108 protein-coding genes and 1 tRNA gene (1 of these 109 cut by a window edge) are annotated in these 113,774 nt (G+C 65.2%); 66 read left to right on the top strand and 43 right to left on the bottom strand.

Annotated elements, in window-relative coordinates:
* Positions 1-8: 8 nt before the first annotated feature.
* From QA635_RS11675 to QA635_RS11690, 4 genes are all read right to left on the bottom strand, one after another.
* Positions 9-1,004, bottom strand: coding sequence for a LysR family transcriptional regulator (locus QA635_RS11675; RefSeq protein ID WP_057019300.1), 996 nt, complete (start codon positions 1,002-1,004; stop codon positions 9-11).
* Between the two features lie 87 nt (positions 1,005-1,091).
* Complete coding sequence (locus QA635_RS11680) at positions 1,092-2,123, bottom strand: MerR family transcriptional regulator (protein ID WP_283069059.1); 1,032 nt, start codon at positions 2,121-2,123, stop codon at positions 1,092-1,094.
* A 583-nt stretch (positions 2,124-2,706) separates the two neighbouring features.
* A complete protein-coding gene (locus QA635_RS11685) occupies positions 2,707-3,507 on the bottom strand; it encodes a DUF2927 domain-containing protein (RefSeq protein WP_283069060.1) in 801 nt (266 codons plus the stop codon).
* Between the two features lie 107 nt (positions 3,508-3,614).
* Positions 3,615-4,190 (bottom strand): L,D-transpeptidase, encoded by a 576-nt coding sequence (locus tag QA635_RS11690; protein WP_035633276.1) that lies wholly within the window; start codon positions 4,188-4,190, stop codon positions 3,615-3,617.
* Between the two features lie 388 nt (positions 4,191-4,578).
* Here QA635_RS11690 and QA635_RS11695 point away from each other — a divergent pair, with 388 nt between their 5' ends.
* Genes QA635_RS11695 through QA635_RS11705 form a run of 3 tightly spaced genes read left to right on the top strand, consistent with a single transcriptional unit; the run spans position 4,579 to position 7,121 of the window.
* On the top strand, positions 4,579-6,126 hold the full coding sequence (locus tag QA635_RS11695) for an acetolactate synthase large subunit (RefSeq protein ID WP_283069063.1): 1,548 nt from the start codon (positions 4,579-4,581) through the stop codon (positions 6,124-6,126).
* Positions 6,127-6,176: 50 nt separating this feature from the next.
* Positions 6,177-6,713 carry a hypothetical protein gene (locus QA635_RS11700; RefSeq protein ID WP_283069065.1) on the top strand — a complete coding sequence of 179 codons (537 nt, stop codon included), beginning with the start codon at positions 6,177-6,179 and terminating at the stop codon, positions 6,711-6,713.
* Positions 6,714-6,767: 54 nt separating this feature from the next.
* The gene (locus QA635_RS11705) at positions 6,768-7,121 is read left to right on the top strand and encodes a hypothetical protein (protein WP_283069066.1); all 354 of its coding nucleotides are present in this window, start codon (positions 6,768-6,770) and stop codon (positions 7,119-7,121) included.
* A 16-nt stretch (positions 7,122-7,137) separates the two neighbouring features.
* Here QA635_RS11705 and QA635_RS11710 read toward each other — a convergent pair whose 3' ends face one another.
* Entirely contained in the window at positions 7,138-7,362 is a 225-nt protein-coding gene (locus QA635_RS11710; protein WP_283069067.1) for a hypothetical protein, read from the bottom strand.
* Between the two features lie 171 nt (positions 7,363-7,533).
* Here QA635_RS11710 and QA635_RS11715 point away from each other — a divergent pair, with 171 nt between their 5' ends.
* Entirely contained in the window at positions 7,534-7,674 is a 141-nt protein-coding gene (locus QA635_RS11715; protein ID WP_283069068.1) for a hypothetical protein, read from the top strand.
* 70 nt (positions 7,675-7,744) lie between these two features.
* On the opposite strand, the gene QA635_RS11720 is transcribed toward QA635_RS11715, so the two are convergent.
* On the bottom strand, positions 7,745-8,116 hold the full coding sequence (locus QA635_RS11720; RefSeq protein WP_283069070.1) for a DUF4118 domain-containing protein: 372 nt from the start codon (positions 8,114-8,116) through the stop codon (positions 7,745-7,747).
* A 431-nt stretch (positions 8,117-8,547) separates the two neighbouring features.
* A complete protein-coding gene (locus tag QA635_RS11725; protein WP_283069072.1) occupies positions 8,548-9,999 on the bottom strand; it encodes an amidase in 1,452 nt (483 codons plus the stop codon).
* A 239-nt stretch (positions 10,000-10,238) separates the two neighbouring features.
* On the opposite strand from QA635_RS11725, the gene QA635_RS41760 reads away from it, so the two are divergent.
* Positions 10,239-10,661, top strand: coding sequence for a GFA family protein (locus QA635_RS41760; protein WP_425249146.1), 423 nt, complete (start codon positions 10,239-10,241; stop codon positions 10,659-10,661).
* Between the two features lie 155 nt (positions 10,662-10,816).
* Here the strand turns inward: QA635_RS41760 and QA635_RS11730 are convergent.
* The 3 genes from QA635_RS11730 to QA635_RS11740 all read right to left on the bottom strand — a co-directional run bounded on the left by QA635_RS11730 (position 10,817) and on the right by QA635_RS11740 (position 13,131).
* Positions 10,817-10,891, bottom strand: a tRNA-Val gene (locus QA635_RS11730).
* A gap of 113 nt (positions 10,892-11,004) precedes the next feature.
* A complete protein-coding gene (locus tag QA635_RS11735) occupies positions 11,005-12,288 on the bottom strand; it encodes a coiled-coil domain-containing protein (RefSeq protein ID WP_283069074.1) in 1,284 nt (427 codons plus the stop codon).
* 237 nt (positions 12,289-12,525) lie between these two features.
* A complete protein-coding gene (locus QA635_RS11740) occupies positions 12,526-13,131 on the bottom strand; it encodes a DUF1134 domain-containing protein (protein ID WP_016843676.1) in 606 nt (201 codons plus the stop codon).
* Positions 13,132-13,284: 153 nt separating this feature from the next.
* Between QA635_RS11740 and QA635_RS11745 the strand changes: the two genes are divergently transcribed.
* The gene (locus QA635_RS11745) at positions 13,285-13,749 is read left to right on the top strand and encodes a YHS domain-containing (seleno)protein (protein ID WP_076830784.1); all 465 of its coding nucleotides are present in this window, start codon (positions 13,285-13,287) and stop codon (positions 13,747-13,749) included.
* On the opposite strand, the gene cysQ is transcribed toward QA635_RS11745, so the two are convergent.
* The gene (cysQ, locus tag QA635_RS11750) at positions 13,750-14,577 is read right to left on the bottom strand and encodes a 3'(2'),5'-bisphosphate nucleotidase CysQ (RefSeq protein ID WP_283069078.1); all 828 of its coding nucleotides are present in this window, start codon (positions 14,575-14,577) and stop codon (positions 13,750-13,752) included.
* A gap of 256 nt (positions 14,578-14,833) precedes the next feature.
* Between cysQ and chpT the strand changes: the two genes are divergently transcribed.
* The 6 genes from chpT (at position 14,834) to QA635_RS11780 (ending at position 21,440) form a co-directional block, all read left to right on the top strand.
* On the top strand, positions 14,834-15,481 hold the full coding sequence (gene chpT, locus QA635_RS11755) for a histidine phosphotransferase ChpT (protein ID WP_253591253.1): 648 nt from the start codon (positions 14,834-14,836) through the stop codon (positions 15,479-15,481).
* A gap of 202 nt (positions 15,482-15,683) precedes the next feature.
* Positions 15,684-18,407, top strand: coding sequence for a hybrid sensor histidine kinase/response regulator (locus tag QA635_RS11760; RefSeq protein ID WP_283069082.1), 2,724 nt, complete (start codon positions 15,684-15,686; stop codon positions 18,405-18,407).
* A 22-nt stretch (positions 18,408-18,429) separates the two neighbouring features.
* Positions 18,430-18,900: a chemotaxis protein CheW gene (locus QA635_RS11765; RefSeq protein ID WP_283069084.1), complete on the top strand. Its 471-nt coding sequence runs from the start codon at positions 18,430-18,432 to the stop codon at positions 18,898-18,900.
* A 63-nt stretch (positions 18,901-18,963) separates the two neighbouring features.
* On the top strand, positions 18,964-19,329 hold the full coding sequence (locus QA635_RS11770) for a response regulator (RefSeq protein ID WP_018273268.1): 366 nt from the start codon (positions 18,964-18,966) through the stop codon (positions 19,327-19,329).
* Positions 19,330-19,404: 75 nt separating this feature from the next.
* Complete coding sequence (locus QA635_RS11775) at positions 19,405-20,571, top strand: protein-glutamate methylesterase/protein-glutamine glutaminase (protein WP_283069088.1); 1,167 nt, start codon at positions 19,405-19,407, stop codon at positions 20,569-20,571.
* Entirely contained in the window at positions 20,568-21,440 is an 873-nt protein-coding gene (locus tag QA635_RS11780) for a CheR family methyltransferase (protein WP_283069090.1), read from the top strand. The genes QA635_RS11775 and QA635_RS11780 overlap by 4 nt, the downstream gene beginning before the upstream one ends.
* A 198-nt stretch (positions 21,441-21,638) precedes the next feature.
* On the opposite strand, the gene QA635_RS11785 is transcribed toward QA635_RS11780, so the two are convergent.
* From QA635_RS11785 to ctrA, 5 genes are all read right to left on the bottom strand, one after another.
* Positions 21,639-22,796 (bottom strand): glutathionylspermidine synthase family protein, encoded by a 1,158-nt coding sequence (locus QA635_RS11785; RefSeq protein ID WP_283069092.1) that lies wholly within the window; start codon positions 22,794-22,796, stop codon positions 21,639-21,641.
* A gap of 33 nt (positions 22,797-22,829) precedes the next feature.
* The gene (locus QA635_RS11790; RefSeq protein ID WP_225645220.1) at positions 22,830-23,048 is read right to left on the bottom strand and encodes a hypothetical protein; all 219 of its coding nucleotides are present in this window, start codon (positions 23,046-23,048) and stop codon (positions 22,830-22,832) included.
* 108 nt (positions 23,049-23,156) lie between these two features.
* The gene (locus QA635_RS11795; RefSeq protein ID WP_283069095.1) at positions 23,157-23,591 is read right to left on the bottom strand and encodes a hypothetical protein; all 435 of its coding nucleotides are present in this window, start codon (positions 23,589-23,591) and stop codon (positions 23,157-23,159) included.
* Positions 23,592-23,607: 16 nt separating this feature from the next.
* Complete coding sequence (locus QA635_RS11800) at positions 23,608-24,012, bottom strand: DUF350 domain-containing protein (protein WP_057015189.1); 405 nt, start codon at positions 24,010-24,012, stop codon at positions 23,608-23,610.
* Between the two features lie 167 nt (positions 24,013-24,179).
* Positions 24,180-24,881 carry a response regulator transcription factor CtrA gene (gene ctrA / locus QA635_RS11805; RefSeq protein WP_016848562.1) on the bottom strand — a complete coding sequence of 234 codons (702 nt, stop codon included), beginning with the start codon at positions 24,879-24,881 and terminating at the stop codon, positions 24,180-24,182.
* Between the two features lie 367 nt (positions 24,882-25,248).
* Here ctrA and fliI point away from each other — a divergent pair, with 367 nt between their 5' ends.
* The 4 genes from fliI (at position 25,249) to QA635_RS11825 (ending at position 28,842) form a co-directional block, all read left to right on the top strand.
* Positions 25,249-26,574: a flagellar protein export ATPase FliI gene (gene fliI, locus QA635_RS11810; protein ID WP_028335735.1), complete on the top strand. Its 1,326-nt coding sequence runs from the start codon at positions 25,249-25,251 to the stop codon at positions 26,572-26,574.
* 108 nt (positions 26,575-26,682) lie between these two features.
* On the top strand, positions 26,683-27,102 hold the full coding sequence (gene fliJ, locus QA635_RS11815; protein ID WP_016848565.1) for a flagellar export protein FliJ: 420 nt from the start codon (positions 26,683-26,685) through the stop codon (positions 27,100-27,102).
* 222 nt (positions 27,103-27,324) lie between these two features.
* On the top strand, positions 27,325-27,870 hold the full coding sequence (locus QA635_RS11820; protein ID WP_028335734.1) for a sigma-70 family RNA polymerase sigma factor: 546 nt from the start codon (positions 27,325-27,327) through the stop codon (positions 27,868-27,870).
* Positions 27,871-27,873: 3 nt separating this feature from the next.
* Positions 27,874-28,842, top strand: a complete 969-nt coding sequence (locus QA635_RS11825) for an anti-sigma factor (protein ID WP_283069101.1) — start codon at positions 27,874-27,876, stop codon at positions 28,840-28,842.
* Positions 28,843-29,143: 301 nt separating this feature from the next.
* On the opposite strand, the gene QA635_RS11830 is transcribed toward QA635_RS11825, so the two are convergent.
* The 5 genes from QA635_RS11830 to QA635_RS11850 all read right to left on the bottom strand — a co-directional run bounded on the left by QA635_RS11830 (position 29,144) and on the right by QA635_RS11850 (position 34,671).
* Complete coding sequence (locus tag QA635_RS11830; RefSeq protein WP_092090232.1) at positions 29,144-29,344, bottom strand: hypothetical protein; 201 nt, start codon at positions 29,342-29,344, stop codon at positions 29,144-29,146.
* Between the two features lie 385 nt (positions 29,345-29,729).
* Positions 29,730-31,862: a flagellar biosynthesis protein FlhA gene (gene flhA / locus QA635_RS11835; protein ID WP_283069106.1), complete on the bottom strand. Its 2,133-nt coding sequence runs from the start codon at positions 31,860-31,862 to the stop codon at positions 29,730-29,732.
* Between the two features lie 406 nt (positions 31,863-32,268).
* Positions 32,269-32,565, bottom strand: coding sequence for a hypothetical protein (locus QA635_RS11840; protein WP_028341258.1), 297 nt, complete (start codon positions 32,563-32,565; stop codon positions 32,269-32,271).
* 658 nt (positions 32,566-33,223) lie between these two features.
* Positions 33,224-33,997 carry a DUF2182 domain-containing protein gene (locus tag QA635_RS11845; RefSeq protein WP_283069112.1) on the bottom strand — a complete coding sequence of 258 codons (774 nt, stop codon included), beginning with the start codon at positions 33,995-33,997 and terminating at the stop codon, positions 33,224-33,226.
* Between the two features lie 44 nt (positions 33,998-34,041).
* Positions 34,042-34,671 carry a DUF1326 domain-containing protein gene (locus tag QA635_RS11850; protein WP_057015186.1) on the bottom strand — a complete coding sequence of 210 codons (630 nt, stop codon included), beginning with the start codon at positions 34,669-34,671 and terminating at the stop codon, positions 34,042-34,044.
* A 265-nt stretch (positions 34,672-34,936) separates the two neighbouring features.
* On the opposite strand from QA635_RS11850, the gene QA635_RS11855 reads away from it, so the two are divergent.
* Both QA635_RS11855 and QA635_RS11860 read left to right on the top strand, forming a co-directional pair.
* Positions 34,937-35,404: a hypothetical protein gene (locus QA635_RS11855; protein WP_283069114.1), complete on the top strand. Its 468-nt coding sequence runs from the start codon at positions 34,937-34,939 to the stop codon at positions 35,402-35,404.
* Positions 35,405-35,616: 212 nt separating this feature from the next.
* A complete protein-coding gene (locus QA635_RS11860; protein ID WP_425249147.1) occupies positions 35,617-36,774 on the top strand; it encodes an MFS transporter in 1,158 nt (385 codons plus the stop codon).
* Between the two features lie 7 nt (positions 36,775-36,781).
* On the opposite strand, the gene QA635_RS11865 is transcribed toward QA635_RS11860, so the two are convergent.
* Both QA635_RS11865 and QA635_RS11870 read right to left on the bottom strand, forming a co-directional pair.
* Positions 36,782-37,186, bottom strand: a complete 405-nt coding sequence (locus tag QA635_RS11865) for a DUF4864 domain-containing protein (RefSeq protein WP_225160594.1) — start codon at positions 37,184-37,186, stop codon at positions 36,782-36,784.
* Between the two features lie 118 nt (positions 37,187-37,304).
* The gene (locus tag QA635_RS11870) at positions 37,305-37,736 is read right to left on the bottom strand and encodes a hypothetical protein (RefSeq protein ID WP_283069123.1); all 432 of its coding nucleotides are present in this window, start codon (positions 37,734-37,736) and stop codon (positions 37,305-37,307) included.
* A 140-nt stretch (positions 37,737-37,876) separates the two neighbouring features.
* Here QA635_RS11870 and QA635_RS11875 point away from each other — a divergent pair, with 140 nt between their 5' ends.
* On the top strand, positions 37,877-38,629 hold the full coding sequence (locus QA635_RS11875; protein WP_425249183.1) for a Crp/Fnr family transcriptional regulator: 753 nt from the start codon (positions 37,877-37,879) through the stop codon (positions 38,627-38,629).
* A gap of 302 nt (positions 38,630-38,931) precedes the next feature.
* On the opposite strand, the gene QA635_RS11880 is transcribed toward QA635_RS11875, so the two are convergent.
* Positions 38,932-40,464, bottom strand: coding sequence for a lysozyme inhibitor LprI family protein (locus tag QA635_RS11880; protein ID WP_283069127.1), 1,533 nt, complete (start codon positions 40,462-40,464; stop codon positions 38,932-38,934).
* A 67-nt stretch (positions 40,465-40,531) separates the two neighbouring features.
* Positions 40,532-41,080, bottom strand: coding sequence for a cupin domain-containing protein (locus QA635_RS11885; protein WP_018273259.1), 549 nt, complete (start codon positions 41,078-41,080; stop codon positions 40,532-40,534).
* 160 nt (positions 41,081-41,240) lie between these two features.
* Between QA635_RS11885 and aptA the strand changes: the two genes are divergently transcribed.
* The 3 genes from aptA (at position 41,241) to QA635_RS11900 (ending at position 44,543) form a co-directional block, all read left to right on the top strand.
* Complete coding sequence (gene aptA, locus QA635_RS11890; protein WP_035631725.1) at positions 41,241-42,569, top strand: omega-aminotransferase AptA; 1,329 nt, start codon at positions 41,241-41,243, stop codon at positions 42,567-42,569.
* Between the two features lie 106 nt (positions 42,570-42,675).
* Positions 42,676-43,941 carry a D-amino acid dehydrogenase gene (locus QA635_RS11895; RefSeq protein WP_283069132.1) on the top strand — a complete coding sequence of 422 codons (1,266 nt, stop codon included), beginning with the start codon at positions 42,676-42,678 and terminating at the stop codon, positions 43,939-43,941.
* 155 nt (positions 43,942-44,096) lie between these two features.
* Positions 44,097-44,543, top strand: coding sequence for a GNAT family N-acetyltransferase (locus QA635_RS11900; protein WP_283069133.1), 447 nt, complete (start codon positions 44,097-44,099; stop codon positions 44,541-44,543).
* A gap of 48 nt (positions 44,544-44,591) precedes the next feature.
* Here the strand turns inward: QA635_RS11900 and QA635_RS11905 are convergent, their stop codons facing one another.
* On the bottom strand, positions 44,592-47,753 hold the full coding sequence (locus tag QA635_RS11905) for a multidrug efflux RND transporter permease subunit (protein ID WP_283069135.1): 3,162 nt from the start codon (positions 47,751-47,753) through the stop codon (positions 44,592-44,594).
* 354 nt (positions 47,754-48,107) lie between these two features.
* Entirely contained in the window at positions 48,108-48,311 is a 204-nt protein-coding gene (locus QA635_RS11910; protein ID WP_016844551.1) for a hypothetical protein, read from the bottom strand.
* A gap of 146 nt (positions 48,312-48,457) precedes the next feature.
* Between QA635_RS11910 and QA635_RS11915 the strand changes: the two genes are divergently transcribed.
* The 4 genes from QA635_RS11915 (at position 48,458) to QA635_RS11930 (ending at position 50,493) form a co-directional block, all read left to right on the top strand.
* Complete coding sequence (locus QA635_RS11915; protein ID WP_283069138.1) at positions 48,458-48,799, top strand: hypothetical protein; 342 nt, start codon at positions 48,458-48,460, stop codon at positions 48,797-48,799.
* 314 nt (positions 48,800-49,113) lie between these two features.
* Positions 49,114-49,617, top strand: coding sequence for a hypothetical protein (locus QA635_RS11920; protein ID WP_283069140.1), 504 nt, complete (start codon positions 49,114-49,116; stop codon positions 49,615-49,617).
* Between the two features lie 35 nt (positions 49,618-49,652).
* A complete protein-coding gene (locus tag QA635_RS11925; RefSeq protein ID WP_225158816.1) occupies positions 49,653-49,841 on the top strand; it encodes a hypothetical protein in 189 nt (62 codons plus the stop codon).
* Between the two features lie 52 nt (positions 49,842-49,893).
* The gene (locus QA635_RS11930; RefSeq protein ID WP_283069142.1) at positions 49,894-50,493 is read left to right on the top strand and encodes a hypothetical protein; all 600 of its coding nucleotides are present in this window, start codon (positions 49,894-49,896) and stop codon (positions 50,491-50,493) included.
* Between the two features lie 119 nt (positions 50,494-50,612).
* On the opposite strand, the gene QA635_RS11935 is transcribed toward QA635_RS11930, so the two are convergent.
* On the bottom strand, positions 50,613-51,245 hold the full coding sequence (locus tag QA635_RS11935) for a TetR/AcrR family transcriptional regulator (protein WP_253607318.1): 633 nt from the start codon (positions 51,243-51,245) through the stop codon (positions 50,613-50,615).
* 152 nt (positions 51,246-51,397) lie between these two features.
* Between QA635_RS11935 and QA635_RS11940 the strand changes: the two genes are divergently transcribed.
* Genes QA635_RS11940 through QA635_RS11950 form a run of 3 tightly spaced genes read left to right on the top strand, consistent with a single transcriptional unit; the run spans position 51,398 to position 55,209 of the window.
* The gene (locus QA635_RS11940) at positions 51,398-51,895 is read left to right on the top strand and encodes a (2Fe-2S)-binding protein (protein ID WP_283069145.1); all 498 of its coding nucleotides are present in this window, start codon (positions 51,398-51,400) and stop codon (positions 51,893-51,895) included.
* On the top strand, positions 51,892-52,938 hold the full coding sequence (locus QA635_RS11945; protein WP_283069147.1) for an FAD binding domain-containing protein: 1,047 nt from the start codon (positions 51,892-51,894) through the stop codon (positions 52,936-52,938). The genes QA635_RS11940 and QA635_RS11945 overlap by 4 nt, the downstream gene beginning before the upstream one ends.
* Positions 52,939-52,941: 3 nt before the next feature.
* Positions 52,942-55,209 (top strand): xanthine dehydrogenase family protein molybdopterin-binding subunit, encoded by a 2,268-nt coding sequence (locus QA635_RS11950; protein ID WP_283069150.1) that lies wholly within the window; start codon positions 52,942-52,944, stop codon positions 55,207-55,209.
* Positions 55,210-55,383: 174 nt separating this feature from the next.
* Here QA635_RS11950 and QA635_RS11955 read toward each other — a convergent pair whose 3' ends face one another.
* Positions 55,384-56,055, bottom strand: coding sequence for a cupin domain-containing protein (locus tag QA635_RS11955; RefSeq protein ID WP_425249148.1), 672 nt, complete (start codon positions 56,053-56,055; stop codon positions 55,384-55,386).
* A 182-nt stretch (positions 56,056-56,237) separates the two neighbouring features.
* Here QA635_RS11955 and QA635_RS11960 point away from each other — a divergent pair, with 182 nt between their 5' ends.
* The 7 genes from QA635_RS11960 to QA635_RS11990 all read left to right on the top strand — a co-directional run bounded on the left by QA635_RS11960 (position 56,238) and on the right by QA635_RS11990 (position 64,430).
* Positions 56,238-57,005: an ABC transporter substrate-binding protein gene (locus tag QA635_RS11960; RefSeq protein WP_283069154.1), complete on the top strand. Its 768-nt coding sequence runs from the start codon at positions 56,238-56,240 to the stop codon at positions 57,003-57,005.
* Between the two features lie 183 nt (positions 57,006-57,188).
* Positions 57,189-57,842: an amino acid ABC transporter permease gene (locus QA635_RS11965; RefSeq protein WP_092086188.1), complete on the top strand. Its 654-nt coding sequence runs from the start codon at positions 57,189-57,191 to the stop codon at positions 57,840-57,842.
* Complete coding sequence (locus QA635_RS11970) at positions 57,839-58,570, top strand: amino acid ABC transporter ATP-binding protein (protein ID WP_283069156.1); 732 nt, start codon at positions 57,839-57,841, stop codon at positions 58,568-58,570. The genes QA635_RS11965 and QA635_RS11970 overlap by 4 nt, the downstream gene beginning before the upstream one ends.
* 14 nt (positions 58,571-58,584) lie before the next feature.
* Entirely contained in the window at positions 58,585-59,877 is a 1,293-nt protein-coding gene (locus QA635_RS11975; protein ID WP_283069159.1) for an NAD(P)/FAD-dependent oxidoreductase, read from the top strand.
* An 80-nt stretch (positions 59,878-59,957) separates the two neighbouring features.
* A complete protein-coding gene (locus QA635_RS11980) occupies positions 59,958-63,185 on the top strand; it encodes an adenylate/guanylate cyclase domain-containing protein (protein ID WP_283069166.1) in 3,228 nt (1,075 codons plus the stop codon).
* Positions 63,186-63,232: 47 nt separating this feature from the next.
* Complete coding sequence (locus QA635_RS11985; RefSeq protein ID WP_057015167.1) at positions 63,233-63,727, top strand: hypothetical protein; 495 nt, start codon at positions 63,233-63,235, stop codon at positions 63,725-63,727.
* A gap of 7 nt (positions 63,728-63,734) precedes the next feature.
* Positions 63,735-64,430, top strand: a complete 696-nt coding sequence (locus QA635_RS11990) for a class I SAM-dependent methyltransferase (RefSeq protein WP_283069169.1) — start codon at positions 63,735-63,737, stop codon at positions 64,428-64,430.
* A 12-nt stretch (positions 64,431-64,442) separates the two neighbouring features.
* Here QA635_RS11990 and QA635_RS11995 read toward each other — a convergent pair whose 3' ends face one another.
* The gene (locus QA635_RS11995; RefSeq protein WP_283069174.1) at positions 64,443-64,814 is read right to left on the bottom strand and encodes a PaaI family thioesterase; all 372 of its coding nucleotides are present in this window, start codon (positions 64,812-64,814) and stop codon (positions 64,443-64,445) included.
* Between the two features lie 421 nt (positions 64,815-65,235).
* Positions 65,236-66,825 carry a gamma-glutamyltransferase gene (locus QA635_RS12000; protein WP_283069176.1) on the bottom strand — a complete coding sequence of 530 codons (1,590 nt, stop codon included), beginning with the start codon at positions 66,823-66,825 and terminating at the stop codon, positions 65,236-65,238.
* Between the two features lie 104 nt (positions 66,826-66,929).
* Here QA635_RS12000 and QA635_RS12005 point away from each other — a divergent pair, with 104 nt between their 5' ends.
* Entirely contained in the window at positions 66,930-67,703 is a 774-nt protein-coding gene (locus QA635_RS12005) for an enoyl-CoA hydratase-related protein (protein WP_283069178.1), read from the top strand.
* 250 nt (positions 67,704-67,953) lie between these two features.
* Here QA635_RS12005 and QA635_RS12010 read toward each other — a convergent pair whose 3' ends face one another.
* A complete protein-coding gene (locus QA635_RS12010) occupies positions 67,954-68,967 on the bottom strand; it encodes a zinc-dependent alcohol dehydrogenase family protein (RefSeq protein WP_283069180.1) in 1,014 nt (337 codons plus the stop codon).
* A gap of 205 nt (positions 68,968-69,172) precedes the next feature.
* On the opposite strand from QA635_RS12010, the gene QA635_RS12015 reads away from it, so the two are divergent.
* The gene (locus QA635_RS12015) at positions 69,173-70,042 is read left to right on the top strand and encodes a DUF2066 domain-containing protein (protein ID WP_283069182.1); all 870 of its coding nucleotides are present in this window, start codon (positions 69,173-69,175) and stop codon (positions 70,040-70,042) included.
* A 29-nt stretch (positions 70,043-70,071) separates the two neighbouring features.
* On the opposite strand, the gene QA635_RS12020 is transcribed toward QA635_RS12015, so the two are convergent.
* Positions 70,072-71,025 carry an AraC family transcriptional regulator gene (locus QA635_RS12020; protein ID WP_283069184.1) on the bottom strand — a complete coding sequence of 318 codons (954 nt, stop codon included), beginning with the start codon at positions 71,023-71,025 and terminating at the stop codon, positions 70,072-70,074.
* Positions 71,026-71,776: 751 nt separating this feature from the next.
* On the opposite strand from QA635_RS12020, the gene QA635_RS12025 reads away from it, so the two are divergent.
* From QA635_RS12025 to QA635_RS12110, 18 genes are all read left to right on the top strand, one after another.
* Positions 71,777-72,016 carry a hypothetical protein gene (locus QA635_RS12025; RefSeq protein ID WP_283069186.1) on the top strand — a complete coding sequence of 80 codons (240 nt, stop codon included), beginning with the start codon at positions 71,777-71,779 and terminating at the stop codon, positions 72,014-72,016.
* 24 nt (positions 72,017-72,040) lie between these two features.
* A complete protein-coding gene (locus tag QA635_RS12030) occupies positions 72,041-73,036 on the top strand; it encodes a formylglycine-generating enzyme family protein (RefSeq protein ID WP_283069187.1) in 996 nt (331 codons plus the stop codon).
* A 266-nt stretch (positions 73,037-73,302) separates the two neighbouring features.
* Positions 73,303-74,853: an arylsulfatase gene (locus tag QA635_RS12035; RefSeq protein ID WP_283071608.1), complete on the top strand. Its 1,551-nt coding sequence runs from the start codon at positions 73,303-73,305 to the stop codon at positions 74,851-74,853.
* A gap of 68 nt (positions 74,854-74,921) precedes the next feature.
* Positions 74,922-77,456, top strand: coding sequence for a fused MFS/spermidine synthase (locus tag QA635_RS12040; protein WP_283069189.1), 2,535 nt, complete (start codon positions 74,922-74,924; stop codon positions 77,454-77,456).
* 4 nt (positions 77,457-77,460) lie between these two features.
* Positions 77,461-78,495 (top strand): AAA family ATPase, encoded by a 1,035-nt coding sequence (locus QA635_RS12045; RefSeq protein WP_283069191.1) that lies wholly within the window; start codon positions 77,461-77,463, stop codon positions 78,493-78,495.
* 8 nt (positions 78,496-78,503) lie between these two features.
* The gene (locus QA635_RS12050; RefSeq protein ID WP_283069192.1) at positions 78,504-79,490 is read left to right on the top strand and encodes a DUF58 domain-containing protein; all 987 of its coding nucleotides are present in this window, start codon (positions 78,504-78,506) and stop codon (positions 79,488-79,490) included.
* Positions 79,483-79,974: a DUF4381 domain-containing protein gene (locus QA635_RS12055; protein WP_283069193.1), complete on the top strand. Its 492-nt coding sequence runs from the start codon at positions 79,483-79,485 to the stop codon at positions 79,972-79,974. The genes QA635_RS12050 and QA635_RS12055 overlap by 8 nt, the downstream gene beginning before the upstream one ends.
* Positions 79,967-80,965, top strand: coding sequence for a vWA domain-containing protein (locus QA635_RS12060; protein WP_283069195.1), 999 nt, complete (start codon positions 79,967-79,969; stop codon positions 80,963-80,965). The genes QA635_RS12055 and QA635_RS12060 overlap by 8 nt, the downstream gene beginning before the upstream one ends.
* Positions 80,958-82,478: a VWA domain-containing protein gene (locus QA635_RS12065; protein WP_283069196.1), complete on the top strand. Its 1,521-nt coding sequence runs from the start codon at positions 80,958-80,960 to the stop codon at positions 82,476-82,478. The genes QA635_RS12060 and QA635_RS12065 overlap by 8 nt, the downstream gene beginning before the upstream one ends.
* Complete coding sequence (locus tag QA635_RS12070; RefSeq protein WP_283069198.1) at positions 82,475-83,869, top strand: BatD family protein; 1,395 nt, start codon at positions 82,475-82,477, stop codon at positions 83,867-83,869. Before QA635_RS12065 ends, QA635_RS12070 begins: the two co-directional genes overlap by 4 nt.
* An 84-nt stretch (positions 83,870-83,953) precedes the next feature.
* A complete protein-coding gene (locus tag QA635_RS12075) occupies positions 83,954-85,621 on the top strand; it encodes an arylsulfatase (protein ID WP_283069202.1) in 1,668 nt (555 codons plus the stop codon).
* A gap of 128 nt (positions 85,622-85,749) precedes the next feature.
* Positions 85,750-86,088: an HdeA/HdeB family chaperone gene (locus tag QA635_RS12080; RefSeq protein ID WP_283069216.1), complete on the top strand. Its 339-nt coding sequence runs from the start codon at positions 85,750-85,752 to the stop codon at positions 86,086-86,088.
* Between the two features lie 39 nt (positions 86,089-86,127).
* A complete protein-coding gene (locus tag QA635_RS12085; RefSeq protein ID WP_283069218.1) occupies positions 86,128-86,370 on the top strand; it encodes a DUF3302 domain-containing protein in 243 nt (80 codons plus the stop codon).
* The gene (locus QA635_RS12090; protein WP_283069220.1) at positions 86,370-87,311 is read left to right on the top strand and encodes an HlyD family secretion protein; all 942 of its coding nucleotides are present in this window, start codon (positions 86,370-86,372) and stop codon (positions 87,309-87,311) included. The genes QA635_RS12085 and QA635_RS12090 overlap by 1 nt, the downstream gene beginning before the upstream one ends.
* A gap of 15 nt (positions 87,312-87,326) precedes the next feature.
* Positions 87,327-88,748 carry a DUF1254 domain-containing protein gene (locus tag QA635_RS12095; protein WP_283069222.1) on the top strand — a complete coding sequence of 474 codons (1,422 nt, stop codon included), beginning with the start codon at positions 87,327-87,329 and terminating at the stop codon, positions 88,746-88,748.
* A 35-nt stretch (positions 88,749-88,783) separates the two neighbouring features.
* On the top strand, positions 88,784-89,803 hold the full coding sequence (locus tag QA635_RS12100; protein WP_283069224.1) for a DUF1254 domain-containing protein: 1,020 nt from the start codon (positions 88,784-88,786) through the stop codon (positions 89,801-89,803).
* Positions 89,804-89,852: 49 nt separating this feature from the next.
* Positions 89,853-90,863 carry a SphA family protein gene (locus QA635_RS12105; RefSeq protein ID WP_283069225.1) on the top strand — a complete coding sequence of 337 codons (1,011 nt, stop codon included), beginning with the start codon at positions 89,853-89,855 and terminating at the stop codon, positions 90,861-90,863.
* A gap of 21 nt (positions 90,864-90,884) precedes the next feature.
* Complete coding sequence (locus tag QA635_RS12110; RefSeq protein WP_283069226.1) at positions 90,885-93,092, top strand: adenylate/guanylate cyclase domain-containing protein; 2,208 nt, start codon at positions 90,885-90,887, stop codon at positions 93,090-93,092.
* A gap of 22 nt (positions 93,093-93,114) precedes the next feature.
* On the opposite strand, the gene QA635_RS12115 is transcribed toward QA635_RS12110, so the two are convergent.
* The 7 genes from QA635_RS12115 to QA635_RS12145 form a co-directional block, all read right to left on the bottom strand.
* Entirely contained in the window at positions 93,115-93,396 is a 282-nt protein-coding gene (locus QA635_RS12115; RefSeq protein ID WP_057021052.1) for a hypothetical protein, read from the bottom strand.
* A 95-nt stretch (positions 93,397-93,491) separates the two neighbouring features.
* Positions 93,492-94,085 (bottom strand): MarR family winged helix-turn-helix transcriptional regulator, encoded by a 594-nt coding sequence (locus QA635_RS12120; RefSeq protein ID WP_283069228.1) that lies wholly within the window; start codon positions 94,083-94,085, stop codon positions 93,492-93,494.
* On the bottom strand, positions 94,082-95,395 hold the full coding sequence (locus tag QA635_RS12125) for an MFS transporter (protein WP_283069230.1): 1,314 nt from the start codon (positions 95,393-95,395) through the stop codon (positions 94,082-94,084). Before QA635_RS12125 ends, QA635_RS12120 begins: the two co-directional genes overlap by 4 nt.
* A gap of 37 nt (positions 95,396-95,432) precedes the next feature.
* The gene (locus QA635_RS12130; protein ID WP_016846920.1) at positions 95,433-95,759 is read right to left on the bottom strand and encodes a non-heme iron oxygenase ferredoxin subunit; all 327 of its coding nucleotides are present in this window, start codon (positions 95,757-95,759) and stop codon (positions 95,433-95,435) included.
* An 8-nt stretch (positions 95,760-95,767) separates the two neighbouring features.
* Positions 95,768-96,283: an aromatic-ring-hydroxylating dioxygenase subunit beta gene (locus QA635_RS12135; protein ID WP_283069232.1), complete on the bottom strand. Its 516-nt coding sequence runs from the start codon at positions 96,281-96,283 to the stop codon at positions 95,768-95,770.
* A complete protein-coding gene (locus QA635_RS12140) occupies positions 96,283-97,656 on the bottom strand; it encodes an aromatic ring-hydroxylating oxygenase subunit alpha (protein WP_283069234.1) in 1,374 nt (457 codons plus the stop codon). The genes QA635_RS12135 and QA635_RS12140 overlap by 1 nt, the downstream gene beginning before the upstream one ends.
* Positions 97,657-97,931: 275 nt before the next feature.
* On the bottom strand, positions 97,932-98,828 hold the full coding sequence (locus QA635_RS12145; RefSeq protein WP_283069236.1) for a LysR family transcriptional regulator: 897 nt from the start codon (positions 98,826-98,828) through the stop codon (positions 97,932-97,934).
* Between the two features lie 109 nt (positions 98,829-98,937).
* Here QA635_RS12145 and QA635_RS12150 point away from each other — a divergent pair, with 109 nt between their 5' ends.
* From QA635_RS12150 to ilvA, 5 genes are all read left to right on the top strand, one after another.
* Positions 98,938-100,557 (top strand): FAD-dependent monooxygenase, encoded by a 1,620-nt coding sequence (locus tag QA635_RS12150; protein WP_283069238.1) that lies wholly within the window; start codon positions 98,938-98,940, stop codon positions 100,555-100,557.
* A gap of 10 nt (positions 100,558-100,567) precedes the next feature.
* On the top strand, positions 100,568-101,359 hold the full coding sequence (locus QA635_RS12155) for an alpha/beta fold hydrolase (RefSeq protein ID WP_283069240.1): 792 nt from the start codon (positions 100,568-100,570) through the stop codon (positions 101,357-101,359).
* Positions 101,360-101,377: 18 nt separating this feature from the next.
* Positions 101,378-102,796: an MFS transporter gene (locus QA635_RS12160; RefSeq protein WP_283069242.1), complete on the top strand. Its 1,419-nt coding sequence runs from the start codon at positions 101,378-101,380 to the stop codon at positions 102,794-102,796.
* An 18-nt stretch (positions 102,797-102,814) separates the two neighbouring features.
* Positions 102,815-104,005 (top strand): M24 family metallopeptidase, encoded by a 1,191-nt coding sequence (locus QA635_RS12165; protein WP_283069244.1) that lies wholly within the window; start codon positions 102,815-102,817, stop codon positions 104,003-104,005.
* Positions 104,006-104,335: 330 nt separating this feature from the next.
* Positions 104,336-105,883 (top strand): threonine ammonia-lyase, biosynthetic, encoded by a 1,548-nt coding sequence (gene ilvA, locus QA635_RS12170; RefSeq protein WP_283069246.1) that lies wholly within the window; start codon positions 104,336-104,338, stop codon positions 105,881-105,883.
* Positions 105,884-105,911: 28 nt separating this feature from the next.
* On the opposite strand, the gene QA635_RS12175 is transcribed toward ilvA, so the two are convergent.
* From QA635_RS12175 to QA635_RS12185, 3 genes are read right to left on the bottom strand one after another with little or no spacing between them, the layout of a single operon-like run.
* Entirely contained in the window at positions 105,912-106,940 is a 1,029-nt protein-coding gene (locus tag QA635_RS12175; RefSeq protein ID WP_283069248.1) for a class II aldolase/adducin family protein, read from the bottom strand.
* An 11-nt stretch (positions 106,941-106,951) separates the two neighbouring features.
* Positions 106,952-107,821 (bottom strand): TIGR01459 family HAD-type hydrolase, encoded by an 870-nt coding sequence (locus QA635_RS12180; RefSeq protein WP_283069250.1) that lies wholly within the window; start codon positions 107,819-107,821, stop codon positions 106,952-106,954.
* Positions 107,818-109,098 (bottom strand): FGGY-family carbohydrate kinase, encoded by a 1,281-nt coding sequence (locus tag QA635_RS12185; RefSeq protein ID WP_283069252.1) that lies wholly within the window; start codon positions 109,096-109,098, stop codon positions 107,818-107,820. Before QA635_RS12185 ends, QA635_RS12180 begins: the two co-directional genes overlap by 4 nt.
* 134 nt (positions 109,099-109,232) lie before the next feature.
* On the opposite strand from QA635_RS12185, the gene QA635_RS12190 reads away from it, so the two are divergent.
* From QA635_RS12190 to QA635_RS12210, 5 genes are all read left to right on the top strand, one after another.
* On the top strand, positions 109,233-110,249 hold the full coding sequence (locus QA635_RS12190) for a sugar-binding transcriptional regulator (RefSeq protein ID WP_076823802.1): 1,017 nt from the start codon (positions 109,233-109,235) through the stop codon (positions 110,247-110,249).
* Between the two features lie 29 nt (positions 110,250-110,278).
* Positions 110,279-111,718, top strand: coding sequence for an extracellular solute-binding protein (locus tag QA635_RS12195; RefSeq protein ID WP_016846935.1), 1,440 nt, complete (start codon positions 110,279-110,281; stop codon positions 111,716-111,718).
* Between the two features lie 117 nt (positions 111,719-111,835).
* On the top strand, positions 111,836-112,765 hold the full coding sequence (locus tag QA635_RS12200) for a carbohydrate ABC transporter permease (protein WP_283069256.1): 930 nt from the start codon (positions 111,836-111,838) through the stop codon (positions 112,763-112,765).
* 14 nt (positions 112,766-112,779) lie between these two features.
* A complete protein-coding gene (locus QA635_RS12205) occupies positions 112,780-113,637 on the top strand; it encodes a carbohydrate ABC transporter permease (protein ID WP_018273209.1) in 858 nt (285 codons plus the stop codon).
* 4 nt (positions 113,638-113,641) lie between these two features.
* Positions 113,642-113,774: the 5' end (the start) of an ABC transporter ATP-binding protein gene (locus tag QA635_RS12210; protein WP_283069259.1), read on the top strand. The gene runs 971 nt beyond the window's last position; the window shows 133 of its 1,104 coding nt (coding positions 1-133); the start codon lies at positions 113,642-113,644; its stop codon lies off the right edge, out of view.

A 113,774-nucleotide genomic window follows, 5' to 3' on the forward strand; every position in this document is an offset into this window, starting at 1 on the left:
AAGCCCGCTTACACGTTCTTCGCGACCTTCCGCGTCCGCGTTGGTCCGGCGCCGGCGATCGTCGGCTTGATATTCCATACCGCGCGCACGCTTGCGAAGGCATGGGCGATCACCGGCTCCTGGCGGCGGGCGGCAAGGCTGGCGAAGGAGAGATCGCAGGTCAGCTTCACCTTGTCGGCGACCACGAACTGATGCGGCCGCGCCATCCGCGGCGCCAGCACGTTGTCGCGTGCGAGGCTGAGGCAGAGGCCGGATTCGACGAAGTCGATCATTGCCTCTTCCTGGTCGGTGTAGCCGATCCGCTTCGGCAATGCGCCGAGCGGGCGGAAGATGTCGTCGAGCAGCCGCCGGTGGCCGGAGTGCGGCGGTGTCGCGAGCCAGGGCAGCTCGGCGAGCTCGGCCCAGCCCTTGCCCATCACCCGGTCGCGCCAGGCGATCGGTGCGATCACCCGGTAGTCGTAGCAAAGCAGCGGGGCGAGCTGGTAGCGGCCGTCCACGATGGTCCGTTCGGTGAAGCTGTGATGGACGAGCTGGTCCTGAGGCGTGGCGTCGACATAGTAGCCGACGTCGAGTTCGCCGCGCCCGATCTGCGCCAGCACGTCGTCGCTCACGCCATGGCGCAGGAAGACTTCGGTGCGCTGAGAGGACATCGCAAGGCTGCGCACGAACGGTCCGAGCCGGGTGAATTCGGGGTCGAGGATGGTGCCGACGCGCAGCGTGCCGCGCTGTGCCTCGTTCAGCGAGTCCGCCATCGCCTTGAAATCGGAGGCGGCCGCGACCGCCCGGTGCGCCAGCGGCAGCAGCGCGGCGCCGGCCTCGGTCAGGGTGAATCCGGCAGGTGTGCGGTTGAACAGCTGCAGCCCGGTGCTTTCCTCGAGTGCCTTCAGCTGCAGGCTGACCGCGGGCTGGGTCAGTTTCAGCATCGCCGCTGCGCGCGATACCGTGCCCTCACGGGCAACCGTGATGAAGCAACGCAAGGCCTGGGTACGGGGAAGCTCGATCATCGCACGTGCTTATAGCACACTTTTTTTGCGCGCATCCGACCTGCGTCGTGCATTGTCATACGATTATAATACAACCAATGCGAGAAGTCAGGACGGCCGCCACGCGATCGTGCCTTCGGTGCGCGCGCGGACCTCGGGCGAAGCAAGGCAGGTCGCGACCGCTTCATAGCCCGCCGCGCCCGGGACGGGCGTAACGCAGATCGGCCGGCTGTGATTGGCGGGGCACAGGATGATCGCTTCATCGTCTCCGACCGCGTCGAGATCCAGGATCGCGTTGGAGCGAGTGAGGAAGAATAGCGGCCGGGCCTCGGGTCCGCGGCGGCGCAGATGCGCGATGACGGCTTCCTGGCTCGCCGCATCGAGCCCTTGCTCGAGCATGTCGATCACGAGGATCGCGTCGTCGCCGGCCTCGAGCGCCGCGAGCAGGGCAGTCAGAGCCGGCGAGTCCACGGCGCCGTCGGCCAGCAGGGTGGCAAGGCTCGCCGCGACCCTGGCGTCGTGCGCCGGATCGGCATCGAGGCGCGCCCGCACGGCCGCGCCGCCGTCGGCCGCGCGGTCCAGCCCGACGAAGCTGGCGCCGGGCAGGGCTTCGGCGAGCCGTTGCGCAAGGCGCGTCTTGCCGCTGCCGAGCGGGCCGACGATATAGTTCAGCCGTTTGATGTCGCGCAGCTCGAAGCGCTCGCCGCCCCACGGCCACGGCAGATCGAACGCGACGCCGATCGCCGGCCGCGTCCGGACCGCACCGATGATGTCACCGGTCGCGGGCATCCTGCCGCCGCCGAGGTCGGCGCGCAGCCGGCGCAGTTTGGCGATGCTGTCGCCGCATTGGCGGATGCGCGCTTCGAGCGTGGCCTCGTGCGCGGCCAGCACGCGGCCGAGGATGACGGCGTCGCCGTTCAGGATCCGCGCCACTTCACCGACGCTGAGGCCGAGCGCGCGCAGCTCGACGATCTCGGCGCCGCGCGCCATCTCGGCCGGACCATAGGCGCGCCATCCCGCCGGCGTGCGGCCGGGTGCGATCAGGCCGCGCTCCTCGTACAGGCGCAACGCTTTCGCGGAGATGCCGAGCTGCCTCGCAGCTTCGGACGGGCTGAGGAAACGGGCGGCAGCAGCATTCATCGAATCACCTCGCGTCGTCTGACCGCGCCTCTATGGAGGCGGCCGCAGGGGCAAGGTCAAGCGGGGAGGACGGTGATTCCGTGTCCTGGGTGTGAGCAGCGAGGTGAGCACGCCGGTCAGGCTCACCCGCATGCGCGGGTGATGACGCCGAACCAGCTGCTTGACGGTGGAATCGAGGACCATCCTCATCGTCGTCCTGGCCTAGTGCGCACTTGCGCACGGGGACCAGGACCCATTACCCCAAATCTCAATCGCTGCGCGACGCTGGAGCCACGATCCCGTTCACAATCGAATGCGGTGGTTATGGGTCCTGGCTTTCGCCAGGACGACGATTGGGGAGATCGCACGCTCATGTCGCGAGAACGCGAATGCATGATTCACAAGTCGCGCAACAAATTCAGTGTCGTCCCTGCCTAGTGCGCAATTGCGCACGGGAGCAGGGACCCATAACCACAAATGTTGATTGTTATGCACCGCTGGAACGACAAGTCCCGTCAACAACATCTGCCGCGGAGTATGGGTCCCGGCCTGCGCCGGGACGACGGCGGTATGTGTCGCGAGCGCCTGCGCTCATCGCCCACCCTCACTCCAGATGGTTCACCTTCGCCACCCAGGCGCGGACGTCGGCGAGGACGGCGGGCAGCACGGTCTTGACCTCCTGCACGGTCATGCCGGGCTTGATGCGGGGGTCGTAGAGCAGGTTGAGCAGATATTGGTCGTAGACGTCGAAATAGCCCATCGAGACGTTGTCGTTGAACATGGTCCAGGGCACGGTGGCGGTGTCGTTGATCGGGCCGAGCGACTGCAACAGCTCCTCATAGGCGCAGTCGAGGAAGACGAAATCGCCGTTGTCGACGGTGAGGATCACGTCGGAATGCTCGATCTCGTAGTTCTCGTTCTTGCGGAAGCCGGACAGGCATTGCGGGTCGAGCGAGGAGCGGATCTCCCTGGCGCGCTCCTGGCCGTAGAAGGTCGCGATCGTGCGGTACAGCTCGCGGTCGCGCACCAGCTTGACCACGACATTGGCCGCTTCGTTGTTCTCGGTCATCGCGATGTCGAGATGCTGCACCTTGCTGCGGATGTCGGCGACGACCCTGGCGAGCTGGGCCTTGCGGTCGGCGCGGCTGCCGTCGGCGAACACGCGCACCGGACTGTCGTACTTGCGGATGCGGTCGACCCGTCCGGCGAGATGATATTCGGCGCCGAACGCGGTTTTCAGAAAGCCCTCGACGATCTCGGCGTCGGTGAAGACCTTCTTCTCGTTGCGCTGGCGCGCGGCGATCGCCGGTACCTCGGTGGCGGCCGCGGGCAGCGCGGCATCAGCGAGGCAAGCGGCGAGCGTTGCGGCGAGAAGGACGAGGATCGAAGGACAGTGCTCGGGCATTGTGACAACGCTGCCGCAAGGTTTGCGGCAGCGCAAGGAGGGATCAAGGCGGCGGGATCAGCGATCTTGCCGAATGGCGGCGCCTGGTTCCGTTGAAATCGACGCGATCAGTTGTTCTTCACCACCACGGTGGTGCCGACCGAGACCCGACCATAGAGGTCGGTGACGTCGTCGTTGGTCATGCGGAAGCAGCCCGACGAGACGGCCTGGCCGATCGTCTCCGGTTCGTTCGAGCCGTGGATGCGGTAGAGCGTCGAGCCGAGATACATCGCGCGCGCGCCGAGCGGGTTCTCGATACCGCCGTTCATGTGGCGCGGCAGATCGGGGCGGCGGCGCAGCATCTGCGACGGCGGCGTCCAGGACGGCCATTCCTTCTTTGCGGAGATGCGGTGGACACCGCTCCAGCGGAAGCCGTCGCGGCCGACGCCGATGCCGTAGCGCAGCGCCTGGCCGTTCGCCAGCACCAGATAGAGCCGGCGCTCGGCGGTGTTCACCACGACGGTGCCGGGGGCGTAGTTGGTCGGGTAGTTGACGGTGGTGCGTGGGATCGGGCTTGCGCCTCCGCCGCCGAAGAAACTCGGGGCTTCGGACTGATAGCCGCGAGAGTCGAAGAACTGGGCGTGGGCCTGGCCGGCACCTGCCAGGATCGTGAGCGCGGCAAACATCAAGGCAATCGGGCGCATGGTCGTCGTCCTCGCGAACAATCAAATATGTAGTCAGAGAGGCCACAATTGCCGGCGTTTCGCAAGCGACGAAGCCGTGACCTCAGGCATTTTCGAACAACACGGTTTAAAAAGGCAACAGATCGGAAGCGATACCTGCATTGTCCGGCCAAGCCTTTGACGAAGCGGCTGAAGAATGGTTGATCTGGAGCGTTTTCAAGCGAAGTGGGTACCGGTTCGCGTCAAGAAAACGCGACCAAACAAAAGCTGGAGCGTTTTCGAGCGAAGTGGCTACCGGTTCGCGTCAAGAAAATGCGACCAAACAAAAGGATACGAGCATGATCCGATTCAATCGGATCGGATCATGCTCTGAGCGACCTCAAGAACATCTCGAAACGGGAGCGAGAGCATGAATGGTGCGGAAAGTCTGGTGCGGACATTGGTCGCAGGCGGCGTGGATGTCTGTTTTACCAATCCCGGCACCTCGGAGATGCATTTCGTCGCGGCGCTGGACAAGGTCCCGGGCATGCGCTGCGTGCTCGGTCTGTTCGAAGGCGTGGTGACCGGTGCGGCCGACGGTTATTTCCGCATGAAGGGAACGCCGGCCTCGACGCTGCTGCATCTCGGGCCTGGCCTCGCCAACGGCCTTGCCAATCTGCACAACGCCAAGAAGGCGCATTCCGGCATCGTCAACATCGTCGGTCAGCATGCCACCTACCACATCGGCTACAATGCGCCGCTGACGTCAGACATCGAGGGCCTGGCGCGGCCGATGTCGTCCTGGGTGCGCACCTCGCCGGATGCCAAGTCGGTTGCGGCCGACGGCGCGGCCGCGATCGCCGCCGCCAGGAGCGCGCCGCCGCAGATCGCAACCCTGATCCTGCCGGCCGACACCGCCTGGAACGAAGCCGACGGCCTCGCCGAGGTGCCCGTGGACACGCAGCGCCCGAGCTATTCGCCGCAGGCGGTCGATACCGCGGCGAAGATCCTGCACGGTGATGCCGCGCATACGCTGCTGCTCGTCACCGGCAGCGCGCTGACCGAGCACGGGCTGGCGCTGGCCGAGCGCATCGCCGGCAAGACCGGCTGCACGGTGATGGGCCAGACCTATCACCCGCGCATGGCGCGCGGCCGCGGCCGCTTCTCGATCAACCGCATTCCCTATGTGATCGAGCAGGCGTTGCCGATCCTGAAGAATTTCCGTCACATCGTGCTGGTCGAGGCCAACGATCCCGTGGCGTTCTTCGCCTATCCGAACAAGCCGAGCATGCTGAAGGCCGAAGGCTGCGAGGTGCATCGCATGACCGCCTGGGGCGAGAATTCGGTCGCGGCGCTCGAGGCGCTCGCGGGTGCGCTGCATGCGACCGCGCAGGACGTCAAGCCGCAGCAATCGCAGGAACTGGTCAAGCCGACCGGCGCGCTCGACCACGCCACGATCGCGCAGGCGATTGCGTGCGCGATCCCCGAGAACGCCATCATGGTCGACGAATCCGTCACCACGGGCCGCGGCTTCTTCCCGCCGACGGCAGCGGCCGCGCCGCATGACTGGCTGCAGAACATGGGCGGCTCGATCGGCTTCTCGACGCCGGTGGCAACCGGCGCCGCGGTCGCCTGTCCGGACCGCAAGGTGATCTGCATGGTCGGCGACGGCAGCGCGATGTACACGATCCAGTCGCTGTGGACCCAGGCGCGCGAAGGGCTCAACGTCGTGACCATCGTGTTCGCCAACCGCATCTATCAGATCCTGCGCGGCGAGTTTGACGGCGTCGGCGCCGGCGAGCCGGGCAAGCGGGCTCAGGACATGCTGAAGATCGATCGGCCGACGCTCGACTTCGTCGCGCTCGCCAGGGGCATGGGGGTGCCGGGCAGGGCGGTGACGACCGCCGACGAGTTCAACAAGGCGCTCGCGGAAGCCGTCGCCGAACCGGGACCGCGGCTGATCGAAGTGCAGATGTAGGGGCGTAGCTGAAAGGCCGCGGCGGCGGCCCAGTCCAGTCGGAGGCGTCGATGCAGACCGAGCTGAACAAGGTGATTGCCGCCGTGGAGGAATTCTATGCGCAGGAGATGTTCCTGCTGGAGCGCGATCTCGGCGAGCGAACGCTCACTCACCGGCTGGCGGTCTATGTCGAGCGGCAATTTTCCGGCTGGCAGGTCGATTGCAACTACGACCGGCTCGGCGAGCGCACGCTGCGGCTGCCGCGCGGCTCGGGGAGTTCGACCGACGACCATCTCGGCAAGTCGATCTATCCCGATATCGTCGTGCATCAGCGCGACATCCCGAACAATCTCCTGGCCATCGAACTGCGCAAGGACAGCAATCACCAGCCGATCGAGCACGATCAGCGCAAGCTGCAGGCGTTGACCGATCCGAATGTCTGGTTTGCCTATGCGATGGGCGTGCTGGTGATCGTCGGACGAAGCGGGGTGAGCTTTTCCGAGGTCTATGCCGGCGGAGCCATCGATAGCGCGACATCGCTCTGGTTTGCCGAGCGGCTACGCGAGAGCGGGCTCGCGAACAGGCGCGACAATGGCGCTCCGCATTAAGTCTATCGATGAATCTTTCCTCGCGTTTGCAGTGATAGCCCGTTTGGATCATGCGTGGCCCCTGCACGCGCGGCACAACAGAAGGCGCGGGAGGTGGAGCAATTCCTGGAGCTGGTGGTCAATTTTCAGAACGATCCGATGGCGGTGCGGATTATCAGCTTCGCAACTCTTTCGCTCCCCCTCCCGCACTTGAATTCGCTGGCTCGACTTTCGCTGGTCCAGCTTGCACTGATCCAACTTCCACTGCCCCAACTTCCAACGCCCCAACTTCCACTGCCCGAGGTGGTCGGCGCACTTGATTGCGACGCGACGGGCCGAAGCAACATCCGCACCGAGACAGTAAAAAGGCCGCCTTCGGGCGGCCTTTTCCGTGATCGCCAAGTCCGTGATCGCCAGTTGGATCACTGAGCGCGATTGTTTCTGTTTATTGCTTGGTGGCATCGCTGCCGGTCGTGGCGGCACCGGTCTTGGCACTCGATTTCTTGGCGGTCTTCTTCGCTTTCTTCTTCGGCGCCTTGGCCGCCTCGCCCTTGGTCGCGGTGTCGCCGCTTTGCGCGGCGGGGGCCGGGCTGCCGCCCGCCTTGTCCTGCGCGAGCGCGGTGGACGAGACGAAGGCAAGGGCGGTGGCGGCGAGGATCAGAGTTCGCATCGGATGTTCTCCCAAGTTGGTTTCCGGCGAGCCTCAACGGGACAGAATGTCGCAGGGTTCCGCGACGCCGATCAGCAGTCCGTGAGCTGTGCGTGAACGGGATCGCCGCCGCGGAACCGGGAACCGGGCGCCGCGTTGTCTGGCCGGGCAGGAGTTCCGAGGAGAGACGCCATGCGGTGGCGGTCAATGACGGAAACCACCAATACGATGCTCGACACCGCCCCCGAGGATACCTTCTACGCGGCGGGCTGGACCATCAGCGGCGTGGCGACGCTGGCCACCATCGTCGCGATCTGGATGTTCGGGATCTGAGAGCGAACGATCCACGACAAGGCGACCGGTGCGCTATCGCCGGCGGCCGGGCCGCGGTCTGGGTCGTCCGCTACTTCCGCAGAATTGCCAGCGCTTCCCGATAGAGCTGCGAGAAACAGACCAGGAGCGCGCTCGACAGCAGGAACATCGCCAGGCTGTCATAGTCGCCGGCCGTCGGCCAGCCGAACTCGAAATAGGGCGGCATGAACGCCCACCAGACGATCGGTACCGTGATGATGGTCGCAAAGGCGCCGGCGGGCGCGCCGCCCATCAGGCCGGCGATCAGGATCGCCGGCACGAAGCCCGCGAAATAGAATTGCATGCCGAAGCTCGCGAACATCTCCTGGGTCGCGGTGGCCAGCACCACCGCAAGCACGGCGACGACGAATGTCGACAACGACCAAGGCCGCAGCTTCAAAATGTAGTCGTTGCCCTTGCGCATCCAGACTCCCGGCCCCCGCGAGTTCCGGGAAGGTAGCCGAGCAGGCCTGCAAACAAAACCCCGTACGATTCCGAGGGGCAGGGTTGTGCTCGATACAGTGAAAAGGAACCGGCCCGGTCAAGCCGCCGCCGCATTGTCGCGCATATTGCATTGCGGCACGGTGATTGGGGGCAACACGATGCTCGAGCTTCTGATTGTCGCTATCGTCGCCGGGATCGGTTTCATCTCGGGGTACGGCGCACGCGAGCTGATCTCGCGCCGGCGGCGGCGATCCGCCCCGCGCGCTCACGTTCGTGCGCCGCAGGTTCGCGCCGCGAATGACGACAGCTCCGCCTCCGGCTGGTATCGGCGGACCGGCACGCAGCACGCCGATCACGCCATCCCGCCACCCGACGAACTCGACGGCGCCGTTCGCGACCTGCTCGGCGAACTCAGCCGGCGCGCCGCTCCGCCGGGTAGCTCGCGGGCGCCCAGTGATCTGCCCAAGGGCGGGCCGCTTCGAGCTGATAGGCCAGGCTGAACAAAGTGGCCTCCGCGCCCGCGCGCGCGGCGAAGTGGGAGCCAATGGGCAGGTTGTTGGCGCTCCAGTACAGGGGAATGCTCATCGCTGGTATTCCCGCCGCGTTGATCAGCGGCGTAAAATCCGAATTATCGACGACGCGCTCGAACAGAATGTCGAACGGCAGGTCTGTGGCGTGCTCGCCCAGAAGTTTCGGCGGATGACGCGCCACTGGCGACAGCAGCACATCGTAGGTTTCGAAAAATGCGTCCAAGGCCCGGCTGGCTTGCGTCAACTGAGCGACCGCACCAGCAATCCGATCCGGCAAAAGCGCCGCCCCTCGGCCTGCGAGCCCCAGCGTCCAGGGCTCAAAATTTTCCCTGTCGGCGTCGCATCCGATCCATGCGCATATTCCTTGGACTGCGCTCGCGGCCAGCACCATCCATGCGTCGAGGAAGGCCTCGATCGCTGCCTGGCCGGGAAATGGCCACTTCGTGGGCTCCACATGGTGGCCCAAGCTTTCGCAAAGTCGCGAGGTGGAGACCAGTGCGTCGTCCACATCGGTGGCGGCGCCGTTGCCACTGAAGCCCTCCCGTATCAGACCTATGCGAAGTGGTTTGCTGACTGGATCGCGCACGAACCCCAGCGGACCAAGTTTGGTGTCCGGGTCTTCCGTGAGGCTAAGCATGAGCGCACTATCGCGCACCGATCGGGTAAGGACATGATTGACGGCGACGTCGGGCAGGTCGAACGGCATGGGAGGGGCGCCATCGCTTCGATTGCGGCCACGGCTGGGCTTAAGGCCAAAGACGCCGTTGTGGCACGCCGGATGACGGATTGATCCGCCCCCATCGCTGGCATGCGCTATCGGAGTCATCCCGGCTGCGACCGCCGCTCCAGCCCCTCCTGAAGACCCGCCGGGTGAGCGCGCGAGGTCCCACGGATTGTGGGTCGGACCGAACAGTTTGGGCTCGGTCGCGTCGATCAGCGCGAACTCGGGCGTATTTGTGCGTCCGACCGTGACCAGGCCGACAGCCTGCAGCGCTAGCGCGTAGGGGGAACTGGTCGGCGGGACAAAGTCGGCTAGTGCTCGGCATCCAAACGTGTTCGGCGTGCCCGCCACGGACAGTACATCCTTGATCAGAAACGGAACACCGGCGAAAGGACCGGACAAGGCGGGGCTTGCAGCGCGCTCGCGCGCTTGAGCGTAGAGCTTGTGAGTGACCGCGTTGAGCGCTGGGTTGGTCGTCTCGATCCTTGCGATGGCGGCTTCAACAAGCTCGCTTGCGCTGATCTCGCCGGATCGAACCAGATCGGCTTGGGCGATAGCGTCGAGCCTGGCGAGCGCGTCATTTCCGCCCGAGTGAACTTGGGTCTGCGACATGCGTGCCCACTCAATGTTCCTGACTGAGGCAGTTCACACTATCGGCGGGCGCGGGGCGTGGGCAAGCCCGAGTTGGCGGAATGGTCAAATGGCCGCTTGCCCGTTAAGCAACCCGGCGCGCAGCCCGCTCTTCATCGGCAACCAAGCCCGCCTCGCGCTCGGCTGTCTTCAATGCCTTCCGCCATGTTGGGAGGAATGACCTGTCGTCATATCCTCAGTAGCTCCAGGAGGCTCACAACATGACGCGAATTGCGAGCTGCCAATGTGGACAGCTGAGTTTAACGGTAGAGGGTGACCCTGCTTTGGTTTCAGTGTGCAATTGCACGCGATGCCAAAAGCGCTCCGGGAGCGCGTTCGCGCTTTCGTCAAGATGGAACGCCGACCAAGTGACGAATCGTTCCGGCGACGGCCTCACCTATAGTCGGACGGGTACTTCGGGCAAGGCCGTCAAATTCTTGTTCTGTCCCGTATGTGGATCGACAGTGAGCACCAGTCTTGAGCTCTTACCAGATGTCATCGGTATTCCGGTTGGATGCTTCGCCGACCCAGACTTTCCCGCGCCGAAGGTGGCGGCTTGGTGCGAGACAAAGCTTGAGTGGGTTCGGTTTCCTGATGGACTTCTACTTTTGCGCGACCAGAGCCAGCCAATGGAGCCCGAATAGACCTGGCCTGAATAACTTGGCTCGCGTGGCGTAACCCATTGATCCGGCGTGCGTCGGCTACTTTGCATGGGGTTGTTTTCGACATTTTTGATGAGGCGGTGCCGAAGGGCACCAGAATGTCGACAATCGTCCGCCCCGGCGGTTCCGAAGGGGGATGGTGGACGCACAAGGGATCGAACCTTGGACCTCTCCCGTGTGAAGGGAACGCTCTCCCGCTGAGCTATGCGTCCGGGATGTGACGTGCCAAAGGCCGCTGGTCGGCGGCCGGTCGAGTGCGGCGCTTCGTCAGAGCGTGCGATTTACGAAGTGCCGGGTAGGGGTGTCAAGCCAAACCCTGCGGGAATCATGCCCCTTGCTGGCGGGCGCGGGAGGCGTGTGACTGCAGCGCCCGGATGCGCTCGGCGAGCGTGCCGCCGCCCTCGGGCATCCCGCTGCCCGGCGAGACGCCGTTGGCGGGCTTGGCCGCCGCCTTGCCCGGCACCGTCGGCTCCGCCGCCAGCATGGCCTCGATCGCCGAATTCGGGCCCTCGAGCTGGATCGCGAGCTTGGCCACCTCGGCGGCAATGTCGTTGATGCGCTCGCGCAGCAGCGCATTCTCCATCCGCTCGGTCGCCCAGGAGCTCTCGGCCTGCTGCTGGATCGCATTGATGTCGCGCTGCAGCTTGCCGCGCTCGTCACTGACCGTGCGCAGCTGCTCCTCGACTTGAGTTTTCTCCTGGCGCAGCTTGTCGAGCGCGGAGGATTTGCCGCCGCCCACTGCTGCGATCTCCTCGCGCAGCTCCTGCACCGTCCGCTCGGCGGCGGCGTTGGCCTGCTTCAACTGGCCGTTCTCGAATTCGCGCTCGGCAAGCAGCTTGCCCTGGGTCGCAAGCCGCGTCTCAAGGTCGTTGACCCGGTTGCCGAGCAGCTCGGCTTCCTTGACCTGGGCGACGAGCTGGCGGTCGAGATCGGTGACGCGCTGGCTCAGATTCTCGACCCGGCCGCGCGCGTCGGTGAGATCGCGCGTTGCAGTTTCCGACTGGTTGCGCTCCTGGGCGAGGCGGGCTTCGGTTGCCGCGAATTCTCTGGCGGCATCGCCGACCCGGTTCTTCAGCTCCTCGACCTGGGTCCGCACCGCGACCAGTTCGATCTGGCGGCTGTCGGCGGTCATCGCGCGGTCGTTGAGCTCGGCGTTGATCTTGCCGAGCTCGCCCTGCTTGTCGGTCAGCGCCTGCTCGGCGTTGCGCAACAGCTCGGTCTTGGCCGAGAACTCTTCCTCGGTGGCGCGAAGCTGATCCTTCATCGCCTTCTCGCGCGCCTCCAGCGCGAAGATCGCGGCGTTCTTCTCGCCGAGCTCGATCTTCATGCGGTTGATCGCATCGGTCTTCTTGCCGAGCTCGGCGAGCTGGCTCGTGGTCTTGCTCTTGAGCTGGTCGACGCTCATCTCGAGCCGGCGGGCCGACATGGCGAATTCGGCGCGGAGCTGGTCCTTGTCGGCCTGGATCTCGGCCATCGACAGCGGGGTGGCCGCCTCCATGCGGCGCGTGGTCAGCCGCACCGCCCGGTTATGCACCAGCGGAACGATCATCAGGCCGCACAGCATCGAGATCAGGAAACCGATCGCCGCGTACATGATCGGCTCGATCATGAAGGGTCACTCCAAGAAAAGAAGGAATTTGTTAATCACAATGCCACGGCGGGCCGGCCAAAGGCCAGCCCGATTGCCGCGTTAACCTGAATTGCTAACCGTGCCGGAGCGCCGGTCTCATCGCCCGATCAGGGCTGCGACCTCGCGCTTCGTTCCGACTGAATCGGAACGAAGCTCTGGATTCTGTCCTGACGCGTTTTCTTGATGCGAGCCGGCGTCCGCTCGGCTGGAAACGCTCTAGAACGGGTTCCAGGTCGCGCGCGGGGTGAATTTGAGATAGCCGACGCTGGCGCCGAGCCGCAAGCCGATGCCCGAGCGAATCGGGACCAGCACGATGTTGTTGGCGGTCAGCGCCGTCATGCCGAAGCCGCCGACGATATAGGCCGAGCCGTCAATGCCGACGAAGCGCTGATAGATCGCCTGGGTCGAAGGCAGGTTGTAGACCAGCGTCATGGTCCTCGCGCCGTCGCCGCCCCAGTCGAAGCCGACCGAGGGACCCTGCCAGTAGACCCTGAGGTCGCCGGCGTTCTTGGTGTAGAGCGTGCCTTCGCCATAGCGCAGCCCGGCCACGAAGGCGCCGGAGCCTTCCTCGCCGAGCACATAACCATTGGGCAGGCCCCACTGGCTGACCGCGCGCTCAATGACCGAGGCGAGTCCGCGCGAGACATTGCCGAAGAACTTGTGTCCGGCATTGACCAGTTCATCGGGCCCGTAAGTATACGGGGTCGGTTCACGCTGTGGCGGCGGATATTGCGGTGGCGGGCCCTGCTGCGCGGACGCCCCTGCGCTCCAGCACATCAGCGCGGCAAACGCGACCGCGGCAAGGCGTGATGCGAAAGTCATTAAGAACCCCTGCTATCGAAATCCGGGCGCTGCCCTTTAACCTGATGCCAACAGGCACGGCTCTAGGTTGCGCCCGGTGTCCCCTCGACTCGGATGTTATCGGTATCAACTATGACGGCACAACGGCAGGAAAGATATGGATCGTGCCGCGGGATGGCGTTTTTCGGCCTGTTGGCGGGCATTTTGGCGGCCATCTGGCCGTCCTTGCCTGTTCAGGCCACCACAACCGAGCGCGTGGTGACGAACCGCTACTCCGGATTGGCGATCGAGGGATTCGATCCCGTCGCTTATTTCACGGACGCCGCCGCCACCCAGGGGCGGCCGGAATTCGAGGCCGCAGAGAACGGCGTGGTCTGGCGTTTCCGCAACGAGGGCAACCGCGCCTCGTTCGTGGCGCATCCCGAAATCTATGGCCCGCAATTCGGCGGTTACGATCCGACCGATCTGGTGCGGGGAGTCACCTGTGCGGGCAATCCGCGATTCTGGGCCGTCGTCGGGAACAGGCTTTACCTGTTCAACCGGGAACGCAGCCGTGACGCGTTCGCCGCCGATCCCGCGCGCTTTTTGAAGGAAGCCGCGGCGCGTTGGCCGGAGCTGGAAGACAATCTCGCGCAGTGATCACGGCGCCGCGGCCGGGTCGCCCCAGGCAATGAATTCCGACACCAGAAAGTCTTCGCGGCCGAGCCCGAAATGCAACGGGCTGCCGTTCGAATCGGTGACCTTGCCGCCGGCCGCAACGACGACCGCGTGACCGGCCGCCACGTCCCATTCGGATGTCGGCGACAGGCGGGGATAGATATCGACTTCGCCCTCGGCGACACGGCCGAATTTGACCGCCGAGCCCAGCACGGCGCGGACCGCGCCGCCGCGCGCGTCGATGAAGGCTTCGGTGCGCGCATCGCCATGCGAGCGGCTCACGGCCACCGTCCATGGCGCGCCGCGCGGCGGGCAGGGACGGGTCTTGATCGGCACCGCCTGCGAAACCGCGCCGCCCTGCAGCGTCAACCGCTCCGCGCCCTTGCCGACGATGCCGCGCCAGATCAGGCCGAGCGCCGGTGCGCCGACGATGCCGAGCAGCGGCACGCCTTGCGTGACCAGCGCCACATTGACGGTGAATTCATTGCGGCCGGCAACGAACTCCTTGGTGCCGTCGAGCGGATCGATCAGGAAGAAACTGTCCTTGTAAGGCGGCGTCGCCAGATGGACGCGCTCCTCCGACAGCAGCGACACCTGCGGCGCGAGCCGCGTCAGGCCTTCGACGATGATGTGGTCGGCGGCGAGATCGGCCTCGGTGACCGGCGACCCGTCGCTCTTGCCGGTCACATTCATCGCGGAACGATTGACGGCAAGAATTGCCTCGCCGGCGCGGATCACCAGTTCGGTCAGTGATTCGAGCAGCGTGGCGGCGGTCTCGCAGCCGATCAGGGACGGCTGTGCCTTATTCATGTGCGGGTCTCATGTCAGCGGATCGCATATCCTGTTTGTGTTCCCTGAGATCATGATGCGATGACGGAGCATCGCATCATGATCTCATCTCCTTGTTTGAGCATGATCTTTTCGGAAAACCGGTTTCCACTTTTCCGGATCATGCTTTATCAGTCCTGCCGCAAGCTGGCAGCATCCGTCTGCGCGGTGTATCAAGCCCACAGGCATGCGTGATTCGCACTCCTCGGTCGGCGTGCGGCTTTCCAGGAAACAATTGATGTCTGGCACTTCGTCTCCCGGTCCCGCTCCCGACGCGCTCGAACTCGCGGCGCTCTTGTGCTCACGGGTCTGTCACGATCTCATCAGTCCGGTCGGCGCGATCGTCAATGGGCTTGAGGTCCTTGACGACAATCCCAAGCCCGAAGATCGCGACTTCGCGCTCGATCTGATTCGCAAGAGCGCCAAGACCGCTTCGGCGCGGTTGCAGTTCTGCCGGCTGGCGTTCGGAGCGGCCGGTTCCTCCGGCGCGCAGATCGACCTCGGCGATGCCCAGAACATGGCGAAGGGGCATATCGAGGACGGCAAGGTGACGCTGACCTGGAATTTGCCGCGGCTGCTGTTGCCCAAGAACCGGGTCAAGCTGCTCTTGAACATGCTGGTCATCGCGCAGCAGACGATCCCGCGTGGCGGCACGCTGACGATCGATCCGGTCGGCGAAGGCGAGGCGATGAGCTTCCGCATCACGGCCGCGGGCCTCAATGCACGCGTGCCGCAGAACATCGTCGATCTCCTGAATGCGACCTCGCCGAACACGGTCGATGCGCATGCGGTGCAACCGCACTACACCCGCCTGCTGGCGGAAGCCTGCGGGCTGAAGGTGACGCTCGCGCTCGACGGCGACAAGGTCATCATTGCCGCGTCCTGACCGCGGCCGCGCCGATATCATTAATCAAAGGTTACGACCGGCCGCGCGATTCGATCGCGCGGCCTTATCTCTTTGTTGATCCCGTTCCTTTCCATTTGCTCAACCAAACTTAAACGCTTTGCGGAGAAGCTGACCTGAGTTCCGTCAGGCGCGTCGATGTTGCGCGCCGGTGCGTTTTCGGCGTTTTTCGAAGGTTGGTTTCATGGACGATCTGTTGCGCGAGTTCCTGACGGAGAGCAGCGAGAGCCTGGATACGGTCGACAACCAGCTGGTGCAGTTCGAGCAGGATCCGAACAACGCGAAGATCCTGGATAACATCTTCCGGCTTGTGCACACCATCAAGGGCACCTGCGGCTTCCTCGGGCTGCCGCGGCTCGAGGCGCTGGCGCATGCCGGCGAGACCCTGATGGGCAAGTTCCGCGACGGCATGCCGGTGAAGGCGGAAGCCGTGACGCTGATCCTGTCCTCGATCGACCGCATCAAGGAGATCCTTGCAGGGCTCGAGGCGACCGAGGCCGAGCCTGAAGGCAACGACCGCGATCTGATCGATCAGCTGGAGGCGATGGTCGAGCACGGCATGGCCGCGATGGCTGCCGGTGAGGCCGCCGCTGAAGAAGACGTGCCGGTCGTCGAAGCCCCGCCGGTGCAGGCTAACATGACCGAGGGCACGCTGGTGGTGCAGACGCTGGAGCGTCCGCTGCGTCCGGGCGAGGTCTCGCTCGACGAGCTCGAGCGCGCCTTCCGCGAGACCGAGACCGAAGTCGCCGCACCGGCGCCGGCCGTGAAGCTTGCACCTGCTGCCGCCGCCGCCGAGCCGGCTGAGGCTGCGAAGAAGCCGGCCCGCAAGGCCGCCGGTGAGGATGTCCAGGAAGGCGACAAGATCGCCAACCAGTCGATCCGGGTCAATGTCGACACCCTCGAACACCTCATGACCATGGTCTCCGAGCTGGTGCTGACCCGCAACCAGCTGCTGGAGATCTCCCGCCGCAACGAGGACACCGAGTTCAAGGTGCCGCTGCAGCGGCTCTCCAACGTCACCGCCGAGCTGCAGGAAGGCGTCATGAAGACGCGCATGCAGCCGATCGGCAATGCCTGGCAGAAGCTGCCGCGCATCGTCCGCGATCTCTCCGGCGAACTCGGCAAGCAGATCGAGCTGGAGATGCACGGCGCCGACACCGAGCTCGACCGCCAGGTGCTCGACCTGATCAAGGATCCCTTGACGCACATGGTGCGCAACTCCGCCGACCACGGGCTCGAGACCACCGCCGAGCGCGTCGCCGCCGGCAAGCCGGAGCAGGGCACCATTCGTCTTTCCGCCTATCACGAGGGCGGCCACATCATCATCTGCATCGCCGACAATGGCCGCGGGCTCAACACCGAGCGGATCAAGGCCAAGGCGCTCCAGAACGGTCTCGTCACCGAGGCCGAGCTGGAGAAGATGACCGAGGCCCAGATCCACAAGTTCATCTTCGCGCCGGGCTTCTCGACCGCCGCGCAAGTGACCTCGGTGTCCGGCCGCGGCGTCGGCATGGACGTGGTGCGCACCAATATCGACCAGATCGGCGGCACCATCGACATCAAGAGCGTGGCCGGCGAGGGCGCCTCGGTCACCATCAAGATCCCGCTGACCTTGGCGATCGTCTCCGCTTTGATCGTGGAAGCCGGCGGCGACCGTTTTGCGATTCCCCAATTGTCTGTGGTCGAGCTGGTGCGGGCCCGCGCCAACTCCGAGCACCGCATCGAGCGCATCAAGGACACCGCGGTCTTGCGGCTGCGCAACAAGCTGCTGCCGCTGATCCATCTCAAGAAGCTCTTGAAGATCGACGACGGCGCGACCACAACCGACGCCGAAAACGGCTTCATCGTGGTCACGCAAGTCGGCAGCCAGACCTTCGGCATCGTGGTCGACGGCGTGTTCCACACCGAGGAGATCGTGGTCAAGCCGATGTCGACCAAGTTGCGGCACATCGACATGTTCTCCGGCAACACCATCCTAGGCGATGGCGCCGTGATCATGATCATCGACCCCAACGGCATCGCAAAAGCCCTCGGCGCGTCCGGCTCCTCGGCCCATGACCTCGCCGACGACAATGCGAGCGCCCATGCGGCAAGCGGCGAGCAGCTGACCTCGCTGCTGGTGTTCCGCGCCGGCTCCTCGCAGCCCAAGGCGGTGCCGCTCGGCCTCGTCACCCGCCTGGAGGAGATCGCAACCGACAAGATCGAGCTCTCGAACGGCCGCTACATGGTGCAGTACCGCGAGCAGCTGATGCCGCTGGTGCAGATGGCCGGCGTCGAGGTGCAGTCGCAGGGCTCGCAGCCGATCCTGGTGTTCGCCGACGACGGCCGCTCGATGGGGCTCGTGGTCGACGAGATCATCGACATCGTCGAGGAGCGGCTCAACATCGAGGTCGCGGGTTCGCAGGACGGTATTCTGGGCTCGGCCGTGATCAAGGGCCAGGCCACCGAGGTGATCGACGTCGGTCACTTCCTGCCGATGGCGTTCGCTGACTGGTTCTCGCGCAAGGAGATGCGCTCGTCGGCCTCGGCGCAGTCGGTGCTGCTGGTCGATGACTCAGCGTTCTTCCGCAACATGCTGGCGCCGGTGCTCAAAGCCGCCGGCTACAAGGTCAGGACCGCGGGCGGCGCGCAGGAAGGGCTCGCGGCGCTGCGTTCGGGACAGAGCTTCGACGTCGTGCTGACCGACATCGAGATGCCCGAGATGAACGGCTTTGAGTTCGCCGAGAACATCCGAAGCGACCACAATCTGAACCAGCTGCCGATCATCGCGCTGTCGGCGATGGTGTCGCCGGCGGCGATCGAGCGCGGCCGGCAGGCCGGCTTCCACGACTATGTCGCCAAGTTTGATCGTCCCGGGCTGATCGCGGCGCTGAAAGAGCAGACCGCCGAACTGCGCCGGGCGGCCTGACACGGGATAAGGACAAGGATTGATGACCAGCAAGACCGAGACAAGCGAAGGCGCGATGGCCGAATACGTCACCGCCGTGATCGGCGGGCAGCTGTTCGGCCTGCCGATCTCGCGGGTGCAGGACGTGTTCATGCCGGAGCGGCTGACGCGGGTGCCGCTGGCCTCCAGCGAGATCGCCGGCGTGCTCAATCTGCGCGGCCGCATCGTCACCGTGGTCGACATGCGCGCCCGGCTCGGGCTGCCGAAGGCCGACGATGGCCAGCTGCCGATGGCGGTCGGCGTCGACCAGCGCGGCGAATCCTATGGCCTGTTGATCGACCAGATCGGCGAGGTGCTGCGGCTCTCCGAAAACAGCCGCGAGGACAACCCCGTCAACCTCGATCCCCGCATGGCCAAGCTCGCCGGCGGCGTCCATCGCCTCGACGGCCAGCTCATGGTCGTCCTCGATGTCGATCGCGTGCTCGAACTGGTGCCCGACGCCAAAGCGGCGTGAACAGGGCCGCCCGAACTGAAGAACTGAAACATCCCACCGGGGATGAGGAAGTAGAGGTCGCAGATGAGAACCTGTCTTGTTGTCGATGACTCAAGCGTCATTCGCAAAGTCGCCCGCCGCATCCTGGAAGGGCTCGACTTCCAGATCGTCGAGGCCGAGGACGGCGCCAAGGCGCTCGAGGCCTGCAAGCGCGCGATGCCGGAAGCCGTGCTGCTCGACTGGAACATGCCGGTCATGGACGGCTACGAGTTTCTCGGCAATCTCCGCCGCATGCCCGGCGGCGATCAGCCCAAGGTCGTGTTCTGCACCACCGAGAATGACGTCGCGCATATCGCACGCGCGCTGCATGCCGGTGCCAACGAGTACATCATGAAGCCGTTCGACCGGGACATCGTCACCGCGAAGTTCCAGGAAGTCGGACTCATTTGATTCTTCGTTCGATCCGGCGGCAGAAGCCTTCGGCTCAACGGTTGTTGTGCGTCGTGTTGCGTCGCTGGTGAAGCCATGAGTGTTGCGTTGACAAGTACTGCGGTCCCGACATCGACCCGTTCCGACAAGGTGCGGGTGATGGTGGTCGACGATTCCGTGGTGATCCGCGGGATGATCTCGCGCTGGATCGGCGCCGAGCCCGACATGGAGGTCGTCGCCTCGCTGCGCACCGGCCTCGACGCCGTCAACCAGCTCGAACGCATCAACCCCGATGTCGCGGTGCTCGATATCGAGATGCCCGACCTCGACGGCATCTCGGCGCTGCCACAGCTGCTGGCGAAGAAGCGCGATCTCGTCGTCATCATGGCCTCCACGCTGACCCGCCGCAACGCGGAGATCAGCCTGAAGGCTCTCTCGCTCGGTGCGTCCGACTATATTCCGAAGCCGGAAAGCACGCGCGAGGCCACCGCCGCGGAAACCTTCCGCCACGACCTGATCCAGAAGATCCGTCATCTCGGCGCCAGGGCGCGGCGCAGCCCGGTGCACACGACGGCAAGCCCGCCGCTTGCGCCCGGTCATGACAGATCGCGTCCGCTGACTCCCGCTGCCGCGCACACGGCGCCGGCCCAGGCCACGCGCCGTTCGTTCGGCCTGCTGCCGCCCAAGGTGCTGCTGATCGGCTCGTCGACCGGCGGACCGCAGGCGCTGATGACGCTGGTCGCCGAGATCGGCCCGGTGATCGATCGCTTCCCGGTGCTGATCACCCAGCACATGCCGCCGACTTTCACGACCATTCTCGCCGAGCATCTGGCGCGCACCAGCAAGCGGCCGGCGCATGAGGGGATCGACGGCGAGAGCATCAAGCCGGGCCAGATCTATCTGGCACCGGGCGGGCGCCACATGCGCGTCGTCCGCCACGGCGTCGATGCCACGATCGCGCTCGACGACGGGCCGCCGGTCAATTTCTGCAAGCCCGCGGTGGATCCGATGTTCACCTCCGCGATCGACGTCTGGCAGGGCAGCATCATGTCGGTGATCTTGACCGGCATGGGCTCCGACGGCATGCGCGGCGGCAAGGACATCGTCGCCGCCGGCGGCAGCGTGATCGCGCAGGACGAAACAACCAGCGTGGTGTGGGGCATGCCCGGTGCCGCCGTCAATGCCGGCATCTGCGCCGCGGTGCTGCCGCTCAATCAGATCGCACCGAAGCTTGTTCGGGTATTTGCGGGAGACCGTTCGTGACGCCGCTGGACTACGACTATCTGCGTAAGCTGCTGAAGGAGCGTTCCGGCCTCGATCTCTCCGCCGACAAGCAGTATCTGGTCGAGAGCCGCCTGTTGCCCTTGGCGCGCCGGTCGAACCTCGCCGGGATTCCCGAGCTGGTGCAGCGGATGAAGGGCGGCGCGGAGCTGCTGACATCCGAGGTGGTCGAAGCGATGACCACCAACGAGACCTTCTTCTTTCGCGACAAGATCCCGTTCGACCATCTGAAGGAAGCGGTGCTGCCCGCGCTCGCGCAGGCGCGCGCGGCGCGCCGTAGCTTGCGCATCTGGTGCGCGGCGTCATCGACCGGGCAGGAGCCGTACTCGATCGCGATGCTGCTGAAGGAGATGACCGCGCTGTTTGCCGGCTGGCGGATCGAGATCATCGCCACCGACCTGTCGCAGGCGGTGCTCGAAAAGGCCAAGGCCGGCCTGTTCAGCCAGTTCGAGGTGCAGCGCGGCCTGCCGATCCAGCTGCTGGTCAAGTATTTCGTGCAGAAGGGCGAGCTCTGGCAGCTCAACGCCGATATCCGCGGCATGGTGCAGCACCGCCAGCTCAATCTGTTGCAGGACCTGTCGCATCTCGGCACCTTCGACGTGATCTTCTGCCGCAATGTGCTGATCTATTTCGATCAGCAGACCAAGGCCGGTATCTTCGGCAAGGTGTCCCGGATGCTCGAGCCCGACGGCGTGCTGGCGCTTGGCGCGGCGGAATCCGTGGTCGGCATCACCAACCTGTTCAGGCCGTATCCCGACCGGCGCGGGCTCTATCAGCCGAACACTGCGCCAGTCGCGCGCGCCGGCGCCGCGCTGCATGTGCTGAAAGCGGTTGCGTCCGCCGCGCGGTGAGGTCAACTCGTTCGAGCTCAAAGCCTGGCTAGGTCTCTTCCCGTCATCCTGAGGTGCGAGCCTTGCGGCGCAATTGCGCCGCTGGGCGAGCCTCGAAGGATGCACGGCCACCAGCCGGGCCGTCGATCCTTCGAGACGCCGCTTCGCGGCTCCTCAGGATGACGGAGAATAAGCTGTCTTCGTTTCAACGTTCATGAACTACAGAATCGCGTGCGGCAGGAAGCGCGAGGTGTTGCCGGTGATCGGATTCTCGTCTTCCCGAATCGAGAGTCCGCAGGGCGTGCCGTCAACCAGCCAGCTGCCGAGCACCGGATACTGCCCGGAAAAATTCGGCAGCGGCGCCAGCGCCTGGCGGATGAAACCTTCGGCGCCGTAGGGGCCTTGCTCGGCGACCAGCGTGACGCCGGCGCTGACCAGCTCGACATTGGCGCCCTCGCGCGAATAGATCGGCTTGCGCACGAACGACGTGCCGAGCTGGGCGGCCTGCGGGTCGTCCTCGAAATAGGCCGGCAGCAGATTGGGGTGGTTCGGGAACATCTCCCAGAGCAGCGGCAGGATGCCCTTGTTGGAGAGGATCGCCTTCCATGGCGGCTCGATCCACTGCGTCGGCGCGGTCGCGAGGTTCTTGCCGAACGCGTCGTGGAACATCCATTCCCACGGATAGAGCTTGAACGCGAGCGCGATCGGGCGTTCGTCGAGGTCGACGAACTGGCCGTCGTCGCGCAGTCCGACCTCTTCGATGTCGAGCAGCGTGGTCTTCAGCCCGGCCTGCGCCGCGGTGTCCTCGAGATAGGCGAGCGTGCCGGCGTCCTCGGGATTTCCGGTCAGTCCGGTGAGATGCAGCGGGTGGGTCGCGCCGATCCTTTTCCAGGCCTCGATCAGCCGGTCGTGGATCGAGTTGAACTGGTCGGCGCGCTTCGGGATGATGTTGCGTTGGATCGCCTGTTCGAGCCAGGTCCATTGAAATACCGCGGCCTCGAAGATCGAGGTCGGCGTGTCGGCATTGTATTCGAGCAGCTTGGCCGGGCCGCGGCCGTCGAAGGTGAGATCGAGCCGGCCGTACAGGCTCGGATTCCTGCGGCGCCAGCTTGCCGCGATCAGATCCCAGAACGCCTCCGGTATCTTCAGCCGGCGCAGATAGCGCTCATCCCTGACCGCGCGTCCGGCCAGCTCGAGACACATCGCGTCGATTTCGCCGGTCGGCGCCTCGATCGCGCGCTCGATCTCGTCCAGCGTGAAGGCGTAATAGGCGCGCTCGTCCCAGTACCGTTCGCCGTCGATGGTGTGGAAGGTGAAGCCGGCATTCTCGGCAGTCGTCCGCCAATCGTCGCGTTCGGGACATGCGATGCGTTGCATGAGGGGAAACCGCGCTCGCTCGTCAGCCTGGTGTCAGCTTCCGCCGTGCGACGGATCGTCGTCGCCGTAGCGGGCGATGGTGCGCGGCGCGCCGCCGAAGCCCCCGGAGGGTGACCGTTCCGCCGATTTTCCCTTCGTTCCGTGTCCTGCATGCTGGTCGCTGCGGGCATGGCTTGGCGTCAGGCCGATCGACGCTGCGCCGATCGCGATACTTCCCATCAATTTCAGCCATACGCGGCGCGAGCGTTTCATGGACGCAATTCCTGCCTTGCCGTCTGCGGAGCCATGGCGAGTTTCCATCAGCTGCGTTCGCCGGGCAAGCGAAAGCGCGATGACACGGCGATGACACCGCAACATGCATCAGCCGCCGCTAAAGCCGAACGCATGCGCGAATGAACCGAAGCCGCCGCGGCTCACCGACGAGCTTGACGATGAGCTCGAGGAAGAGGAGGCGCCGCTCGACGAGGAGTTGCTGTTATAGAAGCTGCTGCGCGACGAGCCGCTGTTGCCGCCCGATCCGGACGATGAGCTGCGCGACGTGCAGTCAGCGCCGGGTTGTGGCGGGACCGGCGTGGCGACGCCCGGTGCGGTGACGCCCGGCGGCGTCGGCGGCACCGGCTGGCAATTCGGCCGCGGCATCAGCGCGTAGGCGCTGCCGCCGACCGCGAGCGTTCCCATCAAGAGCAGCGCGACGTGGTTGGAGCGCTTGGATGGCGCATCCGGCCGCGGCGGCGTCGGCACCGCCGGCACGACCGGTCGCCGTTTGCCGAAGTCCGGGTTCGGTTTGCGCGCCATGATTTGGCTCAACGGCTCAGTAGATCATGCAGGCCGCGTTCAGCGCGCCTGCGGCCAGCGAGGACAGCCCGAGCCAGATCGCCGGCGCCATTTCGCCGGAAGCGATCCGCCCCGACAGGTTCGGCACCGGGATCTTCACGATGTAATAGACGATGATCTGCACGATCAGCGCGATGATGCTCCAGATCAGGCAGTCCACCACATTGGCGGAATGGGCGATCGCGCTGACCACCGGCAGCACGAAGCCGAGCAGGCTTAAGCCCAGCGCAATCGCTGCCGCCGGATCGTTGTCGCGGATCAGCTGGAATTCGTCATGCGGGGTGACGCGTGTGTAGACGAAGAGGTAGGCGACCACGGCGATCAGCGCCGTGCAGAAATAGACCAGGAACGCCGGCAGGCCGGCGAGGGATTGCAGGATCATGTCGGGGCGGTCCGGGAGTTCGTCGGGATTCGCGCGAGGCAGGATTGCACGTTCCCTTGGTCGGCGCATGCGGACAGCCGGTTCAATCCCAAACAAAAACCCCGCCATTTGCGGCGGGGTTCAGGTCGAATGGAGCGAACCTTGCGGTTCTCTGTGGGCCCAGAAGGTCAGGCGGGAATGCGCTCGTCGGCCTCGTGCGGCTCGCGCAGCACGTAGCCGCGGCCCCACACGGTCTCGATGAAGTTGCGGCCTTCGGAGGCGTTGGCGAGCTTCTTGCGGAGCTTGCAGATGAAGACGTCGATGATCTTCAGCTCCGGCTCGTCCATGCCGCCGTAGAGATGGTTGAGGAACATTTCCTTGGTGAGCGTGGTGCCCTTGCGGAGCGAGAGCAGCTCCAGCATCTGGTATTCCTTGCCGGTCAGATGCACGCGCTGGCCGCCGACCTCGACCGTCTTGGTGTCGAGATTGACCACGAGATCGCCGGTCTGGATGACCGACTGGGCGTGACCCTTGGAACGGCGCACGATCGCGTGGATGCGGGCGACCAGCTCGTCCTTGTGGAAGGGCTTGGTCATGTAGTCGTCGGCGCCGACGCCGAGACCCTTGACCTTGTCCTCGATGCCGGCGAGGCCGGAGAGGATCAGAATGGGAGTTTTGATCTTCGACACCCGGAGCTGCTTGAGCACGTCGTAGCCGGACATGTCGGGCAGGTTGAGGTCGAGAAGGATGATGTCGTAGTCGTAAAGCTTGCCGAGATCGACGCCCTCTTCGCCGAGGTCCGTCGTGTAGACGTTGAAACTCTCGGACTTGAGCATCAATTCGATCGACTGCGCGACGGCGCTGTCATCTTCAATCAGCAAAACGCGCATGCCAGTCCCCTATAGTCGCCGCTCCGGGCGTCAGGTCGGCCGCACTTGCGGCACTCACAAAACGCCTTTGAACAACTGATTCGGATCCTGACGAGATATGGTTAACAAAAACTGATTCCTCCGCGCAAGCTCTAACCGTGCAATTTTTGTCGAATCGCCCTAAGATATTGCGTAGAAGAAGCTTTTCCTAACCGCGTCCGTTCAGTTTCCACATTAAGAGACGGGCCTAACCGACTCTCGCGACTCGCCCTTCTTCTGATGGGCAAGCGACCTCAGTCACCAAAGACAGTGACGCAATGATTAATGATGCGGGTAAACACGAAGTTAAGCGGCCGGAGCAAAAAAGCGGAAACTTAAGGTTTTCGCAATGAAGGCGCTCGCGGAGCAGATCGGCGACATCGACGGCGTCAATATTTATGGCCGCGTGGTCGGCGTCCGCGGGCTGATGGTCGAGATCGCGGGCCCCATTCACGCGATGTCGGTCGGCGCCCGCATCGTGATCGACGTCGGCGCGGGCCGCTTCATCCCCGCCGAGGTGATCGGCTTCTCCGGCGAGAACGCGGTGGTGATGCCGTTCGGCGGACTAGATGGCGTGAGGCGCGGTTGCCGCGCGGTGATCGCCAATGCGGCGAGCCAGGTGCGGCCGTCGCCGGCATGGCTCGGCCGCGTCGTCAACGCGATGGGCGAGCCGATCGACGGCAAGGGCCCGCTGGTGCAGGGCGCCTCGCCGATGTCCTACCGCAACTCGCCGCCGCCGGCGCATTCGCGCAAGCGGGTCGGCCCGCCGCTCGATCTCGGCGTGCGCGGTCTCAATACGTTCCTGACCTGCTGCCGCGGCCAGCGGCTCGGCATCTTCGCCGGCTCCGGCGTCGGCAAGTCGGTGCTGCTGTCGATGCTGGCGCGCAATGTCGATGCCGCGATCTCGGTGATCGGGCTGATCGGCGAACGCGGCCGCGAGGTGCAGGAATTCCTCCAGGAGGATCTCGGCGAGGAGGGGTTGGCGCGCTCGGTCGTGGTGGTCGCCACCTCGGACGAGCCGGCCCTGATGCGGCGCCAGGCGGCGTATCTGACGCTCGCCATCGCGGAGTATTTCCGCGACGAGGACCAGGACGTGCTGTGCCTGATGGACTCGGTGACGCGCTTTGCGATGGCGCAGCGCGAGATCGGCCTCTCGGCGGGAGAGCCGCCGACCGCCAAGGGCTACACGCCGACCGTGTTCACCGAATTGCCGAAGCTGCTCGAGCGGGCAGGGCCGGGCACTGGCGACGGCACCATCACCGCGATTTTCACCGTGCTGGTCGACGGCGACGATCACAATGAGCCGATCGCGGATGCGGTGCGCGGCATTCTCGACGGCCATATCGTGATGCAGCGGGCGATCGCCGAGCGCGGCCGCTATCCCGCGGTCAACATCCTCAAGTCGGTGTCGCGCACCATGCCGCGGTCGGCCGACCCCAACTTCCTGCCCTACATCAACAAGGCGCGGCAGGTGATGGCGACCTATGCTGACATGGAGGAATTGATCCGCCTCGGGGCCTACCGGCCGGGTTCCAGCGCGGAGGTCGACGAGGCGATCCGGCTGCATGAGCCGCTCGAGGCCTACCTGCGCCAGGCCAAGGACGAATCCACCAGCCTTCCCGACGGCTACCGGCAACTGGCTCAAATCCTGTCGGGTTTGGAAACGGAACGCTAACTTTGTCAGGCCATCATCGCCGGCACACCATGGCTATGCCGGCGGGGCCCAGCGGGGAGCCGGCTCTGTCCCGCGTTCAGATTTGGGACTTCTGGGGAGTATGAGTCGATGAAGTCACGTGAAACGCTGATTCGCCTGAAGAAATTTCAGGTCGACGAGAAGCGCCGTCGGGTTACCCAGATCGAAGGCATGATCGCCGACTTCCAGCGCATGTCGGTCGAGCTCGAGCGCGAGATCCAGACCGAGCAGGAGCGCGCCGGGATCAACGACCCCACGCACTTCGCCTATCCGACCTATGCCAAGGCCGCGATCCAGCGCCGCGAGAACCTGACCCGTTCGGCCGACGAACTGCGCGCCCAACTCGACGACGCCAAGGCGCTGCTGTCGGAGGCATTCGAGGAATTGAAGAAGGTCGAGCTGCTCGACGAGCGCGACCAGGCGCGCGAACGCGCGGAGGAGAGCGCTCGCGAACAAGCCGACATGGATTCGATCGGCCTGATGCGGGCCCGTCTCGGCGTCATCGCCTGAACCCTCGCTCCCTCCGCTGACCAGATTGAGAGCCCGGGCCGATCGCCCGGGCTTTTTGCTGGGCGCTGTCCACAAGCCGCCGGCTTGCCGGCCACTTGTTAGCCCCTTGTTAGCCCCTTGGCGGATCGTGGTGTCCCAAAATGTGCTACCACCGGTCCGGACGGATGATCGGCAGCACGGTGGCAATGAGGCGATGGGGGATCGGGGCTTGGAGGGCGCAAGATGCTGACGCCGGCTGAGCTGGTCTGGCTGATCGCCGCCGTCGCCAAGGGGGATGAGGCCGCCTTCGAGCGGCTGTACGCCGCGACCCGCGCGAAACTCTTCGGCGTCGTGCTCCGTATCTTGCGGCGACAGGACCTCGCCGAGGAGGTCATTCAGGAGGCTTACGTCAAGATCTGGAACAGCGCCGGGCAGTTCAACCCAGCCCTGTCGTCCCCGATCACGTGGATGACGTCGATCGCGCGCAACCGCGCCATCGACGTGGTGCGCAAGCGCGGCGAGGCCTCGCTGGAGGAAGAGCCGGCGGCGATGGAGGTCGCAGCCGACCAGCCCGATCCGCTGGCGCGACGGGAGATGACGGAAGAGTTGAAGCGATTGCTGGAGTGCGTCGGCCGTCTGGAGCCGGATCGTCAGAAGCTCGTGCTGCTCGCCTATTACAACGGCTGGAGCCGCGAGCAACTCGCCGCAAAGTTCGAGACGCCGGTAAACACGGTGAAGACCTGGCTGCGCCGCAGCCTGATGGATATCCGGGAGTGTCTTGGACTTTGATTGATGGCCTATAGCGAAGACCATATCGCGCTCGCCGCGGAATATGCGCTCGGTACGCTCGATGCCGAGGAGCGCGCGCAGGTCGAGACCATGATGGCCGTCGACAGCGAGTTCGCAGCGCTGGTGCAGGCTTGGCAGTTCAGGCTCGGGTCGCTGAATCAGATGGTCGGCCTGGTCGAGCCGCGTCCGGTGGTCTGGGACAATATCAAGGCGGCGATCGGCCACACGAGCGCGCCGCAGGCGCCGCTGGTGCTGCCGGAGACGCCGGCCACGACGGTGACGCCGCCGCCTTCGCCAATCACGGACGATCCCGAATTCGGCTCGGCGTTCGATCCGGAGCCTGCGCAGTCGCCCGAGCCCCGGAGGCTGCCCGAGGCCCGACCGCCGCGCGTCATCTTCGACGAACGCAACGTGACTGCGCTGACGGGCCGCGTCAAACGCTGGCGCGGCATCGCGTCGGCCGCGACCGCGATCGCGGCCGCGCTGCTGGTGACGCTCGGCCTGCAGATCTACAAGCCCGACGCTCTGCCGAATGCGATCCGGCCGAAGCCGCGCATCCAGACCGTCGAAGTGAAGACGCCGGCGCCGGCGTTGACGCCGTCGGCGCAATATGTCGCGCTGCTGCAGGGGCCGAATGGCGGGCCGGCCTTCATCATGACCATCGACGGCGCCACCAAGAATTTTACCGTCCGCAAGGTTGGCGCCCCGTCGGAGCCCGGCAAGAGTTTCGAGCTCTGGCTGATCTCCGACAAGCTGCCGCAGCCGCGCTCGCTCGGCGTGATCGGCGCCGATGATTTCACCGCGCGGCCGGTGCTGTCGGGCTACGATCCCGACGTGATCAACGGCGCCACCTACGCGGTGACGGTGGAGCAGGCCGGCGGTTCGCCGAACGGACAGCCGACCTCGGCGCCGATCTTCACCGGCAAGCTGATCGAGACCGTGCCGGGCGCGTCGGCTTCGCCGCCGCGATAGCCAGCCGCCCATCGTCAGAGGTTGCCGACGGTGGCCGCCCGTCATTGCGAGCGCAGCGAAGCAATCCATCCTTCCGAGCGAGCCGTGACAGCGGATTGCTTCGCTTCGCTCGCAATGACGAGGATAGAGCTGCCCGTTTCGCAGCAGGTCAGTTCGATCCGCCATCCGCGCAAAAAGAAAACGCCCGTGGGGAGCGGGCGTTTTCGATAGTCAACTTGGGGGTAGTTGGGGGTCTTAAATATCCACGCAGCGACTTTGGGGGGCTGTAAAGAACACTACGTGAATTCGTGAAACTCTCCTGTTAGCGGACCAGCGAGTTGCTGGTGCTGGTGATCGCGACGGGCTTGCCGGCCTTCATGACCCGCGCCGTCTGCGTGTATCCCTCATCCGACGAGTTATGTGCCGCGATGCCGAAGCCCGCGACCAGGATACCGGCGAACAACGCCACAACCACAATCTTCAGATGCGTCATACGATCGGCGCTGTAGATCGAGTGGTTCATGGAAGTCTCCTGCCGCCTTCCTGCTCTCAGTAAATCTGTCGGTTCGGTCTGTTGTCCGGTTCAACGTCTCGTGCCCCGCTAACGTAGGATTTGCCGATTCCGTTCCCTAGAGGCCATCACAAGGCCGTGATGAGACGTGATCGGGCGCGATCAGAAATGACCCTTTGGTAATCCGAGACGCATTAAAGCTATTTAATATCAGTGTCTTGGGATTATGCTGGGATGCTGCATCCCAGATAGGGCCGTTCCGGCCTATTCTGCATAAATCAGTTGCCTGTGGCGAGAAAGCACAGACGAAAACGCAAGTGATTTGCGGCCCCTAGCTCGTTTTCGCGCGAAGTGGACGCCCGGCTCGCGTGCAGAAAACGCTTCCGAACAAGTGACTCTAAACGCTGCCGACCGTCTTCAGCCGGGCCCTGGGATGGATCTCGGCTTGCGACAGGACGGTGGTCTGCGAGCGGAACCGTTCCACCAGTGAGCGAACGAACGGCCGGATCGCGGCCGACGTCACCAGGACCGGCGCCTCGCCCTCGCGCGCCGCCTGCTCGAAGGCGTTGCGCACGGCGGTCATGAACTCCGACAGTTTCGAGGGCTGCATCGCCAGGCTGCGGTCGTCGCCGGTGCCTACGATCGATTCCGCAAACGCCTGCTCCCAGCGCGCCGACAACGCGATCAGCGGCAAATAGCCGTTCGGCGAGGTGTTTTGCGCACAGATCTGGCGCGCCAGCCGGGCGCGGACGTGCTCGACCATGGTGGCCGGGTTGCGCGAGAACGCCAGCGCTTCGGCGATGCCTTCGAGGATGGTCGAGAGATCGCGGATCGAGATGCGCTCGGCGAGCAGCAATTGCAGCACGCGCTGGATGCCCGACACCGTGACCTGGCCCGGCACGATGTCCTTGATCAGCTCGCCTTGCTCCTTCGGCAGGTCCTTCAAGAGCTTCTGCACCTCGCCGTAGGACAACAGGTCCGCCATGTTGGTCTTGAGCAGCTCGGTCAGATGGGTCGACAGCACGGTCGCGGCGTCGACCACGGTGTAGCCCTTCAGCGCGGCCTCTTCCTTCAGGCCGGCGTCGACCCAGGTCGCCGGCAGGCCGAAGGTCGGCTCGATGGTGTGGATGCCGGGCAGTTGCACCTGGTTGCCGGCGGGGTCCATGACCATGAACTGGCTCGGCCAGATCTTGCCGGTGCCGGCGTCGACTTCCTTGATCTTGATGACGTAGCTGTTGGCTTCGAGCTGGACGTTGTCGAGGATGCGCACCGCCGGCATCACGAAACCCATCTCGATGGCCAGCGAGCGGCGCAGCGCCTTGATCTGCTCGGTCAGGCGGTCGGTGCCGTCGGGGCCGTTGACCAGCGGCAGCAGCGCGTAGCCGAGCTCGATCTTGAGGTCGTCGATCTTCAGCGCGGCGGCGATCGGCTCCTCCGCGGCCGCAGCGGCGGCGGCCGCGGCTGCAGCCGGGGCGGCGGCTGCTGCCGTTTCGGCCGCCTTCGCAGCCCGCTTCTGCTTGCGAGCGTTCCAGGCCAGCACCGCGGCGCCGGAGCCCAGCGCCAGGAACGGCAGCGTCGGAATGCCCGGCAGCAGCGCCAGCACCAGCATCACGCCGGCCGACATGCCGAGCGCCTGCGGATAGCCGGAGAGCTGGCGCATCAGCGCCTTGTCGGCGGCGCCGGTGATGCCGGCCTTGGAGACCAGGAGGCCGGCGGCGGTCGAGACGATCAGCGCGGGCACCTGGGTGACGAGGCCGTCGCCGACCGTCAGCACGGTGTAGGTGCGGGCGGCTTCGCTGAAGGAGAGGCCCTGCTGGGCGACGCCGATGATGATGCCGCCGACGATGTTGATGCCGACGATCAGGAGGCCGGCGATGGCGTCGCCGCGGACGAATTTCGAGGCACCGTCCATGGCGCCGAAGAAGCCGCTCTCGTCTTCCAGCGCCTTGCGGCGCTCCTTGGCGGCCTTCTCGTCGATCAGGCCGGCGGAGAGGTCGGCGTCGATCGCCATCTGCTTGCCGGGCATCGAGTCCAGCTGGAAGCGTGCGGCGACTTCGGCGATGCGGCCCGAACCCTTGGTGATGACCACGAAGTTCACGATCACCAGGATCGCGAACACGATGATGCCGATCACGAAGTTGCCGCCCATCACGAAGTTGCCGAACGCCTCGATGACGTGGCCGGCGGCCGCCGTGCCCTCATGGCCGTGGCTCAGGATCAGCCGGGTCGAGGCCATGTTCAGCGACAGCCGCAGCATGGTCGAGATCAGCAGGATGGTCGGAAACGACGAGAATTCCAGCGGCGCCTGGATGAACAGCGAGGTCATCAGGATCAGGATCGAGACCGTGATCGAGACCGCCAGGAAAAGGTCGAGCACGATCGAGGGCAGCGGCAGGATCAGCACCACCAGGATGGTGAGGACGCCGATCGCCAGCGCGATATCGCCGCGCTTCAGGATGTCGCCGATCTCGCCGAGGCTCGGCAATCCGCTCTTGCCTGCCGTGCCCTGACCCGCCGTGATGTCGACCATGGTAGCCGCTCTCCCCCGCGACTGGCGGCTGCGGCCGCCAAGCGTCTGCGCGACGGCCGCAGGGCCGCCGTTCCGAAAGTGAGGCACCGCGCTGGCGTTCACGGGGATCTCCGCCCGTTAGACGCGTTCGACGACACTCGACTTCACTCGGCAATTCTTGCCGGGTGTATGGTTAGCAAAGGGTTAATAAGTGCTTTCGCGCGACCGCACGGGTCGTCGCAGGCGCCGGGCAGGGGGATTCGCGGCCGGGAGCAGGGGTGAGAGGGCCTCGTGGTCGAGATGCGCCGCCCTCACCATGAGGGTCCAGACCAGGATTTTGCCCCGCAACAACGCGTCATCCTGAGGGGCCCGCCAAAGGCCGGCGTCTCGAAGGATGGCACGGATGAGGCCGCCGGCCTTGCGGCCTCTATCTGAGCGCACCGAGCACGACGCCCGATGCGGCGATGATGCCGAGCGTGATGACGCTGGCGCGCCACAAGAACTGCTGCCGGGCGGCGCGCCGGTCATGAAAGGCCAGCCAGTCGTGGACAAAGCCCGCGGGGATGTCGAACACCACCGCCGACTTGTTGCGACGGTGCGTTTCATGCTCGCAGTACATCGTCCGGACCGTCGGCACGCCCAGCCGCTCGAGCTCGCAGTGCCACTCCCAGGCATGCTTGCCGTTGGTCCAGCGATTTTCGAAGGGGATCACGTGTGATTCCATGACGAGCCTCCTGGCCCACCCTTGAACCTCACGCGACAAGTCTAGCCGATTTCAAGGGCTGGCGCGAGATTGACGCCGCACCGGGGCTCGTGGCCGTGCGGCGCGATGGCGGTAACTCGTCCGGGCGCCATGGAGCGTCCCCGGCGGCCCTGCGCCGGGTCCGCCCGGCGGTGCAGGGGCCCGCTTTAGGCGGGCTCAGTCCAACTGCGCCAATGCGTCGGTTGAACATGGACGTGGTCATTTGAACCAACGACCCAGTCGGCGCCGTCCTTGTGGCAGGGGAACACGAGCGCATGGACCATTCCATCATAGTCCAGGACACAGACTTCGAGATCCCGGTCTGCTGGCGCAGTTGAAACGGGTAGCCATTCTGCGGGCAAGGTATGCATGATGTACCCTCCGATGAAATGCATGCGGTTCTCTGGGTGCGACGGCCGGGGGCGTGGGGCATCTGGCTTGACGCCAGCACGCGAGCGTCTGTCGCTCGTCAGTTCCGTCACAAGCAGCGCTGCCGGCCTGTGACGCACAATCCACCGTCCGAACGATCTTGGCACGGATGACGATTGGCAAGTGTGAACCAACTCGCACTGCTTTCAATCTTCTTCGACAGGATGATCGCCGTCGCGCGATCGATATTCCTACACGTCCGGACACTTTCTCAAGTCGTATGCACGAGCACGATCAGTCCCGCCACAATCAACGCGGCGCCGGCGGCATAGCTGAGGCGGTGGCCGACCGGGAGCAGCTTCTCGCAGGCGACGTAGACGGTGATGCCGACGATCCAGAGCAGGTTCATCACGCCGCCGACGAACAGCAATGCCATCAGGAACCAGCAGCAGCCGAGGCAGTAAAGGCCGTGCCGCAGCCCCATGCGCAGCGCACCGGCCGTGCCCGGTTGCCAGTGCCGGCTCAGGAACAGCACCGGGCTCTGGCAGTAGCGCAGGCAGGCGCGCTTGAGCGGCGTGAACTGGTAGAGCCCGGCCAGCAGCAGGACGCCGCTGGCGAGCGTCGCGCTGGTAGCAGCCATCGCCATCGACAAGAGGCCGGCGAGGTCGAGTTGCCATTGCGCCAGCGTCGCGGCGAGGCTAAAGCCGGCCCAGATCACGAGATAGCCGCACAGGAAGATCCAGGCCTCAGCGAGGGGAGAGGGCGTTGCCGATTGCTTGCGCTTCAGGGCGGCGAACAGCAACACCATCGGCGCGGCGCTCGAGATCATCATGGCGACCATCATCGTCAACCACATGATGAACACCAGCACGGCATAGGAAGGCGTCCATGGCGTCGGATCCATCGGCATATCAGCCATGCTCATGTCGATGCCGGCGCCGGCCAGGAGATAGGCCCAGGCCAGCGCCATCACCGCGGCGATGCCGCCTGCAAAGATCAGGCGGTCATGCCGCAGGACGTGTTCGAGCGCCGATGTCTCGCTCATGGTGGGATCCCAGCAGCTGAACGGCCGAACCGCGTCCGGCCGTGTCAGGCCGCGACGCCGTCCGGCGTCTGCACGACGTTGGCGAGCGAGCTGTGCGAGCCCTTGGTCTCGTACTTGATCGCCCCGGTCGAGCGGATGTTGGAGGAGGCCACCTCGGCCCCCCTGTGCTCGAACCCCTCCGGCATCACGACCTGGATGCGATGCGGCGTGCCGGTGACAGGATTCTTGATCGGCTCGACCTCGGTCTCCAGCACGCCCTTGGCGACGAGCTTGGCGACGCGCCCGTTCTTGTCGAAGGAGAACTCGATCGGCACGAACACCGGATCATGGATCTTGGTCACGATCAGGCTGAAGATCTGGAACAGCGTGCCTTCGGCCGAATTCTTGCCGGACAGGATGTTGAACAGCGCTTCGCGCTGTTCCGCCGTGGCGCGCTCGTCGATGATCGGCTGCATCTGCCCGTTGCCCTCGTGCAGCGCGCCGGGAAAGTCGACGGTTGCCGCGAACACCAGGCCGTCGAGCTTGGTGCTGCCGAAATGCCCCTTGGTGATCCGCATGCCGACCATGCCTTTGCAGGAACCATGCGTCGGCAGCGCATTGAAATCGCAGGGGCAGCCAAATGCACAATTGCAGTTCTTGATCCATTCGCCTTCGAGACGCCAGTCAGAAGCCATGGCAAACCTCCATATGACTGTCGGTGATCAATGCAGGCGCTTCAGAATGCCTTCCGCTTCAAAAAAACCGGATCAGTTCAAGTAGGCCGGGATCATAGCAGCAACCGGTCCGGCGGTACAGGAAGCGCTGACGCCCGATCGCCCAAACATCGCCGCGGCGGCGCACGGAGGCGCCTATCGGGGAGGGAGGACGGACCGGGATTGAACGTCCCAGCCTCGACGTCAGACGAAATACCGAGCAAGTCGCTTCGTGTCGGGGGATTCCATGACAAGCCAAGGAGACCGTGCGGCGGCAACGACCGGCAAACCCTGGAATGGTGGTTTCGGGGCTGTCGCGGCTGTCACCCTTTCCGTCGCGACGGGTGCTGCCGCAAAGCCTCCGGGCCAGGACGCCGCCATGATGCGCATGCTGGCGTGCGACGGCGAAGGCGTCAGGATGGAGGTCTATCTACCGCTATCGGTTGCATTGGCAGGCCAAGGCCTGCGCGCCGGCCAGACGGTGATCGGCTACTACGCACTCGACCTGACCGAGGCCAACAAGGGCAAGCCGCTTGAGCCGGTTCGCGTCACGATGAGCGCGGACAAGAAGACAGTGACTGTCGACCAGTACACAAGGGGACTGCCGCCGACACAGATTCCGGTGGGCGGGGGCACGGTCGATTTCGATCAGCGGTTTGCGAAACGCGCCAAATGCGGCCCGTTCCAGTCGCAGGACCCGAACTTCGGGAATTGATGCGACGCTAGCCGCGCGCGAATCCGCCGCGGAGCGTGCCGTTTCAAGGGGCGGCGTCCCCTTGCTGGCGCATGCCTAATCTCTCGGCAATGTGGCTTGACCCGGAGGCAAATGCCGACGAAGTTCCGCCTGCCGTGGTAATTTCTTCTGAATTTTCCCCTGAAGTCGCTACGTTCATTCCCGACTCGCGCCGGGCATGGCTGCGCCTTGTCGTGGCCGTCGTGATCGGCTCGCTCGGCAGCGTCGGCATGTGGTCGGTCGTGGTGGCGCTGCCGGTGGTGCAGACCGACTTCGGCGCGACGCGCGGAACGGCCTCGCTCGCCTTCACCATGGTGATGCTCGGTTTCGGCCTCGGCCAGGTCGTGACCGGCAAGATCAGCGACCGCTACGGCATCGTCGCGGCGATCGGCGCCGGGATCGGCATCCTCGGCCTCGGCTATGTCGGCGCCGGCTACGCGCCGTCGATCTGGGCCTTCATCCTGCTGCATTTTGCCATCGGTCTGTCGTCGGCGGCGACCTTCGGCCCGTTGATGGCGGAGGCGTCGCACTGGTTCGAGCGCTACCGCGGCCTCGCGGTCGCGATCGCCGCGAGCGGCAATTACGTCGGCGGTACGGTGTGGCCGCCGCTGGTCAATTTCGGCATGCAGAGTGTCGGCTGGCGCACCACCCATATTGCAATCGGCATCTTCACCGCGATCTCGATGCTGCTGGCACTCATGGTGCTGCGCGTGTTGATGGGCGCAGCGACCAGGCGCAGCCATGGCAACGCGGCACCACCGCGGGTCGACCTCAAGCTTTCCACCAACGCGCTGACCGCGATCCTGTCGCTGGCGTCGATTTCCTGCTGCGTGGCGATGTCGATGCCGCAGGTCCATATCGTCGCCTATTGCGGCGATCTCGGCTACGGCGTGGCGCGCGGCGCCGAGATGCTGTCGCTGATGCTCGGCTTCGGCATCATCAGCCGGATCGGCTCCGGCTTCCTCGCCGACCGGATCGGCGGCATCCGCACCCTGCTGATCGGCTCGATCGCGCAAGGCGCGGCGCTGTTGTTCTATCTGTTCTTCGACAGCCTGACCTCGCTCTACGTCATCTCGGCGATGTTCGGCCTGTTCCAGGGCGGCATCGTGCCGAGCTACGCGATCATCGTGCGCGAGGCGATGCCGGCGTCGGAGGCCGCGACGCGGATCGGCATCGTGATCTTCGCCTCGGTGTTCGGCATGTCCTTTGGCGGCTGGATCTCGGGCGTGATCTTCGACGCCACCGGCTCCTATGCCGCCGCCTTCGCCAACGGCCTCGCCTGGAATCTGCTCAATGTCAGCATCATTCTGCTGCTCATGATGCGGGCGCGGCAGCGGGTGGCGCTGGCGTAATTCTCGATCACACCGCCTGGCCGGCCTTGAGTAATGAGCAGCCGGTGATCTTCAGGCTGCCGTCGGCCTGCCGCTCCAGCGTGTAGAGCGCCTCCCACGCCTCGCCATTGGCGTCGACGATATGGACGCGCTGCGCGATCCGATCGCCGTCGCTGCGCGCCTCGCCGAACTCGAAGCTCCTGTGCCGATAGACCGGCGCGTATTGGTTCTGCACCATCGACATGAAGATGTCGGCTTGCGGAAAGATCTGCCGGATCGCGGGCGCGGCATGCGAATAGGCCGCCGCGGCGTCGTCGCGGCCGAACGCCTGCTCCTGCGCGCGGATCACGGCCTGCGCGGCGCCGACGTCGTCGGCCGCTGCGGGAGCGAGCGAGCCGAGCAGAATAGCGACGAACATCAGGATGATGCGCATGCGGTGGCACCGTCGACAGTCGACCTTCCAGCCGCCGCAAGGCTACTCCCGCGCGACCACGGCGGCAACGGAGCAGGCGCGTTCGGCGGCTGGCTCCGAACGACCACGCAGCGCGATGTCAGTTGACGCGCCGATGGTGCCGCAGCGCCTCGGCAGTCGGGCATCCGGCGTGCCGCGCATCACGCGTTGCGAATGGCTGCTCGATGGTGACGATCTGGCAACCGTATTGCGCCGAAACCTCGGCGATGACGTTCGACACCGCGTCGTCGATCCGCGAGCCGGGCAGATGCGCGACGATCAGGTCGCCGATGCTGAGCCGCTTGCGGACGCGCAGGTCGTTATCGATGCGGTAACTGAACAGGGCATGGATCACGCCGCGGCGATCGCGGATCGCGATCAGCCCGGTCTCGGGCGAGCTGCCGCGGCAGCGCCGGCGCACGAACCGCAGCCACTGATCCGTGGTAATACTGGCATCATGCATGAACACCAGCGGATAGGCCACGATCGCATGCTGATGGTCGATCGGAAGTGCCTGGAATTGCTCGTTCATCGCCCGGATTCCCCGATGATGGCGAAACTGCTGGGGAAAGCGCGGCGCAGCATTGATCTGCATCAATGCCGTTGGCGGTTGATCCAGATCAAATCGGGGTTGATAGTGTGAAGCACCTAGCCATGCGGACCCTCGAAGCCATGAGCATTGCCGAGCCACTACAGGATTCGTGTGCCGGCGCGACGCGTTCCGACTGCAGGCACGGCCACGCCACGAATGGCTGCGAGGACTGCAAGGTCAGGCTGTTCAGCGTCTGCGCTGCGCTGGAGCCGTCCGAACTCGAGGAGCTCGACCGGATCAGCCAGGCAAAGCAGGTTCCGGCACGAACGACGCTGTTCGAGCAGAGTGCGCTGGCGGGCAGCGTGTTCAATGTCACCGACGGGGTCGTGCGGCTCTACAAATCATTGCCCGACGGCCGCCGCCAGATCGTGGGTTTCGCGCTGCCGGGCGACTTCCTCGGACTTGCGCTGCAGGACCGCTACGGCGTCACCGCGGAGGCGGTCAACGACGTCGCGGTTTGCCGTTTCGTGCGATCGGCGTTCCTCGCCTATGTCGACGGCAAGCCGCATCTGTTGCGCCGCCTGCATGAGTTCGCGGGGCACGAGTTGAGCCTGGCGCAGGACCAGATGTTGCTGCTCGGACGGCGCAGTGCCGAGGAAAAGATCGCTGCATTCTTGCTCCACATGCAGACGCGATACGCCCGGATCGGAAGCGTGTCTGTCACCGTGCCGCTGCCGATGAGCCGGCAGGACATCGCCGACTATCTCGGTCTCACCATCGAGACGGTGAGCCGCACGCTGACCCGCCTTGCGCGCGAGAAGGTGGTGTTGATCGTGCCCGATGGCGTGCGGCTGCTCGACCTCGAACGGCTCAAGCTGAGCGGCGCGAACTGACGCTTCGGCGTCGGCTTTTTGATCCAGCACAAGGCGATGCGCGCGCAGGCGCGCTAGGTCTCTCCATCACATGCAGGAGACGACCCATGCCTCTCGACACCATCCTCGTCATGATCGCGGTCACAGCGATGTTCGCCACCATTGCCGCCGTTATTGCCTGGGGCGACCGGCAGACGCGCGATCTGTGATACTGCCGAGTGACCAGAGCCATTCCGGTCCGATTGAATCGGAACGGGTCTCTGGATCGTTGTCCTGACGCGTTTTCGTCACGCGAACCGGTATCCACTCCGCCTGAAGACGCTCTATCTGATCGAGCCCTTGAAATTATCGATGTCCGGCGAGGGGCGGGCGGGAAACATCCGCGCGGTCGAGGAATTGTCGAGCCGGCGCTTGCATTTCGCTTCGTCGGCGTCCTTGTTCTCGGTGCCGTCCTTGTTCGAGTAGCGCTTCTTCGCGAACAGATCGTCCTGCCGGTTGACGATCAGCATGGCGTGGTCGCGCTCGAGCGTGTCGGGGTTCTTGCGCTGCTCGTCGGAGCGGAACGTGCCGCCGACGATCTTGCCCGTCATCTCGTAATCGCAGCCGGCCTTCCAGTCGCCCTGGTCCCACTTCCATCCCGTCGCCTTCACGGCGCCGTTGCTCTCGGTGGTGATCTTGATGATCGCGTTATGGGCGAGCCAGATGCCGGCAAGTCCGCCGCGCTTGTCGTCAAAGCCTTCGAGCAGCGCCAGGCGTTCGCGCTGCAATCCGTCGACGTGATCGCGGGCATCGACGGTGAAGTGAACCTGGGAGCTCTGCTTGTTCCAGGCCGGGTGCAGGAATTCGGGATATTGCTGCGCCTGGCTCTTCACCCAGTTGCGCTGGTCGTCGATCAGCGCGCGCCGCGTCGCCTCGTCGAGGTGCGGCTGCAACGCCTTCCAGGCGCGGTTCAGCCGCCGGTCGTTGTCGGCCAGATCAGGGTCGGCGCAGATTTCCTCGTCGGTCGCCGTCTCCGGCCTGGTGCAGTCGAAGGTCGGGACGACGAAGGCGGTGTCCGCACTGTCGGATGCCGTATCCTTGCCGGCGGCAAAATAGCTGCCGGTGACCTGCCACATCGACGAGCAGTCGGCGAAGCCGTCCCACTCCTCGTCGTCGATGCTGCCGACGATCCGCAAGGTCTCGCCCTGGCGGCGGAGTTTGAGTGACGGCGGCCTGGCGGGAGCGGCCGCAGCGTCGGCTTTCGGCTTGTCGGCCGCCGTGTCCGTATTGATCACCACGGTGCCGGCGAGCCAGCCACTCCCCGCAGGCTTCAGGTCGGCGGTGAGCTTGCAGCTTCGCCTGCGGTCGCCGCCATAGTCGCCGCGCAGATCGGCGGCGAGGCGATAGGCGCCGCCGTCGGCCGGCGTCAGCGTGATGTTGCCGAAGGCGTTGACCCAGTTGCCGGCGAAGCCGGGACGGCCGGATGCCATTCCCTCAAGCGCGGCGGCGCGGCGCCGCAAGGCTTGCGCAAAACTCTCCTTCAATTCGTCCGCGTCGCTATCGGCCAGCACCTCGGCGGCGTCGATGATCATCTCGTTGAACCAGGTCTGGTCGCGCTTCAAAAGCGGCTTGATGTTCGCCGGCATCCTGCCGAGCGCCGCGTCGAACGCCCGGTCGATCTGCGTCACCAGCCTGTCGGTGCCGGCCTTCCTGCAGTCCGCGGTCTTGATCGTGCCGTCGCCGCTATCGCCGCACAGCCTGATCGCGGTCGGCCCGCTGCTCGATGCCCGCAGATCATCGTCCGTCGCAACGGACGGGCCGGACGCAAGGACCGCGATGGCCGCGACGGCGGCCGCAAACCGTGGAGAGCAAGGCATCGACGTCACCCGCACGGCCGCGCCATGCGGCCCCTGCGGCTTGGGTCGCCCGCCGCGCGCGCCGGGTTCAAAATGTCGGCGGCGTGCAGGCCGAGATCACTTCGCACGGCTTGGCGCCGATGCAGCGGAAGCGGTGCGGGCGGCGGCTTTCGAAGTAATAGGCGTCGCCGGCGTTGAGCACCCGCCGCTCGTCGTCGACCGTGACCTCGAGCCGGCCCGAGACCACAATGCCGCCTTCCTCGCCCTCATGCACCAGCGGCACCCGGCCGGTGTCGCTGCCGGGCTCGTAGCGCTCCTTCAGGATCTGCAACGCCCGGCCGAACAGACTGTCGCCGATTTGCAGGTAGGAGATTGGCTTCTTGCCGATCTCGGTCAGCTCGTCGGCGCGATAGAACGCCTTGCGCGGCCGCTCCGGCTCGATCGCGAAGAATTCGGCAAGCCCCATCGGGATCCCGTCGAGGATGCGCTTGAGGGCGCCGACCGACGGGTTCATCTGGTTGGATTCGATCAGCGAAATCGTCGAATTGGTCACGCCGGAGCGCTTGGCGAGCTCGCGCTGCGACAGCTTGTGCCGCGCGCGGATGAATCGAAGCCGACCGCCGATGTCGACGCTCATGGCAGTCCCCTTGGCAAATCCCTGTTGCAGGTGTTGCGGATCGAACAAATCTTGGCAGACCGCCTCAACAAGATCAATGGCTTGCGGCGCGGCAGAAAAGGACTTGTTGAGTGCCTGGAAGAGTGGTCCGACTAGCATCAGTCAGCAATGGAGCGCCGCCGTGACCGTTCATCAGATTCCGAACACCATCAAGACCGACTCGTTTTGGATGCCGTTCACGGCCAACCGGCAGTTCAAGAAGGCGCCGCGGCTGTTCTCCTCCGCCAAGGGCATGTACTACACCTCGGTCGACGGCCGGCAGGTGATCGACGGCTCAGCCGGCCTGTGGTGCGTCAACGCTGGCCACGGCCGCCCGCAGATCGCGGCCGCGGTCGAGCGGCAGCTGTCGACCTTGGACTTCGCGCCCTCGTTCAACATGGGCCACCCGCTCGCGTTCGATTTCGCCGAGCGGCTCGCCGAGATCGCCCCGAAGGGGCTGGATCGCGTCTTCTTCACCAATTCGGGCTCTGAATCGGTCGATACCGCGCTGAAGATCGCGCTGGCCTATCACCGCGCCGCCGGCCAGCCGAGCCGCACCCGTTTGATCGGCCGCGAGCGCGGCTATCACGGCGTCGGCTTCGGCGGCATGTCGGTCGGCGGCATGGTCGCCAACCGCCGCCAGTTCGCGACCCATCTGCCCGGCGTCGACCACATCCGTCATACCCATGATCTCGCCCGCAACGCCTTCGCCAAGGATCAGCCGGAGCACGGCGCCGAGCTCGCCGACGATGTCGAGCGGATGGTGGCGCTGCATGGCGCCGACACCATCGCGGCGGTGATCGTCGAGCCGGTGCCGGGTTCGACCGCGGTGCTGCCGGCGCCGAAGGGCTATCTGCAGCGCCTGCGCGAGCTCTGCACCAAGCACGGCATCCTGCTGATCTTCGACGAGGTCATCACCGGCTTCGGCCGCCTCGGCACCCCGTTCGCCGCCAACTTCTACGGCGTGACGCCCGACATGATGACGACCGCGAAGGGCATCACCAACGGCACCGTGCCGTGCGGCGCGGTGTTCACCAGCCGCCAGATCCACGACGGGCTGATGGTCGGCCCGGACAACGCCATGGAGCTGTTCCACGGCTACACCTATTCGGCGCATCCGGTGGCCTGCGCGGCGGGTCTTGCCACGCTCGACATCTACAAGGACGAAGCTCTGCTGACCCGCGGCGCCTCGCTCGCCGACTACTGGCGCGATGCCCTGCATTCGCTGAAGGGCCTGCCGAACGTGGTCGACATCCGCAATCAGGGCCTGATGGGCGCGGTCGAAGTCGCGCCGCGCGATGGTGTCGTCGGCGCGCGCGGCTACGACATCATGGTCGATTGCTTCAATCGCGGCCTCTACTTCCGCATGAGCGGCGACTCGCTGGCATTGTCGCCGCCTTTGATCGTCGAGAAGTCGCACATCGACGACATCGTCTCGATCCTCGGCGACTCCATCAAGCGCGTGGCCTGATAATTGCTAGCTAGATATTAGCTAGCTCTACAAATTGCTGTCGCCGTTGCGAAGCAGAGTGGTTTCGCAGCGGCGATTGCGTTTTCGCTGCAGGATGTGAGGAAAAGTGAAGGTCCTTGTTCTCGGCAGTGGCGTGATCGGCGTCACCTCTGCCTATTACCTTGCGCGCGCCGGCCACGAGGTGACGGTGATCGACCGTCAGCCCAAGCCCGCGCTGGAAACCTCCTTTGCCAATGCCGGCGAAGTATCGCCCGGCTACTCATCGCCCTGGGCCGGCCCCGGCGTGCCGGTCAAGGCGGTGAAGTGGCTGTTGATGAAGCACGGCCCGCTGGTGATCCGCCCCAAGCTCGATCCCGTGATGTGGCTGTGGCTCTTGAAGATGCTGCGCAACTGCACGACGGCGCGCTACGCGGTGAACAAGAGCCGGATGATCCCGATCGCGGAATACAGCCGCGACTGCCTGCAGGCGCTGCGCAGCGAGATCGGCATCCGCTATGACGAGCGTGCGCGCGGCACGCTGCAGCTGTTTCGCGAGCAGGCGCAGCTCGATCACACCGGCGACGACATCGCGGTGCTGAAGCAGTACGGCGTGCCGTTCGAGGTGCTCGGCCGCGAGGGCTGCATCGCCGCCGAGCCCGCGCTGGCCGGCGTGAAGGAAAAGTTCGCCGGCGGGCTGCGGCTGCCGCATGACGAGACCGGCGACTGCCACATGTTCACGCAGGCCCTGGCGCTGGAAGCCGAGAAGCTTGGCGTGCGCTTCAACTTCAATGTCGGCATCGACGGACTGAATGCGGACACCACCCGGATCACCGGCGTCGCGACCAGCGCCGGGATGATGACGGCGGACGCCTATGTGCTGGCGCTCGGCAGCTATTCGCCGATCCTGCTGCGGCCGCTCGGCATCTCGCTGCCGGTCTATCCAGTGAAGGGTTATTCGGTCACGGTGCCGATCAAGGACGCGTCCGGCGCGCCTGAATCGACCGTGATGGACGAGAGCTATAAGGTCGCGATCACCCGGCTCGGCGATCGCATCCGGGTCGGCGGCACCGCGGAGATCTCAGGCTATTCGACCAAGCTCTACGCCGCGCGGCGCGCGACGCTGGACCATTCGCTGACCGACCTGTTTCCGCGTGGCGGCGACCTTCCCAGGGCCACCTTCTGGTGCGGGCTGCGCCCGATGACGCCGGACGGCCCGCCGGTGATCGGCGCGACGCGCTTCGCCAATCTGCATCTCAACACCGGCCACGGCACGCTCGGCTGGACCATGGCCTGCGGCTCGGGCCGCGTGCTGGCGGACATGCTCTCGGGGAAGAAGCCCGAGATCGACACCAAGGAGCTGTCGATCAAGCGCTACGATGTCAGGTTCGGCTAGCTCGTTTCGAGCGAAGTTTCGTAGCCCGGATGAGCGCAAGCGATATCCGGGTCTTTGTCCCGCATGTCGCTTTCGCTCATGCGGGCTACGCGGCTTCGGTTCTGATTCAATCAGAACCGAGAATGCTCTAGCGGCTTGATCGAAGGAACGCGACAATGCCGATGCAGCGGATGCCTGCCGATTACGAGATATCAGCCGATCCGCACCGCCTGGACGTCGAGGTCATTCACACGTTTCTGGCGAAGGATAGCTATTGGGCGCGGGGCATTCCGAGATCGACCGTGCAGCGGGCAATCGACAACTCGATCTGCTTTGGCGTCTATCATGGCGCCGCACAGGTTGGCTTCGCGCGTATCGTCACCGACAGGTCGACCTTCGCATTGCTTGCCGACGTGTTCATCCTCGAGGCGCATCGCGGCAAGGGATTGTCGAAATGGCTGGTGCGTTGCGTTGTCGAGCATGAAGACCTGCAGGGCCTGAGGCGCTTCCTGCTCGCGACCTCGGACGCCCATGGACTGTACCGCCAATTCGGGTTCGAAGCGCTCGGCAACCCGTCGCGCTTCATGGAGATCGTCCGGCCGGATATCTACCGGTCGGCTTGACCGCCCCGCCAGGGCGGTTGCGATCGCGGGTTCGCTTCCACTCCGGGGCTATTCGGCGGCGTTCTTCACGGGCGGTTCGGCATCGTCGTCTCGCTTCGTTGCCGTCCAGTTCGACAGCGCATTCGAGAATCGGTCGAGATAGAGATACACGACCGGCGTGGTGAACAGGGTGAGCGCCTGGCTTACGATCAGGCCGCCGACCATCGCATAGCCGAGCGGCTGACGGATTTCCGATCCCGTTCCGGTGCCCAGCATCAGCGGGACGCCGCCGAGCAAGGCCGCCATCGTCGTCATCATGATCGGGCGGAAGCGCAGCAGGGCCGCTTTCCGGATCGATTCACGCGGCGACAGATGTTCCTCGCGTTCGGCGGCGATCGCGAAGTCGACCATCATGATGCCGTTCTTCTTCACGATCCCGATCAGGAGGATGATGCCGATCAGCGCGATCAGGCTGAAATCGAACCCGAACGCCATCAGAATCGCCAGCGCGCCGACCCCAGCCGATGGCAGCGTGGACAGGATCGTCAGCGGATGGATGTAGCTTTCATAGAGCACGCCGAGGATCAGATAGACCACGACCAGCGCGGCCAGGATCAGCAGCGGCACCGAGCTCAGTGATTGCTGGAAGGCCTGCGCGGTGCCCTGGAAACTCGAGCTGAGCGTGGCTGGAGCACCGAGATCGGCGACGGCGTTCTGGATCGCATCGGTGGCCTGGCCGAGCGCCACCCCTTGCGCGAGGTTGAAGCTGATCGTGGTCGCAGGAAACTGCCCCTGGTGCGCGATCGCGAGCGGGCGCACCGGAATAGTGGTCCACTTGCAGAACACGGAGAGCGGTACCTCGTCCCCCGTGGTCGGCGACTTGATGTAGAGCTTGTTGAGCGTGTCGAGCTTGCCCTGCAATTCGGGCAGGATCTCCAGGATGACGTGATAGCTGTTGAGCTGGGTGAAGTATTGGGTCACCTGGCGCTGGCCGAAGGCGTCGTACAGCGTGTCGTCGATCAGTTGCGGCTGGATGCCGAAGCGCGACGCGGTGTCGCGATCGATGGTCAGCGTCAGCGTCGTTCCCTCGGTCTGCTGGTCGGTGGCGACGTCGCGCAGTTCCGGCAGCGTCTTCATCCTGGCCAGAATCTTCGGCGCCCATTCGTTCAGCTCGTCGAGCTTTGCATCCTGCAGCGTGTATTCGAACTGCGTCCGCGTGGCGCGGCCGCCCAGCCGGACGTCCTGGGACGCCTGCATGTAGAGACGTGCTCCCTCGACCGCCTCGAGCTTCGGCCGCAGCCGCGCGATGATCTGCTGCGCATTCGCGTCGCGCTCCTCGCGCGGCTTCAGCGTGATGTACATGCGACCCGAATTCAGTGCGGTGCCGCCGCCGCCGATGAACTCGGCCATGCTCTCCACCGCGGGATCGGCCCGAACGATCCTGCTGAGCTCTTCCTGATGCCGCTCCATGTCGGCGAAAGAGATATCCTGGGCCATCTCCGACACCGCGTTCAGGAAGCCATTGTCCTGTTGCGGGAAGAATCCCTTGGGAATGATCACGAACAGATAGACCGACAGTGCGACCGTCGCGAAGAAGATGCAGAGCGTGGTCCGGCTCCAGCTCAGCGCCCGATCAAGCCCTCGCTCATAGGCATGCAGCATCCTGTCGAATGCCGCCTCGCTCCATTGGTAGAGCCGGCCGTGCCTGGTTTCGCCATGCGCGCGCAGGAAGCGCGAGGCCATCATCGGCGTCAGCGTCAGCGACACCACCAGGGAGACGAAGATCGCCATCGCCAGGGTCACCGCAAATTCGCGGAACAGCCGGCCGATCACGCCACCCATCAGCAGCAGCGGGATCAGCACCGCGATCAACGAGATACTGATGGACAGGATGGTAAACCCGATCTCGCCGGCGCCCTGCAATGCCGCGGCGAGCGGCCGCGCGCCCTGCTCGACGTATCGCGTGATGTTTTCCAGCATCACGATGGCGTCGTCGACCACGAAGCCGACGGCGATCGTCAGTGCCATCAGCGAAAGGTTGTCGAGCGTGTAGCCGAACACCCACATCAGCGCGCAGGCGCCGAGCAGCGCGAGCGGCACGGTCACGGCGGGAATCACCGTCGCCCAGAAGCTGCGCAGGAACAGGAAGATTACCATGACGACCAGAACGATGGTGATGAGCAGCGTGATCTGCACGTCCTCGACCGCGGCGCGGATGGTCAATGTCCGGTCGCTGATGATCTTGATCTTGATGGCGGGCGGAATCGCGGCAACCAGCCTTGGAAGCTGCTCCTTGATCCTGTCGACCGTTCCGATGACGTTGGCGCCGGGTTGTTTGAAGATGACGAGGAACACGCCGCGTTTGCCATCCGCCCAGGCGACCCGCTTCATGTCCTCCGGCCCGGCGACGGCCTGGCCGATGTCGCGAATCCGCAACGGGCCGCCGTTGCGGTAGGCGATGATCACGTCATTCCAGTCCTTGGCATCCAGCAGCTGATCGTTGGCGTAGATCGTGTAGGCACGGCTCGTGCCGTCGATGTTGCCCTTCGGACTGTCGACCGTCGTGATCGCGATCTGGCCGCGGATATCTTCCAGCGAGAGCCCCTTGGCGACCAGCTTGGCGGGATCGATCTGCACGCGGATCGAAGGCTTCTGCTGGCCGCCGATGAACACCTGGGCGACGCCCGAAATCTGACTTATCTGCTGCCCGAGCTGGGCGTCGACTGCATCGCTCACGGTGATGAGCGGCAGGGTGTCCGAGGTCGCCGACAACAGCAGGATCGGCGAGTCCGCCGGGTTGACCTTGCGATAGGTCGGCGGCGTCGGCAGGTTCTTGGGCAACTGGCCGCCTGCGGCATTGATCGCCGCCTGGATGTCGTTGGCGGCGCCGTCGATGCTGCGGTTCAGATCAAACTGAATGGTGACCGCGGTCGACCCGAGCGAACTCGTCGAGGTCATCTGGGCAATGCCCGGAATCTGCGCGAATTGCCTCTCCAGCGGCTGCGCAACCGAGGAGGCCATGGTTTCCGGGCTGGCGCCGGGCAGATTTGCGGAAATCTGGATGGTCGGAAAGTCGACTTGCGGCAGGGGCGCGACCGGCAGCAGGGGATAGGCGACCATTCCGACGAACAGAATGCCGGCCATCAGCAGCGAGGTGCCGATCGGGTAGCGGATAAACCGAGATGAGATGCTCTCGTTCACTTCTGCGATCCAAATGAACGGCAGGCGCATCTTTTCCCGAAGGTCGGGAGTCGTCCTCGAAAGCTCGAGCGCGAACGCGCGTTTTCCTCGCCATGGCCAATCGGCAGATCGCGGAGCTGCCTCCGCGTCTACCTGTTTTTTGCCAGCATAATCATTCCGGGGCATGCCGCGCGAATGGAAACGTCGGATCGCACATTCGACGTTCGTTCAATGGCCGGAATTCGCGTGCCGTTATCGCCGCTTGGGAAGCGTCAAAAATGTCGCTGGCGCAGAATATATCGTGGGACGACATATTATTGCGCGCGCGGTTGGCTCGACGCCACGAGGGGGCGTCATGATTGTTCAGCCGCGGCTTGTCCGATGCAACTTACTGGTGCAGCGGTCCTAGGCGATGTCGAACTCGTCCTGCATTCTGGTCACGATGTCGCGAAGTTCTTTTTCCTTCGCCTCGTCCAGCGCCGTCTCGCGGGTGCCGCCGAGATCCCAGCTCGGCGTATAGCCCTTGAGCCGGATCAGCTTCAGGCCAGTGACACCGGATCGTCTTTCCAGCTCGGCCGTGATCTCGTGCTGCATTTGAAGCGTCTTCATCGCGCATCTCCGGGAACGCTATCCCGCTCAACAGGACAGCCAGCATCATGTTCCTCGCGAGCCCGCGCCGGATGTGTGTCCCGCCGTGCAGGAACGTGCGCCTTGCGGTCCACGTTGCTTCCGGTCGAACCAGGAAAGGATATCACATGAAGAAACTGGCAACGATCGGATTGGCTGCGGCCATGATGCTGTCGACATCGCTAGCCTTCGCGCAGGGTGGGGGCGGCGCCGGTGGCGGATCGGCCGGAGGCGCGAGTGCAGGCGCGGGGACCGGAAGCTCCGGCACGGGAACCGGCACCGGCGGCACCACCGGGATGGGAACAGGCTCGGGAATGAGCAATCCGCCCGGCAGCACGACCGGCAACATGAACAACCCAGGCACCTCGACGCCGAACTACTGGACCGACCCAAACAACAATTCGGCGACCGGGACCGGGACATCAAACCTTCCCGGCAACAACAGCGGAACGCGGACCAATCCGCGATGATCGCGAAAGCCCCGCCTCAGCGCGGGGTTTTTCATTACGGGCGCGTTCGGCGACGAAAGAGCCCGGCACGATGGCCGGGCTGGATCGCGAATATGAACAGATATGTATGTACCAGGCTTGGCAATGCGACGATCTAACCGGATGCCAACCTGATCGTCTGTGCACTTTAGCACACTTGCGCGGCCACCGTGCTCAGCGACCGCCGTCATCGCATCCGGGCGCGGGCTTATGCGGCTCATATGCCGCGGAGACCGCAGCGCTCTCGAATTCATATCCCGCCCTGAAGATATTGAGCCCGACGCAGACGCTCTCGCGTGCAGGCCAGGCTGTTGGAGTTCGGCCGCGAGCGCGGCAGCGAACCGAAAGGTGATGTCATGTCTTCGCTTCAGATTGCTATCGGCGACCGGATCATCGAGCCGATGATCGCGCTTGCCGGCTGCACGACGCAACAGCGCATCGTCGTGGCCGGCACGAGGAGCATGGAATTGATGTTCGAGCTGCAGCGGCGCGGCTACGCGCGCGCGGCGGCGTCGGGCAATTGCGGCCGCCCCGCCGGTCAGTACGACGTTGCGCTGGTCGATTGGCGGCGGCGCACGCTTCTCTCGCTCGAGCCGGCGCTGGACTGGTTGACGAATGTCCTTAGCGCCCGTGCGGTGCTGGTGGTGTGGGTCGATGCCCAGAAGTCCTCGGCCAACCAAAGCCTGCGGGCGTCGCTGGAGCGGCGCGGCTTCGTCGTCGAACAGGGCATCGTGCATCAGTACGGCTGCGCGCTGTCGGCACGGAGGTCGCAAGCCCATCCGCTGCAGCTGGCGGCCTGACGCGCTGAACGCGGCTATCGCGAAGGGAAATCGCCATGTCCAAGGTGCGACGCGCCGTGATCCGCGAATGGATGCTGCTGGCGCGCGAGAAACGGCAATCCAGCGAGCAGGCGGCCGCATTTGCAAGGGCGGCGCTGCAGCGGCACGACATGCCGCGCAGCAGCCGGCGAACACCGCACGAAATCATCATGCGGTGGCTGCGGCCACGCACCGGACGTCCTTGAGCGGTGGCCGCCGCCATCGTGGGGCGGGCGGCAATCAACAGCAGAGCAATCGATGCGTGCCCATGAGTTTGAGCTGTCCCCATATGCGCCTCGCGGCGCGGAGGATCTTGTTGCCGAAATCGCGAGGTCAACGTCCGACGCTGCGGCGCGCAGCGCCGCGGCTCTCGCACTGGTGTGTTGCGACATCATCGCGGGCGAGGGACCCACGATGGCCGGCCGGGCGCATTTCTCGCGAACGATCGACGCCGCCGACGCCGCGCTATGTGCGCGTATCCTCTGTGCCGCCGGTCGCGCCGGACATTCGGTCAGTCGCGTCGAAGCCGACGCGCTGTTCGCGATCGATGCGGTCGGAAGCGAACGGGTCGATGACGGACGTTTCGACGACCTGCTTGCCAAGGCGGTGCTGCATCATCTGATGGGCGCCGCCGGCACAACCATTCCCGGCCGCGAGCAGGCGCTGGCCCGCGACAATCCGCTGGATGACTGGGGGTCGGCGATCGTGCTGGCTGCGGAGCCGCGATCCTGGCTCGCCGGTCATCTTGACTGGATGAAGCCGTCATCCCCCGCCGCGCGCACCATCGATGCGGTGCTTCATGTCAATCCGGCAGGACCCCGGCTGCCGCTCGGCATCCTCTTCAACATGGAGGCCTGAACAAGCATAGCCCGTTGAGCCAACGGGTCGCGCGATGGCCCGCCGATGACAGGCTCCGCGATATCCGGGGCAGTCGGTCCCGCATGTCGCTGCGCTCCTGCGGGCTACGATGGGTAAGGTCAGCGTGACGGCTTTGGGTTGGCCTTCTTCGCAGGCTTTGCCGTTGTGCCGACCGGCTGCACCCGCAAGCCGTCCACGAACACATCCAACAGCCTGAGCGCGGTGGTCTGCCAGCCGGGCTGGTCGTGCATGTAGCACATGCCGATCAGCGCCCGCAGCACGTCCTCGGCGCTGATGTCGCCGCGGATCGCGCCGGCCGCGACCGCGCGCGCGAGCAGGGTGCCGATCGCCCTGGTCAGGCGGTCGAACGAATAGGCGTGCAATTCGGTCGAGCCGTGCGCGACCAGAGCCAGTGCCGCGACCATGCCCTTCTTGGTGGCGACGAATTCCACATTGGCGCGCAGCCAGCGGCGCAGCGCCTCGACCGGCTCGGGGGCGCATTGCAGCTGCTCGGCCAGATCGCCGAGCTGCTCGACCTCGCGGCGATAGACCGCCTCGTAGAGCGCCTCGCGGGTCGGAAAGTGGCGATAGAGCGTGCCGATGCCGACGCCGGCGTGGCGCGCCACCGCCTCGAGACTCGCCTCGCTGCCGCCGGCCGAGAACACGGCCTTGGCCGCTTCCAGCACGCGCTCGCGATTGCGCACGGCGTCGGCGCGGGGCTTGCGCGCAATTTCTGGTGATCGACCGGCCATCGCTTTTTCTTTTCACCCTCCCTTGTAAACGGAGGACGCCTCCGTATATGGCGACCAGCACCGGACCTGACAAGGCGCGCCGATCCTGCATCGGCGGCCACGGGCTTCCGTTGCCTCGATTCAACCCGACCATACACGGATCGGAGCCCCGCATGAATCTCCCACTCAGCCTCACTATCAACGGTGTCCGCCGGGAAATTGCCCTCGACGACCCCCGCGTGACCCTGCTCGACCTGTTGCGCGAGCGCCTCGACCTCACCGGTACCAAGAAGGGATGCGACCGCGGCCAGTGCGGCGCGTGCACCGTCCTGGTCGACGGTCGCCGCATCAATTCCTGCCTCGCGCTTGCCGTCAGCCATGACGGCGCCGAGATCACAACCATCGAAGGCGTCGCGCGCGGCGACCAGCTGCATCCGGCGCAGGCCGCCTTCATCGCCCATGACGGCTTCCAGTGCGGCTTCTGCACGCCGGGCCAGATCATGAGCGGCATCGGCCTGATCCAGGAAGGCCAGGCCGGCGACGATCCGGAGCGCGTGCGCGAATGCATGAGCGGCAATCTGTGCCGCTGCGGGGCCTATCAAGGAATCACCGAGGCCGTGCTCGAGGCGCAGGCCGATATCAACGCGACCAAGCAGAGGCGCTCCGCATGATGAACTTCGATTATGTCAGGCCGGCCAGCGTCGCGGACGCGATCGCGGCGGCATCCGAGAAGGGCGCGAGCTATCTCGCCTCCGGCACCAATCTGCTCGACCTGATGAAGGGTGGCGTCAGCCGGCCGAGCCTCCTCGTCGACGTCACGCGTCTGCCGGGGCTCGACCGCATCGAGCATCTGGCCGACGGCGGCTTGCGGATCGGCGCGCTGGTGCGCAATGCCGATCTCGCGCATGACACCGGGTTCGCGCGCAACCATCCGGCGGTCGCCGAGGCGTTGCTGTCGGGCGCGTCCGCCCAGCTGCGCAATGCCGCGACCGTCGGCGGCAATCTGATGCAGCGGACGCGCTGCGCCTATTTCTACGACGCCGGCAGTGCCTGCAACCGGCGCTGGCCGGGCGCCGGCTGCGACGCGCTCAAGGGCGAGAACCGCCTGCACGCGGTGCTTGGCTGGAGCGATGGCTGCATCGCGACCCATCCGTCGGATTTCTGCGTGCCGCTGGTCGCGTTCGACGCCGTCGTCGAGATCGAGGGCAAGACCGGCCGGCGCGAGCTGCCGCTCGAGGCGCTGCACCGTCTGCCGGGCGAGACGCCGGAGCGCGAGACCGCGCTGGAGCGCGGCGACCTGATCGTCGCGCTGCGGCTGCCGGCCGAAGCGCAAGGCTTCTCCGGGCATGCGCGCTACATCAAGGTGCGCGAGCGCACCTCCTATGCGTTCGCCGTGGTCTCGGCCGCCGCGGCCCTGCGCATCGAGGATGGAAAGATCCGCGAGGCGCGGCTCGCGCTCGGCGGCGTCGCGGCAAAGCCGTGGCGGGCGCGCGAGGCCGAGCAGGTGCTCGCGGGCGCCGCGCCCGATGCGGCGACCTACCGCGAGGTGGCGCGCGCCGCGCTCGCCGATGCAAGGCCGTCTGGCGACAACGCCTTCAAGATCGAGCTCGCGGAGCGCATCGTCGTGCGCGCGCTCACCCTTGCCGCCGCAGGCACGCCGGACCGGATTCCCGCGCTGCCGGGCTCTCCCTTCTCATCCGTTGCAGGAGCGTAACGCATGACGGCTGAACTCAATCTGACCCGCGACCCCGCCCATCTCAGGCACGGCTCGAATATCGGCCAGCCGCTGACCCGCACCGACGGCACGCTGAAGGTGACCGGCAAGGCCCGCTATGCCGCCGACAATCATCCGCCCGGCATGGTCTATGCCGTGATCGCGACCAGCTGCATCGCGCGCGGCCGCGTCACCGCGCTCGACGTCGCTGCCGCCAAGCGCCATCCGGGCGTCATCGACGTGATGACGCCGGCACACAAGCCGGAACTCGCGGAGGACCCGGACGCCAAGGGCAATCCGTTCGCCTTCCGCATGGAACTGTTGCAGAGCGACGAGGTGCGCTACGCCAACCAGGCGATCGCGGTCGTGATCGCGGAGACGCTGGAGGCCGCCACCGAAGGCGCCGCACTGCTGTCGCCGCGCTACCAGGTCGAGATCGCGCGCGTCGGCCTCGACGCCGGCGAAGCCTATGCGCCGCCGGTGGTCGGCATCGGTAATCCCGCCGAAGTCCGCCATGGCGATATCGATACCGGCCTTGCCGCTGCATCGAAGCGGATCGACGCAACTTACGAGACGCCGGCGCAGTATCACAACGCGATGGAGCCGCACGCGATCGTCGCGGTGTGGGACGGCGACCGCCTGTTCCTCGACACGCCGAGCCAGGGCATGGCGATGGCGCAGATGCGGATCGGCGGCCTGTTCGGCGTTCCGCCCGGCAACATCCACATCAACAGCCCGTTCCTCGGCGGCGGCTTCGGCTCCAAGGGCTTGGTCTCCGGGCCGCAGGTGCTCGGCGTCATGGCGGCGAAGCTGGTCGGGCGTCCGGTCAAGCTGGTGCTGCGGCGGAGCCAGATGTATGGCCCGGTCGGCCATCGTCCGCAGACCCGCCAGCGCATCCGGATCGGCACTGGTGACGACGGCCTGCTGACCGCACTTGATCACGAGGCGCGCGTCACGACGTCGAGCTTCGACGATTTCTACGAGCCGGCGGCGGACGCCTCGCACACGCTCTATGCGAGCCCGGCAATCCGCACCGCGCATGAGGCGGTGCGCGTCGACACCGGCACGCCGTTGTTCATGCGCGCGCCGGGCGAGGCCACCGGATCGATCGCGCTGGAAAGCGCGATCGACGAGGCGGCATTCGCCTGCGGCATCGATCCCCTGGAATTCCGGCTGAGGAACTACGCCGAGGTCGAGCCGACCACCGGCAAACCGTTTTCCTCCAAGGCGCTGCGGCAGTGCTACGCCAGGGCCGCCGAACGTTTCGGCTGGGCGGGGCGTCCGCTGCAGCCAAGGCAGATGCGCGACGAGAACGGCTTTCTGGTCGGATGGGGCATGGGCACCGCGACATTCCCGGCGCTGATGTTCCAGGGCAATGCCCGGGCCGTGATCCGCGCCGACGGACGCGGCGTGATGGAGAGCGGCGCGCATGACATGGGGCAAGGCGCCTGGACCGCGCTCACGCAAATCTCGGCCGATGCGCTGGCGCTTGATCTCGAGCAGATCTCGTTCCTGTCGGGCACGTCGGACCTGCCGGATGCCGGCATCGCCGGCGGCTCCGCGCACACCGCAACGGTCGGTGCCGCGATCCACAATGCCGGTGCGGCGGTGATCGCAAGACTCGCCGAGCTTGCGACCTCCGATGAGCGCTCGCCGCTGTTCGGCGCCGGCAATGCCGGCGTGGTGGCGCGGGCCGGGCGGCTCCATCGCCGCGACGATGATGCGCGCAGCGAAAGCTACGCCGAGATCCTGGCGCGCGCCGGCGTTGCCGAGGTCGAGGCCTCCGGCACGGGTGCGGCCGATCCGGCGGCGCAATCGCAATATGCGATGCACGCGCATGGCGCTGTCTTTGCCGAGGTGAAGGTCGATCCGGAACTCGGCCAGATCCGCGCCACGCGGCTGGTCGGCGCGTTCGCCGCAGGGCGCATCATCAATCCGTTGATGGTGCAGAGCCAGCTGCGCGGCGGCATGATCTGGGGCCTTTCCTTCGCGCTGCACGAGGAGGCGGTGATGGACAAGCGGTCCGGCCGCATCCTGAATGCCAACCTTGCCGAGTATCATGTGCCCGTGAATGCCGACGTGCCGCCGATGGAGGTGATCACGGTCGACGAGCACGATCCCCATGTGAACCCGCTCGGCATCAAGGGCGTCGGCGAGATCGGCATCACCGGCAGCGCCGGCGCCGTCGCCAACGCCGTCTTCCACGCCACCGGCATCCGCGTGCGGAATTTCCCGATCAAGATCGAGGAAGTGGTGATGGGGTTGAGGTGATGCGGCTCGACATGAGGGCTCCATAATAACAGGTGTCGTCCCGGCGAAAGCCGGGACCCATAACCACGAATGTGAGTTATGGCAGGACGCTGGGGCCGCTTCCCCTTCGACAATCAAGATTGGTGGTAATGGGTCCCGGCCTTCGCCGGGACGACGGCGGAGGTAGATGGGCCGTCACCCCGCCGCCGTCACGCAATTCACCCACAGCACCACGGCCTTCGCATCGCGCGCCGGGTTGGAAAACCGGTGCGGGCGGCGGCTGGCGAAGCGGAAACTGTCGCCCTGCTTCAGCGTCCAGGTCTCCGTGTCCACCGTCAGCGTCATCTCGCCCTGGAGCACGAGGCCGGCCTCTTCGCCGTCATGGGTATAGAACTCGTCGCCGGTGTTGCCGCCGGGCTCGAGATGCACCAGGAACAGGTTGAGCCGGCTCTCGCTGCCGGCCGGGCTCAGCAGCTGCTTTGAAATTCCCGTGCGCCACAGCTTCAGCTCGGCGCGCTGCACCTCGCGGGTCACGATGCCGCCGGCGCCGTCATTCCTGGGCGTCGCGCCGAACAGCGCGGCGATGCCGACGCCGAGTACGTCGGCCAATGTCGCCAGTACGCGCAGCGAGGGCGACGACAGGCCGCGCTCGATCTGGCTGATGAAGCCGATCGACAAATCGGTGCGCGCGGCGACCACCTCCAGCGACATTTCCTTACTGCGGCGCAGGTCGCGTATGCGGCGTCCGACCGCGAGATCCATCGCGGGCTCCGCCGGCTTGCCGACCGGTTTCTTCACCGGTTTCCTGGCCGGTTTCTTGGCCGCGCGGCGTGCCGTCGCGGGCCCTGCTGCCGCGCCTTTACGCATTCTGTTGCCGCCGCTCACGTCAGTTCGCTTCCTTCATGTGCATGAAAACCGCTTGCATTGGCCGCGGTTTCGTGACCACATTTTCATATTGGTGAAAATAGGCCGGAACGGCGTCGACCGCAACCAAAAGCCCGAAACGCGCGGGCGATGCGGCGCCAAGGCCAGCTTCGGGAGGTGTTGCGATGTCGTTTCAGCGTCTCGTCCAGGCCGCGGTGGCGGCGCTCGCCCTTGCCTTGACCGCGCCGTCAGGGGCGCAGCAGGTGCTGAAGGTCGGGTCGACCCCGACCGGCATTCCCTTCACCTTCCTCGACACCAAGACCAACTCGATCCAGGGCATCATGGTCGATCTCGCCACCGAGATCGGCAAGGATGCCGGCTTTACCGTGCAGATCGAGCCGATGCAGTTCTCGGCGCTGATCCCCTCGTTGACCGCGAACAAGATCGACATCATTGCGGCTGCGATGTTCGCCACCGCCGCGCGCAAGGAGGTGATCGACTTCTCCGAGCCGGTCTACACCTATGGTGAAGGTTTGGTGGTGCCGAAGGCCGACACCAAGGCCTATGCCTCGCAGGAGGATCTGAAGGGCACCGTGGTCGGCGCCCAGGTCGGTACTGCCTTCGTCGATGCGCTGAAGAAGACCGGGCTGTTCAGCGAGGTCAAGGTCTACGATACCATTCCCGACATCCTGCGCGACGTGAATGCGGGCCGCCTCAAGGCCGGCTTCGCCGATTATCCGATCCTCGCCTACAATCTGCAGCAGGGCAATTTCGCCGACGTCCGTCTGGTCGACGGCTACAAGCCGGTCACCGTCGGCACCGTCGCGATCGGTGTCCGCAAGAGCGACACCGAACTGCTCGCGAAGATCAATGCCTCGCTCGCCAAGCTGAAGGCGAACGGCACGATCGCAAAGATCCTGGAGAAATGGGGCCAGAAGGCCAACGCGTCGTGACGCGCGTGTGCTTCTACTGGGCTTGCCGGGCTACGCAAGAGTGACCCGTCACCCTGAGGAGCGCGTAGCGCGTCTCGAAGGGTCGACGGCCACCAGCCGGGCCGATTCATCCTTCGAGTCGCGGCGAAGACGCCGCTCCTCAGGATGACGGGAGCGGGTGACGGGACGGGATAAATTTAGCCGATGCAAAAATTCTTCCATGACGCCGTCGAGTTCGTGCCGATCCTGCTGCAGGGTGTCTGGCTGACCATCGTCGTCACCGTCGGCTCGCTGTTGCTGTCGACCGTGCTCGGGCTGGTGTGGGCCTTGATGCGGGTGTCCGGCATCGGCGTCCTGGTCGGGCTCAGCGCCTCGTTGATCAACGTGATCCGCGGCATCCCGATCATCGTGCTGCTGTTCTACATCTATTTCGTGATGCCCGATTTCGGCATCGCGCTATCGGCGCTGCAGGCCGCGATCATCGGGCTCGGCATTGCCTATTCGGCCTATCAGGCGGAAAATTTCCGCGCCGGCATCGAGGCGATCGACAAGGGGCAGATCGAGGCGGCGCAGACCATCGGGATGGGCTGGTGGCTCACCATGCGCCGCGTGGTGCTGCCGCAGGCGGTCAGGATCATCCTGCCGCCCTACGGCAATATCATGATCATGATGCTGAAGGATTCCTCGCAGGCGTCCACCATCACGGTCGCCGAGCTCGCGCTGCAGGGCAAGCTGATCGCCTCCTCGACCTTCAAGAACACCAGCGTGTTCACGCTGGTGGCGCTGATGTACCTCACCATGAGCATCCCGCTCATCCTGCTGGTTCGGCACTTCGAGAACAAGGCGAACCGCAAATGATCGAGCTCCGCGACGTCCACAAGAGCTTTGGCAGGGTCGAGGTGCTGAAGGGCATCACCGCCTCCGTCGCCAGGAGCGAGGTGGTCTGCATCATCGGCCCGTCCGGCTCCGGCAAGTCGACCATCCTGCGCTGCATCAACGGGCTCGAGAGCTACGATCGCGGCGAGATCAGCGTCGAGGGCGCGCGCGTCGACAGCAATGACCGCTCGATCGTGGCGATCCGCACCCAGGTCTCGATGGTGTTCCAGCGTTTCAATTTGTTTCCGCATCGCACCGCGCTCGAGAACGTCATCGAGGGACCGCTTTATGTGAAGAAGGAGCCGCGCGAGCAGGCGATCGCCCGCGGCCGTGCGCTGCTCGCGCAGGTCGGGCTCGCCGACAAGGCCGAGGTGCATCCGCCAAAACTCTCCGGAGGCCAGCAGCAGCGCGTCGCGATCGCGCGGGCGCTGGCGATGCAGCCGAAGGCGATCCTGTTCGATGAGCCGACCTCCGCGCTCGATCCGGAACTGGTCGGCGAGGTGCTGTCGGTGATGCGCAAGCTCGCCGACGACGGCATGACCATGGTCGTCGTCACCCATGAAATGGGCTTTGCCCGCGACGTCGCCGACCGCGTGCTGTTCATCGACGGCGGCGTCATCGTCGAGCAGGGCGCCGCCAAATCGGTCCTCAACCAACCCCAGCACCCGCGCACCCAGGATTTCCTGCGCCGCGTGCTGCATCCGCTGTGATCAGGTCACCTGTAATGAACGCGCCAATCCGCCTGCCGCTGCCACCGAGCCTCTATGCCGACACCGCGGTGCAGGCGACGCCGACGCTTCAGCTCACATCGGACAAGAGCGTGCCGGTGGCGATCATCGGCGGCGGCTTCACCGGCCTGTCGACCGCGCTGCACCTCGCCGAGCAGGGCGTGCTGGCGACCGTGCTCGAAGCGCAGGAGCCGGGCTGGGGCGCCTCCGGCAACAATGGCGGGCAGACCAATCCGGGACTGAAGCACGACCCCGACCAGATCGAGCAGGATTTCGGCGCCGATCTCGGCCGCCGCATGATCGAATTCTCCTACGGCACCACCAACTTCACGCATGACTTGATCCGCCGCTACCAGATCCCCTGCGAGGCCAGGCAGAACGGCACGCTGCGCGCCGCCTACAACGAAGCCAGCGCAGCGGCGATCGCGACCACCGCAAAGCAGTGCATCCGGCGTGGCATGCCGGTGAAGCTGCTCGACGCCGCCGAGATGCGCCAGATGACCGGCAGCGACCGTTACCTCTGCGCCATGCTGGATGCGCGCGGCGGCGACCTGCATCCGCTGAGCTATGCCCGCGGGCTGGCACGCGCCGCGATCGGGGCCGGCGTCGCCGTCCATGGCGAGACCCCGGCGCTGCGGCTGCGCCGCGACGGCGGCCGCTGGCGGATCGAGACGCCGCGCGCGGTCGTGCTCGCCGACAAGGTGCTGCTCGCGACCAACGGCTTTACCGATGATCTCTGGCCGGCGCTTCGCCGCAGCATCGTGCCGGTGTTCTCGTCGATCGCGGCGACGGCGCCGCTGTCCGAGGCGATCGCGCGCGCGATCATGCCGACCCGGCCGGTGCTCTACGAAAGCGGCCACATCACGGTCTATTACCGCATCGACCAGCACAATCGGCTCTTGATGGGCGGCCGCGGCCCGATGCGCTGGATCAGCAAGCCGACCGACGTCGCCTATCTGATCCGCTACGCCGAGCGGCTATGGCCGCAGCTCAAGGGCGTCAGCTGGACCCACGGCTGGAACAGCCGCCTTGCCATCACCGCCGATCACTACCCGCATGTCCATGAGCCCGCGGAGAATTTGCTGATCTCGCTCGGCTGTAACGGCCGCGGCGTCGCGCTCTCGACCGCGATGGGCGCAGAGCTGGCGCGCCGCCTGATCGGCGGCCCCAAGGCCGAGATCGACATGCCCGTGACCGGTATCAAACCGATCCCGACGCACGCCTTCTGGCGGGTCGGCGTCACCACGGCCGTGCTGACCGGCCGGGTGCGGGACTACCTCGGTGTGTGAGGCATTTAACACAATTACAGAATGTGCTGGGCTAATCTCGCGCGTCGGATATATTCGCAGTCTTTATTGGAAGGCTGTTCATGCAGTGCGAGCGATGCGGCCGCGCAAACCGGGCTGGCAACGATTATTGTGAAGATTGCGGTGCGCCATTAGGCCTCAAATGTGACTCCTGTCAGCATGTGAACGGGCCCTCCAGCCGCTTCTGCGGCCGCTGCGGCACCGCGCTCGCCGCGGGCAGCGTTCGTCCCGACGCGCCCTCGCAGCGGCTGCTGCGTTCGCTCAGCACCAAGGGCGGCGAACGCAAGAACCTCACTCTGCTGTTTGCCGATATCCGCAACTCGACCAATCTGATCGACAGCCTCGGCGATCCCGAACTCGGCATGCGGCGCCTCGAGCCGGTGCTCGACCTGATGAAGGAGGCGGTCCACCGCTACGACGGCATCGTCAACAAGATCCAGGGCGACGGCGTCATGGCGCTGTTCGGCGCGCCGCCGCGCCCGCACGAGGACCATGCGGTCCGCGGCTGTCTCGCCGCGCTCGCCATGCAGGATTCGGTGGCCAGGCTCGCCGATCCCGGCATGCAGATCCGGGTCGGGCTGCACACCGGCGAAGTCGTCGTTCAAACGGTGGAAAACACAATCTATCAGACCTACGACGCCGCCGGCGCCAACGTCCATATCGCCAACCGGATGGAGCAGATGGCGGATGAGGGCGCCATCCTCATCACGCGGGACACCTATCTCGGCGCCAGGCAATTCGTCGAGGTCACGCCGCTCGGCATGCAGACCATTCGCGGCATCTCCATGCCGGTGGAGGTCTTTCGGCTGACCGGGCTGCTCAGCGCGCCCGCCAGCGACGTTTTCCGCAGCGGCCGCCGCCTGACCTCGATGGTCAACCGGACCGAGCAGATGGCGGCGTTGGAGCATGAGCTGTCGCGTGCAGTTGGCGGCGACGGCCGGGTCGTCGGCATGGTCGGCGACGCCGGCATCGGCAAGAGCCGGCTCTGCTTCGAGTTCGCCGAAAACTGCCGCCGCAAGGGCATTCGCGTCTACGAGGCCCGCGTGCTGGCGCATGGCCGCGCAACACCGTTCCAGCCCGTGCTCGAGCTGTTGCGCGACATCTTCGGCATCCGTGCCAAGGAGCCGATCGAGACATCCCGGCGTCGCGTCATCGACCGTTTTGCCGAGATGGCCGCGTCGGAGCAGGAATTGCTGGTGCTGCTCGAATTCCTCGGGCTCGCCGATCCGGCGCATCCGGCCCCGAAGCTCGATCCGCGCGCGCTGCGGCTGCAACTGCTCGAACTGGTTCGAACGCTGGTGCATGCGCGCCCCGGGGACACGCCGGCGGTCGTCATGATCGAGGACCTGCACTGGATCGACGCCGCGAGCGAAGAGTTCGTCGAGACGCTGGTCGATGCCATCGTCGGCACCGCGACGTTGCTGGTGGTCAATTTCAGGCCGGGCTTCACGGCACCTTTCATGCAGCGGTCGCACTACCGTCAGATCGCAATCCCGCCGCTGCCGTGGTCCGATTCGAACGAGCTGCTCCGCGAGCATTTCGGCAGGCATCCCTCGCTGGCCTCGCTGAGCAGCAACGTCATTGAACGCGCGCAGGGCAATCCGTTCTTCATCGAGGAGCTTGCCAACACCGTCGTGGAGCGCGGCAATGTCGAGGGCGAACGCGGCAACTACCGGCTCAAGCATGGCGTCGATGCGGTGCCGCTGCCCGCGACGGTGCAGGCCGTCGTGGCCGCTCGCATCGATCACCTCGAGGATATCGCCAAGCAGGTGCTCGAGACGGCGGCGGTGATCGGCCGGCTGGTCGCGATGTCGGTGCTGCGTCCGGTCGCGGCGCTGCCGAACGACGATTTGCAGAATGCCATCGCGCAGCTGCGCCAGGCCGAGCTGCTTTACGACCTGCCGCCCTACGACAAGGGACTGCTGGCGTTTCGCCATCCGTTGATCCAGGAGGTCGCCTACGCAACTCAGTTGCGGTCGCGGCTGACCACGCTGCATGCGACTGTCGCCAAGGCCATCGAGGGCTTCGACTGGGGCAAGCTCGACGAGTTTGCCGGGCTGCTCGCCTATCACTACGAGGCCGCGGGCCAGCCGCTGGAGGCGGTCACCCATTTGCAGCGTGCGGCGCGCTGGATCGGCAAGACCAACTCCGCCGAGGCAATGAAAAGCTGGAAAAAGGTTCGCGCCCTGCTGCAGGACCAGCCCCCGTCCGAATATGTCGACCGGCTGCGGGCGATGTCGAGCGGCCAGATCCTCAACTTCGGCTGGCGTGAGGGGATGTCCGCCGAAGAGGTCAAGCCCTATGCCGAAGAGGCGATCAAATACGCACGCGCGGCGGACCCGGTGCACGAGCCGATCCTGCTCGGCGCCTACGGCAGGATCCTGGCCGCGACCGCGGCGGCCGACGACTATGTCAAGCTCGTGCAGGACGCCTTGAAGCTCACCTCCGGCACCGGGGACGTCGGACGGTTTGCGACGGTCAACGCCATGCTGAGCCAGGCGTTCTTCCTGTCGGGCCGTCTTGCCGAGGCGCTCGACGCCGGTCAGGTGGCGGTTGCCGCGATTGCCGAGCAGGGCGGTTTTCACAACAACGTCACACTCGGTCTCAACCCGAACCAGATTCTCGGCTTCGACGTCGAGCACTGGATCAGGTGTCTCGGCACCAGAATTCTGGTGCGGCTCGGCCGGTTCGACGAGGCCGAACGGCGGATCGCCGAGGTGCTGCGGGCCGAGCCGGAGCGCTTCGCCGCCGTCGTGCAGTTCATTCCGCATTTTGCGATGGTGGAGATGGGCTGGAGCCGCGGCCGGCCCGAACTCGCCAAGCCGCACGCGGCGAGGATCGCCGAACTGGCCGAGCAGTCCGGCACGCCCTATCTGCGGGTCGCGGCGCTCGCCAGCGCCGGCCTCGCCAGCGGCGCCGCGGGCGATTTCAAGGTTGCCGCCGCCCAGCTTCAGGAAGCGATCGACTTTGCGCGCTCTGCGCGAGCCGGCCTCGAATTCGAGGCGCGCATGCTGGCGGATCTGGCCGAAGCGCTCTATCGCGCCGCCGACCACCATGCGGCCCTGCAAGCGGTGGACGAGGCGCTGATGGTCGCGCGGCGAAGGACTGATCGCGTCGCCGAGCTGCACGCGACCGTGCTGCGCGGCCTGATCGTTTGCGCCTTGGGCAGCACGTCACATGAGGAGCTTGACGAGATTGTCGGCGGCGCTCAGAATCTGCTCGATGTCTCGGGGGCAGTCTATTTCACACCACAACTCGATCAGCTTCGATTGCATCTTGAGCGACGCTAGACGCGCCGATTTTTCATTTCTGGAAACAAGGTACTGAGGGGGTTTTAATGGGACGGATGATTCAAGACGATACGACGCGCGATGTCCTTGATCTGCTGAACAAGCGGTTTGGTCCCGGCGGGATCATGGAGATGGTGGAGCTGCAAAAGGAGTTCGACATCTTCTCTCCCAATCATCCCCTCGAACAGTCGTTCCGGCTGATCGGGATCGAGCCGGCCGACCGGGTCGAGCGGAAGCGCTGGTATACTTTCCTCGGCACGCTGAAGGACTATCCTTCCGATCAGCCCAATGTGAGCGGATACAAGCGGGTGGTCCAGGCGTTCCGGCAGGCGCTCACGCAGGGTCCGTATCTGCCGGTGCTCGTTAGCGTTCACGCCATGAAGGAAAATCCGAAGGTGACGTTTGCAGCCGATGGCCATACGCCGCTGATCTACTCGACCCAGTCGTATCGGGTTCTGTCGATCCCGACCAAGCCAAGCCAGGTCGCCCGCAAGGAGCTTGCTGCGATGGCGAAGCAGCGGCGGGCCAAAGCCAAGAAATGAGCCAGACGTGAGCATCGCAGCGGAGACCGCAGGTGTCGGCGCCGAAGGCGACCGCGCACGGTTCTCCGACCTCTATGCCGATGTCGAATCCTACTACAGCGCGCGGGTCGCCAAATACGGCGCCACCCCGCGCGGGGTGGACTGGTCCTGCCAGGCCACCCAGGACCTTCGCTTCGTCCAGTTGCTGAAGCTCTGCGACTTCTCCGCACCGTTCAGCCTGAACGACATCGGCTGCGGATACGGCGCGCTGTGCGCTTATCTCGCAAGGCGCCATCCGCAAGCGGAGATCGACTATCTCGGGATCGACCTGTCGCTCGCCATGATCAGCCGCGCGCGCCGCCGTTTCTCGGCGCCGGGGCGCCGCTTCAAGGTCGGCAAGGGCAGCCTGCGTCGCGCGACCTATTCGGTCGCGAGCGGCATCATGAATGTCGATGTCGGCGGCTGCCGCCGATCCTGGGAGGCATTTGTCGCCGGGATGCTGGCCGACCTGCGCCGCGCCAGCCTGCGTGGCTTCAGCGTCAACTTCGTTACCGGCGGGACGGAAGGCACGGCGGCCGCCGATGCGTCGCCGGTGCAGCTCTATTGCACCAGCCCCGAGCCGTGGATCGATTATTGCGAACGCGAGCTTGGCTGCACCGTCGAGACCATCGACGGTTACGGACTGAACGAAGTCACCCTGCTGGCGCGATGTAGGGATTGCTGATCGGGCTGCGGACTATCGCTTGTCCAGAACCTGCAACTCGGCGGTGGCGCTGGCGACCGTTACATCGTTGGCGTCGATCAGATCGGCTTCGACGATCATGTCGCGGTCGGTCTGCGAGATGACCTTCGCCTTGGCCGTGATCGGGCCGACGCGCGCCGGTTTGAGAAACCGCGTGGTGAGGGTCCTGGTCACGACGGTCCGCGTTGCGGGCAGCACTGCGAGGGCGCCGAGGCCCGTCGCTGAATCCAGCATCGCGGCAAGGAAACCACCCTGGATCGTTCCGTGGCGGTTGGTGAACGAGGGTTGCGCCTCGAAACGGACTGTGGCGATTTCACCGTCGAAGCCCAGCCACTCGCGTCCAAGAAGTCGCGCGCCGGGCGGCACGTCTGCGCTTGCTTCACTCAAGCCGGTCACCGCAATTGTTGTCGGTCCAAATGTATCAGCCCGTCTGGCTCATGCAATGTCCGCGGGCGCGGGTGGCGAAAAGCGCCAAATCACTGAGCGGCCCGACCTTTTGCACGAGGCCATGGGTGCGATCGGCACCTGGCTTTCCCTGCGCCCTCCGATCGAGAGGGAGCGGAACGAAGAGCAAGGCGCGGGCAGATCGTGTCGCGAGAATGCGAGCGTGTGACTCACAGGTCGTGCAACACATTCACTGTCGTCCCGGCGAAGGCCGGGACCCATAACCACCGATGGTCGTTGTTTCGCGATGCTGGAACGACGAGCGCGATCCACAATTCTCGCTGCAGCGTATGGGTCCCGGCCTGCGCCGGGACGACGGTGGAGAAGGAGTCGTGCGTATAACTCACCCCTCCGCGACCGCATCGCCCCAGGGCTGGAACGGCTCGGTGGCGCCGCTGTTGGTGGTGCCGTCGCGCAGCACGACGCTCGGGCAGGCGAACTTCATCGGCAGGGTCTGGATACGGGCCTCCTCGAAGTCGAAGCGGCCGCGCAGCGCCTCGCGTACGCTCGCGGGCAGGCGCTTGTCGCCGATCACCACGGCGCCTTCGCTGGCGTCGATCCGCGGCTGGTGGATCGCGGCGTCGAGATCCATGCCGAAATCCATCACGAAGGAGAGCAGTTGCGACACTGCCGGCAGGATGCGGCGGCCGCCCGATGCGCCCGCGGCAAGCGTGCGGCCGTCGGCGGCCTGCGCCACGACAGGCGTGTAGTTGGTCAGGCAGCGCTTGCCGGGCGCGAGCGAGTTCGGATTGCCTTGCGTCGGATCGAACCACATGATGCCGTTGTTCATGGTCAGCCCGGTGTTCGGCGTCACGAATTTGGAGCCGAAGGTCGACAGCAGCGTCTGCGTCACCGCGGCCATGTTGCCGTCGCGGTCGACCGCGGAGAAATGCGTGGTGCAGCTTGGCGCGATCGCTTCGGCGCCGAGCGCGCGACGGCCGTCGACGTCGCCCATGTCCTTCAGCCGCTCGCGATAGGCGGCTTGCAGCGCCTCGGCATAGGCAGCGTAGGCCGCCGCATCCGGACCGCCCTGGGCAGGCGCCAGCGCCTTTTGCAAAAGGCCGAGCGTGCGCGCCATCGTGGGACCCGCGGTCAGCTCCGGCGTCGCATAGACCGTGCCGCCGCGGTAGGGAATTTTCAGCGGCTCGCGCAGATGGGCGCGGAAGGCGGCGAGGTCGCGCACCGACAGCGCGCCGCCGGCGGCCTGGATGTCGTCGGCGATGCTGCGCGCCAGATCGCCCTCGTAGAAATCGCGCGGACCGGCCGCGGCGAGCTGCGCCATCGTCGCCTTCAGCTTGTCCTGCGGCATGCGGACCACCGACCTGATGCCCCATTGCGCGTTCGGCGGCAGGCCGTCCTGCAGATACGCCGCCGCGCTGGCGGGATAGCGCCGCAGATCGGCGGCGGAGCTTGCGATCATCGCGGTGGTCCACCAATCGACCAAAAGGCCCTCGCCGGCGAGCTTGACGCTCGGCGCCAGCAGGTCCTTCCACGGCATTTTGGCGTGGCGGCGATGCGCTTCCTCCATGCCGGCAACGACGCCGGGCACCGCGATCGAGCCGGGGCCGTGCAGGTTGCGGTCGTCCTTGACCCGCGCCCAGGGGAACAGGTCGGAGGCCGCGCCGCCGGTCAGCGGATAATCCTCGATGCGCAGGCCGTCGGGCGCGCGCATGCCGTAGTCGATCACCTCGACTTGGTTCTCCTTGGCGCGATACAGCACCATCGCGCCGCCGCCGCCGGCGCCGCTCATCCACGGCTCCACGACGCCAAGCGCGAAGGTGGTTGCGATCACGGCGTCGACGCAATCGCCGCCCGCAGCCAATACCTCCGCGCCGACCTCGGCCGCCCGGCGCGACTGTGCGGCGACGATGCCGCCCTTGGCGCTGACGGCCGGCTTGCGGATCACTTGCGAGTTGGAGAACTGGTCGGACATGGCGTTGCTTTCGCTGTTCTTGTTGCGGGTGGGACACGTTGGCGTAGCATGCCAAGCATGGCACTGTCAGTGCAACAACAAGAACCAATTTCAGGGAGCGGAAAATGACCGGTGTGAAGCGTGAACGGGACGGCAAGGTCGGCATCCTGACGCTCAACGATCCCGCGAGCCTGAACGCCATGACGCCGGAACTGCTCGGCGATCTCGCACTCGCCGTCGGCGAGATGAGCCTCGACCCGGACATCCGCGCGCTGGTTCTGACCGGGGAGGGACGCGGCTTCTGCTCCGGGCAGAACCTCAAGGCGTTCCAGTCGCTCGGCGACAATATCTACACCGGCGTGATGAGACATTATTGGCCGGCGATGCAGGCCTTGCGCGAATGCCGCGTGCCTGTCGTGGTCGCGGTCAACGGCGTCGCGGCCGGCGGCGGCTTCAGCCTCGCGATGTCCGGCGACATCATCCTGGCGGCGCGCTCGGCGAGCTTCATCCAGGTGTTCAGCCGGATCGGCCTGGTGCCCGATCTCGGCTCGACCTGGCTGTTGCCGCGCCTGATCGGCCGCCAGCGCGCGCTCGACCTGATGTTGCTGAACGAGCCGCTGCCGGCCGAACGGGCCAAGGAGTGGGGGTTGGTGCGCGACGTGGTCGATGATGCCAAACTGCTCGGCGAGGCGAAGGCGCTCGCCGGCCGTCTCGCGGACGGACCGACGCGCGCGCTGGTCGCGACGCGGCAGCTGCTCGAGGAGAGCGAGCACGCCAGCTACGCCGATCAGTTCCGCCGTGAGATCGAGCTGCAGCAGGTGATCCGCGAGAGCGCCGACGCGAAGGAAGGCCGCCAGGCCTTCGTCGAGAAGCGCAAGGCCCAGTTCACGGGGCGCTAGAGCGGGATGAGCTTACCTCGAATCGAGCGGCGGGCTCCGCTTCACCTCGCCCCGCGTGCGGGGAGAGGTCGGAACGCATCGTTCGATGCGTTCCGGGTGAGGGGGGTCTCCGCGAATACAGCTATCACCAGACATACGCGGAGGCAGCCCCTCACCCCAACCCTCTCCCCCTAAGAACGGGGCGAGGGAGCGCAGCGCCGTCGCTGTTCGGCGCAATCTCAGCATGCTCCAGGCCTTGATCGTGCACGTGCTAGCCGATCGCAATCGCGATCTTGCCGAAATGCGCGCCGCTCGCCATGTGGGCGAACGCGGCCTTGGCCTGGTCGAACGCGAACACCTTGTCGATCACGGGCTTGACGCCGTGCAGGCTGATGCCGTCGCACAGCGCCTGCAGATCCTCGATCGAGCCGACGGTGACGCCTTGCAGCCGCTGCTGCTGCATCACCATCAGCGGCAGCCGCGTATCGGACGAGGCGGGACCTGCGAGCACGCCGATGAAGGCGATGGTGCCGCCGATCCTGGTGGCACGGATCGACTCGTTCAGCGTGCCGACGCCGCCGACCTCGACGACGAGATCGACGCCGCGCCCGGTCAGCTCGCGCGCCTTCTTGCCCCAATCGGGCGTGGTCTTGTAGTTGAGCGTGACATCGGCGCCGAGTTGTTGCAGCCGCGCGATCTTGGCGTCGCTGGAGGATGTCGCGATGACGCGGGCGCCGCACATCTTGGCGAATTGCAACGCGAACAGCGAGACGCCGCCGGTGCCCTGGGTCAGCACCGTCTGCCCCGGCTTGATGTCGCCGAGCTTGACCACCGCGCTCCACGCTGTGAGGCCGGCGCATGGCAGTGCCGCGGCCTCGATGTCGTTCAGATGATCCGGCGTGCGCACCAGCGCATGCGCGGGGAAGACCCGGTACTCGGTCAGCACACCGTCGACGCTGCCGCCGAGCGCCGCGCGCATCCGCGCCTCGCTCGGCTCGCCCCCGAGCCAGCTTTCGAAGAAGCTGCCGATCACGCGATCGCCGGGTGCGAAGCTGCTGACGCCGGCGCCGACCGCCTCGACCACGCCGGCGCCGTCGGAGACCGGCACCAGCGGAAATTTCTGGCGCGAGCCGTAACCGCCCTTGACCGTGAGCAGGTCGCGATAGTTCAGCGTCGCCGCCTTCAGCCGCACCAGGACCTCGCCCGGGCCGGCTTGCGGAACCGGCTTGTCGACCAACGCCAGCGCGTCGACGCCGCCGGGGCCTTGCAACTCATAGCATTTCACGGAACGTCTCCTGCTCGGTGCTCTTGTGTTGGGCAGCGCTCGCGGCGCTGCCGCGCATGCGCTGAGCATATGCCAGGCCTGCCGCGCGTGGCCAGAGCGCACAGTGCGGCCGATGGAATGGCGCCCATGTCCCGAACGCGTTGGCGCGCGACCGGGAAATACCGCCAATCTGTGGCGTCAATGAAGTGACCGAGCGGAGGTGACCATGGCTGCCTTGCTTGAGACGAAGCGCGATCTGATCGCAACGCTCGCACGCGGCGCGGTTTGCGTGCTGCTTGCCGCTGCATGGATCGCTTGCTGTGGTGCGATGGCCGCGGCAGACGACAGCCTCTACCGCGCGCAGACCGTCGTCACCGGCCAGGGCGAGCCGAACCGCATCATTGGCTTCGGTGCATGTTTGGAAGATGTGCTGATCAAGGTTTCCGGTCAGCCAATGCTGGCAGGCGACCGCCGGCTAGCTGCCTACAAATCGAAGGCCAAGGATTTCGTCAGCAGTTTCGACTATCACGATCAATATGCCGGCAAGCCGCATCATGACGAGCAGGGCACCCGCGACCGGCCCTACGACCTGACGGTGGATTTCGACGAGAAGAAGATCGACGGCATTCTCGCCAGGCTCGGTCTCAAGCCGTGGCGGTCGCAGCGACCGGTGCTCGGCGTCTTCGCCGAGATGCAGCACGGTCCAAAGGACTACATCGTCACATCCGACGGGACGCAGTCCGACCTGCAACGCGACGCGCTTGCGGCTGCGGCCGGAAAACGCGGCATGCGTTTCGTGCTGCCCGATACAGCGGCATTGACGAGCGCCAACCTCACCGCCGCCGAACTGTTGAAGACGCCGCCGGCGAAGCTGAGTTCGATCGTCGCGGCGCAAGGCGGCGAGGCCAGCCTGCTCGGTCGGCTGGTCTGGGACGACAAGGATCTCGGCTGGGCCACGCAATGGCGGATGGCCTGGCACGGTAAGGATTACAAATGGCAGTTTCGCGGGGTCACCTTCGATGAAGCCTTCCGCCGCGGCGTCGGCGGCGCCGCGCAGGTGCTGTCGGGCAATGGCGATCCGGCGCGAGCGAGATGAGTTTGCGCAAGCGTAGCGGCTGCCTGCTTCTAGCCGGCATAACCGAGCGTCTGCGACGGATACTCCCCGAACATCGCGCGGTAATATTGCGAGAAGCGCCCGAGTTCGATGAAGCCCTGTTCGATCGCAACCTTGGAGACGGTGGTCTGGTCCGGGGTGCTTTCGCGCAGGATCGAACGGATCATGCAGAGCCGCTTGTAGCGCAGGAAAGTCACCGGGCCGACCCCGAACACCTCGTGGAAGGCGCGGTGCAGGCTGCGTCGCGACAGCCGAAGCTCGGTGCAGATTTCCGAGACATGGACCGGGCGCGTGCCCGCGGCGTGCAGATAGTCCTCGACGTGGCGCACCAAGCGCATCGCCGACGGCAGATAGCTCGTTTCGTCGGGCGGCAGCGATGTCACGACGGTCGCGGTCACGCAGTCGACGATCGCGCGCCTCCAGAAGTCGGCCGACGCGTCCGTCAAGGCGTCTGGATAGCGCGCGAGGTGCGCGACGATCCGCGGCAGTTTGTCCGCCGCGCCCATGCCGATCGTGGGGTCGGCGCGAAAGTGGTTCTTGGCCTGCCAGGTTTCGGCGTCGGCGAGCCGCGGCTCGCCGCCGAATATGTCGGGCAGATCAGCGAGGTCGAAGCGGATGGCGGCGTAGGACGAAGCGCTGTGAAAGACCCCGTCATGCTCGACCGACGGCGGAATCACCAGCACATCGGCCGGCTGCATGTCGAACGCCCAATGCGTGACACGGTCGGTCGCGTTCAGCAGCATTCCGATGATCAGCTTGGGATCGGTCGAGATGCGCTGGGTGCGGACCCCGACATTGAACGCGCCGATGCTGAGCGAAAAGTCACCGATCCCGACGTGAGACAATGTGCCGCGCAACTTGCCGCGCTCAAGCTGCATGACTTCGACATGCGAACCTTTGACGGCATCGTGAAGACCCTCGAAGCCGTCAAGCTCGCCGGTGCTGACCGTCAGGTGTTGGCCCATATCCACGTTCACAACTGCAGCGCGATTAATCTACTAAAACCAAATGCTTGAAGTCGGTACAAAAAGTGCGGCCGCGACAATGTGCCTAGATTGGTTTGATTCGCATGGCGAGATCGTGGTGGTGGATTTGCAAACGTGCAGATTTTCGCTTGTTTTTTCGAGAAAGCAATAAGGCCGACCGGATCGGATTGATCGAATTCGAGCATCTTCCGTTAAGCCTGCACGCCTCGGGGTTGAGATTGGCACAAAGTGCACATCACTTGTATAGTGCGTTCCGCTATCGTTTGAACTGACAGCAGAATTCGCTCGTGACAACGTCCAGTGGAACGGGTCACGATGGGGAAATCCTGTGCACGCAAGTGTGCATATGGATCGGCAACGGAGGAGAAAAGGGAAGAAGGCCTGACGGATCAACGCTGCCGAAAAGTGCAGCACAGAAAAATGGAAGGGCGCGACAATGCACTCAGGCACGACCCAATCATGGACGACGTTCGGTCACCGAGATCATAACGCTCCGATCTTCAACAGGATTTTCCGTCTGGCGCTCGTTGGAGCAGCCGCGATTGTCGCACAGGCCGGCCCGGCGTCGGCGGTCAGCATCGGCTCTTCCGCTTCATTGCCGATCATCGAACAGCAAGAAGGCAGCGGTAACGTTGTGCAGGTGCGCGCGGTCGCGCGCCGGGGCGGCGTTGCCGTGGGACCGCGCGGCGGTGCGGTTGCTTATCGTAGCCGGACCGTAGTGGGTCCGGGAGTGAGGCCCGGCTGGCACGGCGGCGGCACGCGCTGGGTTGGACCTCGGCCCGGAGGTTGGGCGCGGCCCGGCTGGTACGGCTGGCCGATCGGGGGCGCGGTCGCGGCCGGCGCAGCGATCGGTTTCGTCAGCGCGGCGAGCGCAGCCGCCTGGGCGGGACCGCCGCCGGCAGCCGGCATGTGCTGGTACTACACCGACCCGTCGCGAACACAGGGCTTCTGGGACTACTGCTCGCGGTAATGCGCAAAAAAGAGGTGCATCGCCATGTCCCGGGTAGAGATCGCCCCCACTGAACGAGAGCGTGACGACCGCGTCCAGACCGACGACATGGTCTGGATTCCCGGCGGCACGTTCCGCATGGGCTCCGACCAGCATTATCCCGAGGAGGCGCCGGCGCATCGCGCGTCGGTCGACGGCTTCTGGATCGACCGCACCCCGGTGACCAACGCTCAATTCCGCCAATTCGTGCGGGAGACCGGGCACATCACGGTCGCCGAGCGGCCGCCGGATCCCGCGCAATATCCGGGTGCGCTGCCGCATATGCTCTACGCCGGCTCGCTGGTGTTTCAGCCGCCGCGCCGCGTCACCACCCTGCGCGACTGGAGCCAATGGTGGACCTTGATGAAGGGCGCGAACTGGCGCCGCCCCTACGGCCCGCGCAGCAACATCAACGTGCTCGGCAGCCATCCGGTCGTCCACGTCGCCTATGCCGATGCGCTCGCCTACGCCAAATGGGCCGGCAAGGAACTTCCGACCGAAGCCGAGTGGGAGTTCGCGGCGCGCGGCGGGCTCGAGGCGGAGGAGTTCGCCTGGGGCAATGCCTTGACGCCCGGCGGCAAGCACATGGCCAACACGTGGCAGGGCAATTTCCCGATTCAGAACCTCTGCGAGGACGGCTTCGACCGCACCTCGCCGGTGACCGCGTTTCCGCCCAATGGCTACGGCGTCCACGACATGATCGGCAACGTCTGGGAGTGGACCGCCGACTGGTGGTCCGCCGGTCATGAGGCCGACGCCGCGAAGCCCTGCTGCATCCCGCAGAATCCGCGCGGCGGCCGCGAGGAGGCGAGCTACGACCCCGCCCAGCCCGCGATCAAGATTCCGCGGAAGGTGCTGAAGGGCGGCTCGCATCTCTGTGCCCCGAACTATTGCCGCCGCTATCGCCCCGCCGCGCGGCATGCCGAACCGGTCGATACGTCGACCAGCCATGTCGGGTTCAGATGTGTGGTGCGGTCGCGGACCGGTCAGTCAGGGAGTTGAAGCGATGTCCGCGTCGATACTCAACACCGGGAAGCAAAAGAAATGGTTGCTGTCGTGAATTGAAGCCGGGGAGCGTCACAGAACAGAGTGAAAGTGAACAAGTGAAGCAAGCATCAACCTGAGGCCACATCACAGCTGCGATCCGTGTAAGGGAGCATCGAATGAGTAATGATGGTAGTTTTCCGAGAGTAGAGAATCAGAAATCGAGTCTAGGAGGCAAGCTGCTTGGCGGGACGTTGCTGGCGGCGGCGCTGCTCGCTTCGAGCATGGTCCCGTTTGCTCAACGGACTGCGTCCGCGCAACAACCGGCTGCGGCAAAGCCGAACATCCTCGTGATCTTCGGTGACGACGTCGGTCAAGCGAACATCAGCGCTTATACCCGCGGGGTCGTCGGCTACAAGACGCCGAACATCGACCGCATTGCCAATGAAGGCATGATCTTCACGGACTACTACGCCGAGAACAGCTGCACCGCGGGGCGCTCGACCTTCATCACCGGGCAGGCCTGTCTGCGTACCGGACTCTGCAAGGTCGGCATCCCCGGCGCGACAGTCGGACTCCAGAAGGGCGACATCACGATCGCTCAAGCGCTCAAGCCGCTTGGCTATTCTACCGCACAGTTCGGCAAGAACCATCTCGGCGACAGGGACGAGTACTTGCCGACCGCTCACGGCTTCGACGAATTCTTCGGAAATCTTTATCACCTCAATGCCGAGGAAGAGCCGGAGCGTCCCTATTTCCCGAAGAACGATCCGGACTTTGTCAAAGCCTATTCTCCGCGCGGGGTAATCAAGTCGTCTGCCGACGGCAAGATCGAGGACACCGGGCCGCTGACGCGCAAGCGCATGGAAACGGTCGACGATGAGACGACAGGCGCTGCGATCGATTTCATCCAGCGGCAGGCGAAGGCCAACAAGCCGTTCTTCACCTGGATGAACTTCACTCGGATGCACATCTTCACGCATGTTCGACCGGAATATCGCGGCAAGAGCGGCATGCCCGGCAACGAGTATGCCGATGGTATGTGGGAGATGGACCAGAATGTCGGAAAGCTCCTGAAGACTCTTGAGGATCTCAAGATCGCCGACAACACCATCGTCGTGTTCACGACCGACAACGGTCCCAACGCCTTCACCTGGCCGGATGCGGCAACCACGCCGTTCCGTTCGGAGAAGGATACCAACTGGGAAGGTGCCTTCCGCGTTCCGGCGATGATTCGTTGGCCGGGCCACGTGAAGTCCGGCGAGATAGCGAACGGCATCGTTTCGGGCCTCGACTGGTTCCCAACCCTGCTTGCCGCTGCCGGGGATACGTCCGTCAAGGAACGCCTTTTGAATGGCTGGCAGCCGCAGGGTAACCCGACCACCTTCCGCAATCACCTCGATGGGTTCAATCAACTCGACTACATCACGGGTAAGACGGACAAGAGTGCGCGCGGCGACTTCTTCTACTTCAATGACGACGGCGCGCTGGTAGCCGTACGTTTTGACAACTGGAAGTTCGTCTTCGAGAAGCAGGAGCAGCCTGGACAGTTTGACGTTTGGGCGAACCCCTTCACGCCGCTGCGCGTTCCGAAGATGTTCAACTTGCGCATGGACCCATATGAGCACGCCGAGATCTCGGGCAGCGGTTATGACCAATGGCGCGTGGAAAACGCCTACCTGTTTGCCAAAGGGGTGATGGAGTCGGCGGCGTTCCTCCAGACGTTTGCCGAGTATCCCCCGAGCCAGCGCCCGGCGAGCTTCAGCATCGATCAGGTTCGCAAGCAGGTCGACAAGAAGATCGACGAGTCGTTCAAGAAGCGCGGTCTCGAATAGTCGCGAGGCCCTGCGAGACAGGCCAGTGGTATTGGCCTGTCTCGCACTGTATCCAAGGGGACTAGCGGATGGATGCTCGATCGAGCCTAGGGTCTGCATCGACCGCGACCCGAGCGCAGCGAAAGAATCTGGACGCCGGTGCGAGCCGGAGGCTTGTCGCAGCGGCGCTGGCATTCGTCTCGGGTGTCGCCGGCCTGATCTACCAGGTGATCTGGATCAAGCAGCTCTCGCTGGTCGTCGGCGCTGATGTCTATGCCATCACGACCGCCGTGAGCGCCTTCTTTACCGGCCTGGCGTTGGGCGGCCTGATCTTTGGTGGAAGGGCTGACCGCGCCAGCCAGCCGGCGAAACTCTACATCGCGATCGAGATCGGCATCGGCATAACCGGCGTCGCCACCACATTGATCCTGGCGAATATTGAGCCGGTCTTCGTGGCGATCGAGAGCGCGAGCGGCTTGCTCGCATGGGCCATGGTGTTCGTTCTGGTCGGTATCGCCCCGCTTCTGATGGGTGGGACGCTACCGGTCCTTGTGCGTGCGGTGCTGCAGAATTCCGGCGATGCCGGGCGCGTCGGTGGCCGGCTATACGCCGCCAACACGGCCGGCGCGATTCTTGGCGCTCTGCTGCCGATGTTCGTCCTCATTCCGCTGTTCGGGGTGCAAGGGACCTCGATCGCGGCGGCGACCCTCAATGTCCTCGCGGCGGCGGGGGCAACGGTGCTCGGCCGGATTCCCTTGGCGTCGGCGAGGATCAGGTCTGCCCGCGGCGCGGCGGTGCATCAACCGCGCCGGGTCGGATTGGCCGTTGCCCTCTATGCTGCCGCCGGCGCAATTGCCCTCGGCTATGAGGTCATCTGGTCCCAGTCCATCGTTCAATTCATGAGCACGCGCAGTTTCGCGTTTTCGGTGGTGCTTGCCACGTACCTCGCGGGACTTGCGGCGGGCGCCGCGATCGTTGCGCGGGTCATCGACCGGATCCGCGATCCCTGGAGTGTCTTTGGCCTTCTGATCGCCGCCGCCGGGTTCCTGGCCTTGATCGAGATCGCGGCACTTGGCCATTGGCTCGTGGTCGCGCAGACGGCGACCGAGGCGTTCGTGCTCCGCCTTACCGAAAACCAATTCGCCGGCATGTGCGCCCGCTTCGCGGTGGCAGCGTTCTGCATCGTGTTCCTGCCGACCTTGCTGCTCGGGGCGGCCTTTCCGGTGGCGCTGCGTCTGGTGGTGCGGGATGCGCACATCGGGCAGGACGTTGGCGCCGTCGTGGCGGTCAATACGCTGGGCGGAGTGGGCGGCGCGCTTCTCACCGGCTTCGTGCTTCTGCCCTGGCTCGGGCTTGTCCACACCCTTGCATTGCTCGCAATCGGTGCCGGCCTGCTGGGCGTCTTGGCCTGCTGGGGCGGTCGCTCGAGCCGCACCGGCCTTGGACTGGCAGTCGCGGTCGGCGCAGCCTGCATCGTCGCTGCGGTTGCCACGCCGTCCGACCGATTTGCCCAATTATTGCCGGCAGCGCGGTCGGGAAGAATCATGTTCTATGAGGAGAGCCCGGGTGGGACGGTCGCGGTGGTCAACACCGGCCGCTTCCGCCGGCTCTATATCCAGGGCGTATCCAATTCCGGCGACGCCATGCCGTCGCTGCGCTACATGCGGCTGCAAGCGCTCCTGCCTCTCATCATTCACAATGGCGAGCCGAAATCAGCCTTGGTGATCGGCTACGGCACGGGCATTACGGCCGGCGCTCTCTCACAATTCCCTGCTCTCGACAGGAGGGTGGTGGGTGAGCTGCTCCCGGCGGTCCTTCGTGCGGCTCCGATTTTCGACGGCACCTTCAACGCCGCGACCGACCCGGGATTGGAGAAGCGCTTGGGCGACGGCCGTCGCCTCCTGCAGCGCGAGAGCCAGATCTACGACCTGATCACGCTGGAGCCGCCGCCGCCATCGGCGGTGGGCGTCGTCAACCTCTATTCTCGCGATTTTTATCGCCTGGCTTCGTCGCGACTGAACGACGACGGGATCGTCGCGCAATGGTTGCCGCTGCCAACGCAGAACGATGAGGACACGCGCGCACTGGTTCGCAGCTTCATCGATGTGTTTCCGTACGCCTCTCTGTGGACATCGGAGCTGCATGAGATGTTGCTTGTCGGGTCGCGTCGTCCGATTCAGTTGGATGCGGAGCGCATCAGCGCGAGATTCAACCAGCCCGAGACCTCTGCGGCACTTTCCGCGGTCGGCGTCAACTCGGTCGCCGCGCTGATCGCAACCTGGATCACCGACCGCGACGGGCTCGTGCGCTACGCGGCGGACGCGCCGGCAGTGACAGACGACAGGCCGCGGATCGAATACGCGACATGGGTTCGTCCGGACGAGTTCAGCCGGACGATTTCGCACATCTGGCAGTACCGTAGCGAACCGCCGCTCAAGGGAGCGGACGAGCAATTCACCACTTCGCTGCTGAGCGAAAGGCGAGATCTTGATGCGTTCTATCGTGCCGGCCTCAGCGCCTATGCGGGCAACCGGCAGGCCTACGCGCGCGAGATGGCGAGCCTCAGTCAAGCGGCGAGACGAAACCCCTATTACAGGTGGTTTACGGGGTCCAAGGAGCCGTAGTGCAATGTCAGACCATGCCGCAACACAGTTAGCGGCCGCCCCGGCGCGGCGAACTGCCAAGGACTCCGCGGCCCGCGACGCCGTGCTCGATCTCAAGGCGCGCATCGGCAAGTCGGTGCTCGGGCAGGATCATCTGGTCGAGAGCATGCTGATCGGGTTGCTGGCCAACGGCAACCTCCTGATCGAAAGCCTGCCGGGGCTTGCCAAGACGCGGGCGGTGAAGACGCTGGCGAAGAATCTTGCCGCGGATCTGTCGCGCGTGCAGTTCACGCCGGACCTGCTGCCGTCGGACGTGACTGGCGCGGAGATCTACCTGCAGACCGAGAGGGGCGGCCAGTTTCAATTCCAGAAGGGGCCGATCTTCGCCAACCTCGTGCTGGCGGACGAGATCAACCGCGCGCCGGCCAAGGTGCAGTCGGCGCTGCTGGAAGCGATGGAGGAGCGACAGGTCACCGTTGCCGGCAAGACCTACAAGATGCCTGACCTGTTCATGGTGCTCGCGACCGAGAATCCGATCGAGCAGGAGGGCACCTATCCGCTTCCCGAGGCGCAGCTCGACCGCTTCCTGATGCATGTCGTGATCACCTATCCCGACGAGGCGACGGAAGGCGAGATCATCAAGCTCAATCGTGCCGAAAATGCGCGGAAGCCGGAAGCCGGAACTGCCGAGCCGCCGCCGGTGCCGCAGCAGGCGATTCTCGATGCGCGCGGCGAGCTCGACGGCATCTTCGTCTCCGACCTCGCGCAGAAATATATCGTCGACCTGATCTATGCGACGCGGTTTCCCGGCCGCTACGGCGAGCCCCTGAGCAAATGGATCCAGATCGGCGCCAGCCCGCGCGGCAGCCTTGCCATCGACCGCTGCGCGCGGGCGCGCGCATGGCTCGACGGGCAGGATTTCGTCACGCCCGACCACATCCGCGCCGTCATCCACGACTGTCTGCGGCACCGGCTGATCCTGAGCTACGAGGCCGTATCGCAGGGCATCAGCCCCGACCAGGTGATCGACAAGATCACCGAGCTTGTCGCTGCAGCGTGAGGGCCGTGATGACGGAGACATCAGCAAGAACGCCCGGTGTCTATGTCAGTCTCGACGATCTGATCGCGCTCGAATTCAGGGATCGCAGGGTTTCGTTCCTGCCGCGCCAGCCGGTGCATAGTCTGCTGTCGGGCCGGTTCGCCTCGCGCATGCGCGGCCGCGGGCTGAACTTCGAGGAGATCAGGGACTATCGCCCGGGCGACGATGTCCGCGAGATCGACTGGAAGGTCACGGCGCGGCTGCAGAAGCCGCATGTGCGCGTCTTCAACGAGGAGCGCGACCGTCAGGCCCTGCTGGTGGTCGATCAGCGGCTGTCGATGTTCTTCGGCAGCCGGCGCGCCATGAAGTCGGTCACCGCAGCCGAGACCGCCGCGATCGGCGCCTGGCGTGTGCTCGGCGTCGGCGACCGGGTCGGCGCCATCGTGTTCAATGACAGCGATGTCGTCGAGCTGGCGGCGCGGCGCAGTCGCGCGACGGTGTTGCAGATATTGTCCACCATCGTCGCGCAGAACCAGGCGCTCGGCGTCGGCCGCGGCATCGTTCCGGCGTCAGGCATGCTCAACCGGGCGCTCGAGCATGCCGAGCGGCGGACGATGCACGACGCCACGGTGATCCTGATCAGCGATTTCGATGGCGCGGATAGCGCAACGCGCCGGATGATCGGGGCGATCGCCCGGCATAACAACGTGGTCGCGGTGCTGGTCCACGATCCCTTGCAAAGCGATTTGCCTGTCTCGAGCCGGATGACCGTGACCGATGGCGAGCTGCAGATTCAGCTCGAAGTCGGCCGCGAGAGCGTCCGCAAAAGTATCGCGCAGGCATCGCAGGAGCGGCTGCGCGGCGTATTCGCGTGGACGCGCGAGCTCGGCATTCCGGTGCTGCCGCTGAGCACAGCCGAGGAAACGGCGCCGCAAATCCGGCGTCTCCTCGGCGGGCTGCCGGCCCGGCACGGACGCGGTGGCGGTCACACCAGAGCGGAGGCGGCTCTTGGCTGACACCCAACCGGTCACCGTGGATCCCGTTGCGGGCCTGATCGATATCCCGCTGCCACCGTCGGTGAGCCTGCTTCCGGCGACATGGGCATCGCGGATCGTGATCGTGCTGGTTGCCGCGGCGGTCGCCGTTGCGGCGTGGCGCCTGCTGCGGCATTTCCGCGCCAACCGCTATCGGCGTGCGGCGCTCGCGGAGCTTGACCGGCTGCTGCAGACACGAGGCGGCGTCCCGGAGGGAATGGCGGCGAGCCTCGCGCTGCTGGTGCGGCAGACCGCGCTCGATGCCTTTCCGCGCGAAACCATCGCGCCACTTGCCGGCGCGGGCTGGCTTGCGTTCCTCGACCGCAGCTATGGCGGGAACGAATTCTCGCAAGGCGCGGGACGCCTGCTCGCGACCGCGCCGTACGGGCGGACGACGGCCGATGCCGGCGACCTCACAGCGCTGCAGGATCTGGTGCGGCGCTGGATCAGGGGGCACCATGTTTGAGTTCGCATGGCCCTGGATGCTCGCGCTCCTGCCGCTGCCGATCCTCGTGTGGTGGCTGTTGCCGCCGTATCGCGCGCGGCAAGCCTCCGTGATGGTGCCGTTCTTCGATCGCCTTGCGGCGGCAACCGGACAGACCCCGCAGCGCGGCGCCGTCGTGCTGCAGCGCCGGCGCATCCAGATGGTGACGGCCGCGTTGATCTGGGTGCTCATCGTCGCGGCGCTGGCGCGGCCGCAATGGGTCGGAGATCCCGTCACGCGCGAGGTTTCGGCGCGCGATCTGATGCTCGCGATCGACATCTCCGGCTCGATGGACCAGCGCGACTTCCGCGGCAGCGACGGCGCGATGTTGACGCGGCTCGACGGCGTCAAGCGCGTGGTCACGGATTTCATCGCGCACCGGCACGGCGACCGCATCGCGCTGGTGCTGTTCGGCACCAGGCCCTATGTGCAAGTACCGTTCACGCAGGATCTGCAGACCGCGACCGCGCTGTTGGCGCAGACCGAGGTCGGCATGGCCGGACAGCAGACTGCGATCGGCGACACCATCGGGCTTGCGATCAAGACCTTCGAGGCAAGCAAGGCGCGCGAGAAGCTTCTCGTCCTGCTCACCGATGGCAACGATACGGCGAGCCGCGTCCCTCCGGAACATGCCGCCGACATCGCGCACCAGAACGGCGTCGTGATCGACACGATCGGCGTCGGCGATCCGGCCGCGACCGGCGAGAACCGCGTCGATCTCGGCGTCCTGCGGTCGGTCGCCGCCACGACCGGCGGCCATTTCTACCGTGCCGAGGACGGTGCGCAGTTGCAGGCGATCTACGCGGACATCGACCGTCTCGCGCCGGCCAAGCTCGATACGCTGTCGTGGCGGCCGAAGCAGCCGCTGTTCCAGTGGCCGCTCGGCGCCGCCGTGATGCTGTCGCTGCTGCTGTGGCTCGGCCTTTCGCTGGAAAGCGGGCTGGGACGAAGGGGAGCGATCGGCCATGCATGACGCGGCCGCGATTCCCTTCCATCTGCTGCGGCCGCTGTGGCTGCTCGCGCTGATTCCCGTCGCTGCCGTATTCGCATGGGTGCGGTGGCGGCAGAGCCCGCTAGCGCAATGGGGCGGGGTGATCGCGCCGCATCTGCTCAACCATCTCATCGTGCAGCCGGGGACGGGACGCGGCGTCAGCCCGCTTTATCTGGTCGCCGCCGCGCTATCGCTCGGCATCGTCGCGTTGTCGGGCCCGACCTGGCGGCGTGAGCTGCCGCCTTTCGTCGAGGATAAGGCGCCGCTGATGATCGCGCTGTCGCTCGACGCAACGATGGGGCAGAGCGACGTCGCGCCGACGCGGCTCGAACGCGCCAAGCAGAAGATCAGGGATTTGCTTGCGGCGCGCGCCGGCGCGCGCACGGGACTGATCGCCTATGCGGGCACCGCGCATCTGGTGATGCCGCTGACCGACGATCGCGCCGTCATCGAACCCTTCCTCGCCGCGCTTACCCCGGGCCTGATGCCGTCGCCCGGGAAGAACGCCGTCGCGGCAGTGGCGCTCGCCGCCGAGGCGCTCGCGACCGAAACCGTGCCCGGCACGATCCTGCTTGTCGCCGACGACGGCGGTGACGAGGAGGGAGCGGTTCGTCAGTCCGCCGGACGGAACGGCCTGGTCAAGCTGAGCGTCACGCCGAACAAGGGCGAAAGGTTCGCGCTCGGTTCGGACGTCGTACAGGTCAGCATTGACGACGCCGACATCGTGGCGCTCGAGCGCCGGATCGAAACCCGCTATCAGGCCGCGCAGGGTGACGCGTTCGGTACGCAATGGCGCGATGAGGGCTTTTGGCTGCTGCTGCCGATTGCACTGCTCAGCCTGCTCTGGTTCCGTCGCGGCACGACGGTGGCCTGGGTTGTCGCCTTCGTCTGTCTGTCGCACGTGTCGTCCGCGAGGGCGGAGGAGCCGCGCCGTTTTGCCGACCTGTGGTTGACGCCGGATCAGCAAGGACGCATCGCCTTCGATCGCGGCGACTATGCGACCGCGGCCAAGCGCTTCTCCGATCCGATGTGGCGCGGAATCGCCGCCTATCGGGCGTTCGACTTCCTGACGGCCGCGCAGGAATTTGCCCATGTCGATACGCTCGAGGGACGCTTCGCACTGGGCAACGCCCAGGCGCAGAACCACGCCTACGAGAAGGCGATTGCCGCCTATGATGAGGTTCTGAAGATCGCGCCTGGCCATGTCGCCGCGAAGACCAACCGTGCCATCGTGGTGGCGGCGCTGAAGGCGAAAGAGGAGAAGCGAAAGAAGCAGGAGCAGGACGACAGCGCGCCGCCGGACGAGAAGGCCGACGAGATGCGGGTCGACCCGACCCAGAAGGGCGGCAAGCGGATCCAGGTGAAGCCGACGGATCTCACCACGGCCGGCGCCGCCGAAGCCTGGATGCGTCAGGTCCAGACCACACCGGCAGACTTCCTCAAGATGAAATTCGCGATCCAGGACGCGGCGCGGCCGGCGGGGGCGAAACCATGAGGCACCCGCTCGCCGCCGTAGCCCTGATGCTCGGATTGCTCATACCCTGCGCGGCGCTGGCCCAGCAAAGCGCGCCGGAGCCGATCCTGCGGGTGACGATCGATCCGCCGCGCGTCGTGGTGGGGCAGGCGGCCGCGCTGCGGATCGACGTGCTGGCGCCGAACTACATGACGGCGCCGCCCGAGTTGCCCGACTTCCAGGTCCGCAATGCCGTGACCCGTCAGTTGCGGAGCGTCAACGAGAACGAGCAGCGGGACGGCGTCACCTATGCCGGCGTCCGGTTCGAATTCGCCATCCATCCGCAGGAGCCGGGCAGCTACGCGATCGCCGGCCAGGCGATCACCATCAAATACGCCGCCGAGCCGCCGGCGACGCGCGAAGCCACGCTCGCGCTGCCGCCGATCGCATTTGAGGCCTTCATCCCGGACGCGGCCTCCGCCCTGCAGCCGTTCCTGGCCGCGCGCAATCTGTCGATCGAGCAGACCGTCAACCGTTCGTCGGATCAGCTCAAGACCGGGGATGCCGTGACGCGGACCGTCACCGTCAAGGCCGAAGGCATTCCGGCGATGCTGCTGCCGCCGGTGAAGTTCACCGCGTTCGACGGGCTCAAGCTCTATCCCGCGCAGCCGTCGCTCCAGGACAAGACCGACGGGCGCACCGATGTGCTGTCCTCGGCGCGCACCGACAGCGGCGTCTACATGCTCGAGAAGGCCGGCGACTATGTGCTGCCGCCGATCGACCTGCGCTGGTGGAACACCGGCGCGCAAAGCATCGATGTGGCGCATCTCGACCCGGTGACGCTGCACGTGGAGGCGAACCCCGCAGCCGGCGGCGCATCGTCAATCGGCACGTCCGGCCCGCGCCGGTCATGGGGCGCGCTGCGCGATGTCGTCGCCGATCGCTGGAAGTCGACTGCGGCCGTGCTGCTGGTACTTGCCGGGCTCAGCTGGCTGATGCCGCGGATGGTGCGCGCGATCGCGGCGCGCTATCGCCGGCGTCGCGAGGCCTACCTGCGCTCGGAAGCGTTCGCCTTCAGCGAGCTGCGGCGCGCCGCGCGCCGTGGTGACGCCAAGGCGGTTTACTTCGCGCTGCTCGACTGGCTGCAGCGGTTCGAGCCGGTCGCGCCGCAGCACACGGTCGAGGCGTTCAGGGCCGTTGCCCATGATGCCGCGCTCGATGACGAGATCGGCGCGGTCGAGCGCGAGCTGTTCGCGCCGGCCGTCGGCGCGGCGCGCTGGTCACCGCGTCGGCTGCTGCGCCAGGTCGGCGGAGCCCGGCGCAACTTGCGTCGGCGCGCGAGACGCCGCGAAGACACGCGCTTACTTCAGAACCTGAATCCGGTCGGGCTTTCCTCCACCACGTCCTTTGGTCGACCAAAGCCCGCCAGATGAACGAAGCACATTGAGACCGATCGAGCAGAACGCATGATTCGTAGTCACTAGAACGAGCAACCTAGAGTAACTCAGGAGTGTCGAATGACGAGTGAGACGAAGAAACATGACGCCGGCGCCGATTCCACTTGCGGTGCCTCGAACATTGATCGCCGGGCCGTGCTACTCGGCACGTCGTCGCTTGCTGCCACGGCGGCGTTGACGTCACAGGCTCTCGCGCAGGCCCAGAAGGCCGCGCCCGCCGCGGCGCCGGCCGGTGGCCGCAAGCCGAACATCCTCGTGATCTTCGGCGACGACATCGGCATTCCGCAGATCAGCGCCTACACCATGGGCATGATGGGATATCGCACGCCCAACATCGACCGGATCGCGCGCGAGGGCGCCATCTTCACCGATGCCTACGGTCAGCAAAGCTGCACCGCAGGCCGCGCCTCCTTCATCCTCGGGCAGGAGCCGTTCCGGACCGGCCTTCTCACCATCGGCATGCCCGGCGATCCCCATGGCATCCAGGACTGGATGCCGACGATCGCCGACACCCTGAAGACCCAGGGCTATGCCACCGGCCAGTTCGGCAAGAACCATCTCGGCGACCGTGACGAACATCTGCCGACCAAGCACGGCTTCGACGAATTCTTCGGCAATCTCTATCATCTCAACGCCGAGGAGGAGCCGGAAGGCTATTTCTATCCGAAGGATCCGAACTTCCGTAAGCAGTTCGGCCCTCGCGGCGTGATCAAATCGTCCGCCGATGGAAAGATCGAGGACACAGGTCCGCTGAACACCGCGCGCATGCCCACCGTGGACGAAGAGTTCCTCGGCGCTGCCAAGGACTTTATCGGCCGCCAGGCCAAGGCGGACAAGCCGTTCTTCGTCTGGTTCAACTCGACGCGCATGCACGTCTTCACGCATCTGAAGCAGGCGTCTCTCGGAAAGACCGGCAAGGGTATCCATGCAGACGGTATGGTCGAGCATGACGGAATGGTCGGCGAATTGCTCAAGCAGCTCGACGATCTCGGCATCGCCGACAACACGATCGTCCTCTACACCACGGACAATGGCGCGGAGATCGCGCTCTGGCCTGATGGGGCGATGACACCGTTCCACGGCGAGAAGGGCACGACCTGGGAAGGCGGCATGCGCATTCCGATGATGGTGCGATGGCCGGGCGTGGTGAAGCCGGGCACCGAGTACAACGAGATCATCTCGCTGATCGACTGGTTCCCTACGCTATGCGCCGCGGCGGGGATGAATGACGTCAAGGAGAAGATGAAGACCGGATTTGCCGGCGCAGGCGGCAAGACCTTCAAGGTTCATCTCGACGGCTACAACTTCATGCCGTTCTTCAAGGGAGAGGCAAAGGAGCCACCCCGCGATGCGATCTACTATTTCGACCAAGGCGGCAATCTCAACGCAATCCGGTGGAACGACTGGAAGCTGAGCTTTGCCTCATCAAAAGGAAACATCGCAACCGGCACACGTGAAGTCACGGCGTGGTCGCTGATCACCAATCTGCGCATGGATCCCTATGAGCGCGGCCTTGAGGAAGGCGGCGGAGCGATCCAATTCCTCGCCCAGAACATGTGGCTGATCGTGCCCGTGCAGGGGAAGATCAAGGAGTTCTTCTCCGACTTCGACCAGTTCCCCTACCAGGAAGGCAGCTCGCTGAACGCAGGCGGCATCAATTACGGACTGCTTCGACAGCAGGCGGCCTTGAAGCGGCTCAATGACCTCGAGCGCTTGAAGCCGCAATAGAGCGCAGAGCATGGAACGACGGCGCGGCGAAGACGGCGATTGCCGATTTTCGTCGCGCGCGACACGACGCGGGCGGGACTTCGTACCGCCCGCGCATTCGCAGCGAATTCAAATCGCAGGATCAATCAATGAAGACTGAAAACAAGATCGCCGTCGTACTCGTTGCCGGTGCACTCATGCTGTCACCCGCAAAGGCGCAGACGCCACTATCGGCCTACGCGGACGCCAACGGCTTCGACGATGTGCAGGCGCTGACCTGCGCGCAGCCTGCCGGCACCTATCAGGAAGACGCCGACATGCTCGCGGCCTGGTACAGCGGTTGGTACAACGGCCTCGCCAAGAAGCACTACGCACACATCACCCGTGCGAAGTCCGGTGAGCATCAACTGATCGTCTACTGCAAGGCGCATCCCGCCACGAAGATCATCGAGGCGGTCGATCTCCTCCTGAAGAATGAAGGGAAATAAGCGGAGCGGCTGCGGCCGCGCGTCCGCAAAGGGAGAACCATGAGCGGTTATGACATATTTGCCTGGATCGTGCTGGTCATCCTGATTGCCAGCGCGATCGGCGTGTTCTGCATCGCGGGCTGGCTGCCTGGGCACATCGCGAAGTCGCGCAATCATCCCTACGCGCAGGCGGTGACGGTGGCCGGCTGGATCACCCTGATCTGCGGCTTTGCACTGTGGCCGGTCGCCCTGGTCTGGGCCTATGTCGATGTGCCGTCGCCGCGACGGGCGGGAGATGCGTGATGGGCGTCGCGATCATCAACATCTATCTGGTGCTGCTGTTCCTGCTGGTGCATTTCAAGATCGTGCGCTTCAATTTGTTCTGGAAGCTGTCGCCGTTCATCGTGCTGGTGCTGGTGATGTTCGGTCTGCTGGTGCCGATGGGATGGGGTGCGCCGCAGGGTTCGGCGCTGGTGGCGCGCAATGCGGTGTCGATCGTGCCTGACGTCGCCGGCGAGGTGACCGAGGTGCCCGTCGTCGCCAACGCGCCGCTGAAGGCCGGCGACGTTCTCTTCAAGATCGATCCGACCCCCTACGATGCGCAGGTCAAGGCGATCACGGCGCAGCTCAAGCTGTCGAAGACGCGGCTGACGCAGATGACGACGCTTTACGAACGCGATGCCGGGCGTGGTTTCGACGTCGAGCAGCGGCAGTCCGAGGTCGACCAGCTCAGCGGCCAGCTCGAGGCCGCGCAGTGGAACAGCGACAAGACGGTGGTCCGCGCGCCGGCCGACGGCTATGTCACCAACGTTGCGCTGCGCAAGGGCGCGCGGGTGTCGAACCTGCCGCTGTCGCCGGTGATGGCGTTCATCGATACCTCGAATACGATCATCGGTGTCGAGATCAACCAGATCGATGCGCGCTATGTCGCGCCCGGGCAGGAGGTCGAGGTGACCTTCAAGTTCGCGCCAGGGCAGATCTATTCCGGCAAGGTCGAGAGCGTGCTGCAGGCGGTGGCGACCGGCCAGGTCACGACCTCGGGCACGGCCGTTGCGCCGAAGGCGATCGAGGCCGTGCCCTTCGTCGTGCGCGTCAGGCTCGACGATGCCGCGTTTGCCAGCCGGTTGCCGGCCGGCTCGACCGGGACGGCGGCGATCTACACCGACCGGATGAAGCCGACCCACGTCGTGCGCCGCGTGATCCTGCGGCAGGTTGCCATTCTCAATTATGTAAATCCGTTTTGAGTGATGGAGATTAGGATGAGAAGAGCGATCCTTGGGGCTCTCGCCGTCGTGCTTGCGGCGGTAGGCGCCAATGCGCAAACTCCGGAGGAGCTTGCTGCGCGCAACATCCACCGCCGCGCCGTCGAGGCGATGATCTGGGCGATGCCCGCGGTCAATACCGATCTGATGCTGCAGGCAATGCTCACGAACACCAAGGCCAAGGTCAACGAGATCGTCTACTGGTCGAAGCCGGTAAATTGGAAGAACCAGACGCTGACGCCCAATCCGGATTCGATCTACCTGATGTCGTTCTGGAACGTGAAGGACGGTCCGGTCGTGATCGAGATTCCGCCGGCGCAAGGCGGATCGATCGCGGGTAACATCGTCACCGCATGGCAGATGCCGCTGGAGGACGCCGGTCCCGAAGGCGCCGACAAGGGACAGGGCGGCAAATACGTGATCCTGCCGCCCGGATACAAGGGCGAGGTGCCGGCCGGCACCTTCGCGCTGCAATCCGACACGTTCAGCGGCTTTGCGCTGCTGCGTTCCAGCCTCGCCAGCCACAAGGAGGCCGACATCGCCAAGTCGGTTGCTTACGGCAAGCAGATCCGGGTCTATCCGCTGGCGCAAGCCGCCAATCCGCCGCCGACCAATTTCAGCGATGCTTACGACGTCTTGTTCGACTCGACGATTCCGTATGACGCGCGCTTCTACCGCAATCTCGACCGCGTGGTGCAGAACGAGCCCTGGCTCGATCGCGATCGGGTGATGATCGACCAGCTCAGGACGATCGGCATCGAGAAGGGCAAGCCGTTCACTCCGGATCAGAATACGACGGCAATTCTCGATGAGGCCGCGCGCGAGGCCCACGCACTGCTGTCCGAGCGTTACGACCAGGGCTTCCCCGTGATCAATCCCGGCATCCGGTGGTTCCCGGCGGCGATGCCCGAGATGGTGAAGGCGGCGCAGGGCGGCTACGGCGACCCCGATGCCTATCCCGTCGATGCGCGCGGCGTAACCTACACGCTCGGCTTCACCGGCATCAAGCGGATCGGGACCGCCCAGTTCTACCTGATGACCAGCAAGGACAGGGATGGTGCGCCTTTCGACGGCGAAGCCATGTACCGCCTGACCGTGCCGGCCAACGCGCCCGTCCGGCAGTACTGGTCGGCGACGGTCTATGACCGCGAGACCCACGCACTGGTTCGCAACATGCCGCGCGCGAGCAGGGCTTCGATCAGCGACGGCATTCAGAAGAATGCCGACGGTTCGATCGACGTCTATTTCGGCCCGAAGGCGCCTGAGGGCAAGGAGGCCAATTGGGTGCCGACCGATCCGAATCGCAAGTTCGAACTCCTGTTCCGCCTCTACGGCCCGGAGAAGCCGCTGTTTGACCACAGCTGGAAGCTGCCCGACGTCGAGCGGGTCGCCGGCACGGTCGGCGGGATAACGAAATGAGATACTGCCATGAAAATCAATCAAAGGAGCAATTCATGAAGGCCGGCGTCTCGCTGCTGAGCTTCGCGGGCATTTTGTTTGCGTCATCGTCTGCATTCGGCCAGTCGCCAATACCGGTTACGGTCGACACTTTCGTCCGCGCCGAGTCCGATCTCTATCTGAGCAACCTTGCCAAGGACGCAGGCCTCGGAAAGCTCAATCATCGCCGCGAGCCGGCCAATATCGACAAACAGAGCGTGATCCGGCTCAACCGTGACACGCTCTATACGTCGGGCGTGTTCGATCTCGATGCCGGGCCGGTCACGATCACGATGCCGGATCCCGGCGAGCGCTTCATGTCGCTTCAGGTGATCAGCGAGGATCACTACGTGCCCGCGGTCTATTACGGTGCCGGCAAGCGCACGCTGACGCGCGAGAATGTCGGCACGCGTTACGTGGTGGTTGGGATTCGCACGCTGGTCGATCCGAACGATCCCAAGGACATCGCGCAGGTGCACGCCCTTCAGGACGCCATCAAGGTCAGCCAGAAGGGTATGGGCAAGCTCGAGCTACCGAACTGGGACCCGGCCAGCCAGAAGGCCATTCGCGATGCGCTGCTTGCGCTGAATGACCGCACTGGCGGCTTCGCTCACGCGTTTGGACCCAAGGGACAAGTCGATCCAGTCAGGCATTTGATCGGCACTGCCGCCGGATGGGGCGGCAATCCCGACAAGGACGCCACCTATCTGAGCGTCACGCCTGCCAAGAATGACGGCACGACGGTCTACAAGCTGACCGTCCGCGACGTCCCTGTCGACGCGTTCTGGTCGATCAGCGTCTACAATGCCAAGGGATATTTCGAGAAGAATTCCTACGACGCCTACACGTTGAACAATATCACCGGCGTCAAGGGCCGTGACGGCTCTGTAGCCGTCCAGTTCGGTGGTTGCGACGGCAAGATTTCTAATTGCCTGCCGATCACCAAGGGCTGGAATTACACGGTTCGGCTCTACCGGCCGCGCGCAGAAATCCTGAACGGGAAGTGGAAATTCCCGGAGGCGCAGGCGGTGAATTGAGGCGCACGCGAATCCGCTATGATATCTTGAACGGAATGGGGAGATCAGGATGAAGAGGGTCAAGAATCACAAGCGCGCCGCACTGGGCATTGTTGGCGCACTCGTGCTGTCGGCGGCGCCGCAAGCCGCGTTCGCCGACGAGGGCGGCATCAGCTTCTGGCTGCCCGGAAATTTCGGCAGTCTCGCCGCGGTGCCGGGAACGCCGGGCTGGTCGTGGGCGACGGTCTACTACCATACCGAGGTCTCCTCCGCCGCCGGGGCACGCTTTCCGCGCGGTGGGCGTATCGATCTCGGCATCGGCGGGCAAGGCGATCTGGCGATCTTCGGACCCACCTATACCTTCGCGGTGCCAGGCCTCGGCGCGGTCGGCTCGGTCAGCCTGCTCGCCTTCGGCGGGCGCAACAATGCCTCGGTCGCTGCGTCCCTGACCGGGCCGCTTGGCAACACGATCAATCTATCGCGCTCCGAGGCGCTGACCGATATCGGTGACGTTATTCCGCAAGTCACGTTGAAGTGGAACAAGGGCGTCAACAATATCATGATCTATGCGACCGGCGACGTCCCGGTCGGGGCCTATGATCCGGCGCGCCTTGCCAATATCGGCATCGGACATGGTGCGATGGATTTTGGCGGCGGCTACACCTATTTCAACCCGCACAGCGGGAACGAATTCTCCGGCGTTGCCGGCTTCACCTACAACTTCAAGAATCCCGACACCCAATATCAGAGCGGCGTCGACTTCCATTTCGACTGGGGCGCGTCGCACTTCTTCACGCCGAACGTCCAGCTCGGCCTCGTCGGTTACGTGATGCAGCAAATCTCCGACGACACGGGCCCGGGCGCTACGCTTGGAGGCTTCCGCTCGCGCATTGCCGGCGTCGGACCGCAGGTCGGCTTCATGTTCCCGGTGGGCGACATGCAAGGCTATCTCAACATCAAGGGCTACAAGGAGTTCGCCGCCGAGAACCGTCCGGAAGGCTGGAACACCTGGGTCACCTTCGCGATCTCGCCGGCGCCACCAACGCCGGCCTCGACCAAGCCGATCGTGCGCAAATATTAGCGGAGGCGAACGACGAGCTCGATGAGTGATGCGCGCGAGACCGGCCGGGGGCCGGTTCGTATCGGCTTCCGCACCTCGATCATCACGGTGGTCATCGCCGCGGTGCTGGTGGTCGGACTGACGCTGGTCTATCTCAGCTTCAGGCGGGTTTCGTCGATCACGCAGATGGCTGCGAGCACCTTCATCGACAAGGTGGGCCAGATCGGCGCAGATCGCATCGACGCGCAGTTCAAGAATGTGCGCGACAGCCTCGAGATCCTGGCGGGAATTCCGGCCATCCAGGAGGCCGACGTCGCCGATAATGTCAGGCTCTACGCGCTGCTGGCCTCGATGCTGCGCAACAATCCGCAGATCTTCAATCTCTATGTCGGCTATGAGGACGGCTCGTTCCTGGAGATGGACGTCATCGATCGCGCCAAGCCGCAATTCCGCACGGCGCTGAATGCTGCCCCCGACGCCGTCTACCGCGTCGTCGTCATTGCCCGCTCCGGGGCGGCCGCCGCGGCGCCGGTGACGCTGTTCCTGTCGGAAAACCTGACCCAGGTCGCGAAGGTGGCGGGGCCGCATAGCTACGACCCGCGGCAGCGTCCCTGGTATGTCGATGCCTTAAAGGATCGCAAGACGCTGCTCACCGGGCCCTATGTGTTCTACGCGACCGGGGAGCCCGGCTACACGCTGCGCACGCCGCTCAGGGAGGGCCGCCGCGGGGTGGTGGCCGCCGATCTGCTGCTCAATCGCCTCGAGGAGATGCTGAGCCGGCAAAAGCTCGGAAAATCCGGGCTGGCTTTCCTGTTCAACGACGCCGACCGCATCGTCGGCCATCCCGAGATGCGCGAGCTGATGACTGAACGCAGCGACGCGTTGCCCCGGATCGATGCCATCAAGCTTCCCGGCCTGTCCGCGGCGATCCAGGCCTGGCGCACCGACGGGCTCGCCCAGCAGTTCTTCACCGACGCCGACGGACGGACCCTTGTCGCGGCCTTTCACCGCATCGAGACGGCCGGTGCGGCCAACATCCACCTTGCGGTGGTCGCCCCGCTCGACGAGTTCTTCGCCAAGATCATCTCGGAGCGGCGCGCGCTGTTCGCCGTCGCGCTCGGCTTTGTGATCGCGATGCTCCCCTTCGCGTTCTGGCTCGGCTCGCTGCTCGCCCGATCGCTGCGCGAACTGGCGCGGCAGACCGACGAGATCCAGCGCTTTCAGCTCGCCGACCGGCCGCGCATGCAATCGGCCATCGACGAGATCGACGAACTGGGGCGCTCGGTGTTTACGATGCGCACCGTCGTACGCAACTTCTCAAGCTTCATTCCGCAGCCGATCGTCCGTCAGCTGATGCAGTCCGGAGCCTCGCTGCAGCTCGGCGGCATCAGGCGCGAGGTCACGGTTCTCTTCACCGACGTCGCCGACTTCACCGCGAAGACGGAAAAAGCGGATCCCTCCCAGGTCATGATCTTCACCTCGCGTTATTTCGCCGCGATGTCGGAGGCGATCATGAAGCACCATGGCACCATCGACAAGTTCATCGGCGATGCCGTGATGGCGCTGTGGAACGCGCCGGACGAGGATCCCGATCACGTCGTTCATGCCTGCGAGGCCGTGCTGGACTGCGTTCAGCGCAATGCCGAGCTCAACCGGGCCTTCCGCAGCGAAGGCTGGCCGGCCTATGGCACGCGGTTCGGCCTGCATCTCGGCGATGCCGTGGTCGGCAATGTCGGCTCCGCCGCCCGCATGAGCTACACCGCGCTCGGCGCCACCATCAATCTGGCCTCGCGTCTCGAAGGCCTCAACAAGAACTACGGCACGCAGGTCCTGGTGAGTGCAGCCGTGAAGGCGCGTGCCGAACACAGATTCGCGTTCCGCAGCGTCGACCAGATCCGGCCGAAGGGCTTTGCCGACGCGATCACGGTCTACGAGCTGTGCGGCGAACACGGGGATTCGGAGCTGACGTTCTGCGCGCGCTGGGAAGCCGTCTACAGTTCGATCCGGTACGCGGAGCCCGCCGCGGCGGCGCTGCGCATTGCCGATTTCCTGGTCGAGTACCCCTGGGATTGCGTCGCGCAATACCATGCTGAACGGCTGCGCAATGCGGTTCAGAAACCGCTGCTTGATCTACCGTGCATTGAGATGCAGGGTGAGGAAATTCGATCCGACCCTCGATCGTCCAGGGCCGCTTCGCTCATTGATCGGGTCGCGCGATCGCCGACGCGATCGTTTCAGCCGCCCCCGTAATAGGGGCGCGCAGCGCCGGTGGCTAGGCCGCCATCAGCTGCTGAAGCGCAACAGCCTGCTCACGGGTCTGGAATGCGATGGCGGTGTGGGTAAAGCCCGACGAGGCCTGGGTCTGCGCGATGTGATTGAGGACCTCGTTGCCCTTGACCACGTGAAGATCCATTCCCTGGCCGGCCGGAAATATCCCCAGAACGACGTCGTAGGCCTCGATGATGGCCTTCAAGGCGCCACCCTTGTCTTCCGACGCGTCGATAAAGATACGAACATCCGCGGCGATACTACGAAGTTCGTCAAAGTCGATCACTGGAAGTCTCCCATACGCAACTCACTGATCGATCCTAGCTACAACTTGCTTACTGAAACATAAATTACGCGGGGTTCCTCACCGGACAAGTGTCGCTAGGCGCCGGTCGGCGGCCCCCGCTTCGCAATGCGTTTGACCGGCGCATGGGCCGGCACGGCATTCGAGGTCTGGTCGGCCATGTGGGGAATGCGGTGCTCGATATGCGCCACGACCCGGAAGAAGCTCTCCAGCGCCTTGGCGTCGAGGCCGGCCGTGAGGTTGCTGTGCCGGCGCAGGATTTCATCCAGACTGCGGTCGAGCAGCGCCACGCCCTGCGAGGTCAGCCGGATCTCGGTCCGGTTCCGGGCGCTGCCTCGCACCGGCGTCAACTCGATCAGGCCCTTCTTCTTCAGCGAGGTCGTCTCGCGGCTGACGACGGCCTTGTCCAGTTGCGCATTGGTCCAGATGTCGTAGGCGCTTGCCGGCTCATGCTCCCTGAGAAAGGACAGCACCCGCCATTCCGCGAGCGATACGCCGTAAGCCTGCGGGAAGAAGGCATTGGCATTGGCGCGCAACTTCGCGACCAGGCTGGACAGCACCGTCGGCACGTAGCGCTCGAAATCAATCACCAGTTCCGAGCGCGCATCCTCTTGGCCGGCGCGGCGCGGGGCAGGGGTCTTGGTACGATTTGTGGCGGTGCGACTGCTCATTCTTTCACGAGTTGGGTGCGTGCGATCAAGACCAATGCCGCCGCGACCAGGAGAACGCCTGTTACCACGAGGAATCCGGTGGTGAAACTGCCCGAGGCGTCCTTGGAGCGTCCGATCACGATCGGGATGGTGGCGCCTCCGATGCTGCCGATGGTGCTGACCAAGCCGATCGCGCCCGGCGCGCTCTGCCGCGACATGTAGGACTGGGGAATAGTCCAGAACACGGCCTGCGTACCATAGACACCGACATTGGCAACCATGAATCCGATGATGATCCAGACCGGCGATGTTGAAAAGGCTGCTATCGCGAAGCCGGCCGCCGCGATCACGAAGGTCATGGCCGCATAATAGAAGCGCTCACCGACATGGTCGGAGTGCCGCGACAACGCGATCATGCCGATCAGGCCGGCGACGGGCGGGATCGCGGTCACGAAACCGACCTGTGAATTCGGCAGTCCGAACGACTTGATGATTTGCGGCAGCCAGGGAAACAGCGAAGCCAGGCCACAGAACAGGCCGAAATTGCACAGGCCGAACAGCAGCACCATCGGCTTGGTGATGGTCCTGAGCACGCCTTCGGCGTGCACCACCCCGGTCGCCTTGGCGTCGCGCTCGAGCGCGCTGGTCAGCCAGTTGCGCTGCGCCGTCGACAGCCAGCTCGCCTGCTGCGGGCGGTCGGTCAGATAGAAGATGCCGACGATCCCGAGGATGACGGGCGGCAGGCCTTCGAGGATGAACAGCCATTTCCAGCCCGAGATGCCGAACACCCCGTTCAGCTCGAGGATCGCGCCGGAGATCAGCGATGCGAAGATATAGGAGATCGGCACCGCATAGTTGAACATCGCGTTGTAGCGGGCGCGGTAGCTGAACGGAAACCAGAGGCTCAGCAGCAGCATCACCCCGGGAAACAGGCCGGACTCGGCAAATCCGAGGAAGCCGCGGAATGCATAGAGGCTGAGCGGGCCTTGCGTGAATGCCATCAGCATCGTGGCGATGCCCCACAGGATCGCGATCCGCGTCAGCGTGACGCGCGCGCCGTATTTGCTGAGGATGAGATTGCTCGGGATCTCGAAGATCGAATAGGTGAAGTACATGATGCCGACCGCGATGCCGAACTTCTCGGCATTGAGCCCGAGCTCCTTGTTCATCTGCAGTGCGGCAAAGGAGATGTTTCCGCGGTCGAGAATGGCGAGGAAATACATCGCCATGACGAACCACATCAGGCGCAGCGCGACCTTGCGGATTGTGGTGCGTTCGATCTGCGGATCGGCGGTCGTTATCGCCGCCTTGTCCATCACGACTTCGGTCATCCCTGTTTCCCCCGATTCTTGATTTTTGATGGTTCTCTTATGCGGGCAGGCAGACTTCGAGCCTGTCACCCGCCACGCGTACCGGATAGGTCCGGATGTCGATCTCGACCGGACTGGTCAGCGCCTCGCCGGTTCGGATATCGAAGCGGCCCATGTGCAGCGGGCATTCGATCTCGCAGCCCTCCAGAATGCCGTCGGACAGCAGCGCCTCCGCATGCGTGCAGATGTTGCTCGTGGCGTAGTACTCATTGCCGACGCGATAGAGCGCGACGTGGTGGCGGCCGATTTCGATGCCGTACGGCTCGCCCTCGTTCAGCGCGCTGAGTGCGGCAGCTTCGTGCCAGGTTCCCTGATCGTCCGTCATGTGCCCTCTCAAATGCTGTAGAAATCGAGCACGGTCGGGACGCGGTCGTTGACCAGCGTGATGACCTTGCGCGTGATCTTCCAGGTCTCGCCGTCACGCCGCAGCGTGTGCTCGTAGCGCCCGTGCCGCAGATGTTCCTTGGCCATGCGCGGGTCGTAGACGTGGACCGAGAACACCGAGTGGCAGGTGATCTGATCAGCGCCGGTTTCCGACGCTTCCAGGTTCGAGATCTGGTGCACGGTGCGCGGCAGCGGCAGCGCGGTGATCGATTTGCGCGACTCGATGCGCGCGATCCGCTCTTCCAGCCCGCGCCGCGCATCGTGGTAGAGCAACGAGACCTGCGTGTCGGGATCATTGGTGGTGGTGTACTCGTCGAGCCAGGCCGGTACCCAATAGACGGCATCCTCGCTGTACATCGCGACCCAGTCGGCCCATTCGCCGGCGTCGAGCAGGCGGGCCTCGCGAAAGATGACCGCCGCTGCGACCGCGTGGGCACCGGTTTGCTTGATTGCGTCGGCCGCCATCACGCCGTCTCCCCGGCAGCGTGCTGCAGCAGCCTGCGCCACTCGCGATACCCGGGATGGAAATTCGTCTCGCCGCCGAAGCTGGCGGGGCCGAACGACCATTCGGTTGGGGTGATGCCCAGCTCGCGCGTGTGCGCGCTCTCGCCGTGGCCGACCTCCGCGACGCCGCGAAGATAACCTTGCGTGGGCGCGGCGGTCGTCGCGTCGTAGCCGGTCTGGCAGAACTCATACATGACGTTGTCGTCCGAGCTTGCCAGCCCGGAGGCATTGAAGAAGTCTTCGTAGTTGCGAATACGAAGCGTGCGCGCCGCGGCACTTTCGCCGACCGGAGCAAGGCAATGCGACACCATCTCGGTCTTGTCGGGTGCCAGCGGCCGCCAGGTTCGTACCTGCGCCGACAGGATGTCGATGACCTGCAGGTTCGGAAAAATCGTGAGGTTGCGCTGGCGCAGCATCCATTTGGCGCGGGTGCTGCCGACGCGCTGCCGCACCGCGTCGAGACGCGCCGGATCCATGCCGAGCGGCCGGCCATAGAGCTGCGTGCGCTTGATCGACCAGTTGACGGCGTGGCCGTAATCGAAGCTGAAGCTGCCTTGCCCTTCCTGCTCGCCTTCCGGCTCCGCAGTGAATCCGGCATCCGGTCCGGCGGTTGCATTACGCTTCTTCAGGATATCGACATAGGAGCTGTGTGTGGTCGCGAAGTGATAGTAGTCGAGACCGTTCTCGAACTGCAGCTTCCAGTTTCCATCGAACGTGTAGGTGCTGGCGCCCGGCACGAATTCGACCTCACCGCTGTCGCTCTGATCGATGATGAGGTCGAGGAACGCGCGGGTGTCGCCGAGAAATTCCTCCAGCGGCGGAACGTCGGCCGAGAGGCTCGCGAACAGGAAGCCGCGATACGAGCCCAGTCGCGCGACCGGAAGAAGGTCGTGATTGCTGTTCGAGAAGGACGGCGGATACTGCCCGCTCGCTTCCTCCGTCACGGAGATGTTGCGCCCGCCCGAGTCGTAGGCCCAGCCGTGATAGCGGCAGACGTGAAACTTCTGCCGGCCCTGCTTGAACGGGCAGACGATCGTTCCGCGATGCCGGCAGGTGTTGAGGAAGGCGCCGACTTTTCCCTCAGCGCTCCGCATCACCAGAATGGGATGGCGGCCGATATGGGTGGTGACGAAGTCGTTGGGCCGGGCGACCTGGGATTCCAGGCCGATGAAATTCCACGTGGCCTCGAAGATATACCGCAACTCGGCGTCGAACACGTCCGGATCGGTGAAGATCCGGCGATCGACTTCAAAGATGCGTTCGCCGGGGCGGTCGTCGATGAGCCGGGAAATCTCGCTCAGCCTTGCCGCGTGGGTCTGCGAAGCAGCGTTCATAACGTCCTCCCTTCGACTAACCGCCGGCCGCGAAAAGTCGTCCGCAGAGCCGCGTCACGGCTCGCGTCTTCTCACGGCGGGAACAGCCGGCTTGATCGCCAATCTTGGAATGACTCTATAGTTGTCATGACAACTATGGTCAAGACGGATTGGCGGGCCGGGAAGTCGGAGCCGGACGCGGTGGACGGGCCGACCGTCTGGATCGGGCGGCCGGATGCAGCGAATGAGGCCCGCGCGTACAGCGCGGAATCAGCCGATCGTTTGGAGTGGCGTACTCAGGTCTTGCGCGCCGGTGCAGTCAGGATAATTCCCTCATCGATCAGGGCGCGACAGATCTTCTTCAAGGCGGCAATCGCTTCGCGCGTTGCCCGGCTGACCGGCCGTCCGCGCGGCAGCGCCAGCACGCGGTCGGCGCGCATCCACGGCAACAGCGCCGCCGACAACTCGCCGGCAGCCACCTCCTGGTGAATGCCGGAGAAGGGTAGCAGCGCGTAGCCGAGGCCAGATGCCACCATGCGTTTCATCGGTGTGCTGTTGTCGACCCGCACCGCGCAGAGCATGGTCGACGGGAATGGGTTGCGGCTGAGCGGGGCCACCGCGGATGGCAGGGCATCGAATTCCTTGCGGGTCAGCCGGCCGCGCTTCAGCAACGGGTCGCGCGACGGCCCGATCAGGAACACCTGCTCGACAACCATCGTTTCATAGTCGAGATGGTCGTTGGGGGATGGCGTCGTCACGATCGCCAGATCGAGTTCACCGCGCAGCAGGCGTTCGGATGCGTTTTCGGTCAGGCCCTCGCTCAGCTCGAGCCTCACGCGTGGAAACTGTGTCACGAAGGTCTGGGCCAGCGGCGGGTAGAGGATATCGCCGAGGCTCGGCGGCGCGCCGATCCGCACCGTACCGCTCGGCTCGCGGTTTTCCGTGCGCACTTCGGCCTTGATGTCGTCGATTGTGCCGAGCAGCCAGCGCCCACGCGCGAGCAGCACCTTGCCGGATTCCGTGACCGAGACACCGCGCGCGCCGCGTTCGAGCAAGGCGCCGCCCAATTCCTCCTCGAGTTCCTTGACGTGGCGGCTGAGTGCCGACTGGGCGACGTTCAGCGTGCTCGCTGCGGCGGCAAAGCCGCCACGCTCGGCGACGGCGACGAAATAACGGATCTGCCGCAGGTCCATGACGGGCGCTCCATCTCAAATCGAGATGGATACCATATCAAACATGTTCTTGTGAGATACCAAAAAGAGGGCAGTCTCTTCCCAACGATCAAACGGAGGAGAGACGAGGATGGGCATCGCCACCGATGAGGCACGCCGGACGTCCGTATTCATTGCCGGCGGCGGGCCGGTCGGCCTTGCGATGTCGCTGCTGCTCGATCGCTTCGGCATCGACTGCGTGGTGGTCGAGAAGAGCCCGACGACGACGGATCATCCCAAGTCACGCGGCTGCTGGGTCCGCACCATGGAGATCTTCCGGCAGTGGGGGATCGAGCAGGCGATCCGCGACCGCGGCCTGCAGGACAATTCCGACATGTTCGTGTTCCTCGACAGCATCGCGGGCCACGAGTTCGGCCGCACCCGGCCCGAACCGAATGTCGGTCATACCCCCGCCTGGAAGAGCCTGGTCGCCCAGGACGCCGTCGAGGAGGAAATCCTGCGGGTGGTCGAAAAGTCCAAACACGCCACGGTCCTGTTCAACACGGCCTGTGAATCGTTCGAGGAGACCAACAGCGGCGTCAACGTCACGACACGTAGCGAAAAGACCGGCGAAGTGACGCAGTGGACGGCGACCTATTTGATCGCAGCCGATGGCGCCGGGAGCCAGACGCGGCGCAGCGCCGGGATCGAGATGGTCGGGCCCTCGACGCTGGCGGTGATGTCGAACGAGTATTGGCGTGCCGATCTGTCGCGGCTGCCGATCGCGCGCGAGGCCGCAGGCTTCATCATCGTCCCGGACAAGCCCGACCTGCCGCGCGCCGGCATCCTGAACACCAATGGCCGCGATCGCTGGCTGACCGTGACGCAAATCGGCCTGACCAAGGACGATCGCGAGCGGCCGTGGACCGACCAGGAGTTCATCGAGATCGCGCGCGGCCATGTCGGCATTCCCGATCTCGATGTCACGCTTTTGAACCGCTCGATCTGGCGCGTCAGCATGCAGGTGGCCGAGACCTTTCGAAAGGGCCGGGTGTTTCTGGTCGGCGACTGCGCACACCGCTTTCCGCCGACCGGCGGCTTCGGCCTGAACTCCGGCGTTCAGGACGCGCATAACCTCGCGTGGAAGCTGGCCTTCGTGCTGAAGGGCCTTGCGGACGAAAAGCTGCTCGACAGCTATTCCAGCGAGCGCCGTCCGATCGCGCAATCCAATGCCAATTTCAGCTACGGCAATCGGCTGAGATTCGGGCTGACCGACGATGCCGTGCGATCGCGCAATCCGGACCGGATCAGGTTCTGGATCAACGACATGGACAATCACCTGCACAGCATCGGGCAGAACCTCGGCCACAATTACGAGGAGGGCGCGGTGATCCCCGATGGCACCGTCGCGAAGGCGTTGAACTCCCGCTACTACACGCCGACGGATCGTCCCGGCGCGCGATTTCCGCATATGTGGCTCGAACCTTCGCGAAAGAAATCGACACTCGACTGGTTCGACAAGCAGTTCACCGTCGTCACGGGGCCGCTCGGCAGCGAGTGGCTGGAGGCGGGGAAACAGGTGTCGGAGAAGACCGCCTTGCCGCTGTCGCTGAAGCAGTTGCCGTCAGCCGATCCGGCGGACGGATTCCAACTCGGCATGCGCGGCGCTGTGCTGGTGCGCCCCGATGGACATGTGGCCTGGCGAATGCCGTGGCTGCCGTCGGATCCGGCGAAGGAATTGGCAGGCGCGCTTTCAACGCTGCTGCATTAGCGGGGTCCCGATGCAATCGTTCGAAGCCAACGGCGTCGTCACGGCGTTTGAGAAAACCGGGCGCGGCGAGCCGATCGTGCTGCTGCATGGCGGCGAGGCCGATCATGCTATGTTCGACGGCCTTGCGCCTGTCCTTGCGGCGAACTTCACGGTGATCGCCTATGACCAGCGCGACTCCGGTGCCACCCGAAACCCTCCGTCGTCCTATTCGCTGGCCGATTTGGCCGACGACGCTGCGGCCTTGATCGGAGGGCTCGGTTACGATCGTGCCCATGTCTTTGGAACCTCGCTGGGTGGGCAGATCGCGCAGGTGCTGGCGGCCCGTCATCCCGACCGCATCGACCGCCTGATCCTGAGCAGCACCTGGAAGGTCAACAGAAGCCCGCTCGACGTCAATGCGGATGTCTTCCGCAAGCTCGCTTCCTGGCGCGCGGATACCATCGCCAATGCGTCGAAGATTGCCGAGTTCTTCTTCCCGCCGGCATACCTGCGGGCGCGCCCCGAACTGATCGAGATCTTCCGCGGCTCCAGCCGCGACGAGGGCCAGAAGGCGCGCCGCGGCGTCTTGCTTGCGCGGCCTGTCGCCGCCGATCTGACCGGCTTTGATCGCCCGACGCTCTTGCTGGCGGGCGGTGATGACCGGCTGATCCCGAATGCGGAAACATTTGCGCTCGCCCGCGATCTTGCGCGCGTCGAGACGCGGACCATCGCAGGCGTCGGCCATGTCGCGTCGATCGAGGCCCCCGAGCGGGTGGCGGAGGCGGTGACGGCATTTCTGAATTCAAACAAGAAGGCGGCTTGACAACAACAGGGGGAGACCATGGCGGAGCAAACGAGCGTGGTGCCGTTCGACGAAGCGCCGGTAACGACGCGCTATTGGCTATCGATCATCATCTTCGCCGTCACCGGCGTGGTCGATTTCTTCGATTTCTTTGTGGTCGGATTCCTGGTCTCGGTGCTGGCGCCGAAATGGCACCTGACGTTTGGGCAGACCTCGATCATGCTGATGAGCGCCGGCATCGGAGCGATGCTGGGCGCCTTCGTCGCGGGCATCCTCGCGGATCGGTTCGGGCGCAAGCCGCTGGCGATATCAGGCGTTATGATTTGCGGCCTGACCTCGGGCGCGATCGCGTTCATTCCGGAAGACGGCTGGGTTGCGTTTGCGATCCTGCGCTTCTTCGTCGGCTTCGGCCTTGCCGCAGGAGCTGCGGCGGCGGTTCCTGCTATCGTCGAATTCGCACCGACCCGCCATCGCACGCTGGTCACGAGTCTCGTGGTCGTCCCGGTTGCCTTTGGCGTGCTGTCGGCGTCGGTGACGGCGAGCTTCCTGCTGCCGCTGGTCGGCTGGCGCGGATTGGCGGCGGTCGGCTTCTTGCCGATCCTCCTCGGAATTCTGACCATGATCATCATGCCGGAATCGCCGCGCTGGTTGATCAGCAAGGGCCGCGTGCGCGAGGCACAGGCGAGCGTCCGGAAACTCTATCGGGTCGGCGGCGATGAGTTCGCCCTGCCTACGCCGCCGCCGGCGAGCCCGGCGACATTTGCCGATCTCTTTGCCGAGCAGCGGCGCTTCTGGCTGACCGTCCTGATCTGGCTCGGCGCCAGCACGGCGAATTACGGTGTGTTCCTGTGGGGGCCGACGATCGTGGCGCTGCTGCTTGGCGTCTCTCCCCAGGATGCAGCCAAGATGTTCATCTATGTCAGCCTCGCCGGCGTGTTCGGCCGGACCGGCTTCGCCTTCCTCGCCCATCGGATCGGTCGCAAGCCTTGTGGTCAGTTGATGGGCTATGGCACCGCGGTGTCGCTGGCGCTCGCCGCCTATTTTCACAACGACTTTGCCGGCTCGGTGCCGCTGTTCCTGGTCTTCCTGATCGTCGGCGCCGTGTTCTTCGATGGCGGATTTTCGAACATCGCACCCTATCCGGCGGAAATCTTCCCGGTTCAGCTGTCGGGACGCGCGGTCGGCCTTGCCCAGCTCTCGAATGGGATCGGCAAGATCGTAGGTCCCCTGTGTCTCGCATTGATCGCCGGTGCTGACAATCTCGTGCATCCAAGTGCGACCGCCGCGGCGGTGATGCCGGCGTTCTGCTTTCTTGCCGGCGCGGGCCTCCTGATCGGCCTTGCCTTCACGTTCCTCGGCGTCGAGCCGCACGGGCGCCCGGTGGTTCTGTTTGGCGAAAACGCGGGCGCGAGCGCCGCACCGAAATCGCTGGCCGCGAAACCGGCAGCGGGACAGTGAAAGACGAAAGGTCATACCATGGACAACGCTTTCGACACGATCGCAACGGCGGCGCCGTTCGATACTGCAAAGCTCGATCGGCTGATGGATGAAGCGGGGCTCGACGTCCTGATCGTCACCTCGCGTCATAATGTGCAGTATCTGCTCGGTGGATATCGTTTCTTCTTCTTCGACGTCATGGAGGCAATTGGCACGAGCCGCTATCTGCCGGTGTTCGTCTATCAGAAGGGACATCCGGAGAATTCCGCCTACATCGGCAATCGGATGGAGAAGTTCGAGCAGCAGCTCGGACGGATATGGGCGCCGACTGTCAGAGCAGAGGCGTGGGGAACGATCGATGCGGTCGGCCTCGCGATCGAGCATGTGAGAAAGCTCGGGGGCGCGGCCCTGCGTATCGGCATCGAGACAGGTTTCCTGCCGGCCGACGCCAGGGATCATCTGCTTGCCGGCTGCGGCCATGTCGAGTTCCGCGAGGCCCATTTCACGCTGGAACGTCTTCGCGCCGTAAAATCTGCCGTTGAACTGGATCTCATCATAGAGGCTTCCGAGCGGGTCGTCGACGCGATGATGGCCACGTTCAAGGTCTGTGCACCGGGCATGACGAAGAACGACGTCGTCGCCCGTCTGCGCCGCGGGGAGCAGGAGCGCGATCTCGTCTTCGAATATTGCCTGATTGCCGCGGGCAAGAGCCATAACCGCGCGCCTTCCAGCCAGCGTCTCGAGCAAGGCGACGTGATCTCGATCGATTCCGGAGGAAACTACCGGGGCTATATCGGCGACCTCAGCCGCATGGGTATCCTGGGTGAACCCGACAGCGAGCTGCGCGAGTTGCTACAGGAAATCGAGGACGTCCAGCAGTTGGCCCGGCGCGCGATCCGGCCGGGCGCCATGGGTGGCGAGATCATCGCGGCGGGCGAGGCGGCCGTCAAAGCCTCGCCGCATCGCGCCGTGCTCGACTTCACCGCACACGGCATCGGGCTCGTCAGCCACGAAGCGCCGCGCCTGACTGCAACAGGTCCGGTGCCTTATTCGCCGTACGACGCCGATCGGCCGCTCGAACGCGGGATGGTGATCTCGATCGAGACCGCGCTGCTGCATCCAACGCGCGGCTACATCAAGCTCGAGGACACCCTGATCGTCTCCGAATCGGGCTGGGAAGCGCCCGGTGACCATGGCAGGGGGTGGAATTCGGCCCGTCCCATGGCCTGAAGCGGTCAGTGCAGGGCGGTATTTTGGCTAAGCCACGGATTCAGCTGCAGCGCTGGAGGCGTTTGGCAATATTCGGAATACTAGAAATGTACCCCTGAGTTGCCCGACGTGTTAAGTGGCTCGGTCGAGTCTGGCCGCCGCCGGCTACTGTGCATGGGGTTGTTTTCGATATTTTGGCAGCGGCGGTCTTTGCTTCACGCCAGCCTCCCCTCATGCGATGCTTCGAACTGGATGCAGCGGCGGCTTCATGCCGTCCGCTCGCCGGGTCGGCGCCGACGATGGTAAGGTGCAACCGATATCGATTGCCTCCCCATCGACAGAAGCGACCCGATGACCGCTGCCGCCGACGCACTCCGTGACTACGCCCAAAGCATCCTGACCGCCCGTGTCTACGACGTGGCGGTCGAGACGCCGCTCGATCCCATGCCGCGGCTTTCGGAGCGATTGTCGCGTAACGTGTTGCTGAAGCGGGAAGACTTCCAGCCGATCTTCTCGTTCAAGCTTCGCGGCGCCTACAACAAGATCGTCAGGCTGCCGGACGCGCAGCGCAGGCTCGGTGTGATCTGCGCGTCGGCGGGCAATCATGCCCAGGGCGTCGCGCTGTCGGCGCGCAAGCTCGGCATTCCGGCGACGATCGTGATGCCGAGGACGACGCCCGCCATCAAGGTCGAGGCCGTCCGGCGTTTGGGCGGTGATGTTGTCCTGCATGGCGATACGTTCGACGACGCGCAAACCAAGGCCAGGGAGATCGAGGCCGCGCGTGGCTTGACCTTTGTGCATCCGTTCGACGATCCCGATGTGATCGCCGGCCAGGGAACGGTCGGGATGGAGATCCTGCGCCAGCATCCCGATACGATCGAGGCGATCTTCGTGCCGATCGGCGGCGGTGGGCTGGCGGCCGGCGTGGCCGCTTTCGTGAAATTCCTCAACCCGTCGATCAAGGTCGTCGGCGTCGAGCCGGCGGATGCCGCGTCGATGGCGGCCGCGCTCGCCAAGGGCAGCGTCGTCGCGCTGGATCAGGTCGGACTGTTTGCCGACGGCGTCGCCGTCCGCAAGGTGGGAACCGAGACCTTCCGGCTCTGCCGCGACCTGCTCGACGAGGTCGTCACGGTGGACACCGATGCCATGTGCGCCGCCATCAAGGATATCTTCGACGACGTGCGATCGGTCGCCGAGCCCTCCGGCGCATTGGCGCTCGCCGGCCTCAAGGCCTACGCCGAGCGCGGCGCGCTCAGCGACGGCAGCCTGATTGCCGTCAACAGCGGCGCCAATCTGAATTTCGACCGGCTGCGCACCATTGCCGACCGCGCCGAGGTCGGCGAACATCGCGAGGCGCTGCTTGCCGTGACCGTGCCGGAGAAGCCGGGCAGCTATCGGCACTTCATCCGCATCCTCGGCTCGCGCGCGATCACGGAATTCAACTACCGCTTTGCCGATACCACCGCGCCGGCGCAACTGTTCGTCGGCATCGCGCTGAGCCGCGGCGAGGTCGAGAAGCGGGAGGTCATGGAGTTGCTTCGGCGCGAAGGCTATCCGATCCTCGATCTGAGCGAGAACGAGATGGCCAAGGACCATGTGCGCTACATGGTGGGCGGTCGCGCTCCGTTGCTCAAGGACGAGGTCATCTACCGCTTCGAGTTTCCGGAGCGTCCGGGCGCGCTGCTGAAATTCCTCGAGAGCCTGGCGCCCGACTGGAATATCTCACTGTTCCACTATCGCAATCACGGCGCCGACTACGGACGCATCCTGGCAGGGATCGAGGTCAAGCCGCACGAGCGCGCCCGGTTCGTTCAGGCGCTGGATGCGCTCGGCTATCCCTACTGGAACGAGAGTGAAAATCCGGCCTATCGCCTGTTTCTCTCCGCCGAGAAGGGATGAAGCACCGGGCGGCTCTATCGACCAGCGGTCAGCGATCGGCTGTCAATTGCTGGCGATAGCGCTCGGCGTCCCAATTGAGCAGCGCACGCTCGTTCTCTGCCGTCAGATAATTGACCCGTGCGGTCAGGGGCAGGCGGCATGTGACCAATGCGAGACAGCTCAGCATGGCCTCCGCTCCGTCGCTCGCATCGTCGCGGATGAGGCTGCCGAGGTCGGGGACGAGCAGGGCAACCGGCGGCGGCAGTCCGTTCGCGGTGGTCTGCGCGATCATGCCGCTCAGCTTCTCGCGATGCTCCAGGACCGGCAGGCCCGGGCCAAGGAAGACGACGTGATCGGGATACAACGAGCCGCTGGTCGCGATCGCGCGGCTATAGCGGTCAGTGGCAATGTCGTGGCCGCGAGGATCCCGCGGCGGGCGATAGTTGGTGCCCGCGCAGATCGTGCGGAGCGTGCCGTGATCTGCCGCCGGCGCGCTGCGCTGCTCGAGGGCCAGACGTTGCTCGACCTCGCCGACCAAAGCCTCGGCGGCGTCGCAGCTGGCCGCACCGACCACCAGGCCGTGATTGCCGAGGATCAGGACGTCCACCGTATCATCGGCGATCGCCGCGCTGACCGCGCGTGCGAGTGGCAGCCCCGGGTGATGATAGTCGAGGTAACGCCAGGCCAGTCCGTCCAGTCGCAGGGCAAACTCGTCGCGCGCGTCGGTGCGCACCGCCCATGCGATGGTGTTGACGGAATGGACGTGCAGCACGATCCGGTGCGGCATCAGCGCATGCAGCGAGGTCTCGATCGAGGCGCGCAGCGTCGTCCCGGCGTTCGGCGCCAGCGGCACGCGTTCGTCGCCATGCAGCAGCGCTGCGCGCGCGGCCGACAAGGCGACCGGGACGAAAATCTCCTTGTCCTCGGCATCGGCGAGCCAGGTACCTGACGCCTTCACCCAGAGCACGTCGCCATCCTTGACCGACGAATTGCCGCCGGCGCCCTGCACCAGCAGGATATTCCTGCCGACGCGTGCCGACATGCGGCGCAGTTCATCCAGCATTTGAGGCGGTCGCATCAGGGCTGTTCTCACCAGGTCAGATGGTCCATCGTCCAGTGCGGCATCCGCGCCGCTGTGCCGGCCACGGTCTTGATCGCCCGCGGCAGATCGCTCGCCTGCGCAAGCGTCGCGCGGTGCGCACCGGAGCCGATCAGCAGGGTCAGCATGCCGGCGGTGCGTCCACCGGCGATATCGTGATCGAGGGAGTCGCCGATGACGAGGATCCGGTCCGGCGGCGGCCGTCCCAATTGATCGCGCGCGGCGGCAAACATCGGCGGATGCGGTTTGCCGACGAACAGCACGGTGCCACCGAGCGAATGATAGAATGCGGCGAGCGCGCCCGGCGCGGGGATCAGCCCCGCGACCCCGAACATCACGAGATCGGGATTGGCGCACAGCATCGGCAGCTGCCGCGCGCCGGCCGCGGTCAGTTGCGCACGCCATCGCTCGGGCTCGGCCGCGTCATCGTCGAGACCGCCGAGCAGGATGAAATCGGCCTCGCGCATGTTCGAGACCACCACAAGGTCGGTGCCGTCGACGATCGAGTGGTCACCGTCGCGCGAGATCAGGAAGCAGGCGCGTCCGAGTTCGGCAAAGGGCGCCTGCTCGCGCGCATGCAGGCCGCGCCAGGTCACCTCGCCCGAGGACAGCACGCCGTCATAGGCGTCGGACGGCAGGCCGAGCGTCGCGAGCCGCCGCTGGTTGCTGCCGGCGCGCTTGCCGGAATTGGACAGGATCAGGATCCGCTTGCCGGCTTCGCGCAGCCGCGCCACGCACTCCAGCGCCGCGGGGAACACCGCCAGTCCCTCATGCAGCGTGCCCCACTGGTCGAGCAGCACATGATCGAAGCGGTCGGCGATGGCGTGAAGGCCGGCGATCGCGGTCGCGTCGGCCTTCATGGCGGGCCTCCGTTCAGCGCGAGCAGCGCGGCGCCGTAGCTTGCTTCGGTCTGCTCGGCGACCGAGACGGGAACGCCGAGAACGCGGTGCCGGATTTTGGTCCATGCGTCGTTCTTCGCGCCGCCGCCGATGCCGATGACGCGGCGCAGGCGCGGCGCACCGAGCCGCGCCAGCTGACGGTAGGCGAGGGCTTCCACCGAGGCGATGCCCTCGAGCAGACCCTGGAAGAAGCGGCAATCTTCCGCCGGACGCGGCGTGACCCGCGCGGCCAACGCTGGATCGGCGATCGGAAAGCGTTCGCCGGGTTTTGGCAGCGGATAGTAGTCCAGCCCGGTCGGCTGGTCCGGCGTCAGCTGCGGTGTCAGCCGCTCCATCTCGGCGGCGGTGAAATGCACCAGCAGCGCGGCGCCGCCGGAGTTCGAGGCGCCGCCGGCAAGCCAGTGTTCGCCGAGCCGGTGCGAATAGACGCCCTGATCGGCCGCGAAGATCGGCTGGGTCGCAAGCTGCTTCACCACCAGCGTGGTGCCGAGCGAGGTGACGGCATCGCCCGGCTGGTCGGCGCGCGTTGCGATGAAGGCCGCAACGCCATCGGTGGTGCCGGCGGCGACCTGCGCCGTGGGCGGCAGTCCCAGCGACCGCGCGACCTGCGGATCCATCTCGGAAAATGGCGTGCCCGGCACCAGCACTTCGGGCAGCAGATCGTCGCGCACGCCGAGCTGTTCGAGCCAGGATGGCCAGGCACGCGCGACCGGGTCGTAGCCGAGCTTCAGCGCGTTGTTCTCGTCGCTGATGCCATGATGGTTCGCGAGCCGGCCGGCGATCCAGTCCGCCTGGTGAACGGAGTGGCGCGCATCGCCGATATAGTCATGGCTCAGCAGATAGAGCAGCTTGGCGAGCGCGCTGCTCGCGCCATGCGCGCCGCTCTCGCGCGGGGCGACCGCCGCAACGCGCGCCGCTTCGCGCGTGGCGCGGGCATCATTGTACATCAGCCCCGGCGAGCAGGGGCGGCCGGCGGCGTCGACCAGCAGCAGTGTGCCCGATGTGCCGTCGACGACGGTGCGCGTGACGTCGCCGAGAGCGACGGTCTGGCCGAGCTTGCGGATGGCCGCCGTCGCGGCTTGCCACCACAGCTCCGGTGTCTGGTCGATGGCGTTGCCGTCGACGCGCGGCGCGGGCAGCGCGACGGACGCGAAGCCGCGGATGCCGCCCTGCGCATCGATTGCACAAGCGCGCACGCCTCCGGTTCCGACATCAATGCCGAGATACAAACCTCCCATGCGACCTCAACGCTCTCAGGTGCGCGCGCGTCGACATTGGTTGCGCTGCAGCACGTTTGGGGGATTGACGCCCCGTTCGGCCTCTGCAATTTTTTGCAGGACGTGAAGAAATTTGCAAGCGGACTTTTCCTGATATGGCACCCCCGCCCGACAGGCTGCCGGTGATCGACGGCGAGGCGTCGCTCGCGACGCGCGCGGCGTGGCTGTATTTCGCGGCGGGGCTCACCCAGTCCGAGGTCGCCGACCGCCTCAACATCCAGAGCACCAAGGCGCATCGCCTGATCGCGCGCGCCAGCCGCGAGGGCATGATCCGCGTGTTCGTCGAGGGGCCGGTCGCCGAATGCGTCGCGCTCGAGAACGATCTCGCGCAGCGCTTCGGCCTCTCGTTCTGCCGCGTCGCGCCTGATCTCGGCGAGGGCGATCTGCCGCTGAAGGCGCTGGCGCTGGAAGGCGCGAGCTTCCTGCGCCAGATCCTGGAGCGCGGCCAGGACAAGGTGATCGGCTTCGGCCATGGCCGCACGCTCGCGGCGGTCGTGGAGCAGATGCCGCAGACGCCGGCGCGCGACGCGCAGTTCGTGTCACTGCTCGGCGGACTGACGCGGAAATTTGCCGCCAATCCGTTCGACGTGATTCACAAGCTCGCCGAGCGCACCGGCGCGGAAGCCTATCTGCTGCCGGTGCCGGTGTTCGCCAATTCGGTCGCCGACCGCGCCGTGCTGATGCAGCAATTCGGCATCGCCGACGTGTTCGCGCTGGCGCGCAAGGCCTCGCTGCTGTTCGTCGGCATCGGCCAGGTCAGCCGTGACGGCTTCCTGGTGTCGAGCGGCATGATCAAGCCCGACGAGGTCGTCGAGCTGAAGCGCGTCGGCGCCTGCGCCGACCTGCTCGGGCATTTCTTCAGCGCCGACGGAACGGTGCTGGACACCGATCTGTCGGCCCGCGCCACCTCCATGAGCATGCCCGACCTCAGGAAGCACCGGATCGTCGCCATCGCCGGCGGGCCGGCCAAGGTGACCGCGCTGCGCGGCGTGCTGCGCAGCGGCGTTCTGCACGGCCTCATCATCGACGAAGCGACCGCAAAGGCGCTCGCCACCGACAAGCCGGAGACCACATCCGGCAAGACAAGAAGCAAGACCCGGAAGGACACATAAAACAAAGCGTCAACAAGGAGAGGAAATACATGTTCGATCGCGAGAAGAATCTGTTCGACTCCTACGCTGCCAAACGCATCAGCCGCCGCGATCTCCTGGACGGCGCCGCCAAGCTCGGCATCGCGGGCATCGCCGCCAACGCCGCCTTCGCCTCCTCGATGTCGAAGGCGATGGCCGCCGACTTCAACTGGAAGGCCCAGAGTGGCAAGAGCGTCAAGCTGCTGCTCAACAAGCACCCCTATGTCGACGCGATGATCGGCGACATCGAGGCGTTCAAGTCGCTCACCGGCATGAACGTCACCTACGACATCTTTCCGGAGGACGTCTATTTCGACAAGGTGACGGCGGCGCTGTCGTCGAAGTCGGACCAGTACGATGCCTTCATGACCGGCGCCTACATGACCTGGACCTATGGTCCGGCGGGCTGGATCGAAGACCTCAACACCTACATCAAGGATCCCGCCAAGACCAATCCGGCCTTCGCCTGGGACGACGTGCTGCCGGGCCTGCGCGCCTCGACCGCGTGGGACGGCGTCGCCGGCTCCGAGCTCGGCTCGGGCAAGGCCAAGCAGTGGTGCATCCCCTGGGGCTATGAGCTGAACAACATCACCTACAACCGCAACGTCTTCGACAAGGTGGGCGTCAAACCGCCGAAGAACCTCGACGAGATGCTGGAGGTCGCGGCCAAGATCACCAAGGACGCCGGCGGTCCCTACGGCGTCGGCGTGCGCGGCTCGCGCTCCTGGGCGACCATCCATCCCGGTTTCCTGTCGGCCTATTCGAACTTCGGCCAGAAGGATTTCGTGATGGAGGGCGGCAAGCTGAAGGCCGCGATGAACACGAAGGCTTCGAAGGATTTCCACGACAAATGGGTCAAGATGATCCAGACCTCGGGCCCGAAGAACTGGTCGACCTACACCTGGTACCAGGTCGGCACCGATCTCGGCGCCGGCGCCTCGGGCATGATCTTCGACGCCGACATCCTCGGCTACTTCATGAACGGCGGCGACAACAAGGAGAAGGGGCATCTCGGCTACGCGCCATTCGCGGCCAATCCGGCCGCCAAGGCGCCGACCCCGAATGTCTGGATCTGGTCGCTCGCGATGTCGAGCTTCTCCAAGCAGAAGGAGGCGGCCTGGCTGTTCATGCAGTGGGCGGCATCCGTCGAGCACGACCTGTTCGGGGCGCGCAAGATGGACTTCGTCAACCCGGTGCGTGCATCGGTGTGGAAGGACAGCGAATTCCGCGACCGCATCGCGAAGTCCTATCCCGGCTATCTCGAGCAGCACGACATGTCGTCGCCCGGCGCCAAGATCTACTTCACGGCGCAGCCGCTGTTCTTCGACCTGACGACCGAATGGGCCGCCTCGCTGCAGAAGATGGTGGCGAAGGAGGTCAGCGTCGACGAGGGGCTCGACAAGCTCGCCGACAGCATCAACCGCCAGCTCAAGCAGGCCGGTCTCGGCTGACGGATCAACTGTGCGGTGCCTGATCCCCCGCACCGCACCCATCCGCCGGCTCGGACCCTTGTCCCATCCGAGCCGGCGGCGTTTGCCAGCCGAACGCGATCTCTTATCATCATGAGCATGGTCCAACTCCTCCAGACGAACGCGCAGGCAGCGCCGGCCACACCAAGGCCGCGCGTGCGCCTCTTGCCCTATCTGCTCAGCCTGCCGGCGCTGCTCGTCTGCGTGGCGATCCTGGTTCCGTTCGTGACCGCGGCTGTCTACTCGCTGCAGCGCTACCGGCTGAACCTGCCTCATCTGCGCGGCTTCATCGGCGCCGGAAACTACATCGACTTCCTGTCCGACCCGGCGTTCTGGAATACTTTCCGCGTCTCGATCACCTATACTGTGGTCACGGTCGTGCTCGAGCTGCTGCTCGGTCTTGGCATCGCGCTGCTGCTGCGCCGGCCGACCCGCTTCCACAATGCGGTGTCGATCATGCTGCTGCTGCCGCTGATGACGGCGCCCGCGATCGCCGCGCTGATGTGGAAGCTGATGACCAATCCGAGCTTCGGCATCCTGTCCTATCTGGTCGGCCTGTTCGGCGTCACCGATTTCAAATGGGCCTCCGATCCATCGAGCGCGCTGTTCACGGTCGTGCTGGTCGATGTCTGGGTCTACACGCCGTTCATCATGATCCTGCTGCTCGCGGGCCTGCGCTCGCTGCCACGGCAGCCGTTCGAGGCCGCGGCACTCGATGGCGTGCCGGCGAGCTTCGTGTTCTTCCGCATCACGCTGCCGATGCTGGCGCCCTACATCATCACGGCGTCGCTGTTCCGGCTGCTCGATTCGATCCAGCAGTTCGACATCATCTATGCGATGACGCAGGGCGGGCCGGGTGACCGGCTGATGGTATTCCAGGTGCAGGCCTATCTGGAATTCTTCCAGTACACCAATGTCGGCAGATCGGCGGCGCTGTTGATGATCCTCTGGCTCATCACCAACATCCTGTCGAACATCTTCATCAAGAACTGGCTGCGGCTGCGCGCGCGTGCGCACGGCCACGCGTGACGGGGAGGGGAGCGATGGAACATTCCAGCCTTGCCGGTCGCATCTTCCGCGGTGTGGCGCTCACGCTGATCCTGATTTTCTTCATGTTTCCGATCGTCTGGATCTTCCTGATGTCGTTCCAGACCAACGAGCAGATCCTGCGGATCCCGCCGCGGATCCTGTTCGAGCCGACGCTTGCCAATTACGAGGCGCTGATCTCCGGCCAGCTGCGCACCGCGGCCGGCAATCTGCAGATCTCCTTCATGCGCAACCTCTTCAACAGCGTCGTGCTGTCGAGCGCGGCGGTGCTGCTGGCGCTGCTGCTCGGCGTGCCGGCGGCCTATGCCTTTGCGCGCTTCAAATTCCGCCTCGGCGAGAGCATCGCGTTTACGCTGCTGTCGTTCCGCTTTGCGCCGCCGCTGCTCGTGCTGCTGCCGCTGTCGCTGTACTACCAGGAGCTCGGCCTCAACGACACCTACTTCGGGATCGTCTGGGTCTATCAGCTGATCGCGCTGCCGTTGATCCTGTGGATCGTGCGCGGCTATTTCGAGGATATCAGCCCTGATATCGAGCATGCCTACCGACTGGCCGGGCATTCCTGGCGCGAGGCCTTCACCAGAATCGCGGTGCCACTGGCAGGACCGGGGATCGCCGCGGCGGGACTGCTGTCGTTCATCTTCTGCTGGAACAATTTCGTCTTCGCGCTGATCCTGGCCTCCGCCGACAAGCAGCCGGTGACGGTCGGCGCGCTCGCCTTCGTCACCGCGTCCGGTATTCAGTACGGCCAGATCGCGGCGGCGATCGTGCTGTCGGTGACGCCGACCCTGTTGCTTGCGCTCTATGCGCAGCGCTATCTGGTCGAGGGTCTCTCGCTCGGCGCGGTGAAAGGCTGATCCGATGGCGCGTCTCGAAATCAATTCGGTGAGCAAGGCGTTCGGTGCGGCACGGCCCGCCGACGGATTGTCGCTGGCTGTCGAGCCCGGCGAGATCGTGGCGGTGTTCGGACCGTCCGGTAGCGGCAAGACCGTGC

The organism is Bradyrhizobium brasilense (assembly GCF_029714345.1).
Taxonomy (GTDB): Bacteria; Pseudomonadota; Alphaproteobacteria; order Rhizobiales; family Xanthobacteraceae; genus Bradyrhizobium; species Bradyrhizobium australafricanum.

Bases quoted from the DNA above. Each gene is read 5' to 3' on its own strand.
- QA635_RS41760 (WP_425249146.1), top strand. From the start codon at position 10,239: ATGACGCGAATTGCGAGCTGCCAATGTGGACAGCTGAGTTTAACGGTA.
- QA635_RS11925 (WP_225158816.1), top strand. From the start codon at position 49,653: ATGTCCAAGGTGCGACGCGCCGTGATCCGCGAATGGATGCTGCTGGCG.
- QA635_RS11820 (WP_028335734.1), top strand. From the start codon at position 27,325: ATGCTGACGCCGGCTGAGCTGGTCTGGCTGATCGCCGCCGTCGCCAAG.
- QA635_RS11725 (WP_283069072.1), bottom strand. From the start codon at position 9,999: ATGTCGCAGACCCAAGTTCACTCGGGCGGAAATGACGCGCTCGCCAGG.
- QA635_RS12160 (WP_283069242.1), top strand. From the start codon at position 101,378: ATGGCGGAGCAAACGAGCGTGGTGCCGTTCGACGAAGCGCCGGTAACG.
- QA635_RS11845 (WP_283069112.1), bottom strand. From the start codon at position 33,997: ATGAGCGAGACATCGGCGCTCGAACACGTCCTGCGGCATGACCGCCTG.
- QA635_RS11795 (WP_283069095.1), bottom strand. From the start codon at position 23,591: ATGGCGCGCAAACCGAACCCGGACTTCGGCAAACGGCGACCGGTCGTG.
- QA635_RS12045 (WP_283069191.1), top strand. From the start codon at position 77,461: ATGTCAGACCATGCCGCAACACAGTTAGCGGCCGCCCCGGCGCGGCGA.
- QA635_RS12005 (WP_283069178.1), top strand. From the start codon at position 66,930: ATGACCGGTGTGAAGCGTGAACGGGACGGCAAGGTCGGCATCCTGACG.
- QA635_RS11935 (WP_253607318.1), bottom strand. From the start codon at position 51,245: ATGGCCGGTCGATCACCAGAAATTGCGCGCAAGCCCCGCGCCGACGCC.
- QA635_RS11740 (WP_016843676.1), bottom strand. From the start codon at position 13,131: ATGACTTTCGCATCACGCCTTGCCGCGGTCGCGTTTGCCGCGCTGATG.
- QA635_RS12200 (WP_283069256.1), top strand. From the start codon at position 111,836: ATGGTCCAACTCCTCCAGACGAACGCGCAGGCAGCGCCGGCCACACCA.
- QA635_RS12165 (WP_283069244.1), top strand. From the start codon at position 102,815: ATGGACAACGCTTTCGACACGATCGCAACGGCGGCGCCGTTCGATACT.
- QA635_RS12155 (WP_283069240.1), top strand. From the start codon at position 100,568: ATGCAATCGTTCGAAGCCAACGGCGTCGTCACGGCGTTTGAGAAAACC.
- QA635_RS11840 (WP_028341258.1), bottom strand. From the start codon at position 32,565: ATGGAATCACACGTGATCCCCTTCGAAAATCGCTGGACCAACGGCAAG.
- QA635_RS12125 (WP_283069230.1), bottom strand. From the start codon at position 95,395: ATGACCGAAGTCGTGATGGACAAGGCGGCGATAACGACCGCCGATCCG.
- QA635_RS12015 (WP_283069182.1), top strand. From the start codon at position 69,173: ATGGCTGCCTTGCTTGAGACGAAGCGCGATCTGATCGCAACGCTCGCA.
- ctrA (WP_016848562.1), bottom strand. From the start codon at position 24,881: ATGCGCGTTTTGCTGATTGAAGATGACAGCGCCGTCGCGCAGTCGATC.
- QA635_RS12085 (WP_283069218.1), top strand. From the start codon at position 86,128: ATGAGCGGTTATGACATATTTGCCTGGATCGTGCTGGTCATCCTGATT.
- QA635_RS11875 (WP_425249183.1), top strand. From the start codon at position 37,877: ATGAGCATTGCCGAGCCACTACAGGATTCGTGTGCCGGCGCGACGCGT.
- QA635_RS11710 (WP_283069067.1), bottom strand. From the start codon at position 7,362: ATGCGAACTCTGATCCTCGCCGCCACCGCCCTTGCCTTCGTCTCGTCC.
- QA635_RS12080 (WP_283069216.1), top strand. From the start codon at position 85,750: ATGAAGACTGAAAACAAGATCGCCGTCGTACTCGTTGCCGGTGCACTC.
- QA635_RS11975 (WP_283069159.1), top strand. From the start codon at position 58,585: ATGAACGCGCCAATCCGCCTGCCGCTGCCACCGAGCCTCTATGCCGAC.
- QA635_RS12180 (WP_283069250.1), bottom strand. From the start codon at position 107,821: ATGAAGGCCGACGCGACCGCGATCGCCGGCCTTCACGCCATCGCCGAC.
- QA635_RS11745 (WP_076830784.1), top strand. From the start codon at position 13,285: ATGGCGTTTTTCGGCCTGTTGGCGGGCATTTTGGCGGCCATCTGGCCG.
- QA635_RS12105 (WP_283069225.1), top strand. From the start codon at position 89,853: ATGAAGAGGGTCAAGAATCACAAGCGCGCCGCACTGGGCATTGTTGGC.
- QA635_RS11945 (WP_283069147.1), top strand. From the start codon at position 51,892: ATGATGAACTTCGATTATGTCAGGCCGGCCAGCGTCGCGGACGCGATC.
- QA635_RS11870 (WP_283069123.1), bottom strand. From the start codon at position 37,736: ATGAACGAGCAATTCCAGGCACTTCCGATCGACCATCAGCATGCGATC.
- QA635_RS12020 (WP_283069184.1), bottom strand. From the start codon at position 71,025: ATGGGCCAACACCTGACGGTCAGCACCGGCGAGCTTGACGGCTTCGAG.
- QA635_RS11765 (WP_283069084.1), top strand. From the start codon at position 18,430: ATGACCAGCAAGACCGAGACAAGCGAAGGCGCGATGGCCGAATACGTC.
- QA635_RS11775 (WP_283069088.1), top strand. From the start codon at position 19,405: ATGAGTGTTGCGTTGACAAGTACTGCGGTCCCGACATCGACCCGTTCC.
- QA635_RS11685 (WP_283069060.1), bottom strand. From the start codon at position 3,507: ATGCCCGAGCACTGTCCTTCGATCCTCGTCCTTCTCGCCGCAACGCTC.
- QA635_RS11910 (WP_016844551.1), bottom strand. From the start codon at position 48,311: ATGAAGACGCTTCAAATGCAGCACGAGATCACGGCCGAGCTGGAAAGA.
- QA635_RS12095 (WP_283069222.1), top strand. From the start codon at position 87,327: ATGAGAAGAGCGATCCTTGGGGCTCTCGCCGTCGTGCTTGCGGCGGTA.
- QA635_RS12060 (WP_283069195.1), top strand. From the start codon at position 79,967: ATGTTTGAGTTCGCATGGCCCTGGATGCTCGCGCTCCTGCCGCTGCCG.
- QA635_RS11960 (WP_283069154.1), top strand. From the start codon at position 56,238: ATGTCGTTTCAGCGTCTCGTCCAGGCCGCGGTGGCGGCGCTCGCCCTT.
- chpT (WP_253591253.1), top strand. From the start codon at position 14,834: ATGTCTGGCACTTCGTCTCCCGGTCCCGCTCCCGACGCGCTCGAACTC.
- QA635_RS11770 (WP_018273268.1), top strand. From the start codon at position 18,964: ATGAGAACCTGTCTTGTTGTCGATGACTCAAGCGTCATTCGCAAAGTC.
- QA635_RS11715 (WP_283069068.1), top strand. From the start codon at position 7,534: ATGCGGTGGCGGTCAATGACGGAAACCACCAATACGATGCTCGACACC.
- QA635_RS11865 (WP_225160594.1), bottom strand. From the start codon at position 37,186: ATGCGCATCATCCTGATGTTCGTCGCTATTCTGCTCGGCTCGCTCGCT.
- flhA (WP_283069106.1), bottom strand. From the start codon at position 31,862: ATGGTCGACATCACGGCGGGTCAGGGCACGGCAGGCAAGAGCGGATTG.
- QA635_RS12090 (WP_283069220.1), top strand. From the start codon at position 86,370: ATGGGCGTCGCGATCATCAACATCTATCTGGTGCTGCTGTTCCTGCTG.
- QA635_RS12190 (WP_076823802.1), top strand. From the start codon at position 109,233: ATGGCACCCCCGCCCGACAGGCTGCCGGTGATCGACGGCGAGGCGTCG.
- QA635_RS11970 (WP_283069156.1), top strand. From the start codon at position 57,839: ATGATCGAGCTCCGCGACGTCCACAAGAGCTTTGGCAGGGTCGAGGTG.
- QA635_RS11930 (WP_283069142.1), top strand. From the start codon at position 49,894: ATGCGTGCCCATGAGTTTGAGCTGTCCCCATATGCGCCTCGCGGCGCG.
- QA635_RS12075 (WP_283069202.1), top strand. From the start codon at position 83,954: ATGACGAGTGAGACGAAGAAACATGACGCCGGCGCCGATTCCACTTGC.
- QA635_RS11985 (WP_057015167.1), top strand. From the start codon at position 63,233: ATGGGACGGATGATTCAAGACGATACGACGCGCGATGTCCTTGATCTG.
- QA635_RS12145 (WP_283069236.1), bottom strand. From the start codon at position 98,828: ATGGACCTGCGGCAGATCCGTTATTTCGTCGCCGTCGCCGAGCGTGGC.
- QA635_RS11965 (WP_092086188.1), top strand. From the start codon at position 57,189: ATGCAAAAATTCTTCCATGACGCCGTCGAGTTCGTGCCGATCCTGCTG.
- QA635_RS11955 (WP_425249148.1), bottom strand. From the start codon at position 56,055: ATGCGTAAAGGCGCGGCAGCAGGGCCCGCGACGGCACGCCGCGCGGCC.
- QA635_RS11680 (WP_283069059.1), bottom strand. From the start codon at position 2,123: ATGAATGCTGCTGCCGCCCGTTTCCTCAGCCCGTCCGAAGCTGCGAGG.
- QA635_RS12100 (WP_283069224.1), top strand. From the start codon at position 88,784: ATGAAGGCCGGCGTCTCGCTGCTGAGCTTCGCGGGCATTTTGTTTGCG.
- QA635_RS11855 (WP_283069114.1), top strand. From the start codon at position 34,937: ATGACAAGCCAAGGAGACCGTGCGGCGGCAACGACCGGCAAACCCTGG.
- QA635_RS11830 (WP_092090232.1), bottom strand. From the start codon at position 29,344: ATGAACCACTCGATCTACAGCGCCGATCGTATGACGCATCTGAAGATT.
- QA635_RS11905 (WP_283069135.1), bottom strand. From the start codon at position 47,753: ATGCGCCTGCCGTTCATTTGGATCGCAGAAGTGAACGAGAGCATCTCA.
- QA635_RS11900 (WP_283069133.1), top strand. From the start codon at position 44,097: ATGCCGATGCAGCGGATGCCTGCCGATTACGAGATATCAGCCGATCCG.
- QA635_RS11950 (WP_283069150.1), top strand. From the start codon at position 52,942: ATGACGGCTGAACTCAATCTGACCCGCGACCCCGCCCATCTCAGGCAC.
- QA635_RS11915 (WP_283069138.1), top strand. From the start codon at position 48,458: ATGAAGAAACTGGCAACGATCGGATTGGCTGCGGCCATGATGCTGTCG.
- ilvA (WP_283069246.1), top strand. From the start codon at position 104,336: ATGACCGCTGCCGCCGACGCACTCCGTGACTACGCCCAAAGCATCCTG.
- QA635_RS12110 (WP_283069226.1), top strand. From the start codon at position 90,885: ATGAGTGATGCGCGCGAGACCGGCCGGGGGCCGGTTCGTATCGGCTTC.
- QA635_RS12030 (WP_283069187.1), top strand. From the start codon at position 72,041: ATGTCCCGGGTAGAGATCGCCCCCACTGAACGAGAGCGTGACGACCGC.
- QA635_RS11885 (WP_018273259.1), bottom strand. From the start codon at position 41,080: ATGAGCGTCGACATCGGCGGTCGGCTTCGATTCATCCGCGCGCGGCAC.
- QA635_RS11700 (WP_283069065.1), top strand. From the start codon at position 6,177: ATGCAGACCGAGCTGAACAAGGTGATTGCCGCCGTGGAGGAATTCTAT.
- QA635_RS12070 (WP_283069198.1), top strand. From the start codon at position 82,475: ATGAGGCACCCGCTCGCCGCCGTAGCCCTGATGCTCGGATTGCTCATA.
- QA635_RS11695 (WP_283069063.1), top strand. From the start codon at position 4,579: ATGAATGGTGCGGAAAGTCTGGTGCGGACATTGGTCGCAGGCGGCGTG.
- QA635_RS11735 (WP_283069074.1), bottom strand. From the start codon at position 12,288: ATGATCGAGCCGATCATGTACGCGGCGATCGGTTTCCTGATCTCGATG.
- QA635_RS12050 (WP_283069192.1), top strand. From the start codon at position 78,504: ATGACGGAGACATCAGCAAGAACGCCCGGTGTCTATGTCAGTCTCGAC.
- QA635_RS11690 (WP_035633276.1), bottom strand. From the start codon at position 4,190: ATGCGCCCGATTGCCTTGATGTTTGCCGCGCTCACGATCCTGGCAGGT.
- QA635_RS11760 (WP_283069082.1), top strand. From the start codon at position 15,684: ATGGACGATCTGTTGCGCGAGTTCCTGACGGAGAGCAGCGAGAGCCTG.
- QA635_RS11940 (WP_283069145.1), top strand. From the start codon at position 51,398: ATGAATCTCCCACTCAGCCTCACTATCAACGGTGTCCGCCGGGAAATT.
- QA635_RS11790 (WP_225645220.1), bottom strand. From the start codon at position 23,048: ATGAAACGCTCGCGCCGCGTATGGCTGAAATTGATGGGAAGTATCGCG.
- QA635_RS11675 (WP_057019300.1), bottom strand. From the start codon at position 1,004: ATGATCGAGCTTCCCCGTACCCAGGCCTTGCGTTGCTTCATCACGGTT.
- QA635_RS12195 (WP_016846935.1), top strand. From the start codon at position 110,279: ATGTTCGATCGCGAGAAGAATCTGTTCGACTCCTACGCTGCCAAACGC.
- QA635_RS12185 (WP_283069252.1), bottom strand. From the start codon at position 109,098: ATGGGAGGTTTGTATCTCGGCATTGATGTCGGAACCGGAGGCGTGCGC.
- QA635_RS12065 (WP_283069196.1), top strand. From the start codon at position 80,958: ATGCATGACGCGGCCGCGATTCCCTTCCATCTGCTGCGGCCGCTGTGG.
- fliJ (WP_016848565.1), top strand. From the start codon at position 26,683: ATGAAGTCACGTGAAACGCTGATTCGCCTGAAGAAATTTCAGGTCGAC.
- QA635_RS11980 (WP_283069166.1), top strand. From the start codon at position 59,958: ATGCAGTGCGAGCGATGCGGCCGCGCAAACCGGGCTGGCAACGATTAT.
- QA635_RS11825 (WP_283069101.1), top strand. From the start codon at position 27,874: ATGGCCTATAGCGAAGACCATATCGCGCTCGCCGCGGAATATGCGCTC.
- QA635_RS12175 (WP_283069248.1), bottom strand. From the start codon at position 106,940: ATGCGACCGCCTCAAATGCTGGATGAACTGCGCCGCATGTCGGCACGC.
- QA635_RS12150 (WP_283069238.1), top strand. From the start codon at position 98,938: ATGGGCATCGCCACCGATGAGGCACGCCGGACGTCCGTATTCATTGCC.
- QA635_RS11720 (WP_283069070.1), bottom strand. From the start codon at position 8,116: ATGCGCAAGGGCAACGACTACATTTTGAAGCTGCGGCCTTGGTCGTTG.
- QA635_RS12135 (WP_283069232.1), bottom strand. From the start codon at position 96,283: ATGGCGGCCGACGCAATCAAGCAAACCGGTGCCCACGCGGTCGCAGCG.
- fliI (WP_028335735.1), top strand. From the start codon at position 25,249: ATGAAGGCGCTCGCGGAGCAGATCGGCGACATCGACGGCGTCAATATT.
- QA635_RS11880 (WP_283069127.1), bottom strand. From the start codon at position 40,464: ATGCCTTGCTCTCCACGGTTTGCGGCCGCCGTCGCGGCCATCGCGGTC.
- QA635_RS12040 (WP_283069189.1), top strand. From the start codon at position 74,922: ATGGATGCTCGATCGAGCCTAGGGTCTGCATCGACCGCGACCCGAGCG.
- QA635_RS12035 (WP_283071608.1), top strand. From the start codon at position 73,303: ATGGTCCCGTTTGCTCAACGGACTGCGTCCGCGCAACAACCGGCTGCG.
- QA635_RS12120 (WP_283069228.1), bottom strand. From the start codon at position 94,085: ATGAGCAGTCGCACCGCCACAAATCGTACCAAGACCCCTGCCCCGCGC.
- QA635_RS12130 (WP_016846920.1), bottom strand. From the start codon at position 95,759: ATGACGGACGATCAGGGAACCTGGCACGAAGCTGCCGCACTCAGCGCG.
- cysQ (WP_283069078.1), bottom strand. From the start codon at position 14,577: ATGAATAAGGCACAGCCGTCCCTGATCGGCTGCGAGACCGCCGCCACG.
- QA635_RS12000 (WP_283069176.1), bottom strand. From the start codon at position 66,825: ATGTCCGACCAGTTCTCCAACTCGCAAGTGATCCGCAAGCCGGCCGTC.
- QA635_RS11800 (WP_057015189.1), bottom strand. From the start codon at position 24,012: ATGATCCTGCAATCCCTCGCCGGCCTGCCGGCGTTCCTGGTCTATTTC.
- QA635_RS12205 (WP_018273209.1), top strand. From the start codon at position 112,780: ATGGAACATTCCAGCCTTGCCGGTCGCATCTTCCGCGGTGTGGCGCTC.
- QA635_RS11785 (WP_283069092.1), bottom strand. From the start codon at position 22,796: ATGCAACGCATCGCATGTCCCGAACGCGACGATTGGCGGACGACTGCC.
- QA635_RS11850 (WP_057015186.1), bottom strand. From the start codon at position 34,671: ATGGCTTCTGACTGGCGTCTCGAAGGCGAATGGATCAAGAACTGCAAT.
- QA635_RS12140 (WP_283069234.1), bottom strand. From the start codon at position 97,656: ATGAACGCTGCTTCGCAGACCCACGCGGCAAGGCTGAGCGAGATTTCC.